At 61.7% G+C, this 108,640-nt stretch carries 98 protein-coding genes and 1 riboswitch; of the genes, 43 read left to right on the forward strand and 55 right to left on the reverse strand.

The window, feature by feature from the left end:
• Positions 1–229: 229 nt before the first annotated feature.
• Positions 230–859 carry a glutathione S-transferase family protein gene (locus GIW02_RS06735; protein WP_236420069.1) on the forward strand — a complete coding sequence of 210 codons (630 nt, stop codon included), beginning with the start codon at positions 230–232 and terminating at the stop codon, positions 857–859.
• A 234-nt stretch (positions 860–1,093) separates the two neighbouring features.
• On the opposite strand, the gene creD is transcribed toward GIW02_RS06735, so the two are convergent.
• From creD to rloA2, 4 genes are read right to left on the reverse strand one after another with little or no spacing between them, the layout of a single operon-like run.
• Positions 1,094–2,449 carry a cell envelope integrity protein CreD gene (creD, locus tag GIW02_RS06740; protein ID WP_236415003.1) on the reverse strand — a complete coding sequence of 452 codons (1,356 nt, stop codon included), beginning with the start codon at positions 2,447–2,449 and terminating at the stop codon, positions 1,094–1,096.
• 51 nt (positions 2,450–2,500) lie between these two features.
• Complete coding sequence (creC, locus tag GIW02_RS06745; RefSeq protein ID WP_236415005.1) at positions 2,501–3,940, reverse strand: two-component system sensor histidine kinase CreC; 1,440 nt, start codon at positions 3,938–3,940, stop codon at positions 2,501–2,503.
• Positions 3,940–4,608 carry a two-component system response regulator CreB gene (gene creB / locus GIW02_RS06750; RefSeq protein ID WP_236415007.1) on the reverse strand — a complete coding sequence of 223 codons (669 nt, stop codon included), beginning with the start codon at positions 4,606–4,608 and terminating at the stop codon, positions 3,940–3,942. The genes creC and creB overlap by 1 nt, the downstream gene beginning before the upstream one ends.
• A 9-nt stretch (positions 4,609–4,617) precedes the next feature.
• Complete coding sequence (gene rloA2, locus GIW02_RS06755; RefSeq protein WP_236415009.1) at positions 4,618–5,118, reverse strand: retropepsin-like aspartic peptidase RloA2; 501 nt, start codon at positions 5,116–5,118, stop codon at positions 4,618–4,620.
• Positions 5,119–5,289: 171 nt separating this feature from the next.
• Between rloA2 and GIW02_RS06760 the strand changes: the two genes are divergently transcribed.
• Positions 5,290–6,177, forward strand: coding sequence for an acyltransferase (locus GIW02_RS06760; RefSeq protein ID WP_236415011.1), 888 nt, complete (start codon positions 5,290–5,292; stop codon positions 6,175–6,177).
• Here the strand turns inward: GIW02_RS06760 and GIW02_RS06765 are convergent.
• Positions 6,174–6,746, reverse strand: coding sequence for a DUF2780 domain-containing protein (locus GIW02_RS06765; protein ID WP_236415013.1), 573 nt, complete (start codon positions 6,744–6,746; stop codon positions 6,174–6,176). The two genes, GIW02_RS06760 and GIW02_RS06765, sit on opposite strands and share 4 nt — an antisense overlap.
• Before the next feature lie 136 nt (positions 6,747–6,882).
• Between GIW02_RS06765 and GIW02_RS06770 the strand changes: the two genes are divergently transcribed.
• Positions 6,883–7,341 carry an anti-sigma factor domain-containing protein gene (locus GIW02_RS06770; RefSeq protein WP_236415015.1) on the forward strand — a complete coding sequence of 153 codons (459 nt, stop codon included), beginning with the start codon at positions 6,883–6,885 and terminating at the stop codon, positions 7,339–7,341.
• A gap of 126 nt (positions 7,342–7,467) precedes the next feature.
• Here GIW02_RS06770 and fdhA read toward each other — a convergent pair whose 3' ends face one another.
• The 8 genes from fdhA to GIW02_RS06810 form a co-directional block, all read right to left on the reverse strand.
• Positions 7,468–8,667, reverse strand: a complete 1,200-nt coding sequence (gene fdhA / locus GIW02_RS06775) for a formaldehyde dehydrogenase, glutathione-independent (protein ID WP_025858777.1) — start codon at positions 8,665–8,667, stop codon at positions 7,468–7,470.
• A 182-nt stretch (positions 8,668–8,849) separates the two neighbouring features.
• Positions 8,850–9,707 (reverse strand): formyltetrahydrofolate deformylase, encoded by an 858-nt coding sequence (purU, locus tag GIW02_RS06780; RefSeq protein ID WP_032883972.1) that lies wholly within the window; start codon positions 9,705–9,707, stop codon positions 8,850–8,852.
• A gap of 157 nt (positions 9,708–9,864) precedes the next feature.
• Positions 9,865–10,497 carry a sarcosine oxidase subunit gamma gene (locus GIW02_RS06785; protein WP_236415026.1) on the reverse strand — a complete coding sequence of 211 codons (633 nt, stop codon included), beginning with the start codon at positions 10,495–10,497 and terminating at the stop codon, positions 9,865–9,867.
• Between the two features lie 129 nt (positions 10,498–10,626).
• Positions 10,627–13,644, reverse strand: coding sequence for a sarcosine oxidase subunit alpha (locus GIW02_RS06790; protein WP_236415028.1), 3,018 nt, complete (start codon positions 13,642–13,644; stop codon positions 10,627–10,629).
• Positions 13,641–13,943, reverse strand: coding sequence for a sarcosine oxidase subunit delta (locus GIW02_RS06795; RefSeq protein ID WP_015886243.1), 303 nt, complete (start codon positions 13,941–13,943; stop codon positions 13,641–13,643). Before GIW02_RS06795 ends, GIW02_RS06790 begins: the two co-directional genes overlap by 4 nt.
• A 15-nt stretch (positions 13,944–13,958) precedes the next feature.
• Positions 13,959–15,209 (reverse strand): sarcosine oxidase subunit beta, encoded by a 1,251-nt coding sequence (locus tag GIW02_RS06800; protein WP_010207084.1) that lies wholly within the window; start codon positions 15,207–15,209, stop codon positions 13,959–13,961.
• A gap of 22 nt (positions 15,210–15,231) precedes the next feature.
• On the reverse strand, positions 15,232–16,485 hold the full coding sequence (gene glyA / locus GIW02_RS06805) for a serine hydroxymethyltransferase (protein ID WP_236415030.1): 1,254 nt from the start codon (positions 16,483–16,485) through the stop codon (positions 15,232–15,234).
• A 236-nt stretch (positions 16,486–16,721) separates the two neighbouring features.
• Positions 16,722–17,450, reverse strand: a complete 729-nt coding sequence (locus tag GIW02_RS06810) for a TraX family protein (protein WP_236415031.1) — start codon at positions 17,448–17,450, stop codon at positions 16,722–16,724.
• A gap of 90 nt (positions 17,451–17,540) precedes the next feature.
• On the opposite strand from GIW02_RS06810, the gene GIW02_RS06815 reads away from it, so the two are divergent.
• A complete protein-coding gene (locus GIW02_RS06815; protein ID WP_236415033.1) occupies positions 17,541–18,581 on the forward strand; it encodes a threonine aldolase family protein in 1,041 nt (346 codons plus the stop codon).
• Positions 18,582–18,720: 139 nt separating this feature from the next.
• Here the strand turns inward: GIW02_RS06815 and gbcB are convergent, their stop codons facing one another.
• On the reverse strand, positions 18,721–19,821 hold the full coding sequence (gene gbcB, locus GIW02_RS06820) for a glycine-betaine demethylase subunit GbcB (protein WP_236415035.1): 1,101 nt from the start codon (positions 19,819–19,821) through the stop codon (positions 18,721–18,723).
• Positions 19,822–20,103: 282 nt separating this feature from the next.
• Here gbcB and gbcA point away from each other — a divergent pair, with 282 nt between their 5' ends.
• The gene (gene gbcA, locus GIW02_RS06825) at positions 20,104–21,399 is read left to right on the forward strand and encodes a glycine-betaine demethylase subunit GbcA (protein ID WP_236415037.1); all 1,296 of its coding nucleotides are present in this window, start codon (positions 20,104–20,106) and stop codon (positions 21,397–21,399) included.
• A 607-nt stretch (positions 21,400–22,006) separates the two neighbouring features.
• On the opposite strand, the gene etfB is transcribed toward gbcA, so the two are convergent.
• From etfB to GIW02_RS06855, 6 genes are all read right to left on the reverse strand, one after another.
• Positions 22,007–22,777, reverse strand: a complete 771-nt coding sequence (etfB, locus tag GIW02_RS06830) for an electron transfer flavoprotein subunit beta (RefSeq protein ID WP_236419596.1) — start codon at positions 22,775–22,777, stop codon at positions 22,007–22,009.
• A 15-nt stretch (positions 22,778–22,792) separates the two neighbouring features.
• Positions 22,793–24,013 carry an electron transfer flavoprotein subunit alpha gene (etfA, locus tag GIW02_RS06835; RefSeq protein ID WP_236419598.1) on the reverse strand — a complete coding sequence of 407 codons (1,221 nt, stop codon included), beginning with the start codon at positions 24,011–24,013 and terminating at the stop codon, positions 22,793–22,795.
• Positions 24,013–25,956, reverse strand: coding sequence for a dimethylglycine demethylation protein DgcB (gene dgcB / locus GIW02_RS06840; RefSeq protein WP_236419600.1), 1,944 nt, complete (start codon positions 25,954–25,956; stop codon positions 24,013–24,015). Before dgcB ends, etfA begins: the two co-directional genes overlap by 1 nt.
• Before the next feature lie 155 nt (positions 25,957–26,111).
• A complete protein-coding gene (dgcA, locus tag GIW02_RS06845) occupies positions 26,112–28,172 on the reverse strand; it encodes a dimethylglycine demethylation protein DgcA (RefSeq protein WP_236421803.1) in 2,061 nt (686 codons plus the stop codon).
• Between the two features lie 16 nt (positions 28,173–28,188).
• The gene (locus GIW02_RS06850) at positions 28,189–28,719 is read right to left on the reverse strand and encodes a DUF5943 domain-containing protein (RefSeq protein WP_236418291.1); all 531 of its coding nucleotides are present in this window, start codon (positions 28,717–28,719) and stop codon (positions 28,189–28,191) included.
• A gap of 56 nt (positions 28,720–28,775) precedes the next feature.
• The gene (locus GIW02_RS06855; RefSeq protein WP_016972866.1) at positions 28,776–29,753 is read right to left on the reverse strand and encodes a dipeptidase; all 978 of its coding nucleotides are present in this window, start codon (positions 29,751–29,753) and stop codon (positions 28,776–28,778) included.
• A 218-nt stretch (positions 29,754–29,971) separates the two neighbouring features.
• Between GIW02_RS06855 and GIW02_RS06860 the strand changes: the two genes are divergently transcribed.
• Both GIW02_RS06860 and GIW02_RS06865 read left to right on the forward strand, forming a co-directional pair.
• The gene (locus GIW02_RS06860; protein WP_236418290.1) at positions 29,972–30,373 is read left to right on the forward strand and encodes a lysozyme inhibitor LprI family protein; all 402 of its coding nucleotides are present in this window, start codon (positions 29,972–29,974) and stop codon (positions 30,371–30,373) included.
• Positions 30,374–30,414: 41 nt separating this feature from the next.
• Positions 30,415–30,831, forward strand: coding sequence for a DUF3010 family protein (locus GIW02_RS06865; protein WP_236418289.1), 417 nt, complete (start codon positions 30,415–30,417; stop codon positions 30,829–30,831).
• Between the two features lie 7 nt (positions 30,832–30,838).
• Here the strand turns inward: GIW02_RS06865 and GIW02_RS06870 are convergent, their stop codons facing one another.
• From GIW02_RS06870 to GIW02_RS06880, 3 genes are all read right to left on the reverse strand, one after another.
• Positions 30,839–31,267 (reverse strand): hypothetical protein, encoded by a 429-nt coding sequence (locus GIW02_RS06870; RefSeq protein ID WP_236418287.1) that lies wholly within the window; start codon positions 31,265–31,267, stop codon positions 30,839–30,841.
• Positions 31,268–31,471: 204 nt separating this feature from the next.
• Positions 31,472–32,650, reverse strand: a complete 1,179-nt coding sequence (locus GIW02_RS06875) for an ATP-binding protein (protein WP_236418284.1) — start codon at positions 32,648–32,650, stop codon at positions 31,472–31,474.
• Between the two features lie 68 nt (positions 32,651–32,718).
• Positions 32,719–33,663, reverse strand: a complete 945-nt coding sequence (locus GIW02_RS06880) for a GlxA family transcriptional regulator (protein WP_236418283.1) — start codon at positions 33,661–33,663, stop codon at positions 32,719–32,721.
• A gap of 193 nt (positions 33,664–33,856) precedes the next feature.
• Between GIW02_RS06880 and GIW02_RS06885 the strand changes: the two genes are divergently transcribed.
• The 5 genes from GIW02_RS06885 (at position 33,857) to GIW02_RS06905 (ending at position 37,952) form a co-directional block, all read left to right on the forward strand.
• Complete coding sequence (locus GIW02_RS06885) at positions 33,857–34,789, forward strand: choline ABC transporter substrate-binding protein (RefSeq protein WP_236418282.1); 933 nt, start codon at positions 33,857–33,859, stop codon at positions 34,787–34,789.
• Positions 34,790–34,862: 73 nt separating this feature from the next.
• Complete coding sequence (locus GIW02_RS06890) at positions 34,863–35,750, forward strand: BKACE family enzyme (RefSeq protein ID WP_236418281.1); 888 nt, start codon at positions 34,863–34,865, stop codon at positions 35,748–35,750.
• A 123-nt stretch (positions 35,751–35,873) separates the two neighbouring features.
• Positions 35,874–36,839 carry an L-carnitine dehydrogenase gene (locus GIW02_RS06895; RefSeq protein WP_236418280.1) on the forward strand — a complete coding sequence of 322 codons (966 nt, stop codon included), beginning with the start codon at positions 35,874–35,876 and terminating at the stop codon, positions 36,837–36,839.
• A 117-nt stretch (positions 36,840–36,956) separates the two neighbouring features.
• Entirely contained in the window at positions 36,957–37,433 is a 477-nt protein-coding gene (locus GIW02_RS06900; protein ID WP_236418279.1) for a thioesterase family protein, read from the forward strand.
• A 255-nt stretch (positions 37,434–37,688) separates the two neighbouring features.
• Entirely contained in the window at positions 37,689–37,952 is a 264-nt protein-coding gene (locus tag GIW02_RS06905) for a hypothetical protein (RefSeq protein ID WP_025858800.1), read from the forward strand.
• Positions 37,953–38,057: 105 nt separating this feature from the next.
• Here GIW02_RS06905 and gbdR read toward each other — a convergent pair whose 3' ends face one another.
• Complete coding sequence (gene gbdR / locus GIW02_RS06910) at positions 38,058–39,161, reverse strand: choline metabolism transcriptional regulator GbdR (RefSeq protein WP_056857767.1); 1,104 nt, start codon at positions 39,159–39,161, stop codon at positions 38,058–38,060.
• A gap of 509 nt (positions 39,162–39,670) precedes the next feature.
• Positions 39,671–41,047, reverse strand: a complete 1,377-nt coding sequence (locus GIW02_RS06915; RefSeq protein WP_236418317.1) for an L-serine ammonia-lyase — start codon at positions 41,045–41,047, stop codon at positions 39,671–39,673.
• Positions 41,048–41,461: 414 nt separating this feature from the next.
• On the opposite strand from GIW02_RS06915, the gene GIW02_RS06920 reads away from it, so the two are divergent.
• The 3 genes from GIW02_RS06920 (at position 41,462) to choV (ending at position 44,499) form a co-directional block, all read left to right on the forward strand.
• Positions 41,462–42,409, forward strand: a complete 948-nt coding sequence (locus GIW02_RS06920) for a choline ABC transporter substrate-binding protein (RefSeq protein WP_236418316.1) — start codon at positions 41,462–41,464, stop codon at positions 42,407–42,409.
• A gap of 69 nt (positions 42,410–42,478) precedes the next feature.
• Positions 42,479–43,324 carry a choline ABC transporter permease subunit gene (gene choW, locus GIW02_RS06925; RefSeq protein WP_122542187.1) on the forward strand — a complete coding sequence of 282 codons (846 nt, stop codon included), beginning with the start codon at positions 42,479–42,481 and terminating at the stop codon, positions 43,322–43,324.
• A complete protein-coding gene (gene choV / locus GIW02_RS06930; protein WP_122716673.1) occupies positions 43,321–44,499 on the forward strand; it encodes a choline ABC transporter ATP-binding protein in 1,179 nt (392 codons plus the stop codon). Before choW ends, choV begins: the two co-directional genes overlap by 4 nt.
• 189 nt (positions 44,500–44,688) lie before the next feature.
• On the opposite strand, the gene GIW02_RS06935 is transcribed toward choV, so the two are convergent.
• Entirely contained in the window at positions 44,689–46,623 is a 1,935-nt protein-coding gene (locus tag GIW02_RS06935; protein WP_236418318.1) for a BCCT family transporter, read from the reverse strand.
• Between the two features lie 391 nt (positions 46,624–47,014).
• Between GIW02_RS06935 and betI the strand changes: the two genes are divergently transcribed.
• The 10 genes from betI (at position 47,015) to yccS (ending at position 61,850) form a co-directional block, all read left to right on the forward strand.
• Positions 47,015–47,608: a transcriptional regulator BetI gene (gene betI, locus GIW02_RS06940; protein ID WP_236418315.1), complete on the forward strand. Its 594-nt coding sequence runs from the start codon at positions 47,015–47,017 to the stop codon at positions 47,606–47,608.
• A 110-nt stretch (positions 47,609–47,718) separates the two neighbouring features.
• On the forward strand, positions 47,719–49,191 hold the full coding sequence (gene betB, locus GIW02_RS06945) for a betaine-aldehyde dehydrogenase (RefSeq protein ID WP_236421804.1): 1,473 nt from the start codon (positions 47,719–47,721) through the stop codon (positions 49,189–49,191).
• A gap of 159 nt (positions 49,192–49,350) precedes the next feature.
• Positions 49,351–51,054: a choline dehydrogenase gene (betA, locus tag GIW02_RS06950; protein WP_236413009.1), complete on the forward strand. Its 1,704-nt coding sequence runs from the start codon at positions 49,351–49,353 to the stop codon at positions 51,052–51,054.
• Positions 51,055–51,261: 207 nt separating this feature from the next.
• Positions 51,262–52,704 carry a TldD/PmbA family protein gene (locus GIW02_RS06955; RefSeq protein WP_236413007.1) on the forward strand — a complete coding sequence of 481 codons (1,443 nt, stop codon included), beginning with the start codon at positions 51,262–51,264 and terminating at the stop codon, positions 52,702–52,704.
• Positions 52,704–54,020, forward strand: a complete 1,317-nt coding sequence (locus GIW02_RS06960) for a TldD/PmbA family protein (protein ID WP_236413005.1) — start codon at positions 52,704–52,706, stop codon at positions 54,018–54,020. The genes GIW02_RS06955 and GIW02_RS06960 overlap by 1 nt, the downstream gene beginning before the upstream one ends.
• 253 nt (positions 54,021–54,273) lie before the next feature.
• On the forward strand, positions 54,274–55,164 hold the full coding sequence (locus GIW02_RS06965) for an alpha/beta fold hydrolase (protein ID WP_236413002.1): 891 nt from the start codon (positions 54,274–54,276) through the stop codon (positions 55,162–55,164).
• Positions 55,165–55,200: 36 nt separating this feature from the next.
• Complete coding sequence (gene mdtD, locus GIW02_RS06970; protein ID WP_236412992.1) at positions 55,201–56,628, forward strand: multidrug transporter subunit MdtD; 1,428 nt, start codon at positions 55,201–55,203, stop codon at positions 56,626–56,628.
• A gap of 130 nt (positions 56,629–56,758) precedes the next feature.
• Complete coding sequence (gene dbpA, locus GIW02_RS06975; protein WP_234452441.1) at positions 56,759–58,096, forward strand: ATP-dependent RNA helicase DbpA; 1,338 nt, start codon at positions 56,759–56,761, stop codon at positions 58,094–58,096.
• 159 nt (positions 58,097–58,255) lie between these two features.
• Positions 58,256–59,434 (forward strand): BaiN/RdsA family NAD(P)/FAD-dependent oxidoreductase, encoded by a 1,179-nt coding sequence (locus GIW02_RS06980; protein ID WP_236412990.1) that lies wholly within the window; start codon positions 58,256–58,258, stop codon positions 59,432–59,434.
• Positions 59,435–59,666: 232 nt separating this feature from the next.
• Positions 59,667–61,850 carry a YccS family putative transporter gene (gene yccS / locus GIW02_RS06985; RefSeq protein WP_236412988.1) on the forward strand — a complete coding sequence of 728 codons (2,184 nt, stop codon included), beginning with the start codon at positions 59,667–59,669 and terminating at the stop codon, positions 61,848–61,850.
• A 142-nt stretch (positions 61,851–61,992) separates the two neighbouring features.
• Here the strand turns inward: yccS and GIW02_RS06990 are convergent, their stop codons facing one another.
• Positions 61,993–62,730, reverse strand: coding sequence for a transporter substrate-binding domain-containing protein (locus tag GIW02_RS06990; RefSeq protein WP_236412986.1), 738 nt, complete (start codon positions 62,728–62,730; stop codon positions 61,993–61,995).
• Positions 62,731–62,931: 201 nt separating this feature from the next.
• Here GIW02_RS06990 and GIW02_RS06995 point away from each other — a divergent pair, with 201 nt between their 5' ends.
• On the forward strand, positions 62,932–63,384 hold the full coding sequence (locus GIW02_RS06995; RefSeq protein ID WP_122675474.1) for a GNAT family N-acetyltransferase: 453 nt from the start codon (positions 62,932–62,934) through the stop codon (positions 63,382–63,384).
• Between the two features lie 422 nt (positions 63,385–63,806).
• Here the strand turns inward: GIW02_RS06995 and GIW02_RS07000 are convergent, their stop codons facing one another.
• From GIW02_RS07000 to GIW02_RS07010, 3 genes are read right to left on the reverse strand one after another with little or no spacing between them, the layout of a single operon-like run.
• Positions 63,807–64,103 carry a winged helix-turn-helix domain-containing protein gene (locus GIW02_RS07000; protein ID WP_236412984.1) on the reverse strand — a complete coding sequence of 99 codons (297 nt, stop codon included), beginning with the start codon at positions 64,101–64,103 and terminating at the stop codon, positions 63,807–63,809.
• 19 nt (positions 64,104–64,122) lie between these two features.
• Positions 64,123–64,623, reverse strand: a complete 501-nt coding sequence (locus GIW02_RS07005; RefSeq protein ID WP_236412982.1) for a M48 family metallopeptidase — start codon at positions 64,621–64,623, stop codon at positions 64,123–64,125.
• A 42-nt stretch (positions 64,624–64,665) separates the two neighbouring features.
• The gene (locus GIW02_RS07010) at positions 64,666–66,771 is read right to left on the reverse strand and encodes an EAL domain-containing protein (RefSeq protein WP_236412976.1); all 2,106 of its coding nucleotides are present in this window, start codon (positions 66,769–66,771) and stop codon (positions 64,666–64,668) included.
• 311 nt (positions 66,772–67,082) lie between these two features.
• On the opposite strand from GIW02_RS07010, the gene GIW02_RS07015 reads away from it, so the two are divergent.
• A complete protein-coding gene (locus GIW02_RS07015) occupies positions 67,083–67,748 on the forward strand; it encodes a polysaccharide lyase family 7 protein (RefSeq protein WP_236412974.1) in 666 nt (221 codons plus the stop codon).
• Between the two features lie 107 nt (positions 67,749–67,855).
• Here GIW02_RS07015 and GIW02_RS07020 read toward each other — a convergent pair whose 3' ends face one another.
• From GIW02_RS07020 to tkt, 7 genes are all read right to left on the reverse strand, one after another.
• On the reverse strand, positions 67,856–68,308 hold the full coding sequence (locus GIW02_RS07020) for a hypothetical protein (RefSeq protein WP_236412972.1): 453 nt from the start codon (positions 68,306–68,308) through the stop codon (positions 67,856–67,858).
• A gap of 238 nt (positions 68,309–68,546) precedes the next feature.
• The gene (fba, locus tag GIW02_RS07025; protein ID WP_003177554.1) at positions 68,547–69,611 is read right to left on the reverse strand and encodes a class II fructose-bisphosphate aldolase; all 1,065 of its coding nucleotides are present in this window, start codon (positions 69,609–69,611) and stop codon (positions 68,547–68,549) included.
• A 262-nt stretch (positions 69,612–69,873) separates the two neighbouring features.
• Entirely contained in the window at positions 69,874–70,209 is a 336-nt protein-coding gene (locus tag GIW02_RS07030; protein ID WP_236412970.1) for an MliC family protein, read from the reverse strand.
• 62 nt (positions 70,210–70,271) lie between these two features.
• A complete protein-coding gene (locus GIW02_RS07035; RefSeq protein WP_236412968.1) occupies positions 70,272–70,499 on the reverse strand; it encodes a hypothetical protein in 228 nt (75 codons plus the stop codon).
• 29 nt (positions 70,500–70,528) lie between these two features.
• Positions 70,529–71,692, reverse strand: a complete 1,164-nt coding sequence (locus GIW02_RS07040) for a phosphoglycerate kinase (protein WP_236412966.1) — start codon at positions 71,690–71,692, stop codon at positions 70,529–70,531.
• 17 nt (positions 71,693–71,709) lie between these two features.
• A complete protein-coding gene (gene epd / locus GIW02_RS07045) occupies positions 71,710–72,765 on the reverse strand; it encodes an erythrose-4-phosphate dehydrogenase (RefSeq protein ID WP_236412963.1) in 1,056 nt (351 codons plus the stop codon).
• 166 nt (positions 72,766–72,931) lie between these two features.
• Positions 72,932–74,929 (reverse strand): transketolase, encoded by a 1,998-nt coding sequence (gene tkt, locus GIW02_RS07050; protein WP_236412961.1) that lies wholly within the window; start codon positions 74,927–74,929, stop codon positions 72,932–72,934.
• 259 nt (positions 74,930–75,188) lie between these two features.
• Here tkt and GIW02_RS07055 point away from each other — a divergent pair, with 259 nt between their 5' ends.
• From GIW02_RS07055 to GIW02_RS07075, 5 genes are all read left to right on the forward strand, one after another.
• Positions 75,189–76,184, forward strand: a complete 996-nt coding sequence (locus GIW02_RS07055; protein WP_236412951.1) for a metalloregulator ArsR/SmtB family transcription factor — start codon at positions 75,189–75,191, stop codon at positions 76,182–76,184.
• A 19-nt stretch (positions 76,185–76,203) separates the two neighbouring features.
• Complete coding sequence (gene metK / locus GIW02_RS07060; RefSeq protein WP_236412942.1) at positions 76,204–77,394, forward strand: methionine adenosyltransferase; 1,191 nt, start codon at positions 76,204–76,206, stop codon at positions 77,392–77,394.
• 233 nt (positions 77,395–77,627) lie between these two features.
• Complete coding sequence (locus tag GIW02_RS07065; protein WP_236412940.1) at positions 77,628–77,978, forward strand: hypothetical protein; 351 nt, start codon at positions 77,628–77,630, stop codon at positions 77,976–77,978.
• A gap of 95 nt (positions 77,979–78,073) precedes the next feature.
• Entirely contained in the window at positions 78,074–79,738 is a 1,665-nt protein-coding gene (gene ligB, locus GIW02_RS07070; RefSeq protein ID WP_236412938.1) for an NAD-dependent DNA ligase LigB, read from the forward strand.
• A 70-nt stretch (positions 79,739–79,808) separates the two neighbouring features.
• A complete protein-coding gene (locus GIW02_RS07075) occupies positions 79,809–80,204 on the forward strand; it encodes a DUF1090 domain-containing protein (protein ID WP_236412936.1) in 396 nt (131 codons plus the stop codon).
• A 6-nt stretch (positions 80,205–80,210) separates the two neighbouring features.
• Here the strand turns inward: GIW02_RS07075 and GIW02_RS07080 are convergent, their stop codons facing one another.
• Positions 80,211–80,660, reverse strand: a complete 450-nt coding sequence (locus GIW02_RS07080) for a cytochrome c (protein ID WP_236412934.1) — start codon at positions 80,658–80,660, stop codon at positions 80,211–80,213.
• 128 nt (positions 80,661–80,788) lie between these two features.
• Here GIW02_RS07080 and mltA point away from each other — a divergent pair, with 128 nt between their 5' ends.
• A complete protein-coding gene (gene mltA / locus GIW02_RS07085) occupies positions 80,789–81,994 on the forward strand; it encodes an MltA domain-containing protein (protein WP_236421805.1) in 1,206 nt (401 codons plus the stop codon).
• 297 nt (positions 81,995–82,291) lie between these two features.
• Here the strand turns inward: mltA and GIW02_RS07090 are convergent, their stop codons facing one another.
• Positions 82,292–82,678 carry an MAPEG family protein gene (locus GIW02_RS07090; RefSeq protein WP_236418412.1) on the reverse strand — a complete coding sequence of 129 codons (387 nt, stop codon included), beginning with the start codon at positions 82,676–82,678 and terminating at the stop codon, positions 82,292–82,294.
• Positions 82,679–82,872: 194 nt separating this feature from the next.
• Here GIW02_RS07090 and GIW02_RS07095 point away from each other — a divergent pair, with 194 nt between their 5' ends.
• On the forward strand, positions 82,873–84,132 hold the full coding sequence (locus tag GIW02_RS07095; protein ID WP_236418413.1) for a cation:proton antiporter: 1,260 nt from the start codon (positions 82,873–82,875) through the stop codon (positions 84,130–84,132).
• Here GIW02_RS07095 and GIW02_RS07100 read toward each other — a convergent pair.
• Together GIW02_RS07100 and GIW02_RS07105 are read right to left on the reverse strand one after the other, a co-directional pair.
• Positions 84,126–85,013 carry a formate/nitrite transporter family protein gene (locus GIW02_RS07100; protein ID WP_236418415.1) on the reverse strand — a complete coding sequence of 296 codons (888 nt, stop codon included), beginning with the start codon at positions 85,011–85,013 and terminating at the stop codon, positions 84,126–84,128. The two genes, GIW02_RS07095 and GIW02_RS07100, sit on opposite strands and share 7 nt — an antisense overlap.
• Before the next feature lie 76 nt (positions 85,014–85,089).
• A complete protein-coding gene (locus GIW02_RS07105) occupies positions 85,090–85,494 on the reverse strand; it encodes an acyl-CoA thioesterase (protein ID WP_456361612.1) in 405 nt (134 codons plus the stop codon).
• Between the two features lie 198 nt (positions 85,495–85,692).
• Positions 85,693–85,798, forward strand: a riboswitch (S-adenosyl-L-homocysteine riboswitch).
• A gap of 21 nt (positions 85,799–85,819) precedes the next feature.
• Between GIW02_RS07105 and ahcY the strand changes: the two genes are divergently transcribed.
• The 5 genes from ahcY to GIW02_RS07130 all read left to right on the forward strand — a co-directional run bounded on the left by ahcY (position 85,820) and on the right by GIW02_RS07130 (position 92,386).
• Positions 85,820–87,229, forward strand: a complete 1,410-nt coding sequence (ahcY, locus tag GIW02_RS07110) for an adenosylhomocysteinase (RefSeq protein WP_236418417.1) — start codon at positions 85,820–85,822, stop codon at positions 87,227–87,229.
• A gap of 176 nt (positions 87,230–87,405) precedes the next feature.
• Positions 87,406–88,251 carry a methylenetetrahydrofolate reductase [NAD(P)H] gene (gene metF / locus GIW02_RS07115; RefSeq protein WP_236418419.1) on the forward strand — a complete coding sequence of 282 codons (846 nt, stop codon included), beginning with the start codon at positions 87,406–87,408 and terminating at the stop codon, positions 88,249–88,251.
• A gap of 82 nt (positions 88,252–88,333) precedes the next feature.
• Complete coding sequence (locus tag GIW02_RS07120) at positions 88,334–89,416, forward strand: hypothetical protein (protein WP_236418420.1); 1,083 nt, start codon at positions 88,334–88,336, stop codon at positions 89,414–89,416.
• Between the two features lie 63 nt (positions 89,417–89,479).
• Positions 89,480–90,271 carry a transporter substrate-binding domain-containing protein gene (locus GIW02_RS07125; protein ID WP_236418421.1) on the forward strand — a complete coding sequence of 264 codons (792 nt, stop codon included), beginning with the start codon at positions 89,480–89,482 and terminating at the stop codon, positions 90,269–90,271.
• Positions 90,272–90,493: 222 nt separating this feature from the next.
• The gene (locus tag GIW02_RS07130; protein ID WP_236418422.1) at positions 90,494–92,386 is read left to right on the forward strand and encodes a DEAD/DEAH box helicase; all 1,893 of its coding nucleotides are present in this window, start codon (positions 90,494–90,496) and stop codon (positions 92,384–92,386) included.
• A 377-nt stretch (positions 92,387–92,763) separates the two neighbouring features.
• Here the strand turns inward: GIW02_RS07130 and GIW02_RS07135 are convergent, their stop codons facing one another.
• Together GIW02_RS07135 and GIW02_RS07140 are read right to left on the reverse strand one after the other, a co-directional pair.
• The gene (locus tag GIW02_RS07135; RefSeq protein ID WP_236415528.1) at positions 92,764–93,342 is read right to left on the reverse strand and encodes a YceI family protein; all 579 of its coding nucleotides are present in this window, start codon (positions 93,340–93,342) and stop codon (positions 92,764–92,766) included.
• Between the two features lie 32 nt (positions 93,343–93,374).
• A complete protein-coding gene (locus GIW02_RS07140) occupies positions 93,375–93,926 on the reverse strand; it encodes a cytochrome b (protein WP_236415531.1) in 552 nt (183 codons plus the stop codon).
• A gap of 273 nt (positions 93,927–94,199) precedes the next feature.
• Here GIW02_RS07140 and GIW02_RS07145 point away from each other — a divergent pair, with 273 nt between their 5' ends.
• Together GIW02_RS07145 and GIW02_RS07150 are read left to right on the forward strand one after the other, a co-directional pair.
• A complete protein-coding gene (locus GIW02_RS07145) occupies positions 94,200–95,606 on the forward strand; it encodes an adenosylmethionine--8-amino-7-oxononanoate transaminase (protein WP_236415533.1) in 1,407 nt (468 codons plus the stop codon).
• Positions 95,607–95,795: 189 nt separating this feature from the next.
• Positions 95,796–96,515 (forward strand): 16S rRNA (uracil(1498)-N(3))-methyltransferase, encoded by a 720-nt coding sequence (locus GIW02_RS07150; RefSeq protein WP_236415535.1) that lies wholly within the window; start codon positions 95,796–95,798, stop codon positions 96,513–96,515.
• On the opposite strand, the gene GIW02_RS07155 is transcribed toward GIW02_RS07150, so the two are convergent.
• Positions 96,512–97,741 carry a D-amino acid dehydrogenase gene (locus GIW02_RS07155; RefSeq protein ID WP_236415537.1) on the reverse strand — a complete coding sequence of 410 codons (1,230 nt, stop codon included), beginning with the start codon at positions 97,739–97,741 and terminating at the stop codon, positions 96,512–96,514. The genes GIW02_RS07150 and GIW02_RS07155 overlap by 4 nt on opposite strands.
• 109 nt (positions 97,742–97,850) lie before the next feature.
• Between GIW02_RS07155 and GIW02_RS07160 the strand changes: the two genes are divergently transcribed.
• Positions 97,851–98,753 carry a LysR family transcriptional regulator gene (locus GIW02_RS07160; protein ID WP_236415539.1) on the forward strand — a complete coding sequence of 301 codons (903 nt, stop codon included), beginning with the start codon at positions 97,851–97,853 and terminating at the stop codon, positions 98,751–98,753.
• A 139-nt stretch (positions 98,754–98,892) separates the two neighbouring features.
• Here GIW02_RS07160 and trhA read toward each other — a convergent pair whose 3' ends face one another.
• Entirely contained in the window at positions 98,893–99,510 is a 618-nt protein-coding gene (trhA, locus tag GIW02_RS07165) for a PAQR family membrane homeostasis protein TrhA (protein WP_236415541.1), read from the reverse strand.
• Positions 99,511–99,655: 145 nt separating this feature from the next.
• Here trhA and GIW02_RS07170 point away from each other — a divergent pair, with 145 nt between their 5' ends.
• Entirely contained in the window at positions 99,656–100,570 is a 915-nt protein-coding gene (locus GIW02_RS07170; protein WP_236415543.1) for a LysR family transcriptional regulator, read from the forward strand.
• Between the two features lie 124 nt (positions 100,571–100,694).
• On the opposite strand, the gene madM is transcribed toward GIW02_RS07170, so the two are convergent.
• From madM to GIW02_RS07220, 10 genes are all read right to left on the reverse strand, one after another.
• A complete protein-coding gene (gene madM / locus GIW02_RS07175) occupies positions 100,695–101,459 on the reverse strand; it encodes a malonate transporter subunit MadM (protein ID WP_236415545.1) in 765 nt (254 codons plus the stop codon).
• A 1-nt stretch (position 101,460) separates the two neighbouring features.
• Entirely contained in the window at positions 101,461–101,865 is a 405-nt protein-coding gene (madL, locus tag GIW02_RS07180; protein ID WP_236415547.1) for a malonate transporter subunit MadL, read from the reverse strand.
• 67 nt (positions 101,866–101,932) lie between these two features.
• The gene (gene mdcH / locus GIW02_RS07185; RefSeq protein WP_236415549.1) at positions 101,933–102,832 is read right to left on the reverse strand and encodes a malonate decarboxylase subunit epsilon; all 900 of its coding nucleotides are present in this window, start codon (positions 102,830–102,832) and stop codon (positions 101,933–101,935) included.
• Positions 102,829–103,425, reverse strand: coding sequence for a malonate decarboxylase holo-ACP synthase (locus tag GIW02_RS07190; RefSeq protein WP_236415551.1), 597 nt, complete (start codon positions 103,423–103,425; stop codon positions 102,829–102,831). The genes mdcH and GIW02_RS07190 overlap by 4 nt, the downstream gene beginning before the upstream one ends.
• On the reverse strand, positions 103,419–104,189 hold the full coding sequence (gene mdcE / locus GIW02_RS07195) for a biotin-independent malonate decarboxylase subunit gamma (RefSeq protein WP_236415568.1): 771 nt from the start codon (positions 104,187–104,189) through the stop codon (positions 103,419–103,421). Before mdcE ends, GIW02_RS07190 begins: the two co-directional genes overlap by 7 nt.
• Entirely contained in the window at positions 104,186–105,028 is an 843-nt protein-coding gene (locus GIW02_RS07200; RefSeq protein ID WP_236415579.1) for a biotin-independent malonate decarboxylase subunit beta, read from the reverse strand. Before GIW02_RS07200 ends, mdcE begins: the two co-directional genes overlap by 4 nt.
• Positions 105,021–105,320: a malonate decarboxylase subunit delta gene (locus tag GIW02_RS07205; RefSeq protein WP_015886328.1), complete on the reverse strand. Its 300-nt coding sequence runs from the start codon at positions 105,318–105,320 to the stop codon at positions 105,021–105,023. The genes GIW02_RS07200 and GIW02_RS07205 overlap by 8 nt, the downstream gene beginning before the upstream one ends.
• Positions 105,320–106,153, reverse strand: coding sequence for a triphosphoribosyl-dephospho-CoA synthase (locus tag GIW02_RS07210; protein ID WP_236415581.1), 834 nt, complete (start codon positions 106,151–106,153; stop codon positions 105,320–105,322). Before GIW02_RS07210 ends, GIW02_RS07205 begins: the two co-directional genes overlap by 1 nt.
• Positions 106,154–107,824 (reverse strand): malonate decarboxylase subunit alpha, encoded by a 1,671-nt coding sequence (gene mdcA / locus GIW02_RS07215; protein ID WP_236415583.1) that lies wholly within the window; start codon positions 107,822–107,824, stop codon positions 106,154–106,156.
• A gap of 120 nt (positions 107,825–107,944) precedes the next feature.
• Positions 107,945–108,640 (reverse strand): hypothetical protein (locus GIW02_RS07220; protein WP_236421806.1); only part of this gene is annotated, 696 nt, incomplete at its 5' end.

Here is a 108,640-nt window from a genome sequence, read left to right on the forward strand (position 1 = left end):
GGGCATTCCTGCCGCGCTTGGTGTCTGGGGGTTGGTGAAGCGGCGCGGCTGAGGGCGCCATCGGGGGCAAGTCGAATCGTCGCACCGCCCCTCCCACACTTGAATGTGTTCACAAATCAAAATGTGGGAGGGAGCTTGCCCCCGATGAGGCCCTGGAAAACACCCACACCCCCTCGCCAGCCATTGCACAACCCTCTAGGCTAGCCGCAGCCTATTCAGAGGAATGCCCATGTCCGCTCCCAGCATGACCTTGTTCCATAACCCCGCTTCACCGTTCGTTCGCAAAGTCCGCGTGCTGCTGATCGAGACCGGTCAGCAGGACCGCGTGGCCCTGCAAAGTTGCATGCCGACCCCGGTCAACCCGGACGCGCAAGTGGTGCAAGGCAACCCTGTGGGCAAGATCCCGGCCCTGCGCCTGGCCGACGGCTCGGTGCTGCACGACAGCCGGGTGATCCTCGATTACTTCGACCACCAACATGTCGGCAACCCGCTGATCCCGCGCGACGGCTCGGCCCGCTGGCGGCGCTTGACCCTCGCGTCAATGGCCGACGGCATCATGGACGCCGCCGTGCTGGTGCGTTACGAGTCGGCCTTGCGCCCCGTGGAAAAACACTGGGCGCCGTGGCTCGATGAGCAGCGCACCAAGATCCGGCGAGCCCTCGCCGCGCTCGAACAGGACGCCATCGCCGAGCTGGCCAGCCACTTCGACATCGCCGCCATCAGTGTGGCCTGCGCCTTGGGTTACCTCGACTTCCGCCACCCGGATATGCAATGGCGCGCAGACAATCCCAAGCTCGCCGCCTGGTACGCCGAGATCAGCCAACGGCCGTCGATGCTGCAGACCCAGCCACCGGTATAACTGACAAAGCGAATCCCCTGTGGCGAGCGGGCTTGCCCGCGTTGGGCTGCGCAGCAGCCCCAGGCCCATATGCCAAGGTGCTTCAGGTAGAACGGTGGTGGCTGGTTTTGGGGCCGCTTCGCGGCCCAACGCGGGCAAGCCCGCTCGCCACAAAAGCTTCGCTCAACACAGGAAATAGTGCGTTGATCTTACCCACCAACTGCGTTCGCACCTGCTGATCCTCGCGCAACCCGATCATTGCTCTGCCTCCACGGCCACCTTGCGCTTGCCCACGCCATACCAGTCCAACTTACGGGTCAGTACCATCACGGTCCCCAACAGGCCGAACAGCAACAGCGAGCCCATCAGCAGCGCGTAATCCTCGGCACTCAACAGCCCGTACAACAAGCCATACAACGCCGCCAACCCCGCCGAAAAGCCCAGGCCGTGGCTAACGCTGCGCAGCACGTGGCACACATAGAAACCGATCAACAACACACAGGCACTTGCCGATATCAGGTAGGCCAGCGCAAAACCCAGGTGCTCGGACAACGACAGCAACAGCAGGTAGAAGAATGCCAAGGCAAAGCCCACCAACGCGTATTGGATCGGGTGCACCGCCAGGTTCTTGAGCACTTCGAAGAGGAAGAAGCCGGCAAACGTCAGGGCGATAAACAGCAGCGCATATTTTATCGCGCGATCGCTCTTGAGGTACTGGTCCACCGGGTCGATGAAGTTCACGCCGAAGCTGCGGTTCTTGAAGCCATCGCAGCCCTGGCCGTCCAGGCAGGTTTGCAGGGCCTGTTCGAGGTTGGTGGAAAAGAAGGTGGTCTGCCAATTGGCGGTGAAGCCGGTATCGGTGACCTCACGCTGTGCCGGCAAAAAATTGCCGATAAAGCTTGGGTGCGGCCAGTTGGAGGCCAGCGACACTTGGCTGGTCTTGCCCACCGGCACCACATGCAGTTGTTCGGTGCCTTGCAGGCGCAGGTCGAAGGCAAAATCCAGCACGTAGGCTTTCTTGCTGTCCTGCTCCGGCAGCGCCACATGCACGCCCTCCCCCAGCCAATCCACCTGGGAGCCCGGCGAGAAGTCGAGGCGCTGGCTGCCCAGTTCAAGGCTCAACGCGTTCTCGATGCCACGGATATCGCTGATGCCCACCGCCAGGAACGCCGGTTCAAAACGGTAATCGGCAAAGTTCTCGGTGATACCCAACTGCGCAGGCAGCTCGAAACGCCCACTGATGCGGTTGTCGGCATGGAACAGCCGCGCCTGGTAGATACCCCGTGCGCGCAGTTCGGTTTGCACCTTGCCGTCGAGTTCAAAATGGTCCGGCAGGAAATACAGACGACCGCGCTCTTCACGGGTTTCCTCGTAGCGTTTGTTGAGCTTTTCATTGAGCTTCCACTCGCGCACGGTCTTGCGGTACGGCACCACCATCACCGGGCCGGTAAGGCGTTGGCTGAAGCTGGAACTGCGGGCGATGTCTTCGAGTACGGCGTCGCGGGTGAACTGACGGTCGGCAATGATGCCGTTGATCATCAGCAACGGAATCAGCAACAGCAGGATCAGCAGCGCAATGGCGCCAAGTTTGAAAAGCAGGCTGCGGTTCATGGGTCTCTCCCTGTTTTGATGGGGGGAGTCTGCGCAGCCCGTATGGGCGATTTATGTGGGCAATGTGGAGACTGTGTGGAGATGCAGCACCACCTGCACGCCGCCCGGCACATTGCCGATCTGCAACGCGCCACCGTGCAGTTTCATCACTTCTTCGACAAAGTTGAGGCCCAGGCCGGTGCTTTTACGCCCATTGGCCGGGCGTGGCAGCGAGTAGAAACGCTCGCTCAGGCGCGGCAGGGCATAGTCCGGGATCGGCGCGGCCTGGTTGAACAGGCTGACCTGCACCTCGTGGTGCCGGGTGTGTGCGCTGAATGTGAGTACGCCGCCGGGCGGGGTGAAATCCAGGGCATTGTCCAGCAGGTTGCCCAGGGCCTGGCGCAACAGGAAGGGTTCGCCGAACACGCTCACCTCGCGGCCAATCGTCTGTTCGACCTGCAAGCCGGCCCCTTCAATGCGCGCGCACTGGGCCTTGAGCACCTCCTCGACCAAGCCCGCCAACGGGATACTGGCCTGCTCTTCGAGGCCCTGGCGTTGCTCCACCTGCGCCAGGTTCAGCAGGCGCTCGATCAACTGCTGCAAGCGCGCGCTTTCGCTGTCGATATTGCCGACGAAGCGCTGCTGCTGCTCGCGGCTCATGTCGCCCTGCAACAGCTCCGCCGCGCCGCGAATCGCCGCCAATGGGCTTTTCAACTCGTGGGTCAGGGTGTGCACGTAATGCTCGACGTAAGCCTTGCCTTCGAGCTGCGTGCGCATGTGCTCCACGGCGCTGGACAACTGCTTGAGCTCACCGCCGCGGTAGTGCGGCAACTCGGCGCGGCGGCCCTCGCTGACCGCTTGTGCATACGCCGTGAGCCGGTGCAGGGCCCGGCTCAGCCACCATGACAACACGGCCCCCAACAACAGGCCCAGCACCACCAACCCGGCGCCATACCAGAGCAGGCGCCGCTCGGTGCGGTCGACGTAGGGTTGCAGCGAACTGTTGGGCTTGGCCACCGTGACCACGCCGATGATCTGGCCGTTATCGCGGATCGGCGCACCCACGTGCATCACCGATGAGGTCGGGTCGTCGGGGTCGCCGCGGCTGGAGCGCGCGCCGTATTCGCCGCGCAGGGTCAGGTACACGTCGTTCCACTTGGAGTAGTCCTGGCCCACGGCCTCGCCGCTGGAGTCGAGCAGCACGGTGCCCTTGGCGTCGGTCACGTAGATACGGTGGTTGACCTGGTTTTTCGGCAGGCCCCAGATGGTCGCGCCCGGCTGGCGATTGCCGTAGGCCTTGAGCAGTTCTGGCCAATGGCTTTGGCCGAGGGTGCTGTTTTTAACGTCCGCGCGCAGGATCTCGGCCAGCAGGTTGGCGGTGTCCACCAGGGTTTCTTCGGTGGACTGACGCACACCGGGGCGGATTTCCTTCATCACGGTGCTGAGCACAAAGTAGCCGGTCAGGCCGATAAACAGCGCATACACCAGGAAAATCCGCAGCCCCAGGCGCATCAGCTGTTGCTCGGGCTGTAGCTGTAGCCGAGGCCGCGGTGGGTCTGGATCGGCTCGGCATCCGCCGCGACACTCCGCAGTTTGCTGCGTAGGCTTTTGATATGGCTGTCGATATTGCGCTCGTAGCCGGCATCGGCCGCCACGCCCACCGCGTCCAGTAACTGCTCGCGGCTGAACACACGCTCGGGTTGCTCCAGCAGGCTTTGCAGCAGGCGGAACTCATGACGCGTGAGGTTCAAGGGCTGGCCGCGATAATTGATCTGCATGCGCTCCAGGTCCACCTGGAACACCGCCGGCGCAGCACCCGGGCCGATGCGTTTAAGGATCGCCCTGACCCGCGCCGTCACCTCGCGTGGGCTGAACGGCTTGACCACGTAGTCGTCGGCGCCGATCTCCAGCCCCACCACCCGGTCGATTTCGCCATCGCGGGCGCTGAGGAACATCACCGGCACTTCGCTGAACCGGCGCAGTTGCTTGCAGGTTTCAAAGCCAGTGATGTCCGGCAAGCCGATATCGAGGATGATCAGGTCGGCCGGGGTCCGGCGCTGATGAGCCAACGCCTCCTGGCCAAGGCTCAACCAAGTGGTGGTAAAACCCTCGCCTTGCAGGGCGAATATCAGCGTGTCGGCTATCGCCGCTTCGTCTTCGACAATCAGGATATGCGCCATGGGGGTCCGTCAGCAGTCCGGTTTGTCGGCAGTGTAGCGACGGGCCGGGTTCACCGCTGCACCGAATTCACGCAGGGCCTTGGCGCCGATCAGTAGCGGGTAGTTGAAGCTGCTGCGGTCGGTGAGGTTGACCTCAACGGTGCGCTTGACGTTGCCCAGGCACATTTCCAGGTCGATCACCGGGCGCTTGGCCACGCTGGCCTCGTCCTTGTCGTCGTCTTCGTCGGCGCGGCTCTTGATCTTGCTGATGCGCGCCACCTTGTGTTCATAGACTTTGTTGCTGGCGTCCTTGCCGCCGAGGCGGAAGCGCACCCAATCGTCGCCGTCACGGGTGAAGGTCTCGATGTCACGGGCCGACAGTGAGGCGGTCAGCGCGCCAGTGTCCATCTTGGCCTTGAAGGTTTCGCCGATTTCCGGCAACTGGATGTATTCATAACGACCGTAAAGGGTCGGTTCGGCGGCCATGACCGGCAGGGCAGCCAGGGCGAGGGAGGCAAGAAGCAGTTTCACGAAGTGATTTCCTCGGAAAGAAGTAGGCGGATTCTAGACCGCAATCGCAGCACTTAGTTAGCGCTCAACCATACCTGGCACATTGTGAAACATTCGTCTGCTGATTTGAGATTTGGCCTCTAGACTCCGCTCTCTTATGATGGCCTGCCCACAAGATTCCAAGAGTTACTTATGCGCCGCCTGCTCACCGGCTGTTTTGTCTCACTGCTGCTGTTGCTCAACACCCTGGTCCTGATCGGCCCGTTGATGGTCTTCGCCCTGCTCAAACTGGTGGCGCCCGGTCGTTATCGGGACTACATGTCGTGGGCGGTGATGTGGATCGCCGAAACCTGGGCCGAGATCGACAAGCTGATTTTCGCGCTGTGCATCCCGACCCAATGGGACATTCGCGGCGGTGGCGACCTGCGCGGGGACACCAGCTACCTGGTGATCAGCAACCACCAATCCTGGGTCGACATCCCGGCGCTGATCCAGGCCCTGAACCGGCGCACGCCGTTCTTCAAATTCTTCCTGAAAAAAGAGCTGATCTGGGTGCCCTTCCTCGGCCTGGCCTGGTGGGCGTTGGATTACCCGTTCATGAAGCGCTACAGCAAGGCGTTCCTGGCCAAACACCCGGAACTCGCGGGGCAGGATCTGAAGATCACCAAGGAGGCCTGCGAGCTGTTCAAGCGCCAACCGGTGACGGTGGTCAATTACCTGGAGGGCACGCGGTTCAGTGCGGCCAAACGCAAGCAGCAGCAGTCGCCGTTTACCCGCCTGCTCAAGCCCAAGGCGGGCGGCGTGGCGTTTGTGCTGGCGGCGATGGGAGAACAGCTGGACGCCGTGCTGGATGTGACCGTGGTCTATCCGCAGCACAAAATTCCGGGGTTCTGGGACTTGATCAGTGGCGCTGTGCCAACCGTGATCATCGATATCCAGACCCGCGAACTGGACCCGGCGTTATGGCAAGGGGATTACGAGAACGATCCGGCGTTTCGCCAGACCGTCCAGAACTGGGTCAACCAGCTCTGGACGGAGAAAGACGCACGCATCGAGCAACTGCGCGCGGAGCGTCTTTAACTGCCGGTGCCCCAGGCCTGGGCCAGCTTGCTCAGCACCGAGCTGTTGGCGCCCTGCCCGCCCAGGTATTGCAGGATTACCGGGGCAAACTGGCCGACCATGCCACTGTCCATGCCCAAGGCGCTGAACGCGGTGTTCAGGTCGTTGGTGTTCTTCACGTTACCCAGCAAACCGTCCAGGCCGCTGGTCTTGCTGCCGCCGGCCTGGCCGAGCATCCCGCTCAAGGCCCCGAGGCTACCCAACGCATTGTTGCCGGACAGTTGGTCGAGGCCCGGCACGCTGCTGCCCAACTGCGAATAGTCATTGCCGCTGAGTTTGTTCTTGGCCAGGCCCAGCATGGCGCCGGTACCACCTACGGCTTGTTCGGGGGTGATGTTCAGTTGCGAGGTCAGCGCACTCAGCAAGCCGGCCGTCTCCGACGACGGTGCGGCAGCAGCGGCCTTGTTGTTGCCACCCTGCATGCCGGAGATGGCATTGGCCGCGTCGCCAAGGCTGAAGCCTGCGGCGAACACCGGGCCGGCTGCCAGGGTCATCAGGCAGGAAAGGGCGAAACCGCGTGAAATCTTCATCGAAACAACCTCTGGGTGTAGGGGTGAAAGCAGGCGTTGGACTGGGTATCCGGCACATTGTTCCGGGTGGGCCGAGGAACCCAATCGGCATACCAGAGTCCATGAAATGACTTCAAGACTTGCCAGGAACAGCCCCATGAGCGCAACCCGCCCCCAAGTGATTGAGCAAAAGCCCCCGTTCTGGAGCCGCCCGCGTGTGTTCATCGGCGTGTGTGTGGCCATCGTCGCCGGCCTCGGTGGTGCGCTCTATACCCAGGACAGCGTCAAGTCTGCCGCCACGCTGGTGACCACCACCCAGCAGCCGGCCGCGCAGGTCATGGCGCACAAGGATTACCTCGAAATCGAACCGATCGCCGCAGCGGCCGCCGAGCCGGATCGCAGCCTGGAGCTGTGGGCCATGCCCGAGGACGGAACGCCGGTTTCCCTGGGCCTGCTGCCGGAGGACGGCAAAGGCATTATCGGACTCAACCCGCGCCAGCAGAAGAGCATCCGCAAGCCGGTGGAATTGATGGTGAGTTCGGAAAACAAGGGTGGGTCGGTGAGCAAGCAGCCCACTGGGCCGACTGTCTACCAAGGCGCCCTCGCCAACCGCTGACACCACAAAACCATGTGGGAGGGGGCTTGCCCCCGATGACGATGTATCAGCCAGAGAATAGCGGGCTGACACTTCGCAATCGGGGGCAAGCCCCCTCCCACCGTTGGATTGCTGTGTGCCTGCGATTCACGCCGCGCTGAAGAGTTTGTGCGGGTCGATCACAAATTTCTTGGGCACACCCGCATCGAACTCGCCGTAGCCACGTGGCGCGTCATCCAGGCTGATCACCTGCACGCCGACGATTTCAGCAATGTTGATACGGTCCCACATGATCGCCTGCATCAGCTGGCGGTTGTACTTCATCACCGGCGTCTGGCCGGTGTGGAAGCTGTGGGATTTGGCCCAGCCCAAACCAAAGCGAATGCTCAGGCTGCCCATTTTCGCGGCGGCATCGACGGCGCCCGGGTCTTCGGTGACGTACAGGCCCGGAATACCGATCTTGCCCGCCACGCGCACCACGCCCATCAGCGAGTTGAGCACCGTGGCCGGCGCTTCTGCCTTGACCCCTTCATGGCCATGCCCACGGGCTTCGAAGCCAACGGCGTCGACGGCGCAGTCCACTTCCGGCTCGCCCAGCAGTGCGGCGATCTGTTCGTGCAACGGGGTGTCCTGGGACAAATCGGCAATTTCAAAACCCTGGGCCTTGGCGTGCGCCAGGCGGATCGGGTTGACGTCGCCGATGATCACCACTGCAGCGCCCAGCAGGCGTGCGGATGCGGCAGCGGCCAGGCCGACCGGGCCGGCACCGGCGATGTACACCGTGCTGCCTGGGCCAACGCCGGCGGTGACGGCGCCGTGGTAGCCGGTCGGCAGAATGTCGGAGAGGCAGGTCAGGTCACGGATCTTCTCCATGGCCTTGTCGCGGTCCGGCAGTTTGAGCAGGTTGAAGTCGGCGTACGGCACCAGCACGTACTCGGCCTGGCCGCCGGTCCAGTCGCCCATGTCGACATAGCCGTAGGCGCCACCGGCACGGGCCGGGTTGACGGTGAGGCACACGCCGGTGTGCTGTTCCTTGCACGAGCGGCAACGGCCGCACGCCACGTTGAAAGGTACCGAAACCAGATCACCGATCTTGAGGTTTTCGACATCGCTGCCCTTCTCGATCACCTCACCGGTAATTTCATGACCGAGCACCAGGCCGGTCTGGGCAGTGGTGCGGCCGCGCACCATGTGTTGGTCGGAGCCGCAGATATTGGTGGAGACCACGCGCAGGATGACGCCGTGCTCAATCTTCCTGCCACGGGGGTCCTGCATTTTGGGATAGTCGATTTTCTGTACTTCGACCTTGCCGTTGCCGAGATACACGACACCACGATTACCAGACATGCTTTCACCTCGCTGTTGTTTTTATGGACCCGCGTTGCCCCTTTGGGTGGGCAGCGCGTTTAAGTGCTCGGGTACAGATGCTGTTTCTTGTGTTGTTTGTTGGGGCCTCATCGGGGGCAAGCCCCCTCCCACAGGAGTACGCATTCCAAATGTGGGAGGGGGCTTGCCCCCGATGGCGTCAGTCAGAGCACCACCGTCCTATTGGCATTGAGAAACACCCGCCGCTCAATGTGATACCCCACCGCCCGGGCCAACGTCAGCCCTTCAATATCACGCCCCTTGGCAATCAAATCCTCGGGATAGTGGCTGTGATCCACCACCTCCACACCCTGGGCGATGATCGGGCCTTCATCCAGGTCGTTGTTGATGTAATGCGCCGTGGCGCCGACCAGTTTCACCCCCTTGTTGTACGCCTGGTGATACGGCTTGGCGCCCTTGAACCCCGGCAACAACGAGTGGTGAATGTTGATCGCCTTGCCATCCAGCTTGCGGCACAGCTCCGGCGACAGCACTTGCATGTAACGCGCAAGGATCACCAGTTCCGCGCCGGTTTCTTCAATCACCTGCCACACCTGACGCTCCTGGGACGGTTTGTCGTTGGGGTCGAGGGGGAAATGGTAGTAGGGAATCTGGTGCCAGTCGGCCAACGGTTTCAAATCAGGGTGGTTGGACACCACCGCCACCACGTCCATCGACAGTTGGCCGATGCGCTGGCGGTACAGCAGGTCGTTCAGACAGTGATCGGCCTTGGAGACCATGATCACCACTTTTGGCCGGTAGTTCGGCGCCGTCAGCTCGAAGATCATGCCAAAGGCTTCGCCGCGCGTGGCCAGGCCATCGCGAAAAGCCTGCTCATCGAAGCCGTCGGGCTGACGAAATTCGACACGAATAAAAAAACGCCCCGAGAGGCGGTCATCGAACGAATGGTGCTCGGTGACGTAGCAACCCTGCTCGAACAGGTAGCGGGTGACCGCGTCCACCGTGCCGAGCACGCTGGGGCAGTCGGCGGTCAAAATCCATGTATCGGGTGCGCGGCTCATAATCGAATCCTCATGCCTGTGTGGCGAGGGGGCTTGCCCCCGTTGGGCTGCGAAGCAGCCCTGAAATCAGCCAAGCGGGTCTTTCATTGGGACCGCTGCGCGGTCCAACGGGGGCAAGCCCCCTCGCCACAACGGCCCTCTGGTCACAAATGCGCGGTCAGGCTTGAACGCTTAGGCCGAATTCGGCCGAGGCATCCTGCAGCCACAACCACCAGTAATCCGAGAAGCTGCGACGGATCACCAGTTCCCAGGTGTCTTCAGCCGTGTGGCGGATCACCAGTTGCGACTTGGCGAACACCGTGCCCACCGCCTTGCCCACCGGGAAGGTGTTGGGGTGCACGTCGTAGCTGGTGGACTTCATCAGCACGTCGCGCACGTTCGGGCCGCTGAGTTCGAGGATCTGCTGGCCGCCGCTGACGTTGACGATCTGGATATGCAGGTCGCCCAGGGCAGCCCGCAGGTTTTGTTCGGCGGCAAATTCTTCACCACTTGGCACGATCAGCAGCCACTCATCCGGCCCGAGCCATTGCAGGCTGGTTTCGCCCTTGACGATGACCTGCAGGGCGCCAGGCAGCTCGATGCCGAGGGCCTTGTGCACGCCGGCGGCGAACGCTGCATCGTGGCCATCGCCACGAAGGGTCAGGTGGCCGAGGAGTTTCTTTTCACGCACGGTTACGCCGGCGTTCTTGCGGCCCTTGCCGACCAGGCTGGCGAGGTCGGCATGGTGCAGCGACGACTCGGCCTTGGCGCCGGTGGTGGGGCGTTGTTGGTAAACGTTGGCTGCTGTCATAAAGCACCTGTTCTGAATTCTGTGGTGACTGTTCTGGCCTCATCGGGGGCAAGCCCCCTCCCACCTTTGAATGTATTCACACATCAAAATGTGGGAGGGGCTTGCTCCCAATGGCCGCGCCGCGGTCTATCAGATGTTCTGCCGATCACCCTTAGGATCAAAGAACACCGAAGACACAATCTCCGCCTCGATCACGCTGCCATCCGCTTGCGGCGAGAACACCCGCTCACCGATGCGCTTCAAGCCGCCCTTCACCACCGCCAGTGCGAACGAATAACCCAGCGAGTTATGCGCGTAGCTTGAGGTGACGTGGCCGACCATCTTCATCGGGATCGACTGCTTGGCGTCGAACACCAGCTGCGCGCCTTCCGGCAGCCATACAGTCGGATCAATCGGCTTCAAGCCCACCAGCTGCTTACGCTCTTCACGCACGCAGTCTTCACGGTTCATGCCACGCCAGCCGATCCACGAGAACGGCTTGGTACGGCCCACACACCAGCCCATGTTCAGGTCGTCCGGGGTCATCGAGCCGTCGGTGTCCTGGCCGACGATGATGAAGCCCTTCTCGGCCCGCAGTACGTGCATGGTTTCGGTGCCGTACGGGGTCAGGTTGTATTTTTTGCCGGCCTCGACGATTTGCTCCAGCACGCCCATGGCGTAGTCGGCCTGCACGTTGACTTCGTACGACAGCTCGCCGGTAAACGAGATACGGAACACCCGCGCCGGTACGCCGCCGACCAGGCCTTCTTTCCAGGTCATGAACGGGAAGCCGTCCTTGTCCAGGTCGATGTCGGTGACTTCGCTCAACAGCTTGCGGCTGTTGGGGCCGGACAGGGTCATGGTCGCCCAGTGGTCGGTGACCGAGGTGAAGTACACCTTGAGGTCTGGCCATTCGGTCTGTTGGTAGATTTCCAGCCACTGCAGCACACGGGCGGCACCGCCGGTGGTGGTGGTCATCAGGAAGTGGTTGTCGGCGAGGCAGGCAGTGACGCCGTCGTCGAAGACCATGCCGTCTTCCTTGCACATCAGGCCGTAGCGCGCCTTGCCCACGTCGAGCTTGGTCCAGGCGTTGCTGTAGATGCGGTTGAGGAACTCACGCGCGTCCGGGCCCTGGATGTCGATCTTGCCGAGGGTGGACGCATCGAGCAGGCCGACGCTGTCGCGCACGGCCAGGCATTCGCGTTTCACCGCGGCGTGCAGGTCTTCGCCGTTGCGCGGGAAGTACCAGGGCCGTTTCCACTGGCCGACGTCTTCAAACTCGGCGCCGTTTTTCACGTGCCAGGCGTGCAGCGCGGTGTAGCGCACCGGCTCGAAAATGTGCCCACAGTGGCGCCCCGCCACGGCGCCGAAGGTGACCGGCGTGTAGTTGGGGCGGAACATGGTGGTGCCCATCTGCGGGATGGTCACGTTCAGCGAGCGCGCGGCGATGGCCAGGCCGTTGACGTTACCCAGCTTGCCCTGGTCGGTGCCGAAGCCCAGCGCGGTGTAGCGTTTGACGTGTTCGACCGACTCGAAACCTTCACGGGTCGCCAGTTCGATGGCGGCGGCGGTCACGTCGTTTTGCAGGTCGACAAATTGCTTGGGCGCCCGTGCAGTAGGCTTATCGTGCGGCACTTGGTACACCGCGAGCGTCGGCTCTTCCAGCCGGCTCAAGGCTTTTGGCAACGTACCTTCCACCGGCGCGAAACCGGCTTCACTGGCTGCGCGCACGCCGCCTTCAAAACCATCTGCCAGGGAATCGCCGAGACCATAGACGCCATTGATGCCACCGACGCACACGCGTTTCTGCGGCGCTTCACCGGGTACAAACCCGAGGATGTCTTCACGCCAGGTCGGCTTGCCGCCCAAGTGCGAGGCCAGGTGGACCACCGGGCTGTAGCCGCCGGAGCTGGCCACCAGGTCGCATTCCAGCCACTCGCCTGGGCTGGTGACTTTGTGCGCGTTCACATCGATCGCGGCCACGCGGGCAGCGGTGACGTGCTTGCTGCCACGCGCTTCGATCACGGCGCTGCCGGTGAGGATGCGAATGCCTTTGGCGCGCGCTTCTTCCACCAGCGCGCCGCGTGGGTTGTGGCGCACATCGGCCACGGCGACCACTTGCAGGCCCGCATCCAGCCAGTCCAGTGCAACGCGGTAGGCGTGGTCGTTGTTGGTCGACAGCACCAGTTTTTTGCCCGGTGCCACGCCGTAGCGGCGCACGTAGGTGGAGACGGCACCGGCCAGCATGTTGCCCGGCACGTCGTTGTTGCCGTACACCAGCGGGCGCTCGCACGCACCGGTCGCAAGCACCACACGCTTGGCGCGCACCCGGTGGATGCGCTGGCGCACTACGCCAATCGGCGCGCGGTCACCGAGGTGGTCGGTGAGGCGTTCGTGAATGGTCAGGAAGTTATGGTCGTGGTAGCCGTTGACGGTGGCGCGGGGCAGCAGCACCACGTCCGGCAAGGTCTTGAGTTCTGCGATCACGCTGGCGACCCATTCCGCCGCGGGCTTGCCGTCGAGGCTTTCGCGCGAATCCAGCAAGGACCCGCCGAACTCTTCCTGCTCATCGGCGAGGATCACGCGGGCACCGCTGCGTGCAGCCGCCAGTGCAGCGGCCAGGCCGGCAGGGCCTGCGCCCACCACCAGCACGTCGCAGTGACGGTTGAAGTTGTCGTAGGTGTCCGGATCGTTCTCGGTCGGCGAGCGGCCCAGGCCAGCCGCCTTGCGGATGTACTTCTCGTACGTCATCCAGAACGACTGCGGATACATGAAGGTTTTGTAGTAGAAGCCCGGCGGCATCAGCTTGCCGCCGACCTTGCCGAGGATGCCCATCACGTCGTTGTTGACGTTCGGCCAGCCGTTGGTGCTGGTGGCGACCAAGCCTTGGTACAGCGCTTGTTGCGTGGCGCGCACGTTGGGGATTTGCGTGGCTTCGGTGGCGCCGATCTGCAGCACCGCGTTCGGCTCTTCGGCGCCGGCAGCAAAGATGCCGCGAGGGCGCGAATACTTGAAGCTGCGACCGATGATGTCGACGCCATTGGCCAGCAAGGCCGCGGCCAGGGTGTCGCCTTCAAAGCCCTTGTAGCTCTGGCCGTTGAAGGTAAACGTGAGGACTTTATTACGGTCGATGCGGCCACCGTTGGACAGGCGATTGGTCTGGCTCATACCTTCTCTCCAGCAGCCTTGGCGGTGAATTGCGGCTTGGTGCCGATCTTGTAGGTTTCAAGAATTTCGTAGGTCAGGGTGTCGCGGGTCGCGTTGAAGTACTGGCGGCAACCGGCGGCGTGAATCCACAACTCGTGGTGCAGGCCGCGCGGGTTGTCGCGGAAGAACATGTAGTCGCCCCACTCCTCATCGGTGCAGGCGTTCGGGTCCAGCGGGCGCGGGATGTGCGCTTGGCCGGACGCGTGGAATTCCTCTTCGGAGCGCAGTTCGCCACAGTGAGGACAGAAGATATGCAACATAGGGAATTTCTCCTGTTAGTGGGCGACGGCCGCAGCGCCGTGTTCGTCGATCAATGCACCGTTGTGGAAACGGTCGATGGAAAAAGGTGCGGCCAACGGGTGCATTTCACCCTTGGCCAGGCTGGCGGCAAACACGTTGCCTGAGCCCGGCGTGGCCTTGAAGCCACCGGTGCCCCAACCGCAGTTGAAGAACATGTTCGGTACCGGGGTCTTGGAGATGATCGGGCACGCATCCGGCGTGGTGTCGACGATGCCGCCCCACTGACGGTTCATGCGTACGCGCGACAGCACCGGGAACATCTCGACGATGGCCTGGATCGTGTGTTCGATCACCGGGTACGAGCCGCGCTGGCCGTAGCCGTTGTAGCCGTCGATACCGGCGCCGATCACCAGGTCGCCCTTGTCGGACTGGCTGATGTAACCGTGCACGGCGTTGGACATGATCACGCTGTCGATAATCGGCTTGATCGGCTCCGACACCAACGCTTGCAGCGGGTGGGATTCAATCGGCAGGCGGAACCCGGCGAGCGAAGCCATGTGCCCGGAGTTACCGGCGGTCACCACACCGACGCGCTTGGCGCCGATAAAGCCCTTGTTGGTTTCCACGCCGATGCACACGCCGTTTTCCTTGCGAAAGCCGATCACTTCGGTCTGCTGGATCAGGTCCACGCCGAGGGCGTCGGCGGCACGCGCAAAGCCCCAGGCCACAGCGTCGTGACGGGCCACGCCGCCGCGCCGTTGCACGGTGGCGCCGAGCACTGGGTAGCGGGTGTTTTTCGAGCAATCGAGGTACGGAATTTCGTCGGCCACTTGCTTGGCATTCAGCAGTTCGCCGTCCACACCGTTGAGGCGGTTGGCGCTGACGCGGCGCTCGGAATCCCGGATGTCCTGCAGGGTGTGGCACAGGTTGTAGACGCCACGCTGGGAGAACATCACGTTGTAGTTGAGGTCCTGGGACAGGCCTTCCCACAGTTTCATCGCGTGCTCGTACAGGTGCGCCGACTCGTCCCACAGGTAGTTGGAGCGCACGATGGTGGTATTACGCGCGGTGTTACCGCCGCCCAGCCAGCCTTTCTCGACCACGGCCACGTTGGTGATGCCGTGCTCCTTGGCCAGGTAGTAAGCGGTCGCCAGACCATGCCCGCCGCCGCCGACGATGACCACGTCGTAGACCTTTTTGGGGGTCGGCGTGCGCCACATCTTCTGCCAGTTTTCGTGGTGGCTGAGGGAGTGCTTGAAGAGGCCGAAGCCCGAGTAGCGTTGCATAGTCATTACTCCAAAACCGCGCTCAGCGATAAACCGGGAAATCAGCGCACAGGGCAGACACGTGCTTGGCCACGTTGGCCTCGACATCGGCGTCGCCGAGGTTGTCGAGGATGTCGCAGATCCAGCCCGCCAGTTCGATGCACTGCGCCACTTTGAAACCGCGCGTGGTCACCGCCGGGGTGCCAATGCGCAGGCCCGAGGTCACGAAGGGCGACTGCGGGTCATTCGGCACGGCGTTCTTGTTGACGGTGATGTGGGCACGGCCGAGAGCAGCGTCCGCCTCTTTGCCGGTGAGGCCCTGACGGATCAGGCTGACCAGGAACAGGTGGTTATCGGTGCCGCCGGACACCACGTCGTAGCCGCGTTTGATGAACACGCTGGCCATGGCCTGGGCGTTGTCGATCACTTGTTGCTGGTAGACCTTGAAGCCGGGCTCGGCCGCTTCCTTGAAGCACACGGCCTTGCCGGCGATCACGTGCATCAGCGGGCCGCCCTGGGCGCCGGGAAATACCGCGGCATTCAGTTTCTTCTCGATCTCTTCGTTGGCCTTGGCCAGGATCAAGCCGCCACGCGGGCCGCGCAGGGTCTTGTGGGTCGTAGTGGTGACCACGTCGGCGTACGGCAGCGGGTTCGGGTACAGGCCGGCAGCAACCAGGCCGGCGACGTGGGCCATGTCGACGAACAGCAGCGCACCGACCTTGTCGGCGATCGCACGGAAACGTGGGAAATCCAGGGTCTTGGAGTAGGCAGAAAAACCGGCCACGACCATTTTCGGCTTGTGCTCCACGGCCAGGCGCTCGACTTCGTCGTAGTCGATCAGGCCGGTGTCGGTGTTGATGCCGTACTGCACGGCGTTGTACAGCTTGCCCGAGGACGACACTTTGGCGCCGTGGGTCAGGTGGCCGCCGTGAGCCAGGCTCATGCCCAGAATGGTGTCACCGGCGTTCAGCAGCGCCAGGTACACCGCGCTGTTGGCGGAGGAGCCGGAGTGCGGCTGCACGTTGGCGTAATCGGCACCGAACAGTTGTTTGGCGCGCTCGATGGCCAGGGCTTCGACCTTGTCCACATGCTCGCAGCCGCCGTAGTAGCGCTTGCCTGGGTAGCCTTCGGCGTATTTGTTGGTGAGGCCGCTGCCCTGGGCTTCCATCACGCGTTTGCTGGTGTAGTTCTCTGACGCGATCAGCTCGATATGATCTTCCTGACGCTGCTCTTCGGCATTCATCGCCGCCAGCAGTGCGTCGTCATATCCCTGGATCTGGTCTTTTTTGCTGAACATCGCGTCTCTCCCAGCCTTTCGTATTGTTAAGGCCCGTGCAGAGCCCTTTGATGCGATGGTAGGGCTGGCGCCAGCAGGTCAAATGCCTACGGACGCCACGCAAAGGTGCGTTTACGACATTGCCGAAATAACACCGAACAAATGTGGGAGGGGGCTTGCCCCCGATGACAGTGGATCAGCTTGCAGATGCAGTGGCTGACACTCTGCTATCGGGGGCAAGCCCCCTCCCACAGGGGTTAGGCGATGACCTGACGGACCAATAGCAGCAGGAGGAAGTGCAGTGGATAAAGGGCATAAGCCCAGCGGCGCATAGCGGGCGGCCTGGTATTTTTCGCCTGTCGCAATAAGACCAATCCCGCCAATGGCGCAATCAGGCAGGCAGCCAATCCCATCAGCGCCACCGGCGTGCCGCTACTGAGCAAAATCTGCCATTGGTTGGCGGCCACACACACCAAGCCCGGCAACACGCTGAAATACCATGGGCGGCTGAATACCAGCAGCAGCGCCAGCGGCAGCAATACACCGAAAAACCCGAACATCAGCTGAGCGGAAAACACTGCGCCCAATGCGAGGGCAATCACCGCCAATCCTCGATCAAACAGCGCCTTCTGCTGCCATCCTCTGGCAATCAACAACCCAAGCGCCAAGGTCGGCAACACGTTCAACGTATCGGCATCGTCGATAAACAGCCGGTACGGCACTTCGCTGATCACACTGAACAGCAGCAGCCAGCCGAGGTAGCGCCATTGGCCGGTCACGGGCGCATTCCGGACGCGGTGCAGGTTCGCCGCAATCGCCAGGCAAAACCACGGGAACGCCAGGCGCCCCGGCACGTACAGGCCGTCCAGGCTCAAACCGACATAACGCAAGTGGTCCAGCACCATGCTCAGCAGCGCCAGCCACTTGAGCAAATCCAGGGCGCCATCGCGGACGCGTCCGACAGGCATCGTTTCAGTACCGTGCATAATTCCCCAGTGACTTTGCATTTACAGTGCGTGCGCACCCGCGACAATCTTGGTTACAGTGCGCACCAACATCGACCACAGGAATGGGCCATGACCGACAAGAGCCAACAATTCGCCAGTGACAACTATTCCGGCATCTGCCCGGAAGCCTGGGCCGCCATGGAACAAGCCAACCAGGGCCATCAGCGCGCCTACGGCGATGATGAATGGACCCACCGCGCCGCCGACGGTTTCCGCAACCTGTTCGAAACCGACTGCGAAGTGTTCTTCGCCTTCAACGGTACGGCCGCCAACTCCCTGGCGCTGTCCTCTTTGTGCCAGAGCTACCATAGCGTGATTTGCTCGGAAACCGCCCACGTCGAAACCGACGAATGCGGCGCGCCGGAGTTTTTCTCCAACGGCTCCAAGCTGCTCACCGCGCGCACTGAAAACGGCAAGCTGACCCCGGAGTCGATCCGCGAGATCGCCCTCAAGCGCCAGGATATCCATTACCCAAAACCGCGCGTGGTTACCCTCACCCAGGCCACCGAAGTCGGCAGCGTGTACACCCCGGAAGAAATCCGCGCGATCAGCGCGACCTGCAAGGAGCTGGGCCTGAACCTGCACATGGACGGCGCGCGCTTCTCCAACGCCTGCGCGTTCCTCGGTTGCTCGCCGGCCGACCTGACCTGGAAAGCCGGCGTGGACGTGCTGTGTTTTGGCGGCACGAAAAACGGCATGGCGGTGGGTGAGGCGATCCTGTTCTTCAACCACAAACTGGCTGAAGACTTCGACTACCGCTGCAAACAGGCCGGCCAATTGGCCTCGAAAATGCGTTTCCTCTCCGCGCCCTGGGTGGGCCTGCTGGAAAACGACGCCTGGCTCAAACACGCCCGCCACGCCAACCACTGCGCGCAGTTGCTGAGCAGCCTGGTGGCGGATATTCCCGGCGTGGAATTGATGTTCCCGGTACAGGCCAATGGCGTGTTCCTGCAGCTCTCGGAAGCCGCCATCGAAGCGTTGACGGCCAAGGGCTGGCGTTTCTACACCTTCATCGGCAAAGGCGGCGCGCGCTTCATGTGTGCGTGGGACACCGAGGAAGAGCGCGTGCGCGAATTGGCGGCAGACATCCGGGAAGTGATGGGCGCCTGAATTCAGCACTGAACAAAATGTGGGAGGGGGCTTGCTCCCGATAGCGGTCTTTCAGTCACTGCATCAGTGACTGTTCCACTGCCATCGGGAGCAAGCCCCCTCCCACATTTGACCGTGCCCGCTTGAGCGGTTTCGCCGATCAGAACTCGATGCGCACGTCGCCTTTCGGCACGCTGCAGCACGACAGGATGTAACCCTCAGCTTCGTCTTCCTCGGTAATCCCGCCGTTGTGGTCCATCTCGACCTCCCCGCCCAGTTTCATCACCTTGCACGTTCCGCAAATGCCCATGCCGCAGGCCTTGGGGATCAACAGCCCAAGCTTGGCCGCGGCGGCATGCACGGTTTCGCCCGGCGCCACGCGGATGCTTTTGCCCGAGGCGATAAATTCCACCTGATGCAGGTCCGCCAGGTCGATTTCCGGCGCGTCGGCGGCTTGCTCGGCTTGCTCCACCGCATCGGCGCGGGCTTCCGGCGGCGTGGCGCCAAAGGATTCTTCGTGATAACGCGCCATGTCGAAACCGGCGACTTCCAGCAGGCGCTTGACCGCGTTCATGTAGGGCGTAGGGCCGCAGCAGAAGACTTCGCGTTCCAGGAAATCCGGCACCATCAACTCAAGCATCTTGTGGTTCAGGTAGCCGCGATACCCGGCCCAGGGCTCGCCCAGGCCGTGCTTCTCGCAAATCAGGTGCAGGCTGAAGTTGTCGATCCGCGACGCCATGTGCTCCAGCTCGCGGTGGTAGATGATGTCCTTGGGCGAGCGGGCGCTGTGGATAAACGTCATGTCGACATTTGCGTTGGTGTCGTAGAACCAGCGCGCCATGGACATCACCGGCGTGATCCCGACCCCGCCGCTGAGGTACAGCACTTTGGGGCTTGGAAAGTCGATGGCATTGAACAGCCCGACCGGCCCGTGCACCGCCAGCTCCTGCCCCTCGTGCAGCGTGTCGTGGAGCCAATTGGAAACCTTGCCGCCGGGCACGCGCTTGATCGTCACCGAGAAGCTGTAAGGCACCGACGGCGAGCTGGAAATCGTGTAGGAACGCATGATCGGCTGGCCGTCGATTTCCAGCTCCAGGGTGACGAACTGCCCCGGCTTGAAAAAGAACAGGATCGGCTGGTCGGCCATGAAGCAGAAGGTGCGCACGTCCCAGGTTTCCTGGATGACTTTGACGCAACGGACGATGTGCCGACCATTGGCCCAGGTCTGGGTGGTTACCGGGTTCAGGAAGCTGTTGGACATGCTGATTCTCCACTGCCGATGTTCGGCTTTATGGTGGCGATTCTGCGTAACGCCGGAACCGCCCATTTACCTATCTGCGACATTCACATACTTATCGCGACCAGCCCCCATACCACGGGGGTTGCGCGTCGGGATCAGAGTGGGCCATGTCGCTCATGGATAAGGTTCTGGCCTGCGCCGGCCCCACACTCGCTCCCAACAACGACGCTTTCTTTACGCCTTGCTGCAAACCTGATCAGCCACTTATCGCGGCCACACAGAATGGCCTTGAGGACACACACGATGGACGTCACCGCAACGCTGAGCTTGGGCGATCCGCTGGAACCCGCACGCAAGGCCACCGCGCAAATGCTGCAGGAGCGCGAGCGTACCTTTTCACTGCCGCAGCCGTTCTACTCTGACGACCGGCTGTTTGATATCGACATGCAGGAGATCTTCCAGAAAGAGTGGTTGATCGCCGGCATGACCTGCGAGATCCCCACCAAAGGCAACTACCTGACGCTGCAAATCGGCAAGAACCCGATCATCGTGATCCGTGGCGCCGAAGGCGTGGTGCATGCGTTCCACAACGTGTGCCGTCACCGTGGTTCGCGCTTGTGCACCAGCGACAAGGGCAAGGTCGCCAAACTGGTCTGCCACTACCACCAGTGGACCTACGAACTGGACGGCCGCCTGCTGTTCGCCGGTACCGAGATGGGCGCCGACTTCGACATGAAGCAGTACGGCCTCAAGCCGGTCAACGTGAAGACCGCCGGTGGCTACATCTTCATCAGCCTGGCCGAGAACCCGCCGGCCATCGATGACTTCCTGTCGACGCTGAACCGCTACATGGAACCCTACGACATGGAGAACACCAAGGTGGCGGTGCAAACCACCTTGATGGAGAAGGCCAACTGGAAGCTGGTGCTGGAAAACAACCGCGAGTGCTACCACTGCAACGCCTCGCACCCCGAGCTGTTGAAAACCCTGCTGGAATGGGACGACGTGACCGACCCGCGCGCCGACCAGGCCTTCAAGGACCACGTGGCCGCCTCTGCCGCCGCCTGGGACGCCGAGAAAATCCCTTACGCCCACGCCAGCTTCGGCCTGCGTAACCGCATCGTGCGCATGCCGCTGCTCAAGGGCACCGTGTCGATGACCCTGGACGGCAAACAAGGCTGCGCCAAGCTGATGGGCCGCATCAAGAACCCCGACCTGGGCTCGATGCGCATCCTGCACCTGCCGCACTCGTGGAACCATTGCATGGGCGACCACATCATCGTGTTCACCGTGTGGCCGATCAGTGCTCAGGAAACCATGGTTACCACCAAGTGGATCGTGCACAAGGACGCCGTGGAAGGCGTGGACTACGACGTGGAGCGCATGCGCCAAGTGTGGGACGCCACCAACGACCAGGACCGGCGCCTGGCCGAAGAGAACCAGCGCGGCATCAACTCCACGGCTTACCAGCCCGGCCCGTATTCCAAGACCTATGAGTTTGGCGTGGTCAACTTCGTGGATTGGTACAGCGAGCGTCTGCTGAGCAACCTGGGCGCGGCGCCAGCGCCCTACCTCAAGGGTGTGGCGGCACACGAGTGACGCCTTGACTGTCAGGGTTCCGGTCTGTACAAAAAACAGCCAGAACCCTGATAACCCCCACCTGCCCTGCCCTCCAGCCATTGCCCAACAACTTATCCACAGAGCCACCCACAGCAATTGTGGGCAACTGGTACTTTTCGCTGAAATAAACTCAAGAAAATCCGTGACTTATTCAAAGCCAGGGGTTTTATCCTCTATTGGTTATTTTTTGACCTAAAGCCTGTAAGCCACGTTTTGTATGGGCTGCAGAGGAACGCAAACACCTTATCCACAGAAGCGCCAACAGACTTTGGGGGCAACTTTGGGGTATCTGTGGAAAACTGTGCGCGGGTTAGTGAAACTGGGGGTTTCAGAGGGATTTTGAGGGGAAAAGCCAGGATTGATCACTTTTTAAACAGAACTCTACACGCCTTTAACTACGCGGCTTGCAGCAGATAGCAAACATCTTATCCACACGCAGGCTAACAGGCATTGTGGGTAAAATGTGGGAGGGGCGGTGCGACGATTCGACTTGCCCCCGATAGCGGTGGGTCAGCCAAAGCTGTATCAACTGACACTCCCTCATCGGGGGCAAGTCGAATCGTCGCACCGCCCCTCCCACATTGGATCAGCGTACGACGCCTTCTTCTATGAGCAGCTTGAGAATAGCGTCCGCGCCGGCTTCCGGGCTCAGGCCTTTGAGCACCTGCCCGCCCCCCCCACTGGCCTTAGCCGTGGCAGCCTTCATACGGTCCGCGCCGCTCTTGGCCTTGATCACCTTGAGCCGCTTGGGCCGCGGCTTGGCCGGCTGCAGCACTGCGCCTGTGAATAACTCGTCCTCCTCAACCGCGACCTCATGGGCCGCCAGCTCGCCCCTCTGCGCCGGGCCGTAAGCGCTTTGCCGTGGCTTGGGCGCCGCGTTATCCACCGTCGCCAGAAACGGCAAACGCACTTTCAAGCGCCGCCGCTGGCCACGGGGCAAGGCTTGCAGGACATGGGCCACGCCGCCGTCGATGGACTCTACCTGCGCCAGGCCCACAATCAGCGGCCAGCCCAATTGCTCGGCCAGCAGGAACGGCAACATGCCCGAGCCTTCACCGGTTTCGGCCTGGCTGCCGGTAAGCACCACCTGGGCACCTGCCTCGCGCAAATAGTCACTGAGCACCGGCAAGGCATCGGCGCCTGCCGGCTGCTCCAGCACGTGCAACTGCGGCAGACCCATGCCCAGGTAACTGCGCAGTGTCGGCTCGTTGATGTCGCCGGCGTGCAACACCTGCAACTTATCCCCAGCCATTTGCAGGCCCAGTTCGACAGCACGCGCGTCCTGCTCGGCGCGGCGCGGCCGGCCGGAAGTCGGGTGGGCGCCGATGGACACCAGGCTGATTACATTGGTCGTCATCGCCATATCCTTGGGTTAGGCCGCATCGCGCTTGGCGCCGTTGCGGTAGGCCTCGACCGCATCGATCAAGGCTTGCAGAATCGCGGCGCTTTCGCCGATCACCGACAAGTCGGCACGCTTGATCATGTCGCAGCCCGGGTCGAGGTTGATCGCTACCACCTTGTCGCAGGCACCGATGCCCTGCAGGTGCTGGATCGCTCCGGAAATCCCCACGGCCACGTACACCCGCGCCGTGACCCAGGTGCCGCTGGCGCCGACCTGGCGATCACGCGCCATAAAGCCATCGTCCACCGCCACCCGTGAGGCGCCTTCGGTGGCGCCCAGCGCCGCAGCGGTCTGGTGGAACAAGCCCCAGTCCTTCACGCCATTGCCGCCGGAGAAAATAAACTCGGCTTCGGCCATGGGGATCGCCCCTGGGTCCACCGCCACAGCGCCAAGGTCTTCGATACGCGGCAGGCTGCGCGCCAGGCTTGTGGATAACTCCACGGGCAACACTTCGTGACGCGTTTCGCTGACCGGCTCGGCGCATTCGGCGGCGGCCAGGATCAGGCGTGGCAGCGGTCGCGCCAAGTCTTCCTGGCCCGCACCGGCGCGGCCGATGCATTCCTCGCCCTTGATCTGCCACACCCGGGTGGCCGGGCGTTCCTTGAGGCTGGCGGCAAAACGCCGGCCCAGCTCACCACCGCCGCTGCGGCTGTCGGGCAGCAACCAGTGGCGTGGGTTGAATTGGTTATCCACAGCCCGCAGCCCCTGAACGCGTTGCTCCGGTGCATAACCTTCGAACTCGGGACCGTCGAGCACCAACAGGCGGTCGACGCCGGCCGTGGCGAAAGCATTTTCTTTATGCTCGCCAAACACCACGGCCAGCACCGCGCCGTCGCTGCCGGCGAGTTGCCGGGCGAGGCCGAGCAGGTCGCGGTCGTGGCTGCTCAGGCGGCCACCGACCATGTCCGGCACCACGTTGATGTAAAACGCCGGGGCTGCGATCTGGTGCAGCGGCAACTGCACGTCCACCGCCGCCGTGCGCTTGGCCGCGCCACCTTGTTGGGCGCCGCTGCGGTCGATGCGCTTGATGCCGTTGGGGCCGATAAAACCGACGCCATGCACGTTCTTGCGGATAACACCGTTAGGCCCCATCCAACTCTGTTGCACCGGCTGCATCGCCGCGTGCAGCGGGTGCAGACGGTTGCGGGCGATCCATTCGGCCCGGGGGTCGCGGCGGATAATCTCGCTCATTAATGCACCTCCGCAGGTTCACGCTTGATGGGCGCTTTCGCTGGCATGGCGTCTTCGAGCAACGCGTCGGCCACCAGCTCAGCAATGTCCTTGATCAGCGGGCGCGGTTCGACCACGCCTTCGAGCATCGCGGTGCACTGCGGGCAACCCACGGCCACCAGCTCGGCGCCGGTTTCGCGGATGTCGTCCATGCGCATGTCCGGGATACGTTGCTTGCCGGGAATATCGGTGATCGGCGCCCCGCCGCCACCGCCGCAGCAGCGCGAACGGAAACCCGAGCGTTGCATCTCCTTGACCTCGATACCCAGCGCCCGCAGCACTTGGCGCGGCGCCTCGTATTCGCCGTTGTAGCGCCCCAGGTAACACGGGTCGTGGTAGGTCACGCTGTTGCCTTTGTGCTGTCCCAGGTTGAGCGCACCATCGCCGATCAACTCGGCCATGAACGTGCTGTGGTGCTGCACAAGGTAATTGCCATTGAAGGCGCCGTACTCGTTTTTCAGCACATGGAAACTGTGCGGATCGCAGGTCACGATGCGCTTGAAGGTGTACTTGCCCAGGGTCTGGATATTGCGCGTGGCCAGCAGCTGGAAGGTCGCTTCATCGCCCAGGCGACGGGCCACATCGCCGCTGTCGCGTTCTTCCAGGCCGAGCACGGCGAAGTCGACCCTGGCCGCCTTGAGCACTTTGACGAAGGCGCGCAAGGTGCGTTGGTTGCGCATGTCGAAGGCGCCGTCGCCGACCCAGAACAGTACGTCGGCGCTGCCTTTGTCACTGAACAACGGCAGGTTCAGGTCCGCCGCCCAGTTCAGGCGGCCGCCCGGCGCGAAGCCGCCAGGGTTGTCGGTGGCGATCAGGTTTTCCAGGACCTCGGCGCCTTTGTTCGGCGTGGCGCCTTTTTCCAGGGTGAGGTGGCGGCGCATGTCGACGATGGCGTCTACGTGCTCGATCATCATCGGGCACTCTTCCACGCAGGCGCGGCAGGTAGTGCAGGACCACAGGGTTTCGGCGTCGACCAGGCCATTGACGATGGGCTGGTGCGGGTTGCCGCTGTGCTCGCCGACCGGCTTGCCGGGGTACGGGCTGCCGGCGAACCTGGCATCGGTGCCGCCCGCCAGGCCGACCACCATGTCCTGGATCAGTTTTTTCGGGTTCAGCGGCTGGCCGGCGGCGAATGCCGGGCACGCGGCTTCGCACTTGCCGCACTGTACGCAGGCGTCGAAGCCGAGCAGTTGGTTCCAGGTGAAATCCTTGGGTTTCTCCACGCCCAGGGGCGCGGTCTTATCGTTCAGGTCCAACGGCTTCAAACCGGTGGAACGGCCCCCGCCAAAGCGTTCGGCGCGACGGTGCCAGGCCAGGTGCAGGGCGCCGGCGAAGGCGTGTTTCATCGGGCCGCCCCAGGTCATGCCGAAGAACATCTCGGACACGCCCCACGCCACGCCCACACTCAGCAGCGCAGCCAGCAGCCAGCCACCGAAGTCGGCAGGCAGAATCCCGGCCACCGGCAAGGTCACCAGGAAGAAGCTCACCGAGAACGCCATCAGGCTTTTCGGCAGGCGCATCCACGGGCCTTTCGACAGCCGTGACGGCGGGTTGCGCCGACGTAGGTAGACAAACGTGGCGCCGACAAACATCAGCACCGATGCCAGCAGCAGGGCATAGCCGAGGATGCGATTATGCAGGCCGAAACCGTGTACCAGGATCGCCAGCAGCGCCGACAGCACAAAGCCCAGGGCGGTGGCGACGTGGGTGTTGGCGATGTATTTGTCGCGGGCGACCACGTGGTGCAAGTCGACCATGTAGCGCTTGGGCATGGCCAACAGGCCGCCCAGCAGGTCGACTTTGGACGCGCGGCCACGGCGCCACATGTTCGCCCGGCGCAGGGCGCCGAGGACGGCAAGGCCCAGGGCGGCGAACAAGAGAATAGGCAGCAAGGTGTTCAACATGGTGAAGCTCCCACAGACCACACAAATCTGAAGTGAAACTGGCCTTAATGTGGGAGGGGGCTTGCTCCCGAAAGCGGTGGGTCAGCTACAGCTGTATCACCTGACCCGCCGCCATCGGGAGCAAGCCCCCTCCCACATTTTTGGCCATGCGCGGGTCAGAAATCCTTGCACAGGCGCAGGGCGTCATAGATCGCAGCGTGGGTATTGCGCTGCGCCACACAGTCACCGATGCGGAACAGCAAGTACCCCTCGCCCGCCTCGCTCAAGCACGGTTGCGGCTTGATCGCGAACAGCGCTTCGACGTCGATCTGGCCCTTGTTGCGCGAGCCTTCCTTGAGCGCGTAGTAAATCGCTTCGTCCGGGCGCACGCCGTTCTCGACCACCACCTGGTCCACCACCCGCTCCTCTTTGGCGCCGGTGTATTCGTTCTCCAGCACCGCCACCAGCTTGTCGCCTTCGCGGTAGACCTTTTCCAGCATCATGTCGCCGGTCATGATCACTTCCTTGGGGTACATGCTGCGGTAGTAGGTCGGGAACGACGTACCGCCGATGGCCACGCCCGGCTTGATGTCGTCGGTGACGATTTCCACCTGGCTGCCTTTGTCGGCCAGGAAGTCAGCCACCGACATGCCGGTGAATTCGCAGATGGTGTCGTACACCAACACGTTTTTACCCGGCGCCACCTTGCCGTCCAGCACGTCCCAACTGCTGACGACCAAGCCTTCGGCTGCGCCCCAGTGTTCGTTCTGCTCGACGTTCGGATGCCCGCCCACCGCCAGCACGACGACGTCCGGACGCAGGTCCAGAATGGTCTCGGCATCCGCCGCCACGCCCAGGCGCAGGTCGACTTTCAAGCGCGCCAGCTCCAGCTGGAACCAGCGCGTGATACCGGCAATCTGGTCACGCTGCGGGGCTTTCGACGCCGTGGTGATCTGCCCGCCGATAAATTCCTTTTTCTCGAACAGGGTCACATCGTGGCCACGTTCGGCAGCCACGCGCGCCGCTTCCATCCCGGCCGGGCCGGCACCGACCACCACGACTTTGCGCTTGGGCCCGGTGGACTTCTCGATGATGTGCGGCACGCCCATGTATTCACGGGAGGTCGCGGCGTTCTGGATGCATAGCACGTCCAGCCCTTGATACTGACGGTCGATGCAGTAGTTGGCGCCGACGCACTGCTTGATCTGGTCGATCTGGCCCATCTTGATCTTGGCGATCAGGTGCGGGTCGGCAATGTGCGCACGGGTCATGCCGACCATGTCCACGTAGCCGCCTTCCAGAATGCGCGTGGCCTGGTTCGGGTCCTTGATGTTCTGCGCGTGCAGCACCGGGACCTTGACCACTTCCTTGATACCGGCGGCCAGGTGCAGGAACGGCTCCGGTGGGTAACTCATGTTGGGGATCACGTTGGCCAGGGTGTTGTGGGTGTCGCACCCCGAGCCCACCACGCCGATGAAATCGAGCATGCCAGTGTCGTCGTAATACTTGGCGATCTGCTTCATGTCCTCGTGGGACAGGCCGTCCGGGTGGAACTCGTCGCCGCACAGGCGCATGCCCACGCAGAAGTCGTCACCGACCTCGGCGCGCACGGCCTTCAACACTTCCAGGCCGAACTTCATGCGGCCTTCGAAGGTGCCACCCCATTCGTCAGTACGCTTGTTGACCCGTGGGCTCCAGAACTGGTCGATCATGTGCTGGTGCACGGCGGACAATTCCACACCGTCCAGGCCACCGGCCTTGGCGCGCTTGGCGGCGCTGGCGTAGTTGCCGATCACGCGCCAGATTTCTTCCGGCTCGATGGTCTTGCAGGTAGCGCGGTGTACCGGCTCACGCACGCCCGACGGCGACATCAGGGTCGGCCAGTTGAAGCCGTCCCAGCGCGAGCGACGGCCCATGTGGGTAATCTGGATCATGATCTTGGCGCCATGCTTGTGCATGGCGTCGGCCAGGTTCTGGAAGTGCGGGATGATGCGGTCGGTGGACAGGTTGACCGAACTCCACCATTCCTGCGGGCTGTCGATGGCCACCACCGAGGAGCCGCCGCAGATCGCCAGGCCGATGCCGCCCTTGGCCTTCTCTTCGTAATACTTCACATAGCGGTCGGTGGTCATGCCGCCGTCGGTGGCATACACCTCGGCGTGGGCGGTACTGAGCACGCGGTTGCGGATGGTCAGTTTGCCGATCTGGATCGGCGCAAACATTGCTTCGAAAGCCATGGCACGGTTCCTCGACTTACAACGGCTTGACGGTGAACAGGCCGTCGTCGTGGCCCTCTTCGGAGCCTCCGTACACTTGTTCGGCTACGGTGCGGATCTGGCTGCCGCGCGCTTGCAGAATCTGGTCCATGGCGCCGGCAAACCAGCCGGTGAACATGTAGTCCACTTTGCGCCCGACCTTGCCGTACACGTAGACGAACGCCGAGTGTTCGAGCTTGACGCTGGCGGTGCCTTTGTCGAGGTCGATGTCCTGGATCTTGAACAGGCCCCAGCCGCGTTGCGACAGGCGTTTCATGTAGTGTTCGAACACCGCCACGCCTTCCAGGCCATGGCACTCGGCTTCTTTTTCACACCAGTGCCAGGCGGATTTGTAGCCGGCCTTGTAGAGAATTTCGGCGTAGGCCTCGGCGCCCAGCACTTCTTCGATGCCCATGTGGTTGTTGACGAAGAAATGGCGCGGCACGTACAGCATCGGCAGGGCGTCGGAGCTCCAGACACCGGTTTCACTGTCGACTTCGATGGGTAATTGCGGGGCGATCTTGGCCATGGAAACTTAACTCCAGAAAAATTCGTTGTGATGATGTTCCGCAGTCGTGCGGTGGCTTACTCGCCCCAAACGTCTTTCAAGACGTTGACCCAGTTTTCGCCCATGATTTTGCGCACCACCCGCTCACTGTGGCCGCGCTTGAGCAGGGTTTCGGTGAGGTTGGGGAACTCACCCACGGTGCGGATGCCCAGCGGGTTGATGATCTTGCCGAAGCTGGTCAGGCGGCGGGCGTAGCCCTTGTCATGGGTCAGCATTTCGAAGAAATCCTGGCCATGGCCCTGGGTGAAGTCGGTGCCGATACCGATGGCGTCTTCGCCGACGATGTTCATGGTGTATTCGATGGCTTCGGCGTAGTCGTCGATGGTCGAGTCGATGCCCTTGGCCAGGAACGGCGCGAACATGGTCACGCCGACAAAACCGCCGTGGTCGGCGATGAACTTGAGTTCTTCATCGGACTTGTTGCGCGGGTGCTCTTTGAGCCCGGACGGCAGGCAGTGGGAGTAGCACACCGGCTTTTTCGATTCGAGGATGACTTCTTCGCTGGTCTTGGAGCCGACGTGGGACAAATCGCACATGATGCCGACCCGGTTCATCTCGCCGACGACCTCACGGCCAAAGCCCGACAGGCCGCCGTCACGCTCGTAGCAACCGGTGCCGACCAGGTTCTGGGTGTTGTAGCACATCTGCACCACACCGACGCCGAGCTGCTTGAAGATCTCGACGTAGCCCAACTGGTCTTCGAAGGCGTGCGCGTTCTGGAAGCCGAAAATGATGCCGGTCTTGCCTTGTTCCTTGGCTTTGCGGATGTCAGCGGTGGTTTTCACCGGGATCACCAGGTCGCTGTTTTCACGAATCAAGGTCTGGCTGGCCACGATGTTGTTGATAGTGGCCTGGAACCCTTCCCACACCGACACAGTACAGTTGGCGGCGGTGAGGCCGCCTTTGCGCATGTCCTCGAACAGGTCGCGATTCCACTTGGCAATAATCAGCCCGTCGATAACGATGCTGTCGGCGTGCAATTCGGCTGGGCTCATCAGGCGTCCCCTTATTGGCGATTCATGCGCCGAATCGTCTGCCGGCGCTTTGGGGCCAGCATATGCCCAGGGGCAACCCGAGCCGGGTGCAAAAACGACAGGGGAATTGCCGAAAGCGTCAATCCACGACAAAGGCGTCGATGACAGGTCCGACGGGCGACTGTTCTTTGTCGTACGCTTGAGCCAGAATTCCGCATCACCTGATATGAGACGGCGCAATGAAATCGATTTTCCTGGCTTTGGCACTCATCGCAACCGGCGTCCACGCAGCCGAAGACACCGACAGCACGCCGTGCGATGGCATCGAAAACGACAAGCAAACCCTGGAATGCGCCTCCTACAACAAAACCACCGCCGAGCAGTTGTTGAAGGATAACTATCAGGGCCTGCTGGAGCGCATGGGTTCGACCTATGGCAGCAACAAGTCGCAACTCGCCGACATTACCGCTCGTCTGAAGGATGCCCAGCAGAAATGGGAAAAACTGCGCGACGCCGATTGCGCCGTGGACACCTTCCCGGCGGTCAACGGCAGCAAAGCCTATGCGATTGCGCAGAATGACTGCCTGGCGCGTATGAGTGATGAGCGTTCGGAGTTTTTGGAGTCGATCGGGCAGGAATAAGCGACAATCCCCGCCACTTTTAACCTGAACCAAGGCCATTCATGACTATCTGCGGCATCGAAATCAAAGGCAGCGAAGCCATTATCGCCGTCGCCTCCCTCGACAACCAGGCGCTGACCCATGTCGCCCTGGCGACCAAGAAAATCGCGCTGGAAGACGACGATGAGGCGGCCAACGTCAAAGCTTTTGCCGCCCAGGTGAAGGCATTTGTGCAGGCCAACGCCATCAGCCGTATCGCGATCAAGAAACGCAGCAAGAAAGGCGAATTCGCCGGTGGGCCAACCACCTTCAAGATTGAAGGGGTGTTTCAGTTGCTGGAGGGGGTCGAGGTAACTTTGCTGTCGCCGCAGACCATCAATGCGCAGAACAAGAAGCACACTTTTGATCTACCGGCGACACTCAATAAGTATCAGCACGAGGCGTATAAAACAGCCTGCTCATGCTTGACTAAGAAATAACCGCATATCAACTTTTGACGCAGTATTCCATCCCGTGCCCACCGCCTTCGTATTCCGGGCCGTAATAATATTTAACAAAGGACACTTTACCTTCCGGGGTTGGTGTCACTTGGGCGACCGCGACGCCAAAGTCTTTCAAGGCGGGGTCGGTATGCGCGAAGTAGATGCCCAGCGTATCTGCCGTCCCGGCCGCCATCCCGTCATAGCGGGACTTGTCTTCCAGGGTTAAGGTGAAGGTGTAGGCGGCGTACTTGCCAGTGCTTTGCTTGGCGTCGAGTTTCATGTCGACAATACCCTTGAAGGTGCCGATATGCCTATCCTGGCCGACACATTCATAACGCCCACTGTAATCGGCTCCGGTAAAAGGTACAGGCGCCTGGGCTGCCCACACGGGGGTGGTACCGAGCGCAATCACAGCAACTAATTTCTTCAGCATGCAAACCTCATAGGATTACGTAGTGATGTTCCTGGCATACGTACTTTCATTTCCAGAGCACTTGGCCAAGAATAACTTTGAGACCCATATGACGTTAGCAGCTCGTTTCTATTAGTCGTTACCAACAATAGAAAACAAGAAGTTTCCCACACGTCCCGTGATGTTTCTTACAAGAACATGCTGCGCCACTGCTGACCTCCCACCTTAGTGGGTGATACGGCTTTTATGCCGTAGCCAATCCCCGAACGACTTGTCTTCCAACGCATAACCACCCCGGCCCGACTTCCACACCAGCTCCTTGTCGCGCAGGGCATCGATACAGGCCTGAATGGTCTGGGTGCCCGGCACCAAGTCACTGCCCATGTCTTCCAGCGCTTTGCCCACTGCCGTAAGGGTACTGTCGGTGAACGGCGCGAAGGGCTCGTTGTGTTGCGAACGCTCTACCATAACTTCCAGCACCGCACGCTGTGGGATAGTCAGGGCGTTCCAGGCGCTTTCGAATTCGGTCCACACGCCAGCGCGTAACAGTTCAGCGCGGCTGTGCAGCAATTGGCCCAGGTTGCTGGCCTCACCCAACTCCAGCGCCACCTCACCGATGATGGTGCGCAGCATCTCGGGGCGCCGCCCAACCAACTCAAACGCCTCATCAATATCGGCAGCGTTGAATTGATTGGTGTGGGCCAGGTGCGCGTTGAGGTGCAGGGTGTAAGCCTGGGTGAATTCTTTGCCGAGCAAGGGGAACGGCGTGATGCTGGAGCCGAAGAACGGCTGGCTTTTGCCCAGCACCAAATGCGCCAGCTTGTCGCGATTGGACCCGGTGAACACCAGATGCAAACCACTGCCGTCCTCGTCACGCCCCTGGTTGAGCTGATCCCGGGCGGCCTTCAGTGCGAACATCGCATTGATACCTGAATCGCTGGTCAGGGCGTGCTGTGCTTCGTCAATCACCAGCACGACGGGTTTTTCCGCAGCGCTGTGAAGTAACTCCAAAGCCTGGGTCAGAGTCGCGCCCACCGGCAATTGAGGCTTGCTGAAATCCCAGGACAGCGTCCGCAAAAAGCTCAGTTTCTCGATTCCAATGTTCTTGGCCAGCTTGCGAATGCCCTTTTCGTAGGGAGCCAGCGCTGCGCCAATAGCGCTGGAGATCAACTCTGCCGGATCCGTCTCTTTGTCCGCCCATAGGTCGACATACACGGTAAGCCAGCCACGGAGCTGACACTCCGGGATCAGATCTTCACGCAGAAAAGTACTTTTGCCCGTGCGACGCGGCGCCGCGAGAAACAGGCCGGAAGTGAAATCCTGGATACCTGCCCCCACCAGACCATCGGCAATACTGCTCGCCAGGGCGGGGCGGCGAAACACAAAGCCGCTGGGCTTGGACATGGTTTTATACTCAATTATGGAAACGACTATAAATTATAGCAATGGGTATAATTTACTATAATTGCTCGTCACACAACCTCTCGTCGCCGATCCTCCCGCGGACATTTCGCAAACCGCGCCCGATAACTCCGGGTGAAATACGACGGCGACTCAAACCCGCACGCGATACTCACTTCCAGCACACTCATGTCGCTCTGGCGCAGCAACTGCCGGGCTTTTTCCAGGCGCAGGCCGAGGTAGAAGTTGCTCGGGGTGTCGTTCAAGTGCAGGCGAAACAGCCGCTCCAGTTGACGCCGCGTGACCTTGATCGCTGCGGCCAGGGCCAGGGTGCTCAAGGGCGGCTCGGTGTGTTGCTCCATCTCGCCGATCACTTGCACCAGTTTTTTGTTGTTGATGCCGTAGCGCGTGGCGATCTGCATGCGCTGGTGGTCTTTGCGTGGGCGGATGCGGCCGAGCACGAATTGTTCGGACACCTGGATCGCCAGGTCCGGGCCGTGCGCCTGGGCGATCAGGTCGAGCATCAGGTCGATGGACGCGGTGCCGCCGGCGCAGGTGATACGGCGGCGGTCGATCTCGAACAGTTCCTGGGTCACCGTGAGCTGTGGATACGACTCCTTGAAGGCGTCGATGGCTTCCCAGTGCAGGGTCAGGCGGTGGCCGTCGAGCAGGCCCGCCTCGGCCAGCACACAGGCGCCGGTGTCGATGGCGCCGAGGGTCACGCCGTCGTGGTCGAGGCGGCGCAGCCAGTGCTCCAGGGCGGGGGTGGCGAACTGCAGCGGCTCGAAGCCAGCCACCACCAGCAACGTCGCGCCTTTTTTCAGTGGCTCCAGCGCGGCGTCAGCGTTAACCGACATGCCATTGCTCGCCAGCACCGCGCCGCCATCGGCGCTCAGCACGTGCCAGCGGTACAGCTCGCCGCGAAAGCGGTTGGCCACCCGCAGCGGTTCCAGCGCGGAGATAAAGCCGATGGCCGAGAAGCCCGGCATCAGCAAAAAGTAGAAATCCTGGGACATGGTGGCGCTCTCGTCGGACGGACAGCGTGGCACTGTGATACTCCCGTTCATGGGCGGATTCAAGGGGGCAGGTCGCTGCAGTGCAAGAGCGGGTCGCCGCCGTGCGCTTTGTCGCTTCTCAAGCTGCGTAACGTGATTGCACGGTGCACAAAGACGCCGGCCCCCACAATAACGACCTGCCGAGGGATCCACCATGAAACGACTGATGCTCGCACTCAGCGCCAGCGCACTCTTGAGTACCAACGCGATGGCGGCCGACGCGGCGTCCTGCCAGAACGTGCGCATGGGCGTGGTGAACTGGACCGACGTCATCGCCACCAGCGCCATGACCCAAGTGTTGCTCGACGGCCTCGGCTACAAAACCAAACAAACCAGCGCCTCCCAGCAAATTATCTTCGCCGGCATCCGCGACCAGCGGCTGGACCTGTTCCTGGGCTACTGGAACCCGCTGATGACCCAGACCATCACGCCGTTCGTCGACGCCAAGCAAGTCAAAGTCCTCGACAAGCCCAGCCTGGAAGACGCCCGCGCCACCCTCGCCGTGCCGACTTACCTGGCCGACAAAGGCCTGAAAACCTTCGCCGATATCGCCAAATTCGATAAAGAACTGGGCGGCAAGATCTACGGGATCGAGCCGGGTTCGGGTGCCAATACGCAGATCAAGGCGATGATCGCCAAGAACCAGTTTGGCCTGGGTAAATTCCAGCTTGTCGAATCCAGCGAAGCCGGCATGCTCGCCGCCGTCGACCGTGCGGTACGCCGCAAGGAGGCGGTAGTGTTCTTCGGCTGGGCGCCGCACCCGATGAACGTCAACGTCGCCATGACCTACCTCACCGGCAGCGACGATGCCCTGGGCCCGAACGAAGGCATGGCCACCGTGTGGAGCGTCACCTCGCCGAACTACGCCGAGCAGTGCCCCAACGTGCATAAGCTGCTGACCAACCTGACCTTCACCGCCGCCGACGAGAGCCGGATGATGCAGCCGTTGCTGGATCACAAAGACGCCCTCGAATCGGCCAGGCAGTGGCTCAAGGATCACCCGCAAGACCAGGCTCGCTGGCTCGAAGGTGTGACTACTTTCGACGGCAAACCGGCTGCAGCCAACCTGCAACTGACCAGCAAATAATCCTTTTCAAATCACCGTTTCGCGGTCATTTCCGACCGCGAACGGCGCCACCACGCCTGTAAGGAACCACCCCATGAACCACGACGTCATCATCACCTGCGCACTCACCGGTGCTGGCGACACGACCGGCAGAAGCCCGCACGTGCCGGTCACCCCCAAACAAATCGCCGCAGCCGCCGTGGAAGCCGCCAAGGCCGGCGCCACCGTGGTGCATTGCCACGTGCGTGACCCCGAAACCGGCAAGTTCAGCCGTGACGTCGCCCTGTACCGTGAAGTGATGGAGCGCATCCGCGAGGCCGACATCGACATCATCGTCAACCTCACCGCCGGCATGGGCGGCGACCTGGAGATCGGCGGCGGCGAGAACCCGATGGAGTTCGGCCCCAACACCGACCTGGTCGGCCCGCTGACCCGCCTCGCCCATGTGGAAGAGCTGCTGCCGGAAATCTGCACGCTGGACTGCGGCACGCTCAACTTCGGCGATGGCGACACCATTTACGTGTCCACCCCGGCGCAATTGCGGGCGGGCGCCAAGCGCATCCAGGAACTGGGCGTTAAGCCTGAGCTGGAGATTTTTGACACCGGCCACCTGTGGTTCGCCAAGCAGATGATCAAGGAAGGCCTGCTGGATAACCCGCTGTTCCAACTGTGCCTGGGCATCCCATGGGGCGCGCCGGCCGACACCACCACCATGAAAGCCATGGTCGACAACTTACCTGACGACGCGGTGTGGGCCGGCTTTGGCATTGGCCGCATGCAAATGCCGATGGCGGCGCAAGCGGTGCTGCTGGGCGGCAACGTGCGGGTCGGGCTGGAAGACAACCTGTGGCTGGACAAAGGCGTGCTCGCCACCAATGGCCAACTGGTAGAACGCGCCAGCGAGATCCTCAGCCGCCTGGGTGCGCGGGTCCTCACCCCCGCCGAAGGCCGCGCCAAAATGGGCCTCACCAAACGCGGTTAAACATGTGGGAGGGGGCTTGCCCCCGATAGCGGCGTGTCAGTCGATGCATTCGGTGCTGATCCACAGCCATCGGGGGCAAGCCCCCTCCCACAAGGGTTCTTCACATTACTCGGGATCGTCGCCATGCGCTTTATCACACAAATCAAAACCTTCGCCGCCCTCGGCAGCGGTGTTATCGGCAGCGGCTGGGTGTCTCGCGCCCTGGCCCATGGCCTGGATGTGGTGGCCTGGGACCCGGCGCCCGGGGCTGAAGCGGCCCTGCGCAAACGTGTCGCCAATGCCTGGGGCGCCCTGGAACAACAAGGCCTGGCGCCAGGTGCATCGCAGGACCGCCTGCGCTTTGTGGCAACGATTGAAGCGTGCGTGAAAGACGCCGACTTCATCCAGGAAAGCGCACCCGAACGCCTGGAACTGAAGCTGGACCTGCACAGCAAAATCAGCGCAGCGGCCAAGCCCAATGCGTTGATCGGCTCGAGCACCTCGGGTCTGTTGCCGAGTGAGTTCTACGAGGGTTCCACGCACCCGGAACGCTGCGTGGTTGGCCACCCGTTCAACCCGGTCTACCTGTTGCCACTGGTGGAAGTGGTCGGTGGCAAAAACACCGCACCAGAGGCGATCCAGGCGGCGATCCAGGTGTATGAATCCCTCGGCATGCGCCCGCTGCATGTGCGCAAGGAAGTCCCCGGTTTTATCGCTGATCGCCTGTTGGAAGCGCTATGGCGCGAGGCCCTGCACCTGGTTAACGATGGCGTGGCGACCACCGGCGAAATCGACGACGCGATTCGTTTTGGCGCCGGCTTGCGCTGGTCCTTCATGGGGACTTTTCTCACGTATACCCTGGCCGGCGGCGATGCCGGGATGCGGCATTTCATGGCGCAATTCGGCCCGGCGTTGCAATTGCCCTGGACCTACCTGCCGGCACCTGAGCTGACCGATAAACTGATCGACGATGTGGTCGATGGCACCCGCGATCAACTCGGCAGCCACAGCATTTCGGCGCTGGAGCGCTATCGTGATGATTGCCTGTTGGCAGTGCTGGAGGCGGTCAAAACCACCAAGGCCAAACATGGCATGACCTTCGCCGAATAACCGCTGTTGATCTCTGTGGGAGCTGGCTTGCCTGCGATAGCGGTGGTGAATCTTGCATCGCCATCGCAGGCAAGCCAGCGCCCACAATTGAACGAGTAATAATCCGGAATCCCAGACATGCCTGCACTGACAACCTACACCACCCAAGTCCAACCGGACTGGGTGGACTACAACGGCCATCTGCGCGACGCGTTTTACCTGCTGATCTTCAGCTACGCCACCGACGCGTTGATGGACAGGCTCGGGCTGGACAGTGAAAACCGCGAAGCCAGCGGCCATTCGCTGTTTACCCTGGAGCTGCACCTCAACTACTTGCACGAAGTGAAACTCGGCGCCGAGGTTGAAGTGCATACCCAACTGATCGCCCACGACGCCAAGCGCCTGCACCTCTATCACAGCTTGCACTGGGTAGGTGATGCAAAGGAACTGGCGGGCAACGAGCAGATGCTGTTGCACGTCGATCTAGCCGGGCCGCATTCGGCACCGTTTACCCAGGCGACACTGGCACGACTTGCCGCCATCAGCACCGAACAGTCCGACCTGCCGCGCCCTGCCCTGCTCGGCCGCGTGATTGGCTTGCCCGCAAGGAAATAGACGCGCAAAAAAAGCCCCGTTCCAGCCGTGACTGGAGCGGGGCAGAGTGCCTTGTGTGAGCCGTGCAGGCCGAGGGTGACCAAACCTTCAAGCTGCTTGCTGGTTACCAGTGTGCCCATTCGGGCGGTGGGCAAATGGCCCGAAAACGACACGCTCATAGCCATGCGAGCCATTCGTGCATTCTGCCCTTGCCGAGCGCTTGAGCGGCTACCAGAATCCAGCTCAGACCCCGCTCCCCTCACCAGGATAAACGCCATGATGCACGCGGATTTGATTGACCAGGATGACCTGCTGGGCCAACTGCGCTCGCTGGGTTTTGAAGTGTCCAGCGGTGCCACCGCCGAGCAAGCCTGCGAGTGCGCAGTGCGTGGTTTGAGCGAGGCACGGGCCAAGGCGCTCAAGGGCATGGTTGAGCAGATGTACACCGGCAAGGCGACGATTTTGCCGGCGGTAAGGCAGGCGATCGATAAGCAGTTGTTGCCGGCTTTGGTGCAGTTCAAGCAAAGCTCAGGCGCCTGAGAACCCATGTGGCGAGCGGGCTTGCCCGCGTTGGAGCGCGCAGCGCTCCCAGGCTTTTGGGGCTGCTACGCAGCCCAACGCGGGCAAGCCCGCTCGCCACAAAGCCTAGAGCCGTACACTGGCAAACGTCGACTCATTCCGCGCCTGACTCAATGCCGACATCGGCCCCGACAACGGTGACAACACCAGTGCCTGCGGAATCGGCAGCATCGCCACCTGCTGGGTGGTGTTGGAGCCAACACGCTCATCCCGTGGCGGAATGCCGAAGTATTCGCGGTAGCACTTGGAGAAGTGCGGCGTGGACACAAACCCGCACACCGACGCCACTTCGATGATCGACATCGGTGTTTGCTTGAGCAATTGCCGCGCACGGATCAGCCGCAGCTTGAGGTAGTAGCGCGACGGTGAGCAGTGCAGGTATTTCTGAAACAGCCGCTCCAACTGGCGCCGCGACACGGCGACATACACCGCCAGCTCGTCCAGGTCGATCGGCTCTTCCAGGTTGGCTTCCATCAGCGCGACGATTTCCTGCAACTTGGGCTGGTTGGTGCCGAGCATGTGCTTGAGCGGCACACGCTGGTGATCCTGTTCGTTGCGGATGCGCTCGTACACAAACATCTCGGAAATCGCCGCCGACAGTTCACGGCCGTGGTCGCGGCTGATCAGGTGCAGCATCATGTCCAGCGGCGCGGTGCCGCCGGAGCTGGTGAAGCGGTTGCGATCAAGGGTGAACAGGCGCGTGCTCATGGCCACGCGGGGGAAAGCTTCCTGCATCGACGCCAGGCATTCCCAGTGCACGCTGCAATCAAAACCATCGAGCAGACCGGCGCAGGCCAGCGCCCAACTGCCGGTGCACACCGCGCCGAGGCGACGCGACTGGCGCGCCTGGCTTTGCAGCCACGACACATGTTCACGCGTGACGGTACGCTGGATACCCACGCCGCCGCACACGATCACCGTGTCCAGGGCCGGGGCTTTGTGCATGGAAGCATCGGGGGTGATTTGCAGGCCGTCGCTGGCCCATACCTGGTTGCCGTCGACGCTCAGGGTTGTCCAGCGATACAGCTCGCGGCCGGACAGTTGGTTGGCCATCCGCAGGGGTTCGACTGCCGACGCCAGGGAAATCAGCGTGAAATTGTCCAGCAGCAAAAAGCCGATGGATTGAGGCGCACGGTTCTGGGGTTGGGCCCCGGAGTTGAACGACGTCATCGCGGTATCTCCTCACACAAAGCGGGTGATGGCCTCAGGCGAGGCTCTTGTTATTGCGCCCGTCTGCGGTACAGATCGAGGCTTTGAATTGATAGAGCAAATGCCATGCCTAAAATTGAATGGGCATTCAATAACTCCTGAAAACGACCTGATGACGCGTCTATTTAAGCCCGCGCGGGAAGTGCGGGATATGCCCCGAAAAGCACGGCGCAGCGAGCCTGCTCACGGGGTGTGAGCAGATCGGTAGCACTTGTGGGAAGGCGCTTTGAGGGCATGGGAGCACTCTGTCACCACAAGCACGGGTGACAGGGGGTCTGGCGGTAAATCGTTTGGAGGCTACTTATCTGTTTGCGACGCGCTAAAAGGTGGCGCTTTTGGTTTGGGTGTTCACTTTATGAGCAGTGTTGGGCGGACTACCGCTATCGGGGGCAAGCCCCCTCCCACCCTTTGAATTGTGAATACATTCAAATGTGGGAGGGGGCTTGCCCCCGATTAGCAGCAATTCGGTCTCAACACTCCACTGCACTCACCGCCAACCCACCCCGCGACGTCTCTTTGTACTTGTCGTGCATGTCCGCGCCGGTATCGCGCATGGTACGGATCACCCGGTCCAGGGAGATAAAGTGCTGGCCGTCACCGCGCAGGGCCATTTGCGCCGCGTTGATCGCCTTCACTGCCGCAATCGCGTTGCGCTCGATGCACGGCACCTGAACCAACCCGCCCACCGGGTCGCAGGTCAGGCCGAGGTTGTGTTCCAGGCCGATTTCGGCGGCGTTGCACAGCTGCTCCGGCGTAGCGCCAAGAATCTCCGCCAGCCCCGCCGCCGCCATGGCACAGGCCGAACCTACCTCGCCCTGGCAACCGACCTCGGCGCCGGAGATCGAGGCGTTCTTTTTACACAGAATCCCCACCGCCGCCGCACCCAGCAGGTAGTCGACCACGTTGGCTTCGGTCACTTCTTCGCTGAACTTCATGAAGTAGTGCAGCACCGCCGGGATAATCCCCGCCGCGCCATTGGTAGGTGCGGTGACCATACGCCCACCCGCTGCGTTTTCTTCATTCACGGCCAGGGCGAACAGGTTGACCCACTCCATGGCGCTCAAGGTCGAGCCGATCACATTCGGCTTGCCCAACTCCTGCAGGCTGCGGTGCAACTTGGCCGCGCGGCGCCGCACGTTGAGGCCGCCGGGCAGGATGCCTTCGTGCTTGAGGCCCTGCTCCACGCAGTCCTGCATGGCGCGCCAGAGTTTCATCAAGCCACTGCGGATTTCATCCTCGGAGCGCCAGACCTTTTCGTTGGCCATCATCAACTCGGCGACGCGCAGGTTGTGGGTCTTGCACAGCTGCAACAACTCCACCGCGCTGGAAAAATCATACGGCAACTCGGTGCGGTCCATATCCGCTACACCGCTTTGCGCCTGGGCCTCGTCCACCACGAAACCGCCACCGACCGAGTAGTAGGTATCGCGGTGCAACTCGCCGTTATCGCCCGACACCAGCAGGGTCATGGCGTTGGGGTGAAACGGCAGGTTTTCGTCGAGCAGGCGCATGTCCCGCGCCCACACAAACGGCACCGGCAAACGCCCGTCCAGCAGCAGCGTGTCAGTCTCGCGCAGGGTGTGGATGCGCAGGCCGATCTGCGATGGATCGATCGCGTCGGGCCACTCGCCCATCAGGCCCATGATGGTCGCGGTGTCGCTGCCGTGGCCGATGCCGGTGGCCGATAAAGAGCCGTAGAGCTGAACTTCGACGCGCCTGACTTGTTCCAACAGTTCACGTTCACGCAGTGCTTGGACGAATAACGCCGCGGCGCGCATGGGGCCGACGGTGTGAGAACTAGAAGGCCCGATGCCGATCTTGAACAGGTCGAAAACACTGATAGCCATTGCCGTGAAACTCCTCGGTGAGCAGGCCAGGCATGAACAAGCTGCTACGCTCAGATCGCCCAGATGGCGGCATCATCAGGCTTTTATCTGTCATCACGGCGTCTCACACCGACGTAACCATGCTCACCAACGCCGCCCTTGTGCGATCAGGCGTTTTGGCCGTTTTTAGCGGTGCAGATCGGTAAAAACAGCAGTTTTGCCTTTGGAAAAATCTGTAAGCGACGTCACCGACACTGGATACGACCATCCCTGTACTGGATACGACGCCCCCTGTAGGCGTCAGATTTTCACTGGTACATGATCAGTCTCGACTCGTTTGCAAGGCACCGTGCCAGAGCTGTCACCGCACACTCCAACCGCAACACTTATAAAGCGCGGCGAATGCCGCCAGAAAAAACACAGGAGTCTACCCAGATGAAAGGTTCACCCTCGTTGTTGTTGGCCGCCATGCTGAGTCTGCCAGCCCTGGCACACGCTGCAGAACCGGAACAGTGCAAGACCGTCAACTTCTCGGATGTCGGCTGGACCGACATCACCGTCACCACCGCGACCACCAGTGAAGTCCTCAAGGGCCTTGGCTACAAGCCGCGCACCACGATGATTTCAGTACCGGTGACTTACAAGTCCCTGGCTGACGGCAAGAACATGGATATCTTCCTCGGCAACTGGATGCCGACCATGGAAAACGACATCAAGCAGTACCGTGATGCCGGCACCGTGGAGACCGTGCGCGCCAACCTGGAGAACGCCAAGTACACCCTGGCGGTCCCCGAGGCGCTGTATGACAAGGGCCTGAAAGACTTCGCCGATATCGCGAAATTCAAGGATGAGTTGGGTGGCAAGATCTACGGGATCGAGCCAGGCAATGACGGCAACCGCACCATCCAGACGCTGATCGACAAAGACGCCTTCGGCCTCAAAACCGCCGGTTTCAAGGTGGTCGAATCCAGCGAAGCCGGGATGCTCTCCCAGGTGGAACGCGCCTCCAAACGCGGCCAGGCCATCGTGTTCCTCGGCTGGGAACCGCACCCGATGAACACCCGGTTCAAGATGAAGTACCTGACCGGGGGTGACGACTCGTTTGGCCCCAACTACGGCCAGGCCACCATCTACACCAACGTCCGCAAGGGCTACACCCAGGAATGCAGCAACGTGGGCCAGTTGCTGAAAAACCTGTCGTTCACCCTGAACATGGAAAGCACGCTGATGGGTAACGTCCTGGACGACAAAATGAAACCCGACGCCGCCGCCAAGGCCTGGCTGAAAAACAACCCGCAAGTCCTCGACACCTGGCTCGCCGGTGTCACCACCGTTGATGGCAAACCAGGTCTGGAGGCCGTCAAAGCTTACCTCGCCAAGTAGTTTCTGCTGACCCCGGGCTGGTGCGCTGGCCCGGGATGTTTTTCCCTTCGCATGTGGACATTCACTACCATGCTGACTGAACAGAAAATCCCACTAGGCCAGTACATCGCTGCCTTCGTCGAATGGTTGACCGAACACGGCGCCAACTACTTCGACGCAATCGCATCGACCCTGGAAACGATGATCCACGGCGTGACGTTTGCGCTGACCTGGTTCAATCCGCTGGCATTGATCGGTCTGATTGCGCTGCTGGCTCATTTTATTCAACGTAAATGGGGCCTGACGGTTTTTGTCATCGCCTCCTTCCTGCTGATCCTCAACCTGGGGTACTGGCAGGAAACCATGGAGACCCTGGCGCAGGTGCTGTTCGCCACCCTGGTCTGCGTGGTCATTGGTGTGCCGCTGGGCATTGTTGCCGCGCACAAACCGATGTTCTACACCCTGATGCGGCCGGTGCTCGATCTGATGCAGACCGTACCGACCTTCGTCTACCTCATCCCTACCCTGACCCTCTTCGGGCTGGGTGTGGTGCCCGGGCTGATTTCCACGGTGGTGTTCGCGATTGCCGCGCCGATCCGCCTGACCTACCTGGGTATCCGCGATGTACCGCAAGAGTTGATGGACGCCGGCAAGGCCTTTGGCTGCTCGCGCCGTCAGTTGCTCTCGCGCATTGAACTGCCCCACGCCATGCCGAGCATCGCCGCCGGCATTACCCAATGCATCATGCTGTCGCTGTCGATGGTGGTGATCGCGGCGCTGGTGGGCGCCGACGGCCTCGGCAAACCCGTGGTCAACGCGCTGAACACCGCCGATATCGCCCTGGGCTTCGAAGCCGGCCTGGCGATCGTCTTGCTGGCCATCATGCTCGACCGCATCTGCAAACAACCCGACGCCAAAGTAGGGGGTGATGCATGAGCATTATCCGATTCGACAATGTCGATGTGATCTTCTCCAAAGACCCGCGTGAAGCCCTCAAGCTGCTCGACCAGGGCATGCACCGCAACGAGATCCTGAAAAAGACCGGGCAGATTGTCGGCGTTGAAAAAGCCAGCCTGGATGTCGAGAAAGGCGAGATCTGTGTGCTGATGGGCCTGTCCGGCTCCGGCAAGTCGAGCTTGCTGCGCTGCATCAACGGCCTCAACACCGTGAGCCGTGGCCAGTTGTTCGTGGAGCATGAAGGCCGCCAGATCGATATCGCCTCGTGCACGCCTGCCGAGCTGAAAATGATGCGCACCAAGCGCATCGCCATGGTGTTCCAGAAGTTCGCCCTGATGCCCTGGCTGACGGTGCGCGAAAACATCAGCTTTGGCCTCGAAATGCAGGGCCGCCCGGAGAAAGACCGGCGCAAACTGGTGGACGAAAAACTTGAGCTGGTGGGCCTGACCCAGTGGCGCAACAAGAAGCCGGACGAGCTGTCCGGCGGCATGCAGCAGCGCGTCGGCCTGGCCCGCGCGCTGGCGATGGACGCCGATATCCTGCTGATGGACGAACCCTTCTCCGCCCTCGACCCACTGATCCGCCAGGGCCTGCAGGACGAACTGCTGGAACTGCAACGCAAGCTGAGCAAGACCATTGTGTTTGTGAGCCACGACCTCGATGAGGCGCTGAAACTCGGCAGCCGCATCGCGATCATGAAAGACGGCAAGATCATCCAGTACAGCGTGCCGGAAGAGATCGTGCTGAACCCGGCGGATGACTATGTGCGCACCTTCGTCGCCCATACCAACCCGCTGAACGTGTTGTGCGGCCGCAGCCTGATGCGCACGCTGGACAACTGCACGCGCGTGAACGGCTCAGTGTGCCTGGACCCGGGCGGCGACTCATGGCTGGACCTGGCCGAAGGCAACACCATCCAGGGCGCTCGCCAGAATGGCGTGGTGATGAACCTGCAGAACTGGGCTCCGGGCCAATCGGTGGAAGGCCTGGGTCGGGTGCCGACGCTGGTGGACTCGAATATCGGCATGCGCGACGCGCTGCAGATTCGCTATCACACGGGGAACAAGCTGGTGTTGCATGACAACAACCAGGTGGTGGGGATCCTGGGGGACAGTGAGCTTTACCATGCCCTCTTGGGCAAGAACCTCGGCTGACAAACACTGCCAACCCACTGTAGAAACCGGGTTCAAATGTGGGAGGGGGCTTGCTCCCGATAGCGGTGTATCAGTAACAGATGTACTGACTGACACACTGCAATCGGGAGCAAGCCCCCTCCCACATTGAGAGCTGATTACACAGTTGGACCCAGCAGTGTCAGTGAGGACACTGCCAAGCTTCAATCATCAGCTATAGACACGGCCAAGGAGCTGCCGATGGCTTTCAAACTGATCGAGCACGTCCCGGGTGATCTGTTCCTGGGTGAAGCCCATCAGGTCGTACTCCTGAGGCCCGTTGTGCAGGTACACCTCGGCACGGTAATAGCGGGTGCGTTCCTCTTCGGGCAAATCATTGGGTGCAGACGAGTAAGCATCCAGGCTCACTTCGTAGACAAACGGGTTGCCCTCTTCCATCTCGATCCGCACACCAATGCAGCGCTTGGATTTGCCGAGCAAGGTCTGCACTTCCAGCCCCTGATCACGCAACGCGCTCGCCGCTTCTTCCAACGCCGGCGTTACGTGCTTGTCCATAAAACGCTGCACAGTGCCCTGGCTCGGTTGCAGGTCCAGCGCGGTCAGGCGCTCGCTGAAGCCACGACGACCACGCTCGGCCAGTTGCGCCTGCTCCTGTTCGATCGCCACGTCCTGGCGCATCGCTTTGTGCAAACCGAACATGAAGAAAATCAGCACCACCGAGAACGGCAACCCGGCCAGCACCACCATGGTTTGCATCGCTTCGAAGTTACCGGCAAACAGCAGGCCGATGGTCACCAGAGTGATCACCGCCGACCAGAAGATCCGCAGCCAGTGCGGCGCATCTTCATCCACGTTGCCGCCCTTGCAGGACAGGTTGGCCATCATCACCGCGCCGGAATCCGCCGGGGTCAGGAACAGCACGAAGCCGACAAAGATCGATACACCGATGACGATTTTCGACGCCGGGTAATGCTCAAGCAATTGGTAGATTGCCATCGACGGCTGCTCCAACGCCGTCTTGCCCAACTCCACCGCCCCATGGTTCAACACCAGGTCCAGGGCCGAGTTGCCGAAGATCGACAGCCACGCCAGGGTAAAGCCCAGCGGGATCAGCAGCACGCCAGCCACCAGCTCACGCACCGTGCGACCACGGGAAATACGTGCGATGAACATGCCCACGAATGGCGCCCAAGAAATCCACCAGGCCCAGTAGAACAGGGTCCACAGGCCCATCCAGCGCTCGGTCTTGTCGGCGTCGCCTTCGTACACATAGAGGTCGAAGGTTTTCAGGATGATGCCGTTGAGGTAGTCACCGGTGTTCTGCACCAGGCCGTTGAGCAGGTGCAAGGTCGGGCCAAACAGCAGCACAAAGATCAGCAAACCGCTGAACAGCACGATGTTGAGGTTGGACAGGCGGCGAATGCCGTTCTCCACGCCCGACACGGCGGCGATGGTCGCCACGGTGCTCATCACAATGATCACGATCAGCAGGTTGGTGTTGCTGTGCTGCATGCCGAACAGGTTTTCCAGCCCGGACGACACCTGCATCGAACCAATCCCCAGGTTGGTCACCAGGCCGAGCAGGGTCACGAACATGCCGAAGCCGTCCACCGCATGGCCGGCCGCGCCCTTCACCCAACGCTCGCCCACCAGCGGGTACAGCGCCGAACGCAAGGCAAGCGGCTGGTTATGCCGATACGCGAAGTACGCCACGGCCAGGCCGACCAGCGCATAAATCGCCCAGCCGTGCAGGCCCCAGTGCAGGAAGGTCAGTTGCAGCGCCTGGCGCGCCGCACCATTGCTGGCGGCTGCGCCTTCGGGCGGGTTGAAGTAGTGGTCCAGCGGCTCCGAGGCGCCGAAGTACAGCAGCGAAATGCCGATGCCCGACGAGAACAGCATGCCGGCCCAGGCGCCGTAGCTGAAGTCCGGGGTGTCGTCCTTGCTGCCCAGTTTCAACTTGCCGTAGGACGAGAACGCCAGGCCTACCACGAACACCAGGTAGGCGGCGATGACCACCATGTAGTACCAGCCGAAGCTTTTCGACAGCCACGCCTGGGCTATGCCGAGCATGCGCCCGGCCTCCTGCGGGGCGATGATCAGAATGGCGGTCAACAACAGAATCAGTGCGGTGGAGGTGTAGAACACCCAACCGTTGACCCGAACCTTTTCCGGCGGGGTCTTTATAAGAGAGGCAGAACTCATGGCGCAGTTGCTCCAGGCAGTGCGAGAGAGAAACACAAGGCAACGGTTATCCCGGGACATCGATTTTTCGGCAGTCGACGGACGGGTGTTATAAAGACACCCCGAAAATTCTTGAACCCCGCCAAAGCGGTGCGCAGGCCTTGATACGGCCTGTTTCAAGGGTTTTTGCAGGTGTCAGATGTCGCGGCCTGCACGTAGGAAATACCTGTAGGCAGCGACCATTTGTCGCAGATCTTATTCTTTGTTGATTGAACGTTCAATCAAAACAAAATAGACTGGCCATCAAGCCGACGGACGTTTATCGCCCATCGGCAGGCCTAAGGAGAGGTGCAACATGCCCAAGGTCGGTATGCAACCCATACGCCGCCAGCAGTTGATCGAAGCCACGCTGACGGCGATCGATCAGGTCGGAATGGGAGATGCCAGCATTGCGCTGATCGCCCGTTTGGCCGGCGTCTCGAACGGCATCATCAGTCACTACTTTCAGGACAAGAACGGCCTGATCGCAGCGACCATGCGGTACTTGATGAATGTGCTGATCGAGAACGTCCACGAACGCAGGCTGGCCCTTACGGACGACAGCCCACGGGCACACCTTCAGGTGATTATCGAGGGCAACTTCGACGCCAGCCAGGTCAACGGACCGGCTATGAAAACCTGGTTGGCCTTCTGGGCCACCAGCATGCATCACCCGTCATTGCACCGGTTGCAGCGGATCAACGATCAACGTCTGTATTCCAACCTGTGCTGCCAGTTCCGCCGAGTGCTACCGCTGCCGCACGCACGCAAAGCAGCCCGAGGCCTGGCGGCCCTGATCGACGGTTTATGGTTGCGCGGCGCCCTGTCGGGAGATGCTTTCGACACGAAGCAGGCGCAACGGATCGCTTACGAATACATGGATTTCCAATTGGCCAAGCAGGTGAGTTAGAGCCCATATAAATGCTCAACCCCTGAACGTCTGCCGCTCAGTGTTGCCACACCCTTATGGCCCACTTTTCGGCGGGTAACGCCAACCACTTATGCACTTGCGAGGACTTTATGGCCCGTTTCGACCTGCAAAAACTCTACATTGACGGCGGCTACAGCGACGCTGGCAGCGATGCCACCTTCGAAGCCATCAACCCGGCTAACGGTGAAGTTCTCGCCCAAGTGCAACGCGCTACCAAAGACGACGTTGAACGCGCCGTGGTCAGCGCCGAGAAAGGCCAGAAAATCTGGGCCGCGATGACCGCCATGGAGCGTTCGCGCATCCTGCGCCGTGCCGTCGACATCCTGCGCGAGCGCAACGATGAGCTGGCCGCCCTGGAAACCCTGGACACCGGTAAAGCCTTCTCCGAAACCAAGTACGTCGACATCGTCACCGGCGCCGACGTGCTGGAGTACTACGCAGGCCTGGTGCCCGCCATCGAAGGCGAGCAGATCCCGCTGCGTGACACCTCGTTCGTCTACACCCGCCGCGAGCCGCTGGGCGTCGTGGCCGGTATCGGCGCGTGGAACTACCCGATCCAGATCGCCCTGTGGAAATCCGCACCGGCCCTGGCCGCCGGTAACGCAATGATCTTCAAGCCAAGCGAAGTCACCTCGCTGACCACCCTGCAACTGGCCGAGATCTACACCGAAGCCGGCGTTCCAGCTGGCGTGTTCAACGTGTTGACCGGCAGCGGCCGCGAAGTCGGCACTTGGCTGACCGAGCACCCACGCATCGAGAAAGTCTCGTTCACCGGCGGCACCGACACTGGCAAGAAAGTCATGGCCAGCGCTTCCAGCTCGTCGCTGAAGGAAGTGACCATGGAACTGGGCGGGAAGTCGCCGCTGATCGTGTTCGAAGACGCCGACCTGGATCGCGCCGCCGACATCGCGATGATGGCCAACTTCTACAGCTCCGGTCAGGTTTGCACCAACGGCACTCGCGTATTCGTACCCAAGCACCTGCAGGCAGCGTTCGAAGCCAAGATCGTTGAGCGCGTTGCGCGCATCCGTATTGGCAGCCCGCAAGATGACAACACCAACTTCGGCCCGCTGGTCAGCTTTGCCCACATGGAAAGCGTGCTCGGCTACATCGCCAAAGGTAAGGAAGAAGGCGCCCGCGTACTGTGCGGCGGCGACCGCCTGACCGACGGCGAATTCGCCAAAGGCGCTTTCGTGGCCCCGACCGTGTTCACCGACTGCACCGACGAAATGACCATCGTTCGTGAAGAAATCTTCGGCCCGGTGATGAGCATCCTCACCTATGAAACCGAAGAAGAAGTGATCCGCCGCGCCAACGACACCGACTTCGGCCTGGCTGCTGGCCTGGTGACCAAAGACCTGAACCGCGCCCACCGCGTGATTCATCAGCTGGAAGCGGGTATCTGCTGGATCAACGCCTGGGGCGAGTCCGACGCGAAGATGCCAGTGGGCGGTTACAAGCAGTCGGGCGTTGGCCGTGAGAACGGCATCAGCTCGCTGAATAACTTCACCCGCATCAAATCGGTACAGGTTGAGCTGGGCGACTACGCCTCGGTGTTCTAAATCCCGAGCTTTGTGTTGCCTTTGAGGCCGCCATCGGGGGCAAGCCCCCTCCCACACTGACTGTGTTTACACGTTCAGATGTGCAAATACAGTCACATGTGGGAGGGGGCTTGCCCCCGATGAGGCCCGACCTGACCACACTTCAAAGAGGGTGCATTTATGTCCCAAGAATACGATTACATCATTGTGGGTGCCGGCTCCGCCGGTAACACCCTGGCGACCCGTCTGACCGAAGACGAAGGCGTCACCGTCCTGCTGCTCGAAGCCGGCGGCCCGGACTACCGTCTCGATTTCCGTACCCAGATGCCAGCCGCCCTGGCCTTCCCACTGCAAGGCCGCCGCTACAACTGGGCCTACGAAACCGACCCTGAGCCACACATGGACGGCCGCCGGATGGAATGCGGGCGCGGCAAGGGCTTGGGTGGTTCGTCGCTGATCAACGGCATGTGCTACATCCGTGGCAACGCCATGGACTACGACAACTGGTCGAAACTGCCGGGTCTGGAAAACTGGACCTACCTCGACTGCCTGCCGTATTTCCGCAAAGCCGAAACCCGCGACATCGGCCCGAACGACTGGCACGGCGGCGATGGCCCGGTCAGCGTGACCACGCCGAAAGCCGGCAACAACCCGCTGTTCCACGCCATGGTCGAAGCCGGCGTGCAGGCCGGTTACCCGCGTACCGAAGACTTGAACGGCTACCAGCAGGAAGGTTTCGGCCCGATGGACCGTACCGTGACGCCGAATGGCCGTCGCGCCAGCACCGCACGCGGTTACCTGGACACCGCTAAAAAACGTTCGACGCTGACCATCGTCACCCACGCACTGACTGACAAAGTGCTGTTCGAAGGCAAACGTGCCGTGGGCGTGCGTTACCTGATCGGCGCTGCCGAAGAGCGCGTTGAAGCCCGTGCGCGCAAAGAAGTGCTGGTGTGCAGCGGCGCAATCGCTTCGCCGCAACTGCTGCAACGCTCCGGTGTTGGCCCGGCCAAACTGCTGGAAAGCCTCGACATCCCGGTGGTCCACGACCTGCCTGGCGTCGGCGAAAACCTGCAGGACCACCTTGAGCTGTACCTGCAATACGCCTGCACCCAACCGGTGTCGCTGTACCCGTCGCTGCTCTGGTACAACCAGCCGGCGATCGGCGCCGAGTGGCTGTTCAACGGCACCGGTATCGGCGCCAGCAACCAGTTCGAAGCCGGCGGTTTTATCCGTTCGCGCCCGGAATTCGAATGGCCGAACATCCAGTACCACTTCCTGCCGGTGGCGATTAACTATAACGGCAGCAATGGTGTGAAAGAGCACGGTTTCCAGGCACACATGGGCTCCATGCGTTCGCCAAGCCGTGGCCGCGTGCAATTGAAGTCGAAGAACCCACGGGACTACCCGAGCATCCTCTTCAACTACATGGCCACCGAGCAGGACTGGCAGGAATTTCGCGATGGCATCCGCCTGACCCGTGAAATCATGCAGCAGCCGGCGCTGGATCAATACCGTGGCCGCGAAATCAGCCCGGGCATTGAAGTGCAAACCGATGAGCAGCTCGACAAGTTCATCCGCGAGCACGCCGAAACCGCGTTCCACCCGTCCTGCTCGTGCAAAATGGGCACCGACGAGATGGCCGTAGTGGATGGCGAAGGCCGCGTGCATGGCATGCAGGGTCTGCGTGTGGTCGATGCGTCGATCATGCCGATCATCACCACCGGCAACCTGAACGCGCCAACGATCATGATCGCCGAGAAAATCGCCGACAAGATCCGTGGCCGCCAGCCGCTGCCGCGCAGCACCGCCGACTACTACGTGGCCGGCGATGCGCCAGTGCGTGGCAAGCCGATGCGTGAAGTGGGCCCGACCGCGCAGTAACTGAAAGACCGAGGTGCCTTCATCGGGGGCAAGCCCCCTCCCACACTTTGATTTGTGAATACATTCAAAATGTGGGAGGGGGCTTGCCCCCGATGAGGCCCGACCAGACACTGCAAAACTTCCCCCCTACACTTTCCTTGATCAGCTCCCCAGCCCAGGCCTACTCTGTTTGCCTGCCCGCGCCGAGCCGCCCACAAGGAAGGCCCCATGTTCGACCACCACGCCACACTCAAAAAGCATTTCAGTGCCCTGCGCACCACTGCCGAGTTCTTCTCGCTGCGCTACGTACGCGAATCCGGCCAACACCTCTCGGTGCGCAAGAACGTCGCCGAACCGCCATACCTGAGCCACGACGAAGGCGCCATGCTCACCGTGCGCCTCAATGGGGTGGAAGCCTACGCCGCAACCAACGACATTTCCCTGCCTGGCCTGCAAGCCGCCCTGGAGCGTGCCGAACAGCAAGCGCGCCTGATCAAGCCCCATGCCCTGCTCGACCTGCGCGACCAACACGTGTCCAGCGACGTCGCCGACTACCTGTCGCCCAACCTTGCTCAAGCCTTCCCGTCCCTGAGCGACTGCTACCAACTGCTCGGCGCCGAGTCTGCTGCGGTGCCCAAGGACGAGCGTCTGGTGAACTGGGAAGTCAGCCTCGGCCTGACCCACGTCGAGCAGATCTACCTCAACACGGCCGGCGCCGAACTGCGTCAGGCCCAGCGCTTTGTATTTCCCGGCGTCAGCGTCACCGCCTACGACGGCAACGACAGCCAGTCACGTACCCTCGGCGGCAGTAACTTCGGCCAGCAAGGCGGGTTTGATGTGATCGACCGGTTCGGCCTGGTCGGCGCCGCGCCGCGCATCGCCGATGAAGCCCTGCAACTGTTGCTGGCACCGAACACGCCCCACGGCCCGCGCGACCTGCTGTTGATGCCTGACCAGATGATCCTGCAGATCCACGAGTCCATCGGCCATCCACTGGAAATGGACCGTATCCTCGGGGATGAGCGCAATTACGCCGGCACCAGTTTTGTGAAGGCCCAAGACTTTGGCCATCTGCAATACGGCTCCGCGCTGCTCAACGTAACCTTCGACCCGGACATCCCCGAACAACTGGCAAGCTACAGCCATGACGACGATGGCACCGCCGCCAGCAAGCAGTTCCTGATCCGCGAAGGCCTGCTGCTCAAGCCGCTGGGCGGGGCGCTGTCGCAATTTCGCGCCGGCATGAGCGGCGTGGCCAATAGCCGCGCCAGCAGTTGGAACCGCGCGCCGATCGACCGCATGGCCAACCTCAATATCGAGCCTGGCAACCAGAGCATGGCGCAGCTGATCGGCGGCATCGAGCACGGCATCCTGATGTCCACCAACCGTTCCTGGTCGATTGACGACGCACGTAACAAATTCCAGTTCGGCTGCGAATGGGGCCAACTGATCGAAAACGGCGAACTCAAGGGTGTGGTGAAAAACCCCAACTACCGGGCGATCTCCGCGCAGTTCTGGCGCAACCTCAGCGCCGTGGGCGATGCCAGCACGTCCCGGGTCCTGGGTACGCCAAACTGCGGCAAAGGCGAACCCAACCAGGTTATCCGCGTCGGCCATGCATCGCCGGCCTGCGTGTTCAGCACTATTGATGTATTTGGGGGAGATGCCTGATGAACACCTTCAAGGCACTGGTGGATTGGCTCAAGCAAGCCATCACCGACAAGGAACAATTTCACCTCGGCTATGCCGCCGAAGCGTCCGAGTTCGTGCGTTTCAACCACGCCAAAGTGCGCCAGGCCGGGCAGGTGCAGCAGGCCAGCCTCACGCTGAAACTGATCAACGACGGTCGGCATGCAGACCTCGCCATCACCCTGGCCGGTGAGCCGGAGCTGGACCGCCAGCGCCTTGCCGATGGCCTGCAACAACTGCGTGAAACCCTGCCGTTGCTGCCCCACGACCCGTACTTGCTGCTCAACCACACGGCCTGGCAAAGCCACAATGAGCAGGCCCGCCCCCTGCCGGACCTGGCCCAGGTTCTGGAGGAGATCAGCCAGGCCGCGCAAGGCGTCGACCTGGTGGGCTTCTATGCCGCCGGCCCGATCAGCCGTGGGTTCGCCAGCTCGAACGGGGCGTTCGGCTGGCATCAGGCCAATAGCTTCAACTTTGATTTCAGCCTGTTCCACGCCAATGGCGAGGCCGTTAAAGCCAGCTACGCCGGCAATGAATGGAACAGTGCCGAATTCGCCCGACGCTTCCAATTGGCCCGCGAACAGCTGGAATTCCTCGGCCGCCCGCTGCACCCACTGGCACCCGGTGAGTACCGCGCCTACCTGGCACCGGCGGCGCTGGAAGAAATCATCAGCCTCATCACCTGGGGTGGTTTTTCCGCGCAGTCCATCGCCAGTAAAGGCAGCTCGTTGCAAAAGCTCTACGCCGGTGAGCAGCTGTTAAGCCCGCTGGTGTCCGTCGATGAACAGATCAGCGGCTCCCTCAGCCAGGCCTTCTCCAGCGAAGGTTACCCGCGTGGGGACGTCACGCTGATAAACGCCGGCAAGGCCGACGGCCAGTTGGTGAACTCGCGCAGCGCCGCCGAATACGGCTTGAGCACCAACGGCGCCAGCAGCGACGAATCGCCCAGCGCCTTGCAGATGGCGGCGGGCAACCTGGGCCAGGCCGACATCCTCAAGCAGCTGGGGACCGGGCTGTACATCAGCAACCTGTGGTACCTGAACTACTCCGACCTGCCCGCCGCACGCCTGACCGGCATGACGCGCTTCGCCACGTTCTGGGTTGAGGATGGCGTGATCAAGGCGCCGGTCAGCACCATGCGCTTCGATGACAGTGTTTACAGCTTGCTGGGCTCGCAGTTGGAAGCGCTGACTGCTGATCGGGAACTGCTGCTGTCGGCCAGCACGTATGGCCAGCGCAACACGGCGTCCAACCTCCTCCCTGGCGCGTTGGTAAAACGCCTGACACTGACCTTATAAACCCAGGAAATCCCATGTGGGAGGGGGCTTGCTCCCGATTGCAGTGTGCCAGTCAGTACACCTGGCACTGATACACCGCAATCGGGAGCAAGCCCCCTCCCACATTGTCTTTCGGTGATTTCAGAGGCTTCATTTCGCCTATTCCTACCTCCAAATCCCATCACTTCGTTCTCCCTATGCGGCCTGTTGTCGCCTGTGAAAAACCTCGTTATAAAGGTTAGTGGCATACCGCCACCGCACAGGAAGTCTTGCGATGAACCATGGAAGTTTCGTCATACAAAAGCTGTTCAAACACTACAACGTTCACGTCGAGCAACTGGGTAACGACCCGCAAAAGAAAACCGTGCTGATGGTCAATGGCGCGCTGTCCACCACGCGGTCCTTCGCGCGCACCAGCAAGTGCCTGGCCGAGCACTTCAATGTGCTGCTGTTCGACCTGCCGTTCTCCGGCTATTCGCGCGAATACAACACCGACCTGGACCTGGTGACCAAGGACGACGAAGTGCAAATCCTGCGAGCCCTGGTGGAGCGCTTTCAGGTCAACCACCTTGTGTCGGCTTCCTGGGGCGGCATCTCGACGCTGCTGACCCTGGCGCACAACCCGCCGTCCATCGAAAGCTCGGTGGTGATGGCCCTGGCGCCCAACCTCAACCAGGCCATGCTCGACTATGTGGAGCGCGTACGCGTGCTGATCGAAGCCGATGACAAATCCGCCGTCGGCCACCTGCTCAACGAGACGGTCGGTAAATATCTGTCGCCGCGCCTCAAGCGCAACAACCATCGCCACCTGGCGAACATGGCCACCACCGAATACCGCCAGGCGCGGTTTCACATCCATCAGGTACTGGCATTGGGCGATGGCAATTACCTGCCGGCACTCACGCAGATTGAAACCCCGGTGCACTTCCTCAACGGCACGCTGGACGAATACACCCCCGCCGCCGAGGCCCGGCTGTTCAAGCAATACGTAGGTCGCAGCAGTTTTGCCGTGGCTGAACACACCGGCCACCTGCTTGACCTGGAGTCCCGCGAGGCAGCCCTGGCGGTGCACCGTGCGTTGCTGGACTTCCTGGTGGGCACGCACGCAACAGTGTCGGAATTAGACGAACAGCCTGTGGGAAAAGGAGCAATGGATGGCGCATAATCGCCGACACATAGCCTGCTAACAAAAAGGTAATCCATGCCGAATCGTGCCCCTCTCGATGCCAAGACCGCCCGCTGGCTCCCTTGGGTGGTAGCAATTGCCTTCTTCATGCAATCGCTGGATGGGACGATTCTGAACACGGCACTGCCGGCCATGGCACGGGACCTCGCGGAGAACCCACTGCGCATGCAAGGGGTGGTGATCGCCTACATGCTCACCGTCGCCTTGCTGATCCCGGCGTCGGGCTGGATTGCCGACCGCTTCGGCACCAAGAAAATATTTTTCGGCGCGATCATGCTGTTCAGCATCGGCTCACTGCTGTGTGCCCTGTCCAGCAGCCTGACCATGCTGGTGGGCGCGCGCATTATCCAGGGCTTGGGCGGCGCCTTGATGCTGCCGGTCGGGCGGCTGGTGGTGTTACGCGCCTACCCGCGTTCCGAGCTGGTGCGGATCATGGGCTTCATCACCATCCCCGGGCTGCTCGGCCCGTTGCTCGGCCCGACCATGGGCGGCTGGATGGTGCAATACCTGACCTGGCACTGGATCTTCCTGATCAACCTGCCGGTGGGCATGATCGGTTGCTACGCCGTGTGGAAATTCATCCCCGACCTGCGCGGCAGCGAGCGCACGCGCTTTGATGGCGCAGGCTTTCTGCTGTTCGGCGCGGCGATGGTGTTGATCACCATCGCCATGGAAGGCCTGGGCGAACTGCACCTGCCGCACCTGCGCGTGATGTTGCTGCTGTTCGGCGGGTTTGCGTGCCTGGCGGCCTATTGGCTGCGCGCCGGGCATATCGACAACCCCTTGTTTTCGCCGGTGCTGTTCAAGACGCGCACTTTTGCCGTGGGCATCCTCGGCAACCTGTTCGCACGCCTGGGCAGCGGCGCCTTGCCGTTCCTGGTGCCGCTGCTGTTGCAGGTGGCGCTGGGGTACTCGCCATCGGAGGCCGGCATGAGCATGCTGCCGCTGGCGGCGGCGGCGATGTTTGCCAAGTCCATTGCCCGCCCGCTGATCGAGCGCCTGGGCTACCGTGTCGTGCTCACCGGCAACACCCTGGCCCTGGGCATCATGCTGGCGAGCATGGGCCTGGTCAGCGAACACACGCCCTACCCGCTGCTGCTGGCGATGCTGGCCGTACTGGGGGCAATCAACTCGCTGCAATTTACTGCGATGAACACCGTGACCCTGATCGACCTCGACGACGCGCAGGCCAGCAGCGGCAACAGTTTGCTGTCGGTGGTGGCGCAGTTGTCCCTGAGCCTGGGGGTCGCCTGCGCCGGTGCGCTGCTCGGCGGCTTCACGGCGCAAACGGGCAACGACGGGGTCGAGAGCGTGCTCGGCGCCTTCCAACTGACCTTCCTCACCGTGGGCATCATGGCGATGCTGGCGGCGGCGATCTTCCTGCAACTGTCGCCAAAAGACGGCAAACGCGTGGTCAGCCGTGAGCACGATATCGAGCACTGACAGGCTTCCCGTCTAGAACTTGCAGGGAAAATCCTTCGAGGCTGGTACACTGCGCAACATTTTGTTTTGCAGAGCCAGTCCCGTGACTACCATCGCCACCGCTTTTAATACTTTGCCCCTGTCCGCCGCCATGCTGGCTAACCTCGACTCGCTGGGGTATGTCGAGATGACGCAGATCCAGGCGCAAAGCTTGCCGGTGATCCTCAAGGGGCTGGACCTGATTGCCCAGGCCAAGACCGGCAGCGGCAAGACCGCCGCCTTCGGCATCGGCCTGTTGAACCCGATCAACCCGCGCTACTTCGGCTGCCAGGCACTGGTCATGTGCCCGACCCGCGAGCTGGCCGACCAGGTGGCCAAGGAAATCCGCCGCCTGGCCCGCGCCGAAGACAACATCAAGGTGCTGACCCTGTGCGGCGGCGTATCCCTCGGCCCGCAGATCGCTTCCCTTGAGCACGGCGCCCACGTCATCGTCGGCACCCCGGGCCGTATCCAGCAGCACCTGCGCAAGGGCTCGCTGGTACTGGACGGCTTGAACACGCTGATTCTCGATGAAGCCGACCGCATGCTCGACATGGGTTTCTACGACGCCATCGAAGACATCATCAGCAAGACCCCGGCACGCCGCCAGACCCTGCTGTTCTCGGCCACCTACCCGGTGAGCATCAAGCAGCTGGCGTCCAAGTTCATGCGCGCGCCACAGCAAGTGAAGGCTGAAGCGTTCCACTCCGATGACCAGATCGAGCAGCGCTTCTACGAGATTTCCCCGGAAGAACGCATGGACGCGGTGACCAAAGTGCTGGCGCACTTCCGCCCGGCCTCCTGCGTGGCGTTCTGCTTTACCAAGCAGCAAGTGCAGGAAACCGTGGACCACCTGACGTCCAAGGGCATTTCCGCTGTCGGCCTGCATGGCGACCTGGAACAGCGCGACCGTGACCAGGTACTGGCGATGTTCGCCAACCGCAGCACCTCGGTGCTGGTGGCCACCGACGTTGCCGCGCGTGGTTTGGACATTGACTCGCTGGACATGGTGATCAACGTCGAACTGGCCCGCGACTCGGAAATCCACATCCACCGTGTAGGCCGTACCGGCCGTGCGGGTGAGACCGGCATCGCCATCAGCCTGGTGGCACCGTCCGAAGCGCACCGCGCCCAGGCCATCGAGCAACTGCAGAAATCGCCGCTGAACTGGGACCAACTGGACAACCTCAAGCCGCAAAGCGGTGGCCCACTGCTGCCGCAGATGAGCACCCTGTGCATCGCCGCCGGGCGTAAAGACAAGGTGCGTCCGGGCGACATCCTCGGCGCACTGACCGGTGAAGCCGGCATTCCGGGTGCCCAGGTCGGCAAGATCGCGATCTTTGACTTCCAGGCCTTCGTGGCGGTGGAGCGCGGGATCGCTAAACAGGCATTGCAGCGCTTGAACGACGGCAAAATCAAAGGCCGTTCGCTGCGCGTGCGGATCCTGTAACACGATCTCCAATTTATCGGAGGTCACATGTGGGAGGGGGCTTGCCCCCGATGGCGGTGTATCAGTGCCAGGTGTACTGACTGACACACTGCAATCGGGGGCAAGCCCCCTCCCACATTCAACTGCATTCCAATTCAAGATTTGTATGAGGACATCGCTGTGCGCTCGACCGAAATTGTGATCATTGGCGCCGGTGCCGCAGGCTTGATGTGCGCACTGACCGCCGCCGGGCGTGGGCGCAAGGTGATGCTGATCGACCATGCGAACAAAGCCGGCAAAAAGATCCTGATGTCCGGCGGTGGTCGCTGCAACTTCACCAATATGTACACCGAGCCGGCCAACTTCCTTTCGCACAACGCGCACTTCTGCAAGTCCGCCCTGGCCCGCTACACCCAATGGGACTTCATCGGGTTGGTGGCCAAGCACGGCGTGCCGTATCACGAGAAGAAGCTCGGCCAGTTGTTCTGCGATAACAAGTCCAGTGACATCCTCGGCATGCTGCTCGACGAGTGCATCCAGACCGGCGTGAGCCTGCACCTGGACACGGCGGTGCAGGAAATCGCCAAGCTCGACAGCGGCTATCAGTTGCAAACCACCCTCGGTGAGCTGCGCTGCGAATCCCTGGTGATCGCTACCGGCGGCCTGTCGATTCCGACCCTGGGCGCCACCGGGTTTGGCTATCAGGTGGCCAAGCAGTTTGGCCATGAACTGCTGCCGACTCGCGCAGGATTGGTGCCGTTCACCATCACCGACCAACTCAAGGACGTGTGCGGCGAGTTGTCGGGCACCTCGGTGGATTGCCTGGTCAGCTGCAACGGCCAGAGCTTTCGCGAGAACCTCCTGTTTACCCACCGCGGCCTGAGCGGGCCGGCGATCCTGCAGATTTCCTCGTACTGGGAGCCGGGCGACACGGTTGAAATCAACCTGCTGCCCGACCACGACGCCCACACCTGGCTGCAACAGCAACAGGCCGAGCGCCCCAACAGCGAGTTGAAAACCCTGTTGGGTGAGATCTTCACCAAGAAGATGGCCAACCTGCTGGCGGAAACCTGGTTCGAGTCCAAACCGATGAAGCAGTACACCCACGCTGAAATTGCCGACATCGCGCAGAAACTCGGCAATTGGCAATTGGTGCCCGCGGGCACCGAGGGTTACCGCACCGCCGAGGTGACGCTGGGCGGCGTGGATACGCGGGAAGTGTCGTCCAAGACCATGGAATCGCTGAAAAGCCCTGGGCTGTACTTTATCGGTGAAGTGCTGGATGTGACCGGCCACTTGGGCGGGTTCAACTTCCAGTGGGCGTGGGCTTCGGGCTACGCCGCCGCGCAATTTGCCTGACACAACACGGTAAAAAATGTGGGAGGGGCTTGCCCCCGATGGCAGTGTTTCAACTAGCGCATCTGTTACTGGTACACCGCTATCGGGGGCAAGTCGAATCGTCGCACCGCCCCTCCCACATTTGATTTGCCGCGCCTGCAATAAATTTTATCCGCCAATGTGCTCACCACCCTTGCCGTGACGTCATTGATGCCTCAATTTAGCGGCATCGTCCCGGAAGACTCCAGCCTTCATGTCATCGACCTCGTTCAAGCAGTCCATGCGGCGCCTGTGGGCGCTGGATAAATTCAGCTACAGCGTACGGGTATTCATCGCCCTCACCGGCAGCATGGCGCTGTGCTGGTATCAGGATGAAATGACGCTGCTGATCCCGTTGTTCCTGGGGATTATCGCCAGCGCCCTGGCCGAGACTGACGACAGCTGGCAAGGCCGCCTCAACGCCCTGGCGGTGACACTGGTGTGTTTCAGCATCGCCGCCCTGTCTGTGGAGCTGCTGTTCCCCTACCCCTGGATCTTCGCCATCGCGCTGGCCCTGGCGAGTTTCTGCCTGACCATGCTCGGGGCGCTGGGCGAGCGCTATGGCGCAATTGCCTCGGCCACCCTGATTCTGTCGGTCTACACCATGATCGGCGTGGACCAGCGCGGCGGCGCGGTGTCCGACTTCTGGCACGAACCGCTGCTGCTGGTGGCCGGCGCCGCCTGGTATGGCGTGCTCTCGGTGCTGTGGCAGGCGCTGTTTTCCAACCAGCCGGTGCAACAGAGCCTGGCGCGGTTGTTTCGCGAATTGGGGCGTTACCTCAAGCTCAAGTCATCGCTGTTCGAGCCGATCCGCCAGCTGGATGTGGAGGCGCGCCGCCTGGAACTGGCCCAGCAGAACGGCCGGGTGGTAGCGGCGCTGAATGCGGCGAAGGAAATCATCCTGCACCGCGTAGGCAATGGGCGCCCTGGCTCGAAGGTCAGCCGTTACCTCAAGCTGTATTTCCTCGCTCAAGACATCCACGAACGCGCCAGCTCTTCCCATTACCCCTACAACGCCCTGGCCGATGCGTTCTTCCACAGCGACGTGCTGTTCCGCTGCCAGCGCTTGCTGCGCCAGCAGGGCAAAGCCTGCCAAACCCTCGGCGAGTCGATCCAGTTGCGTCAGCCGTTCATCTATGACGACAGCTTTGCCGAAGCCCTGGGCGACCTCAACGCCTCCCTGGAACACCTGCGCATCCAGAGCAACCCCGCCTGGCGTGGCCTGCTGCGCTCGCTGCGTGCCCTGGCTGCCAACCTGTCGACCCTCGACCGCCTGCTCGGCGACGCCAGCAACCCCGACGCGCTGGCCGACGCCACCGACAGCAACCTGCTGGACCGTGCCCCGCGCAATCTCAAAGAGATGTGGACACGCCTGCGCACCCAGCTGACGCCGACGTCGCTGCTGTTCCGCCATGCTTTGCGCCTGTCCCTGGCATTGACCATCGGCTACGGCACGCTGCACGCGATCCACGCGTCCCAGGGTTACTGGATCATCCTCACCACCCTTTTTGTGTGCCAACCGAACTACGGTGCTACCCGGCGCAAACTCGGCCAAAGGATCATCGGCACCGCCATCGGCCTCACCGTGGCCTGGGCGCTGTTCGACCTGTTCCCAAGCCCGCTGGTGCAATCGATGTTCGCCATTGCTGCCGGGTTGGTGTTCTTTATCAACCGCACCACGCGCTACACCCTGGCCACGGCGGCGATCACCCTGATGGTGCTGTTCTGCTTCAACCAGGTGGGCGATGGCTACGGGCTGTTCCTGCCACGCCTGTTCGATACCCTGCTCGGCAGCCTGATCGCGGGGCTGGCGGTGTTCCTGTTCCTGCCGGACTGGCAAGGCCGGCGCCTGAACAAGGTGCTGGCCAACACCCTGACCTGCAACAGCATCTATCTGCGCCAGATCATGCAGCAATACGCCGCCGGCAAGAGCGACGACCTAGCGTATCGCCTGGCCCGACGCAATGCCCACAACGCTGATGCGGCGCTGTCCACCACGTTGGCAAACATGCTGATGGAGCCCGGGCACTTCCGTAAGGAGGCCGATGTGGGCTTCCGCTTCCTGGTGCTGTCGCATACGTTGCTCAGTTATTTGTCAGGGCTGGGCGCGCACCGCGAAACCCAGCTGCCGGCCGAGGTGCGTGAACACTTGATCGAAGGCGCGGGCAATTCCCTGGCTGCCAGTATTGATGAAATCGCCACCGGGCTGGCCAACAAACAGCCGATTGCGATTCAGAGCGATGCCGAGGAAGCCCTGGCGGCGGACCTGGAGCAAATGCCGGACGAGATTGATGAAGGGCAACGCTTGGTGCAGACGCAGTTGGCCTTGATTTGTCGGCAGTTGGGGCCGTTGCGCACGTTGGCGGCGCATCTGATCAAAGATACCCGCGCGGCTTGAAATTGTGGCGAGCGAGCTTGCTCGCGTTGGGCTGCAAAGCAGCCCCAGCCAGACCACCACAGTGTTTCAGGCACATTGAGCCGCCTGGTTTTGGGGCCGCTTCGCGCCCCAACGCGAGCAAGCTCGCTCGCCACAGAAAGCATCACATCCCATGCTGCTTCATCAACCGCGCATAACTGCCGTCCGCCTTCATCTTCGCAATCTCCCGATCAAACCCGGCCACGATCTGCGCATGCTCGGGGTTCTTCAGGCTGACCAGAATATGCAGGCTGTTTTCGCTCAACGGCTGGGGTAGGAACTCCACCGCATTGCGCACCCGCGCCGATTCGCGCGACAGGTAATAACGCGCCACATATTCATCCTCCACCGTCAGCCGCACCCGCTGCGCCGCGAGCATCCGCACGGCCATGGCGAAGTTATGCACAGGGATTTTCTGCAACTGCGCATCCGCATCAAAGGCCGCCGAATACGCATACCCACGCACCACGGCGATGGGGTAGTCATGCAGCTGGGCAAGGTTCTGGAAGTCGATAGGGTCGTCGCGGCGCTTGATAAAACGCACGCGGTTAAGCAGGTATTCGCCGGAGAACTGGCCCAACTGCGTGCGCGCATCGTCATACCAGGCGTTGACCAGCACGTCATAGCGGCCGTCGCCCACGCCCATCAGCGCCCGAGCCCAGGGCACCTGTTCAAAATCACTGGCGTAGCCCGCGCGCGCCAAGGCCGTACTGACAAGGTCGGTGGCCAAACCGCCATTGACCAAGGTGGAATCGGTAAAAGGCGGCCAGGCATCCGCCACCAGTCGCAAACGCTGTGCGAATGCCGGCGTCGCCAGCAGCAACACTCCAATCAAAGCAACGGCACGAGAAAATCGCGGCATGCTCAAAGTCCTTGGCAGGCAGGTGTTGGCCTTGATTCAGGCGATACCTGAGGGTGTAACAGTAGCTCAGATTACACAAAGAAACGGCTGGCGAATGCACTCAATGATGGCAAATTGATTTCATCCACAAAAATAGCTGATTTAGACAGGGTTGCCCGCTGCGCTTACTATCGGGCACAGGCATTTATAAGAGAACGCGCTATGACAGTTGAATGGGTCTGCAAGCATCACGATGACTTGGGCAAGGAGCAGCTTTACGCCATCCTGCGCCTGCGTAACGAGGTGTTTGTTGTCGAGCAGAAATGCGTTTATCAGGACCTCGACGGGCAGGATCTGGACGGCGATACCCACCACCTGATGGCCTGGCAGGACGACCAACTGGTGGCCTACCTGCGCCTGCTGGACCCTGAGTCCCAGGGCGGTGACGTGGTGGTCGGTCGGGTCATTGTCGCGCCCGTCGCGCGCGGCACCGGGCTGGGGCACCAGATGATGAGCGAGGCGCTCAAGCAGATTGCCGATATCTGGCCGCAGACACCGATATTCCTGTCAGCCCAGGCGCACCTGCAAGGGTATTACGGACGGTATGGCTTTGTGGTGGCGGGTGAGGAATACCTGGAGGATGACATTCCACACATTGGCATGCGCAAGGCTTAGGAAGCACCGCTCTACTGTGGCGAGCGGGCTTGCCCGCGTTGGGCTGCGCAGCAGCCCCACTAAGGCCGCCGCAGTGTGTCAGGGGGTTTGGGTTGCCTGGTTTCGGGGCTGCTTCGCAGCCCAACGCGGGCAAGCCCGCTCGCCACAATAAGCTCGCTCACCACGGGTTACGGATACCCCAACACCTGGGCGGTATGGCTTTGTGAGGAGCACCTGGAGGATGACATTCCACACATCGGCATGCGCAAGCCTTAGGAAGCACCGCTCTACTGTGGCGAGCGGGCTTGCCCGCGCTGGGCTGCGCAGCAGCCCCACTAAGGCCGCCGCAGTGTTTCAGGAGGTTTGAGTTGCCTGGTTTCGGGGCTGCTTCGCAGCCCAACGCGGGCAAGCCCGCTCGCCACAATAGGCTCGCTCACAACGGGTTACGGATACCCCAACACCTGCTTGACCGACAACAGATTCGCCTCGATCCACCGCCGATCAATTGCCCCCCAACTGCGAATCCGATAATGCCCGGCATGGTTGCGGGCACCGTCTTCCTGTTCAAACTCACACACGATGTCCAAGTCGGCCAACGCGGCAATCGTGTCCTGCGCCGTGCGCCGGGGCATGCCGGTGGCGTCGGTCAGCGCCGGCACGCTGCTGGCCTGGCCGCTGTCGATCAGATAGGCCACATACAGGCGGCGGTAGAAGCTGCTTTTGGTCTTGCTCACATCCATGGTCGTTCGCCTTGTGCGCTCAGGGTTTGCCCTGCAGGTCGCGATACGTGAGGTACACCCGCAGGTCGAATTCCACCTGATGGTAGCCGGGCATCATGTAGTCGCAGAGTTTATAGAACGCCTTGTTGTGGTCCGATTCCTTGAAGTGCGCCAGCTCATGCACCACGATCATGCGCAGAAATTCCGGCGCCGCGTCCTTGAACAATGCGGCAATCCGAATCTCTTTCTTGGACTTGAGGTTGCCACCCTGCACCCGCGAGATCGTGGTGTGCAGGCCCAGGGCGCGGTGGGTCAGGTCCAGGCGGTTATCAAACAGCACTTTATCGATGGCCGGCGCGTTGCGCAGATGTTCCTGCTTCAAGGCCAAGGCGTAGGCGTACAGCGCTTTGTCGCTCTGCACCGCGTGACGCTCGGGGTAACGCTGCTCCAGGTAGGCGCCCAACTGGTCCTTGGCGATCAGTTGGCGTACTTGCTCTTGAAGGGCGGCGGGGTAGGCCTGGAGGTATTTCAGCGCGATCATGGGGTCTGCAACACGGTTCGAATGGCCGCCAGTGTAGCGAATTCAACGCACGCGGGCGCGTGACCAGTCAGCAACTTCTTCGGCCATCAACGGCTGGGCCGCCCAGGCCCCCTGGGCAAACGGGCAACCATTGGCCTTGAGCCATTGGGCTTGCTCCGGGGTTTCCACGCCCTCGGCCACCACCAGCACATCAAAATGCCCGCACAGTTCGATAATGCTGCGCGCCAGTGCCGCGTCCCGCGTCGAGCCCGGCAGGCGCGCGACCAATCGCGGGTCGAGCTTGAGCGTGTCAAACGCCAGGTCACGCAGATGGGCCAGGGAGCACTGCCCCATACCAAAGTCATCCAGGGCGATCCGCACCCCAATCCGACGCAGCAACTTGAGCTGTTTGGCGGACTCTTCGAGGTTGCTCATCAAGCAGTCTTCGCCGATTTCCACCTCCAGTTGGCGCGCCTGCAGCCCATGTCGCTCGAGCACCTGCGTCAACTGGTTCGCGAGGTTGGGCATATTGAACTGGCTGCTGCTCAGGCTCACGCTCAACACCAGCTCTTCATCGAACAGGGTTTGCCACGCCTGGCGTTGGCTGGCGACCTGCTGATAGATCCAGGCGCTCAATTGGCTGATCAGCCGCGCTTCCTCCAGCAACGGCAAAAACAACCCCGGCGGCACATCGCCTACGCTGGGGTGCTGCCAACGCAACAACGCTTCAACCCCACGCAAGCGCCCGTCCTCCAGGGCCACCTGGGGCTGGTACACCAGGGTGAATTCCTTGTTTTGAATCGCCGTACGCACACTGTCTTCAAGCATCAGGCGCGAGCGGGCACGGCCGTTCATTTCCTGGTCGTAATAGCGATACTGCTGACGACCCGCGCGCTTGGCTTCGTACATGGCGATGTCGGCTGCGCGCAGCAGGCCATTCAAGTCCGAGCCGCAGTCCGGAAAGGTGGCGATGCCAATGCTGACGCCAAGCATCACGTCCAGCCCTTCCACCTGTTGGCAAACTGACACGCGTTCGATCAGTTTTTCCGCAATCTTCGCCGCCTGCTCCGGGAACTCCAACTCCAGCAGCGCGGTAAATTCATCCCCACCCATGCGCCCAAGAATATCGCCCGAGCCCAGGCAACCCTGCAACTGCTCCGACACCCAGCGCAGTACCCGATCGCCCGCATCATGGCCCAGGGAGTCGTTGACCCGCTTGAAGCCGTCCAGGTCCAGGTAAAGCAATACCAGGGACGGAGCGCCGCGCTCGCTGCGCAGCAGGATGTTCTCGACCGCCTGATAGAAACCACGGCGGTTCAGCAGCCCGGTGAGCGGGTCAGTCACCGCCTGGAACTCCAACTGCTGATGCAGGTGGCGGACCTCAGACATGTCCAGCACCGTCACCACCATGGCCTTCTGCTCGGCCGGTAACGGCGCGCACGACAAGGCCACCGGCACCTGCTGGCCGCGCCCGGTACGCAACAGGGCATCATGCAGACGCCAGGTTTCGCCCTTGCGAAAACCTTCGTACATCTGCGAATCCAGCCAGGCGGGCACGTGGGGCTTTTGCAGGAAGCCGAGGAACTCCTGGCCTTGCAACTCCTGGATCGTGGCATTGAGCAGTCGCGAAATCGCCGGGTTGGCGTATTCGATCACACCGTCCTCGCTCACCACCAGGATGCCTTCGGCGGCGTTATCCAGCACCGAGGCATTGAAGGCGCGCGCGGATTCCAGGTCGTGACTCAAGCGCTGCAAGGCCCGGCGATTGCGCTGGTGCTCCAGCAATGCCTGAACCTTGGGCTTGAGGATTTGCGGGTCGAAGGGTTTGAACAGGTAATCGATGGCGCCGCTGGCGTAGCCTTCCAGCACCGCGGCCGGGGATTGGGCATTGGCACTCAAAAAGATGATCGGCGTCATGCGTGTGCGCTGGCTGCCACGCATCAGGCGGGCCACTTCGAAGCCGTCCATGCCGGGCATCTTGACGTCCAACAAGACCAGGTCGACGTCATGCACCAATAACAATTCGAGGGCTTCCAGGCCAGAGCCGGCGGTGACCACCTGCCAGTCATCGCGTTGCAAAAGTGCGCGCATGCTAACCAGGTTTTCCGGGTAGTCATCGACTACCAGAAGAACCGAACTGCTTTCGCGGTGGTATGGAGCGCATTCCATGCTGCTTCTCTTCCTTAGGAGCCACTCCGGTCACTTCTGGGAGAAAACCCGGACAAACACTGAGGCCTCACTCTAGCCCCGGTTCCGAAAAATCAGAAGTAACGTCGGTGCCATCATTGCGCCAAAGTTCAGGAAGCCGACTAACGGTCAGTGCCTGCAGGCCACGGATCATGGGAAACGTGGCTTTTTGACATTCCCCTGGCGCCAATAAATTGCCAGCAATTAATTAACAAGCGGGTGACTACCGCCTATAAAGAACCTGTCTGGCCTCAGGGCCATAGCCTACACCCCTCTGTAAAAAGGCCTACGCCATGATCGACCTCTCCACTTGGAATCTGAGCATTCCCGTCGGCTCGCCCCCCGCGACCATCGACACGCCTAAATTAATGAGTGGTTTCAAGGACCAATATTTCCAGGCCGAAGGCAGTAACGTGCAATTCTGGACACCCGTTACCGGCACGCGCACCGAAAACGCCGTGTACCCGCGCAGCGAACTGCGCGAAACCTACGCCGACGGCCGCCTGCGCAACTGGACCTACCCCGACGCGGACAATTTCCTGCGCGCTACCCTGGCCGTCAATCAGGTGCCGTCCAGCGGCAAGATCGTCATCGGCCAGATTCACGCCTATGACAGCCAGAAACCGCTGATAAAGCTCGAATACCAATTCAAGGAAAAAACCCAGAGCGGGAATATCGTCGCCAAAGTCCGTATGCGCCCGGATGAAGATGAAGGCCGGGTCATCACCGTTGCGTCAAATGTGCCGCTGGAGAAAAGCTTCACCTACGTCATCAACCTCAATAAGGCGGGCTTGCTGAGTGTGTACGCGGCCGACGGTGAGTGGAACGAGCGTATTGGCGCGGCATGGGGCGCCAAGCCCCTGTACTTCAAAGCCGGCGCGTATGTGCAGGACAACAGTGGTAATAGCAAGGAAGGCGCGCGGGTGACGTTCGCCAAGCTGGATATTGATCACGACTAAACGCGGCTCAATTCATTTAAGTATCGTCCAACTGTGGGAGTCGGCCTTTAAGACTCCCATAGTTTGTTTGCAGACCCGTCATGCCTGTGCAGGTCATGAATATGAAACTATGGTGCTACCAACGTTATTTGTTTTGGCTGAAAAATATAAACCGTATTGGTGGCAATTGACGTGAATGCTGCGTTGACCTCGATTATCCCCGGCCCGAGCACTCGCATAGCGGGCATACCCACCAATGCACGCAGTGGCTGACCCGCGCCGCCAGCAGGGATTGTATATAAATAATTAAAGACTGCCGACGCGTTACCCGTTGTTATATTTTGAATATCAACACTCCATCTATCCCCAACCTGCGGTGCAACCGGCAATGCACCGGCGGGCACTGCTAGACCAATGCCACCCAGATACTGAAAGCGTGCATAAGGCTTATTATATTTCACATAGGCAACGTTCCCAGGATCAACAGGGTCAAAACCCACTTCATCCTCAAGTTTATCTACAAAAAGATCCGAATAATATGCGTCAAGTTCTACTGAAAGTACGCGATATCTAAATGGCATGTTGCACCTCACTGACCGTTCGCATAAAAGTCGTGTGTTATACGATGATCATAGAGACCGTGCCCTGCAAAACAACTGTCAATGCTGACAGTTGACAGAACCTTATAAATAGCGATACCCAGGCAATGTTTACTGCATTAGATAGTGATCCACCAGCCCTATCCTTGCGCGGTGCCTGATCAAACCCCAGCCACAAAAAAGCCCGCATCGCTGCGGGCTTTTTATTAACGCCTGAGGCTTAGTTGACCTTGGCGTTCAACTCACCTTTCAGGTAGCGCTGGTACATCGCTTCCAGGGAGATCGGCTTGATCTTCGAAGCGTTGCCCGCGGTACCGAAGGCTTCGTAACGCGCGATACAGACATCACGCATCGCGGTTACGGTGGCGCCGAAGAATTTACGTGGGTCAAATTCGCTCGGGTTGGTGGCCATCAGGCGACGCATCGCACCGGTGGATGCCAGGCGCAGGTCGGTGTCGATGTTGACCTTGCGCACGCCGTACTTGATGCCTTCGACGATTTCTTCAACCGGTACGCCGTAGGTCTCTTTAATGTCGCCGCCGTACTGGTTGATGATCGCCAGCCACTCTTGCGGTACCGAGGAAGAACCGTGCATCACCAGGTGAGTGTTAGGGATGCGCTTGTGGATTTCCTTGATACGGTCGATAGCCAGCACGTCGCCGGTAGGCGGCTTGGTGAACTTGTAGGCGCCGTGGCTGGTGCCGATGGCGATGGCCAGGGCGTCAACCTGGGTCTTCTTGACGAAGTCCGCGGCTTCTTCCGGGTCGGTCAGCATCTGGCTGTGATCCAGCACGCCTTCGGCGCCGATACCGTCTTCTTCACCGGCCATGCCGGTTTCCAGGGAACCCAGGCAGCCCAGCTCGCCTTCAACCGAAACGCCGCAGGCGTGAGCCATGGCTACGGTTTGTTGGGTAACGCGGACGTTGTACTCGTAGTCGGTCGGGGTCTTACCGTCTTCGCCAAGGGAGCCGTCCATCATCACCGAGCTGAAGCCCAGTTGGATCGAGCGCTGGCACACGTCAGGGCTGGTGCCGTGGTCCTGGTGCATGCACACCGGGATGTGCGGGAATTCTTCGATTGCGGCGAGGATCAGGTGACGCAGGAACGGGGCGCCAGCGTATTTGCGCGCACCGGCCGAAGCCTGGACGATCACGGGGGAGTCGGTCTTGTCAGCGGCTTCCATGATGGCGCGCATCTGCTCAAGGTTGTTGACGTTAAAGGCTGGAACGCCGTAGCCGAACTCGGCTGCGTGGTCCAGCATTTGACGCATGCTGATAAGTGCCATTGTGTTGTCTCTCCCGGTCGAGGGTCGTTAATCGTGCAAGCCTGCCGTAGCGGTGGCTGCTATTCAAGTTATTGCAGGTCAGGGTTTGTGCATCTGACGTGCTGAATCGTTATTGCAGTGTCCGGCTCGCCATTTGGAACCAAATCAATGTGGGAGGGGGCTTGCTCCCGATAGCGATTTTCAGTTGCTGACTTAGGTGACTGACTCACCGCAATCGGGAGCAAGCCCCCTCCCACATTTGGATCTCATCAAATTTGAGACCTTACTGGGCCTTGCAGCCTCGCCCGATCAAATCATCGGTGGCGACCCAGTAAACCAGGCCTTCCTCACCTTTTGTGTGAAACGCCAACTGGTCGTTGCTGTACAGCACGCCAGAGGCGGCAACGTCCTGTTTGAGGCGGTAAACCTGGTCGGAACCACCGAGGCGTACATCCACCTCGGATTTGGCCTGATTGGCAAAGCGCCAGGTCACCTCGGCCTTGCTGTCGCAGGTCCAGGTCGTCCATTTATCAGCCGGCTGCGCCTGGCTGTTGAACATGTTCATGCTGCTGCAACCGGCCAGTAGGGCCAGGGCTGCCAGGGCGAAAACGCCTTTCATTGCCAATCCTCGAACGACGGCCCAATAGGCCGCCACTGCTGTCGGTTAGTTGATCAGACCCATCAAGGGCAACCCTGTTCCTGACCGTTGGGCGCGGCGTCGTATTTCTCCAACCGCTCGTTGCCGATGCGCTTGTTGATCACCGGCATGGTTTCGGCTTGCCAGTCAGCCTGGTAGCAGCTCTTTTTTTGCGCAGGCACAGGCTCTCCGGCCTGCGGTGTCGCGCTTGGCGTGCTGCCGCAGCCGGCCAACAGGCCCGCTGCGATCACCAGTACCAACGACTTGATCATGGGAATGCTCCTTTTCCGGACCACGCGCCTCAGCCTTTGGCTCGGGTTTCCAGCACTTCAACGGCTGGCAGTACTTTGCCTTCGACGAATTCGAGGAACGCGCCGCCACCGGTAGAAATGTAGGAGATCTGGTCAGCAACGCCATATTTATCGATGGCCGCCAGGGTGTCGCCGCCGCCGGCGATGGAGAAGGCCGAGCTTTCGGCAATCGCATTGGCCAGCACTTTGGTGCCATTGCCGAACTGGTCGAACTCGAACACACCGACCGGGCCGTTCCACAGAATGGTCTGGGAAGCTTTCAGCAGCTCGGCGAAGTTGGCCGCGGTTTGTGGGCCGATATCCAGGATCATGTCGTCGGCAGCCACGTCAGCGATCAGCTTGACGGTGGCTTGGGCGCTTTCAGCAAATTCCTTGGCGACGACCACGTCCACCGGCAGCGGCACGCTGACCTTGGCCGCGATGGCGCGGGCGGTGTCGAGCAAGTCCGGCTCGTACAGGGACTTGCCCACCGGATGACCGGCTGCGGCCAGGAAGGTATTGGCGATGCCGCCACCGACGATCAGCTGGTTGCAGATCTGGCTCAGGCTGTTGAGTACGTCCAGCTTGGTGGACACTTTGGAACCGGCAACGATGGCAGCCATCGGTTGTGCAGGCGCGCCCAGGGCCTTGCCCAGTGCGTCCAGCTCGGCGGCCAGCAGCGGGCCTGCCGCAGCGACCTTGGCGAACTTGGCTACGCCGTGGGTGGAGCCTTCAGCGCGGTGGGCGGTGCCGAACGCGTCCATCACGAACACGTCGCACAGGGCCGCGTATTGCTGGGCCAGTTCGTCGCTGTTCTTTTTCTCGCCTTTGTTGAAGCGCACGTTCTCGAACAGCACGATATCGCCGGCCTTCACGTCCACACCACCCAGGTAATCAGCCACCAGCGGCACGTCGCGGCCCAGGGCTTTGCTGAGGTAGTCGGCTACAGGCTTGAGGCTGTTTTCGGCGGAGAACTCACCTTCGGTCGGGCGACCCAGGTGGGAGCAGACCATCACGGCCGCGCCTTTTTCCAGGGCCAGCTTGATGGTCGGCAGCGAGGCCAGGATTCGCGCATCGCTGGTGACAACACCGTCCTTGACTGGGACGTTGAGGTCTTCGCGAATCAGTACGCGCTTACCTTGCAGATCGAGGTCGGTCATCTTCAACACGGTCATGGGGGGCAGTTCCTGAATTACTGTTGAGGTTGTTTAGAGGCGATATGCAGATAATGTTCCGCAACGTCGAGCATTCGGTTGGCAAACCCCCATTCGTTGTCGAACCAGGCCAGGATGTTCACCAGCCTCGGGCCGGAAACGCGGGTCTGGCTGGCATCGACAATCGCCGAATGCGGGTCATGGTTGAAATCACAACTGGCGTGCGGCAACTCGGTGTAGGCCAAAAGGCCTTTGAGCGGGCCGCTGGTGGCGGCGTCGCGCAAGATCCGGTTGACCTCGGTGGCATCGGTGTCACTGACGGTTTGCATGGTGATGTCCAGACAGGACACGTTCACCGTCGGCACACGTACGGCTTTGGCCTGAATTCGCCCGGCAAGTTCCGGTAACAGCCGCTCGATGCCCCGGGCCAGGCCGGTAGACACCGGAATGACCGACTGGAACGCCGAACGCGTACGGCGCAAGTCTTCATGATGATAGGCGTCGATCACCGGCTGGTCGTTCATCGCCGAGTGAATCGTGGTGATCGACACGTAATCCAGGCCAATCGCCTGATCCAGCAGGCGCAGCAGCGGCACGCTGCAGTTGGTGGTGCAGGAAGCGTTGGACACCAGCAGCTCATCGCCGGTCAGGCAATCCTGGTTGATGCCGTAGACGATGGTGGCGTCGACATCCGCCTCGCTGGCCATCGGCTGGGAAAACAGCACACGCGGTGCGCCGGCGTCGAGAAAACGCTGGCCATCGGCACGGGTGTGGTAAGCACCGGAGCATTCCAACACCAGGTCCACGCCCAGCGCCGCCCAGTCGATGCCCTCGGGGGTGGCACTGCGTAAGACTTTTACACAGTCGCCGTTGATATGCAGACAGTCGCCTTCCACTCGCACTTCGCCGGGGAACCGGCCGTGGGTGGAGTCAAAGCGTGTCAGGTATTCGATGCTGGCCATGTCGGCCAAATCGTTGATTGCGACAATCTCAAACCCGGCAGCCGCCCCTCGCTCGAACAGAGCACGCAAGACGCAACGACCAATGCGGCCGTAGCCGTTGAGTGCAACTTTGTAGGGACGCGGTTGAGGCATGGGGTTCTCGATTACCTTGGGTAAAGGGGTGGCTGTCGGACCGCTTTCGCGAGCAAGCCCGCTCCCACATTTGATCGGGTTCACACAGTTAGAGTGGTGAACCCATTCAAGTGTGGGAGCGGGCTTGCTCGCGAAGAGGCCAGCGCAGCCACCTCAATCTACAGCCTTAGTCTTCCAGCAGCTCTTCAGCCTGACCCAGGATGTTTTCCAGGGTGAAACCGAACTCTTCGAACAATGCTGGCGCCGGCGCCGACTCACCGTAGGTGGTCATGCCGATGACGCGGCCTTCCAGGCCCACGTACTTGTACCAGTAGTCGGCGTGAGCCGCTTCGATGGCGATACGCGCGCTGACCTGCAACGGCAGCACCGATTGCTTGTAGCCGGCGTCCTGGGCTTCGAACACGCTGGTGCACGGCATGGACACAACGCGTACGTTGCGGCCTTGCGCAGTCAGCTTGTCGTAGGCTTGAACAGTCAGGCCCACTTCGGAACCGGTGGAGATCAGGATCAGCTCCGGCTCGCCGACGCAGTCCTTGAGCACGTAGCCGCCACGGCTGATGTCGGCGATCTGTGCATCGGTACGCACCTGGTGCTGCAGGTTCTGACGCGAGAAGATCAGCGCCGAAGGGCCGTCCTTGCGTTCGATGGCGTGCTTCCAGGCCACGGCGGATTCCACCGCGTCGGCTGGGCGCCAGCAATCCAGGTTTGGCGTGGTACGCAGGCTGGTCAATTGCTCGACCGGCTGGTGCGTCGGGCCGTCTTCGCCCAGGCCGATGGAGTCGTGGGTGTACACATGGATCACGCGTTTTTTCATCAGCGCGGCCATGCGTACGGCGTTGCGGGCGTATTCCATGAACATCAGGAAGGTCGCGCCGTAAGGCACCAGACCACCGTGCAGGGACACGCCGTTCATGATGGCGCTCATGCCGAACTCACGCACGCCGTAGTACATGTAGTTGCCGCTGGCGTCTTCAGCCGAGACACCTTTGCAGCCTTTCCACAGCGTCAGGTTGGAACCGGCCAGGTCAGCCGAACCGCCGAGGATCTCAGGCAACAGCGGGCCAAAGGCGTTCAGGGTGTTCTGGCTGGCTTTACGGCTGGCGATGGTTTCGCCCTTGGCCGCGACTTCGGCGATGTAGGCCGAGGCTTTTTCCGAGAAGTCGGCAGGCAGGTCACCGGCCAGACGACGTACCAGCTCGTTGGCCAGCTCCGGGAATTCGGCGGAGTAGGCAGCGAAACGCTGGTCCCACTCGGCTTCGGCCGCCAGGCCTTTTTCCTTGGCATCCCACTCGGCGTAGATATCAGCCGGGATTTCGAACGGGCCGTGGTTCCACTTCAACGCTTCGCGGGTCAGGGCGATTTCCGCGTCACCCAGTGGGGCGCCGTGGCAGTCTTCTTTACCTTGCTTGTTCGGCGAACCGAAGCCGATGGTGGTCTTGCAGCAGATCAGGGTCGGCTGCTCGCTTTTGCGCGCGGTGTCGATGGCGGTCTTGATCTCTTCCGGATCGTGGCCGTCGACGTTGCGGATCACCTGCCAGTTGTAGGCTTCGAAACGCTTGGGGGTGTCATCGGTGAACCAGCCTTCGACTTCGCCGTCGATGGAGATACCGTTGTCATCGTAGAAGGCGATCAGCTTGCCCAGGCCCAGGGTACCGGCCAGCGAAGCGACTTCGTGGGAAATGCCTTCCATCATGCAGCCATCACCCAGGAACACATAGGTGTGGTGGTCGACGATGTTGTGGCCAGGACGGTTGAACTGCGCGCCCAATACTTTTTCCGCCAGCGCGAAGCCCACAGCATTGGCCAGGCCTTGGCCCAGGGGACCGGTGGTGGTTTCGACGCCTGGGGTGTAGCCGAATTCCGGGTGGCCCGGGGTGCGGCTGTGCAGCTGGCGGAAGCTCTTGAGGTCATCGATGGTGACGTCGTAGCCGGTCAGGTGCAGCAGCGAGTAGATCAGCATCGAGCCATGGCCGTTGGACAGCACGAAGCGGTCACGGTCGGCGAACGACGGGTTGCTCGGGTTGTGTTTCAGGTAGTCACGCCAAAGTACCTCGGCGATATCCGCCATGCCCATCGGGGCACCGGGATGGCCGCTGTTGGCTTTTTGCACGGCATCCATGCTGAGGGCACGAATGGCGTTGGCACGCTCACGACGGCTGGGCATCGCTGATCTCCTGGGGTTTGCTGAAAAGAAACGGAAAAAAGGACCGGCATTTTCCCTCAGCCACCGCCTGCGGGCAATGACAGATAGTCACTTGTGGGTGTTTTTCCTGTGGTTTGCGCGGCAATCCCTTGCAGAAATCGGCCACGTGTTCGTCTAAAGGTTATAGCGGCTGCATATAACCGCCACTTATCGATCAATATCAAAACTTTTTGATATTGGCCTTGCAGGGATTTCCACCCGTCACTAGACTGCTGGCCTTATGAACCTACCCGTGCCCTCCCTGCGTCCTGACGACGGCGATGACCTGGCAGCCTTGTGCAAGGCCGCTGGTGATCCGTTGCGCCTGAACGTATTGCGCGCACTGGCCAACGACTCTTTTGGCGTACTGGAACTGGCGCAGATCTTCGCCATCGGCCAGTCGGGCATGAGCCATCACCTTAAAGTGCTGGCCCAGGCCGACCTGGTGGCGACGCGCCGCGAAGGCAATGCAATTTTCTACCGCCGCGCCCTGCCCCATACCGACCTGCTCGGCGGCAAGCTGCACGCCGCCCTGCTCGACGAAGTGGACAGCCTGAGCCTGCCGCACGATGTGCAGTCGCGCATCAGCCAAGTGCATCGGCAACGTGCGGCGGCGAGCCAGGACTTTTTCGCTCGGGTTGCAGAGAAATTTCGCGCCCAGCAGGACCTGATCGCCGGCCTGCCGCAATACCGCGACAGCGTACTGGCGTTGCTCGACAAGCTGAGCTTGAGTAATGAGGCGACGGCGCTGGAAGTCGGCCCTGGGGATGGCGGCTTCCTGCCAGACCTGGCGCGCCGTTTCCAACAGGTCACGGCGCTGGACAATAGCCCGGCGATGCTCGAACTGGCACGCCAACTGTGCGAACGCGAGTCGCTGGGCAACGTCAGCCTGCAGCTGGCCGACGCATTGAATAGCCCGACAATCAAGGCTGACTGCGTGGTGTTGAACATGGTCTTGCACCATTTCGCCGCCCCCGCCGACGCCCTCAAGCAAATGGCCGGGTTGCTGCACCCCGGCGGTAGCCTGCTGGTTACGGATTTATGCAGCCACAACCAGAGTTGGGCCAAGGAGGCCTGCGGTGATCTCTGGTTGGGTTTTGAACAGGACGATCTGGCCCGTTGGGCCACCGCTGCGGGACTCGTTCCCGGGGAAAGCCTCTATGTAGGCTTACGCAATGGTTTCCAGATTCAGGTCCGCCATTTTCAGCGGCCGGCTGGCGACACTCACCATCGGTAAAAATCAGGAAAACATCGAGATGAGCGAATACTCCCTTTTCACCTCCGAGTCCGTGTCTGAAGGGCATCCGGACAAAATCGCCGACCAGATTTCTGATGCGGTGCTGGACGCCATCATTGCTGAAGACAAGTTCGCCCGTGTGGCGTGCGAGACTCTGGTGAAAACCGGTGTAGCGATCATCGCTGGCGAAGTCACCACCACCGCCTGGGTTGACCTGGAGCAGATCGTTCGTGACGTGATCACCGACATCGGCTACACCAGCTCCGACGTCGGCTTCGACGGCGCGACCTGCGGCGTGATGAACATCATCGGCAAGCAATCGCCCGACATCAACCAAGGTGTTGACCGTGCCAAGCCTGAAGATCAGGGCGCCGGCGACCAGGGCCTGATGTTCGGCTACGCCAGCAACGAAACCGACGTGCTGATGCCTGCACCGATCACCTTCTCGCACCAGCTGGTACAGCGCCAGGCCGAAGCCCGTAAATCCGGCCTGCTGCCTTGGCTGCGCCCGGACGCCAAGTCCCAGGTGACCTGCCGCTACGAAGGCGGCAAAGTCGTCGGCATCGACGCTGTCGTACTGTCGACCCAGCACAACCCTGACGTTTCCTACGCTGACCTGCGTGAAGGCGTGATGGAGCTGATCGTCAAGCACGTGCTGCCAGCCGAACTGCTGACCAAGGACACCCAGTTCCACATCAACCCGACTGGCCAGTTCATCATCGGTGGCCCGGTGGGCGACTGCGGCCTCACCGGTCGCAAGATCATCGTCGACAGCTACGGCGGCATGGCCCGTCACGGCGGTGGCGCGTTCTCGGGTAAAGACCCATCCAAGGTTGACCGTTCGGCCGCCTACGCCGGTCGTTACGTGGCCAAGAACATCGTTGCCGCCGGCCTGGCCGAGCGTTGCGAGATCCAGGTTTCCTACGCCATTGGTGTAGCCCAGCCTACGTCGATCTCGTTGAACACCTTCGGCACCGGCAAGATCAGCGATGACAAGATCGTAAAACTGGTGCGCGAAATCTTCGACCTGCGCCCTTACGCGATCACCACCATGCTCGACCTGCTGCACCCGATGTACCAGGAAACCGCTGCCTACGGCCACTTCGGTCGTACGCCAGAGCAGAAGACTGTCGGTAACGACACCTTCACCACCTTCACCTGGGAAAAAACCGACCGAGCCAACGACCTGCGCACTGCTGCAGGCCTGTAATCGCTCACGGTTCACCAAGCCCCGCCGGGTTCGCCCGGCGGGGCTTTTTTGTGCCCCGGCGCTTTGCACGACAATGTTCCGATCGTGTTCACATTTTTTGGATCCAAAGCTTGCAGGCAAAATAATGGCCCACTAGAATCCGCGCCCTCTCGGGCCCTCTACCTTATTTGGATATTGCCCTGCATCAGCCCGGGATAGACACGCGTGCAGGCAATCGAACATTGAGGTTTTTCATGCGCATTTCCACGCTCGCCCCTGCCGCCCTGCTGCTCAGCCTGTTCGCCCTGCCGGCCCACTCCGCCGACCTGAGCGCACTGAGTGGCGCCCTGAGCTCCCAACTGGGCGGCGGCAACTCCGGCGACTGCCAAAAGCAATCGGCTGACCTGCAAACCAAGATCGATACCGCCGAAGCCAGCAAAGACACCTTGAAAGTGAAGGCCTTCAAAGCAGCGCAAGAGCAGATCAACAAAGGTTGTGACAAACTTGCCCAAGCGCAGGCCAAAGCCGACGCCAAGCAGCAAACCCAGGAAGCCAAGGCTGATAAGCCTGATGCAGTGAAAGCCCTGGGCGGTCTGTTCAAGTAAATAGAAACACCCGGTAAAAAGCCCCGCACTGTCGGGGCTTTTTTGTGCGCCAGTGGATCCTTTAGGCTGGGCTTCCTTTTCGAGCAAGGATGCTCATGATGCGTTTACTGATTGCTCTGCTGTTCAGTGCGTTACCCCTTTGGAGCTGGGCCGCAGGTTGCCCCGATGAGGTCCGAGCCCAGGCCGGCGCCCTGGCCGAACAGATTCGCCAATGGGACGACAGCTACCATCGGCTCGGCCAAACCCCGATCAGCGATGAACTCTACGACCAGGCTCGCCAACGCCTCGCGCAGTGGCGCGGATGTTTCCCCCAACCCGCTGGCGCGCCAGATAACCCCTTGGCCAGTGTCCGTGGCAGCCTGCCTCACCCGGTCGTGCATACCGGCCTGGAAAAACTGCTGGACGAGCAGGCCGTCGCTGCCTGGTTGGGCAGTCGCCACGATGTCTGGGTGCAACCCAAGGTCGACGGCGTGGCGGTCACCCTGGTGTACCGCCAGGGCCGGCTGGAGCAAGTCATCAGCCGTGGCGATGGGGTGCTCGGCCAGGACTGGTCAACCTCCGCGCGCAAGCTCCCCGGCGTGGTCCAGCAACTGTCGGAGCCTATCGACCTGGTGCTGCAAGGCGAGCTGTATTGGCGCCTCGACCAGCACGTGCAATCGACTCACGGTGGGCGCAATGCCCGCAGCAAGGTAGCCGGGCTGATGAACCGTCGACAGCTGAGTGACATCGATGCGGCAGGCATCGGCCTGTTCGTCTGGGCCTGGCCCGAGGGCCCCGAGCCCTTTGCAGAGCGCCTCGCCCGGCTTGCCCGCTGGGGCTTCAGCGACAGCCAGCGCTATAGCCAGCCCATTCAGGGCATCACCCAAGCCGCGCACTGGCGCGCCTATTGGTACGCGCATCCGCTGCCCTTCGCCAGCGACGGTGTAGTGCTGCACCAGGCCCAACGCGCGCCGGCCAAGCGCTGGCAGGCCAGCACGCCTTACTGGGCAGTCGCCTGGAAATACCCAGCGGCCAAGGCCCTGGCGCAGGTGCGCGACGTGCATTTCAATATCGGCCGCACCGGGCGCATCACACCCATGCTGGAGCTGGAGCCGGTGCAACTGGGCGACCGGCAGATCCGCCGGGTCAGCGTCGGCTCACTCAATCGCTGGCAAGCCCTGGATATACGCCCCGGGGACCAGGTAGCCATCAGCCTGGCCGGTCAGGTGATCCCCCAGCTGGAGCAGGTGATCCTGCGTACACCCACCAGGGCTGACCTGGCAGTACCCAACCCGCTGGATTTTCACGCCTTGAGCTGTTGGCAACTCGAGCCCGGGTGCGAGGAACAACTGCTGGCGCGCCTCACCTGGCTGAGCGGCAACCAGGGGCTGGCCTTGCCCTATGTGGGGCGTGAGACATGGCGAACATTGATCCAGGCCGGGCTGATTGTAGGCTTTCTCGATTGGTTGACCCTGGATGCGGCAGAGCTTGCTACCATTGATGGCTTGGGTGATCGCAGCCGTGCGCGAGTACTCGACAGCCTGCACAGCGCGCGGCAACGCCCCTTTGCTCAATGGCTCAAGGCGCTGGGCATACCGCCTGCGGCACGCAATGACCTGAACGGTGGCTGGCAGACGCTGGTCGCCAAAGACACCCAAGCCTGGCGGGCCACTGACGGCATCGGCCCGGGCCGCGCGGCGCAACTGAGCGCCTTTTTTCGCGACCCGCACGTACAGGCTTTGGCAGAAACATTACATGTGGCCGGGGTAGACGGTTTTTGAGCCCGACCCCGCCACCTTTAAACCGCGGCAGAATTCACCCTGCCATCAGATTGCGACCTTGGAGTTACCTATGAAATTTTTAGCCCCCTTTGCCTTGCTGACCGTCGCAGGCTTCATGGCCACGCCTTTGCTGGCGGCCGAAGAAGCGCCCCAACTCACGGGCTGCGCCGCCAAGCGCCAGGCCATCAGTACCCAGATCGAACAGGCCAAGGCCCATGGCAACAGCGCGCAACAGGCCGGCCTGGAAAAAGCCCTTAGTGAAGTCACCGCCAACTGCACCGACGCTTCGTTGCGCAAGGAACGTGAGAACAAGGTGCTCGACGCCAAGCACGAAGTCAGCCGTCGTCAGGCCGACCTCGACAAGGCCATGAAAAAAGGCGACGCAGACAAGATCAACAAACGCAAAGATAAGCTCGCACAATCACGTAAAGATCTGCAGGACGCCGTGGAAGAACTCGACCAGTAAGACCGGTCAGTGGTCGCGGAACTGTTTATGGCAGGCGCTGCAGGCATCTTCGACTTTCTGCACCGCCGGGCCCAGGCGGCTGGTCTGGTATGGCTGGACCTTGCTTGCGATCACCAATTCACCGGTGGCCGCTTCAAGGTCACGGGCCAGCGCCTGGAAGCGTGCCTGTTGTTGCCAGACATCGTCCTTGGCGCTGGTGTGGTCTTCTTCGCGCACGCTCGGGAAATGCTGCCACGGCTCATGGGACAGCGCATCCAGCTTGACCGCGCCCTGGGCAAACTTTTCACCGTCGAAAGGGATGCGCCCACGCAGCATGCCGCCCAGGTCTTCGCCGGTCTTGAGCATCTGTTTGAAAATCGCTTTGCGTTGACCCAGCGGGGAATTGGGGTCGACACCGCCGCAGGCGGACAGGCTCAGACAGGCCAGCAATACAACGATCAGTTTTTTAAAAGTCATGGTGGCTCAGGGTCACGGGAAACGGCGGCCAGTATCCTCGCCCCGCCCGTAAAGACCAATAGCCCTATTAATAATAAGGGTTGCTCGACGGCGTTGACGCGCGGGCAATCGCTTCAGGAATTACCTGTATGAACAGCCTTTTCAAACCCTGGAGCCGCCGCCTGGCGCTGGCTCTGCCGATGATCGCGCTGTTGGCTGGCTGCGATGCGGGCAAAGACGCCGGCAAAGACGCTGCCAAACCGGAGCCGGAAAAACCCCATGCCGTTGCCACGTATGTCAGCGCCCCCTGGGAAGCCCTGCCGGCCGTGTCCGACAGCGACCTGCTGGCCGGGTTTGAGTCCTGGCGCAGCGCCTGCCAACGCCTCAAGGCCGACCCGGTATGGGGGCCAACCTGCGCGGCGGCGGCCACGGTGCCGGGCAATGCGGTGGCGGTTCGCGGCTTTCTCAAGGAGCGCCTGGATGTGTTCGGCCTGCGCTCTGCGGACAACACCCCCAACGGCTTGATCACCGGCTACTACGAACCGGTCTACCCCGGCAGTCTGACCAAAACCGCCACCGCAAACGTGCCGGTGTACGGCGTGCCGGACGACCTGATCATCGTCAACCTTGAGAGCATCTACCCCGAACTCAAGGGCAAACGCCTGCGCGGTCGCCTCGAAGGGCGCGTGCTCAAGCCGTATGACGATGCCAGCGCCATCAACGGCCAGGGTTCCACCGCCAAACCAATCGCCTGGCTGACCAACCCAATGGACCTGCAGTTCCTGCAGATCCAGGGCTCGGGGCGGATTCAGCTCAAGGGTGGGCGCCAACTGCGCGTCGGTTATGGCGACCAGAACGGCTACCCCTATCGCCCCATTGGCCGTTGGCTGGTGGAGCAAGGCGAGTTGAAGAAAGAAGACGTGACCATGGGCGCTATCAGTGCCTGGGCCAAGGCCAACCCGCAACGCATCCCGGAACTGCTGGCGAGCAACCCCAGCTACGTGTTTTTCAGCGCGCGCCCCGACAGCAATGAAGGCCCGCGTGGCTCGCTGAACGTGCCATTGACCGCTGGCTACAGCGTGGCGGTGGATCGCAAGGTGATTCCGCTGGGCAGCCTGTTGTGGCTGTCCACCACCAAGCCGGACGGCTCGCCGATTGCGCGGCCGGTTGCGGCGCAGGACACCGGCGGTGCAAGCACCGGTGAAGTGCGCGCGGATCTGTTCTGGGGCGCCGGCGAGGCGGCGGGGGAACTGGCGGGGAACATGAAGCAGCAGGGGCAGATCTGGATGCTGTGGCCCAAAGGCGCGGCGCTGCCGCAAGTGCCGGACGCGCCTGACGTGCCTGCCGGCACCTGAGGCGCAGCTTTTTTCTGTGCCGAGCGGGCTTTGTTGTGCCAAGCGAGCTGTTGTGCCAAGCAGACTTTTGTGGCGAGCAGGCTTGCCCGCATTGGGTGGCGAAGCCGCCCCTGGTTCATGCGACGCGGTGATCGAGTAAAAACCGCGGTGTAGGGTTTGGGGCTGCTGCGCAGCCCAACGCGGGCAAGCCCGCTCGCCACATAACCCTCCTCACATAACCCCCTACAGCAGAAGCACATAACCCCCCCTGCAGCAGAAAGCACATAAACCCCTACAACAGAAAGTCCGCGTCAGGCCTCAGATCGAAACAAAGAAGAAACTTGCGATCAACGCCATGCCCACGGCCCACACCAGCGAGCGCAGTATCGCCCAGTCGGCCAGGTAGCAAATGATGTACAGCAGGCGGCTGGTAACAAACAACACGGCCAGTACATTGATGGTCACCAACTCGGCCGTGCCGGCGATGTGCGCGATAATCACCGCTGCCGCAAATGCCGGGGTCACTTCAAAGCCGTTGAGTTGCGCGCTGTGGGCACGCTTGGCGAAGCCTTGCAGGCCATCCAGGAAAGCACGCGGATCATGGTTCTGTCGGGGGCCGAATGTGCCCTGGCTGAACTTGGCCACCCCCGTACACAGGTAAGGCAGAAAAATTGCGATCAACACACACCAGAAAGCCGCCGTCATCACTGATTCCTTTTGTAGTTTTCTTTTTAATTTGAAGCAGAAATTAGAGTTTTAGCACTAAAACTGCCAAGCCGCACTTAACGGCTATGAGCACGCCGCGCACCGAAAGGTTCTATCGCGTCGTGCAACATCGGGCCGCACGCGCGGTCCATCCACCCATTACCGAACCGTCACCCACCTCCCAAGGACCCCGGATGCTTGAACTTGTCGCCGCCTTTATTTGCCTCACCACACTGCTCACGTATGTGAACTTCCGCTTTATCGGCCTGCCGCCCACCATCGGTGTGATGGTCACGGCCCTGGTGTTTTCGCTGATCCTGCAGGGTTTGAGCTTTCTCGGCTATCCAGGCCTGGAAGAGCGCATCCAGCAACTGATCGGCCAGATCGACTTCGGCGATTTGCTGATGAACTGGATGCTCTCATTCCTGCTGTTCGCCGGTGCCTTGCACGTCAACCTCAACGACCTGCGCAGCTACCGCTGGCCCATCGGCCTGCTGGCGACGTTCGGCGTATTGATCGCCACCGTGGTGATCGGCAGCCTGGCGTACTACATCTTTGCCTTGTTCGGCTGGCACGTGAGCTTCCTGTACTGCCTGCTGTTCGGCGCACTGATCTCGCCCACTGACCCGATTGCGGTATTGGGCGTGCTGCGAACCGCCAACGCGTCCAAGCCCCTGAAAACCACGATCGTCGGCGAGTCGCTGTTCAATGACGGCACGGCAGTGGTGGTGTTCACCGTTTTGCTGGGTATCGCGCAGTTGGGTGAAACACCCACCGTAAGCGCCACCGCCATGCTGTTCGCCCACGAGGCGATTGGCGGCGTGGTGTTTGGCGGGCTGATCGGCTACCTGGTGTACCTGATGATCAAGAGCATCGAGCAGCATCAGATCGAAGTGATGCTAACCCTCGCCCTGGTCATCGGCGGTTCGGCGATGGCGACCGAGCTGCACGTCTCCGCGCCGATTGCGATGGTGGTGGCGGGCCTGATCATCGGCAACCTGGGGCGCAAGCTGGCGATGAACGACATGACCCGCCGCTACCTGGACGGCTTCTGGGAGCTGCTCGATGACATGCTCAACGCCCTGCTGTTCGCGCTGATTGGCATGGAGCTGCTGCTGTTGCCGTTCAACTGGCTGCATGTGTTCGCCGCCAGCTTGCTGGCGGTGGCGATCCTGCTGTCACGCCTGCTCACCGTGGCCCCGGCGATCCTCTTGCTGCGCCGCTGGCGCACCGTGCCACGCGGCACCATCCGCATCTTGACCTGGGGCGGCTTGCGCGGCGGGGTTTCGGTGGCCCTGGCGTTGGCCTTGCCGCTGGGCCCGGAGCGTGACCTGTTACTGAGCATCACCTACATCGTGGTGTTGTCGTCGATCCTGTTGCAGGGCCTGACCATCGGCAAGCTGGTCAAGCGCGTGACCCGGGACGAACCCCAGGCCACGCCTGAGCATCACTGATCCTTCTTGATCTGCTGCGGATGCCGCGGGTCCGCAGCCTGCTTGCCCGGCAGGCTGCTTTCACTGCGGATCTGCGCGTGGCTGATCAGGGCGAAGATAAAGCTGCCACCGATGATGTTGCCGGCCAGGGTCGGGCCGGCAAACACCAGCCAGAAGTCCTTCCACGGCAACTCACCAGCAAACACCAGGTAAGACACTTCCGCCGAGCCGACCACGATATGGGTGAAATCCCCCAGCGCCATCAGGTACGTGATCAGGATGATGATGAACATCTTCGCGTTTTCCATGGACGGGATCATCCACACCATGGTGGCGATCATCCAGCCGGAAATAATGCCCTTGGCAAACATCTGGCCGGAGTCGTTTTCCATGACCTTGCGCCCGATCTCGAGAAAGGCCAGGTCAGTCTTGGTGTCGAAGATCGGCAAGTGCAGCATCACGTACGCGACCAGCAACGTGCCGCACAGATTGCCCACCAGCACCACCGACCATAGACGCAGCAAACGCCCGGCATTGGCCAGGGTCGGCTTGCTCATCACCGGCAGCACAGCGGTCAGGGTGTTTTCGGTGAACAGTTGCTGGCGCGCCAGGATGACCGCCAGAAACCCCGCACAATAGCCAAAGCTGGCGATGACCTTGAACCCTTCGCCGTCCGGCAGACGTGAGTTCAGCAGGCCCATGCCCATCAGCGACAGGCCCATGGTCAGGCCGGCGGCCAGCGCCGACCACCACAGTGCCGCCACATTGCGCTCCAGTTCCTGGTCGCCCTGGGTGCGGATGATTTCATGCAAGACCGCCGCGCGGGGCGGCTGGTTCTTGTCGACGTCGTGTTGCTCTTCCTGGGACAGGTTGGGGGTCTTGCCGTCTGCTTGCGTGGCCATGGTGATACCTGAACGGGGGGCGGTGTTCAGGTACGACCTATGGCCGGTCAAGAGCGTTCACTGGCCCGGCCCAGGATTACTCGGGGATGCCGTCTTCCTGGAACTGGTCCTTCACGTATTTGATCTCGGTACGCCCGTGGGGCGCCGGCAAACCGTCTTCGCCGAGGTTGACGAAGACCATTTTTTCCACGGTCAGGATGCTTTTGCGGGTGATCTTGTTGCGCACTTCACAGGTCAGGGTGATGGAGGTGCGACCGAACTCGGTGGCGGTGATGCCCAGCTCGATGATGTCGCCCTGGCGCGAGGCGCTGACGAAGTTGATTTCGGAGATGTACTTGGTCACCACGCGCTGGTTGCCCAGTTGGACGATGGCGTAGATGGCCGCTTCTTCGTCGATCCAGCGCAGCAGGCTGCCGCCGAACAGGGTGCCGTTGGGGTTGAGGTCTTCGGGTTTTACCCATTTGCGGGTGTGGAAGTTCATGGTCACTCCAAAGCGTCGTGCGAAATGATGGGCAACATCATGGCAGAGCGAGGGCCCAAGCTCTATGCGCCATTGCCTATCAAGCCGATGAGCGATCTTCATGTCGCCGACAGAAAGGCTTGGGAAGTCGGGCGCACACGGCTATAATCGCCCCCGTTTCAAAACGGTCATCCTCAATTGATACCGTTCTCCCGCCACCTGTCCGAGGGGCGCTGCAGCAGGTTCAACCTGTCAGGCTCGGATGGGGCGTTGTCCGGCCTGGTTACACAGCTGGATACTAAACGCACAACGGCGCCCATTCGCACACTACGAATGGAGGCTCTTCATGAGCGCTGTCAACACGCCTGCAGATTTCACCGACTACAAAGTCGCCGACATGTCCCTCGCCGCCTGGGGCCGTCGCGAAACCTTTATCGCCGAATCCGAAATGCCTGCCCTGATGGGTCTGCGCCGCAAGTACGCCGCTGAGCAGCCGCTCAAAGGCGCCAAGATCCTCGGCTGCATCCACATGACCATTCAGACCGCCGTGCTGATCGAAACCCTGGTTGCCCTGGGTGCCGAAGTACGTTGGTCGTCCTGCAACATCTTCTCGACTCAAGACCAGGCCGCTGCTGCTATTGCTGCTGCCGGTATCGCGGTATTCGCCTGGAAAGGCGAGACCGAAGAAGAGTACGAGTGGTGCCTGGAGCAAACCATCCTCAAGGATGGCGCGCCTTGGGATGCCAACATGATCCTCGACGACGGCGGCGACCTGACCGAGCTGCTGCACAAGAAGTACCCGCAGATCCTCGACCGCGTCCACGGCGTGACCGAAGAAACCACCACCGGCGTACACCGCCTGCTGGACATGCTGGCCAAGGGCGAGCTGAAAATCCCGGCCATCAACGTCAACGACTCGGTGACCAAGAGCAAGAACGACAACAAGTACGGCTGCCGTCACAGCCTGAACGATGCCATCAAGCGCGGCACCGACCACCTGCTGTCGGGCAAGCAAGCGCTGGTCATCGGCTACGGTGACGTGGGCAAGGGTTCGTCCCAGTCGCTGCGTCAGGAAGGCATGATCGTTAAAGTCTCCGAAGTAGACCCGATCTGCGCCATGCAAGCCTGCATGGACGGTTTCGAAGTGGTTTCGCCATTCATCGATGGCGTCAATGACGGCACCGCCGCCAGCGTCGACAAGGCCCTGCTGGGCAAGATCGACCTGATCGTGACCACCACCGGTAACGTGAATGTCTGCGACGCCAACATGCTCGCTGCCCTGAAAAAGCGCGCAGTAGTCTGCAACATCGGTCACTTCGACAACGAAATCGACACCGCTTTCATGCGCAAGAACTGGGCATGGGAAGAAGTGAAGCCACAGGTACACAAGGTTCACCGTACCGGCGCTGGTGATTTCGACCCGCAGAACGATGACTACCTGATCCTGCTGGCCGAAGGCCGTCTGGTTAACCTGGGCAACGCCACTGGTCACCCAAGCCGCATCATGGATGGTTCGTTCGCCAACCAGGTACTGGCGCAGATCTTCCTGTTCGGCCAGAAATACGCCGACCTGTCGCCTGCCCAGAAAGCCGAGCGCCTGACCGTAGAAGTACTGCCTAAGAAACTCGACGAAGAAGTGGCCCTGGAGATGGTCCGCGGCTTCGGCGGCGTAGTGACTCAACTGACCAAGACCCAGGCCGACTACATCGGCGTGACCGTCGAAGGTCCGTTCAAGCCGCACGCTTACCGCTACTGATCGGCCCGTTGCCCGCTCCCCCTGTGGAGCGGGCTTCTGTGTGGGAGCGTGCTTGCTCGCGAAAGCGGTGTGTCAGTCACCGTAAATGTTGACTGAGTCACCGCTTTCGCGAGCAAGCACGCTCCCACATTGACGGTGTACACACTTCGGTATTCTGAGCTTCAAAGGGTATTACCATGTCCCAAGACCGTCGCTACAGCTTCGAGTTCTTCCCGACCAAGACCGATGCTGGGCATGAAAAACTGATGGCAACTGCAAAGCAGTTGGCCAGCTACAACCCCGACTTCTTTTCTTGCACCTACGGCGCCGGCGGCTCGACCCGTGATCGCACGATCAACACCGTGTTGCAGCTGGAAAGTGAAGTCAAAGTTCCCGCCGCTCCGCACTTGTCGTGCGTGGGCGACAGCAAGGACGACCTGCGCGGCCTGCTGACCCAATACAAACAAGCCGGCATCAAACGCATCGTCGCCCTGCGTGGCGACCTGCCGTCCGGCATGGGCATGGCCAGCGGCGAGCTGCGCTACGCCAATGACCTGGTGAGCTTCATCCGTGAAGAAAGCGGCGATCACTTCCATATCGAAGTGGCGGCTTACCCGGAGATGCACCCCCAGGCGCGCAACTTCGAAGACGACCTGCAGAACTTCGTGCGCAAGGCCAACGCCGGTGCCGACAGCGCAATCACCCAGTACTTCTTCAACGCCGACAGCTACTTCTACTTCGTCGAGCGTGTACGGGCCATGGGTGTGAACATCCCGATCGTGCCGGGCATCATGCCGATCACCAACTACAGCAAGCTGGCGCGCTTTTCCGACGCCTGCGGTGCCGAGATCCCACGCTGGGTGCGCAAGCAACTGGAAGCCTATGGCGACGACGTCAAGAGCATCCAGGCGTTCGGCGAACAGGTCATCAGCAAAATGTGTGAAGAATTGTTGCAAGGTGGCGCACCTGGGTTGCACTTCTATACCCTGAACCAGGCTGAACCGAGCCTTGCCATCTGGAACAACCTCAAGCTGCCGCGCTGAGGCCTGTTCAAGCTGCATCAGGCCCTCGTTTATACGGGGGCTTTTTTTGTTCACATCCCCCCGGAATGGAAACCAGCAGTAGATGAATACAGCGACCCCGACTCCCCGCCCGCAGCTGGTTTACCTGGTATTCGGCGCCGAGACCTATCATCAGGAAGCGGTATTCAGCATCGCCAGTGCCCTGGCCCAACTGGGTGGCACCCAGGACATGCCGCTGGACATCCAGGTGTTCAGTGACAACCCGGCGCCCTACGCCGGCCTGCCTGTGCAGGTCCATACGCTGGACGAGGCCACGCGCAAAGCCTGGAGCGAGCCCCATGGCTACCATTTCCGCACCAAGCACGTGCTGTTGCGCAACGTGCTGGAAACAGCGGAAAAGGCACTGCTGATCGACACTGACACGTTCTTCCACGATTCGCCGATGGCGCTGTTCGAACGCGTAGCGCCTGGCACATTGCTGTGCAACGCCTTCCACGCCAAGTACGGCGATAACCGCGAAAGCGTGCTGTATGAAGCGCTGGCCACGTACTTGGCCGAGCGCGGCCTGGCCGACGACGAGATGTGGCTGCTCAACTCCGGCGTGATCGGCCTGACCCGGCAGGACGCGCACCTGCTCGACCGCTCGATCGAGCTGATGGACGAAGTCTTCAGCCTGGCCCAGGGTGCCTACACCCTGGAAGAGTTCTGCCTGTCGGTGGCGGCGTACCGTACCGTCAACGTGCGCCAGTGCCCCGACCTGATCCACCATTACTGGAGCCGCAAGCAGCTGTTCCGGGCCAAGGTCAAGGCGTGGGTGACCAAGCATGCCGCCGCCCCTGTCAGCCCCCAGGCACTGGCCGACACACGCAAGGTTTCCGCCCACCTGCCGCGCCCGCCGCGCCCGCAACGCCTGATGTACAAGCTGATCACCCTGGCCCTGCCCAAACGCAAACAGCAGTTCATCCGCGAGATTCTCTACGGCTGCTACGAGCACGAGAATGAGTTCGACCAGGCCTGTGGCCCGGTTTGGTGGGACAAGGCACGGCAGAACCAGGAAGAGCGCCAGAAAAGCCCGGTGGATGCCCACCAACTGGAGCACTGGTTCGCCAACCCCATGGTGCGCCTGATTCTCGGCGAGCGGCGTGCAGCCATCTACGAACACCTGATGGCTTCGCAGACAAAATAGTGTCGCCCCAAGAGGCGTGCGCCAGAGCTTCTCTTTAAGGCAGGAGCGTCGTAATCTCAGGGCATGCCTGTCCTTCTCAAGCTTGCGACCGCTGCCCTCTTTACTTGCCTTAGCCTGGCCGCTTATGGCGAGAAATTGCGCATTGTCACCGAGCCCTGGGCGCCCTACGTGTATGACGAACGTGGCGCCATGCAGGGGCTGGACTACGAAACCACGGTAATCGTGTTCCAGCGCCTGGGGGTCGAGGTGCAATGGCAATTCCTGCCCTGGAAGCGCTGCCTGGCCATGCTTGAACAGGGCCAGGCCGACGGCGCGCTGGATATTTTCCACAGCCATGACCGTGACGCCTTGCTGCTTTACCCCAGCGAACCGCTGTCGCAAGTGGAATTCGTGCTGTTCTACGCCAACGAGCGCCCCCATCCCGCCCGACAGCTGGGCGACCTGCGCGGCCTAAGCGTGGGCACCTCGCCGGGCTACCTGTATGGCGAACCCTTCAGCGACTCTGCCCTGTTCAACCGCGAAGCGGCGCCCAGCCACGAGGCCAACTTTGGCAAATTGATGCTGGGCCGCATTGACCTGGTGATCACCGACCGCCGCGTCGGCCAGCATGTGATCAAGGCCATGGGCCTGCAGGGCAAGGTCAGCCAGGCGCCGCTGGTGGTCAGTCGTCAGCCGCAGTTTCTTGCCGTACGCCGTGGCGCGGGCATGGACCTGCTGGTGCAGCGCTTTGCCGCCGAACTCAAACGCTTCAAACAAGAACCGGCCTACGCCGCCTTGAGCGCCAAATATGGCGGGATCCAAGCCATTACGGCCACAGAAGTCACCGTTGAGCAGCAGGAAAGCAGCGCGCAGTGAATGCTCTGTTATACTCCGGCCTTCCCGCCAGGCTTACGCCCGGCCGCTGAGGTCTTGAAAAAGGCACCCAACCCCGCTACAGCGCAGCTTTCAGCCCCGCGCGAGCCGGTGGAGTGCCCGCCAGACGCAGCAGGACCGGACGGGATTGCGCTCCCCTAAGCGTCATTCGCGCCCGGCAAGATTATCCCTTTGGGCCAAGCCCTAACTAAAACAGGATTACTCATGTCCTTTGCTTCCCTCGGTCTCTCCGAGGCTTTAGTCCGCGCCATCGAGGCAGCGGGCTATACCGAGCCTACTCCGGTGCAACAGCGGGCCATTCCCGCCGTGTTGCAAGGTCGCGACCTGATGGTTGCGGCTCAGACAGGTACTGGTAAAACCGGCGGCTTCGCCCTCCCGATTCTGGAGCGGTTGTTCCCCAATGGTCACCCGGACAAATCCCAGCGTCACGGCCCGCGCCAACCGCGCGTACTGGTCCTGACCCCCACCCGCGAACTCGCTGCGCAAGTGCACGACAGCTTCAAGCTGTATGCCCGCGACTTGAAGTTCGTCAGCGCCTGCATCTTCGGCGGCGTCGGCATGAACCCACAGGTTCAGGCCATGTCCCGTGGTGTTGACGTGCTGGTAGCCTGCCCCGGTCGCTTGCTCGACCTGTGCGGCCAAGGCAGTGTCGACCTGTCCCACGTGGAAATCCTCGTGCTGGACGAAGCCGACCGCATGCTCGACATGGGCTTTGTGCATGACGTGAAAAAGGTCCTCGCACGCCTCCCGGCCAAACGCCAGAACCTGCTGTTCTCGGCAACGTTCTCCCAGGACATCACTGCCCTGGCCGGCAAGCTGCTGCACAACCCTGAGCGCATCGAAGTCACGCCGCCGAACACCACGGTCGAGCGTATCGAACAGCGCGTATTCCGCCTGGCCGCCAGCCACAAGCGTGCGCTGCTGGCGCACCTGATCACCGCCGGCGCCTGGGAACAGGTATTGGTGTTCACCCGTACCAAGCACGGCGCCAACCGCCTGGCCGAGTACCTGGACAAGCACGGCCTTACCGCCGTCGCCATCCACGGCAACAAGAGCCAGAACGCGCGCACCAAGGCCCTGGCTGACTTCAAGGCCGGCTCCGTGCGCATTCTGGTGGCTACCGATATCGCCGCCCGCGGCCTGGATATCGACCAATTGCCACACGTGGTCAACTTCGAGCTGCCAAACGTCGACGAAGACTACGTACACCGTATCGGCCGTACCGGCCGTGCCGGTCGTTCGGGTGAGGCCATTTCCCTGGTCGCACCGGACGAAGAAAAACTGCTGAAAAGCATCGAGCGCATGACCAAGCAGAAAATCGCCGACGGCGACCTGATGGGCTTCGATGCCAGCGCCGTGGAGGCCGAGAAGCCTGAAGCGCGCGAGCGTCCGGACGTGCGTAACCCACGCAACCCACGCGGTCCCAAGGGCGATGGCCCGAACGGCGGCGGTGGTGGCGGTGGTCGTCGCGACAAAGGCAAGGACAAGGGCGGCAAAGACAAAGCGCCAACCAACGGCCGTGGCGAACGCCCGGCCCGCGAGCAAAAACCCCGTGAAGGCACTCCGGCCCGCGAACAGCGCCAGCCGAGCCAGCCACCACGCGCCGCCGCTGACCGCGCCCCGGACGAGTTCCTCGATGACGACGTGGATAACTTCGGCAACCGCGTCGACTACGTGCCCCAGGCCAAGCCGGCCCAGGGCCGTGGTCGCCGTCCAGGTGCTCCAGCCCAGGGCGCAGGCACCGGCAGCGGCGCCCCACGTGGCGGCCAGCCACAGGGCGGTCGTCAGAACGGCCCGCGCAACAGCAGCGGCGGCACCACCGGCACCCCACCGGCCAAACGCAGCGGCCCGCGCAATGGCGCCCCGCGAGACGGCCAGGCGCGTCGCGAAGACTCGCGCAGCAACAACCGCCGCCCAGCTCGCGACGACCAGCCGCGCCTGTCCGAGCCAGCCGTGCAGAACCCACGTGGTGGCCCGGCGCCGAAAATCATCCACAAGGAGTCGAAAGCTGACCGCTTCCCGACACCCGAGCAGTTGGATCAACTGCCAGGCCGTCCTCGTGGTGAGAAACCAGCGCTGCTGACCCGCAACCGCTGAGTTTCAAAGCGCCATAGAAAATGCCCCGTATCGAAAGATACGGGGCATTTTTGTTGGGTCGTCCAAGCAACGCTCCAGCCCATGAAGCTTGTTGCAGCAAACGCGCCTTCTGTAGCCAGCGAGCTTGTTGTGGCAAACGAGCTTATTGTGGCGAGCGAGCTTGCTCGCGTTGGGCTGCGCAGCAGCCCCTTTCAGGGCCACCGCGTTTATTCAGCCATACCGAGTTGCCAGGTTTTGGGGCCGCTTCGCGACCCAACGCGAGCAAGCTCGCTCGCCACAAAAGGCCTCATTACCACAGCAAGCTCCCTTGCCAGAGGTTTTGCACAGACCAAAAAAACCGGATCCTTGGATCCGGTTTTTTATCCAGCCAGCGAAAATTACTTCGCCTTAACACCTTCCAGCGAGATGTCCAGGTCCACAGTCTGGGAAGACGGGCCTGGGCCTTTGATGCCGAAGTCGTTCAGGTTAAGCGTGGTTTTGGCGTTGAAGCCAGCACGTTCGCCGCCCCATGGGTCTTTGCCTTCACCGTTGAAAGTAGCCTTGAAGACCACAGGCTTGGTCACGCCGTGGAAGGTCAGGTCGCCGGTCACGTCAGCGGTTTTCTCGCCGGTGGATTTAACCGAAGTCGATACGAACTTGGCATCGGCGAACTTGGCAACGTCCAGGAAATCTTTGCTGGCGATGTGCTTGTCACGCTCTGCGTGGTTCGACCACAAGCTGGCGGTTTTCACGTCGACCGCGATTTTGCTGGCCTCTGGCTTGGCGGCATCCCAGCTGAAAGTACCATCCCAGTCCTTGAAGGTACCGTGGATGTAGCTGTAGCCCAGGTGGCTGATTTTCCAGTCGATGAAGGCGTGCTGGCCTTCCTTGTCGATCTTGTAGTCAGCAGCCATCACCTGACCTGCGGACAGCAGGGCGGTACCGAGTGCCAGAGCAGCGAGTGTCTTTTTCAACATGCTTTCTATTCCTTGTGAGTCGAGGTTGAACATCAGGCTTTGCGCCCCAGCATTCGCGTGAGGGTCGCGTCACGATCGATAAAGTGGTGTTTCAACGCGGCCACGCCGTGCAAACCGGCGAAGACCACCAACACCCAGGCCAGGTACAAGTGCACCAGACCGGCGGTGTCTGCCTGGTCCGGTAGACCGGAAACCACGGCAGGAATTTCAAACAGGCCAAACACCGGGATACCGACACCGTCTGCGGTGGAAATCAGGTAACCGGCGATCATCACGGCAAACAGCCCGAGATAAAGGAACGCATGGCCAAATGCGGCACCGATGCGGGTCATGCGGCTGTAGCTGGCAAGGGGCGGCGGCGGCGGACTGACCAGACGCCAGACAATACGCACGAGCATGACGGCGAAGAGCGTGATGCCAATGCTCTTGTGTAATTCCGGCCCATGTTTGCGCCAGCCGTCGTAATAGTCGAGGCCGACCATCCACAGGCCGAGGCCGAACAAACCGAACACCGCCAGCGCCACGCCCCAGTGCAAAATAACGCTTATCCAACCATAACGGGCTGGTGAGTTCTGTAGCTGCATTCCCAAGATCCTGTAAGAACTGTGCCCAAGACTAGCGATTTACCTATCGAATTAAAGCCGAAAATTTCGCTTTGAAATATCGAGAAATACGATCAAGAGATTATGCAGAGTACGTTAACAATGGATTAAGGGCCATTCCTACAAAACGTGACAGACCGTCCTGTGTTTACGGCTAATTCAACCCTCATGGGTTGTGACACAGCCGCCCATTGCATAGGCTTGCGCGATTGTTTCGCCTGCGCAGGTCGCAGGACCGCTTCGAGGAGATCACCGATGGGCTTGAACAACCAGTGGATGCAACGCGACCTCGCGGTGCTGTGGCATCCCTGCACCCAGATGAAAGACCACCAGCAACTGCCGCTGATCCCGATCAAGCGCGGCGAAGGCGTATGGCTGGAAGACTTCGAAGGCAAGCGCTACCTCGACGCCGTCAGCTCGTGGTGGGTCAACGTCTTCGGCCACGCCAACCCGCGCATCAACCAGCGTATCAAGGACCAGGTCGACCAACTGGAGCACGTGATCCTCGCAGGCTTCAGCCACCAGCCGGTGATCGAGCTGTCCGAGCGCCTGGTCAAGATGACGCCCGAGGGCCTGACCCGTTGCTTCTATGCCGACAACGGCTCGTCGTGCATCGAAGTCGCGCTCAAGATGAGTTTCCACTACTGGCTCAACCGTGGCCTGCCGAACAAAAAGCGCTTTGTCACCCTGACCAACAGCTACCACGGCGAAACCATCGCCGCGATGTCGGTGGGCGACGTGCCGCTGTTTACCGAAACCTACAAGGCACTCCTGCTCGACACCATCAAGGTGCCCAGCCCCGATTGCTACCTGCGCCCCGACGGCATGAGCTGGGAAGAACACTCGCGCACGATGTTCCTGGCCATGGAGCAAACCCTCGCCGAGCACCACGACACGGTCGCCGCGGTGATCGTCGAGCCGCTGATCCAGGGCGCCGGCGGCATGCGCATGTACCACCCGGTGTACCTCAAACTGCTGCGCGAGGCCTGCGACCGCTACGGCGTGCACCTGATCCACGACGAAATCGCCGTAGGCTTCGGCCGCACCGGCAGCATGTTCGCCTGTGAACAGGCGGGTATCCGCCCGGACTTCCTGTGCCTGTCCAAGGCCTTGACCGGCGGTTACCTGCCGCTGGCGGCAGTGGTCACCACCGATGACGTGTACGACGCCTTCTACGACGACTACCCGACCCTGCGCGCCTTCCTGCACTCCCACAGCTACACCGGCAACCCGCTGGCGTGCGCGGCGGCGTTGGCGACCCTGGATATTTTCGAAGAAGACAACGTCATCGAGAACAACAAGGCCCTGGCCCAGCGCATGGCCACCGCCACCGCGCACCTGGTGGACCACCCGCACGTGTCGGAAGTACGCCAGACCGGCATGGTGCTGGCCATCGAGATGGTTCAGGACAAAGCCACCAAGACTGCTTACCCGTGGCAGGAACGCCGGGGCCTCAAGGTGTTCGAGCATGCCCTGGAGCGCGGCGCACTGTTGCGGCCCTTGGGCAGTGTGGTGTATTTCCTGCCGCCGTATGTGATTACCCCGGAGCAGATCGACTTCCTCGCCGAAGTCGCCAGCGAAGGCATCGATATCGCCACCAATAGCAGCGTGAGTGTTGCAGTGCCTAAGGACTTCCACCCAGACTTCCGCGACCCCGGCTAGACACGCGTTTGTGGCGAGCGGGCTTGCCCGCGTTGGGCTGCGCAGCAGCCCCAGCGAGTGCACCGCAATCCGCCAGATAAAACGCGATAGCCGGTTTTGGGGCCGCTTCGCAGCCCAACGCGGGCAAGCCCGCTCGCCACGATTAGTCAGCAAGCCCCATAGGCTTCGTACATTTTCCAGAGAACAGAAATGAGACTGTCCCGCTTTTTCACCGACACCCCGCTGAGCCTCGGCGACCATGAGTTGCCCGAAGCCCAGGCGCATTACATCAGCCGTGTGTTGCGCATGGTCGAAGGCGACGCCGTGCAGTTGTTCGACGGCTCCGGCCAGGAGTTTCTCGGCAGCTTGCTGGAAGTCGGTAAAAAACGCGTCAGCGTGCAACTCACGCAGAGTTTCGCGGGCCAGACCGAATCGCCGCTGCATATCCACCTCGGCCAGGGCCTGTCCCGGGGCGAACGCATGGACTGGGCGATCCAGAAGGCCACCGAGCTTGGCGTCAATGCGATCACGCCGATTTTCAGCGAGCGCTGCGAAGTACGCCTCAAGGACGAACGCGCCGACAAACGCTTGCTGCACTGGCGCCAGGTGGCAATCAGCGCGTGTGAGCAATGCGGGCGTTCGACGGTGCCGGTCATTCATCCACCGTTGCTGTTGGCCGACTGGCTGAAGCAGACCGAGGCGGATTTGAAGCTGGTGCTGCACCCAGTGGCCGAGCCAATGGTCAGCCATGCGAAGCCATCAAGCCTGGCCTTCCTGATCGGGCCTGAAGGCGGGCTGACCGACACTGAAGTCCACGTCGCCCAAGACGCCGGCTTTCATGCCGCGCGCCTCGGCCCTCGGGTATTGCGAACCGAAACAGCACCCGTGGTGGCACTGGCCGTGGCCCAACAGCTGTGGGGCGATTTCTAAGCCCTGCCCCGCCCAGGCGCCAAGCCCTGCATATCAATGGAGGGCGTCTGCCGACCGATCAACTGCGCCAACAGCTGGCCGCTGCCGCACGCCAGTGTAAAACCGAGGGCGCCGTGGCCCAGGTTCAGCCACAGGTTGCGATAGACACTGGCACCAATCAGCGGCACGCCGGTCGGGGTGGCCGGGCGCATTCCGGCCCATTCCACCGCATGGGCGTAATCGCCCGCCAGAGGAAACGTCTCCAGTGCCTGGCGTTTCATCAGCGCCAGGCGCTTGGGTTCAAGGCTGGCGTCGAAGCCGACGATATCCACCATCGCCGCTACCCGCAGCTGCTCGCCGATACGCGCATAGACGATCTTGCGATCGTAGTCGGTGATGCTCACGCTCGGCGCCTGGTGCTGTGCGCCAATCGGCACGCTGAGGCTGTAGCCCTTGAGCGGGTACAGCGGCAACCGCACACCCAGCTCGGCGCTGCGATACCCGGCCGCCAGCACCAGGTGCTCGACCGGCATCACCTCATCGCCCAAGACGACGGCCTGCACGGCACCCTCGGCCTGGCGAATGCCGGTGACCTTGCGCCCGAGCAAAAACGTGCAACGCCCGGACGCCTCCAGCCACGCCGCGATTCGCTGGCAGAAGGCATGACAATCCGCCACTTCTTCAGTCGGCGTGTAAATGCCGCCGACAAATCCCCCGCCGGTCAACGCCGGTTCCAGCTGTATGCACTCGGCGGCGGATAGCACCTGCTGGCAGACCCTGTCCGTGACCTTGTGGCGCGCACGTTCAAAGGTGGCCGCATGGCGAAACGTCACCAGCTTGCCGTTGCGCCGCCAGTCGAAACCCTCCAGGCCATCGCACGCTCGCCATTGCGCCAAGGTCGTCTGGCTCAGGGCGGACAGGCGCAGCAGGTGAGCGGCATTGCGCTGGTTCACCGAGCCACGGCAGGCACCGAGAAAGGCCGCCATCCAGCGCCATTGCTGGCGATCGAGGCGCGGGCGCAGCTTCAGCGGCGAGTCACCGCGCAGCAGCCAGCCAATGGCTTGCAGCGGCACCCCGGCGTCGGCCAGCGGCGCCACGTAGCGATAGGACAATTGTCCGCCGTTGGCGAAACTGGTTTCGCTGCCCAAGGTGTCGCGTGCCTCGATCACAGTCACCTCATGGCCTGCACGCACCAACGCGTATGCGCTGGCCAAGCCGATTACCCCACCGCCGATGATGTGCACCATCCTTTTTCACCTGCCACTGAATCCTGAGGCCTCAAGCCTAGGGGCAGGTGACAGGCCCGCGACAATCAATAAAGATGGGTCACCTATAAACAAAGGTTATGGACTTGCCATGCGCTTGCGTCATATCGAGATCTTCCAGGCCATCCGCCAAACCGGCTCCATCAGCGCCGCCGCGCAGTTGTTGCATGTGTCGCAACCAGCGGTCACCAAGGTGTTGCAGCACGCCGAGTTGCAGCTGGGATTCCCGCTGTTCCTGCGGGTGCGCGGCAAGCTGCAGCCCACGCCAGAGGCGCTGGCACTGGAAAGCGAAGTCGAGAAAGTCACCGCGAGCCTGCAAGGCGTAAGGCGCCTGGCCAAGAGCCTGCGCCGTGAACCGGGCCAGAGTGTGCGCATCGGCGCGATCCCGGCACTCGCGCTTTCGCTGCTGCCGCCGGCAATCCTGGAGTGGAAGCGCGACTACCCGGACATGGCCTGCGAGCTGTCCAGCGACCACAGCCGCGAGCTGGTGCACAAGCTGCTGATGCGTGAGATTGACCTGGCGCTGACGCTCAACTTCTCCGGCCATCCGGGGTTGACCACGCAGGTGCTGGCCAACGGTGTGTTGGTGGCGTTGGCATCCAAAGGCTATTGGTCCGAAGCCGAGCTGAGCAGCCCCCTGCCCTTGACTGATCTGGCGGGCGCGCCGCTGATTGGTCTTTCCAGCGCCGACCCGCTGGCAGCAAAACTCGACAGCTACCTGGAAAACGTCGATCCGCCACCAAGGGTGACCCTTTCGGTGCAAACCTATTCCCTGGCCCGCGCGATGGTGGAGTCCGGCGCCGGCCTCACGGTGATAGATCCCTTCACCGCCCTCGGCGCCTCAACGGCCACCACGCGCATCCGCACCCTCACGCCGCCGCTGCCGATCACCCTGTATGCCCTGACCCGCGCCGATGAGCCGCCGCCGCATATGCTGGCCAAGCTACTGGAGATTTTCGGCAACCACGCCCGCGAGCAACTGGAACGCCTGTAAAAATCGGACTTTCAAAACTACGAGGATCAAATGTAGGAGCGGGCTTGCTCGCGAAAGCGGTGTGTCAGCCAGTACATCTGTAACTGACCCACCGCCTTCGCGAGCAAGCCCGCTCCCACATTTTGAATTGCGTGGTCTGTTAGAGCACGTAGTGCATGATCGCCACAAAATGCAGCAGGCTGCCGCCGATCACAAACAAATGCCAGATCCCATGGGAGTGCCGCAAACGGTCCTCCAGGGCAAAAAAGATAATGCCAACGGTGTACAGCACCCCGCCCGAGGCCAGCCAGGTGAACCCCGCCGTACCCAGTGCGGCGATCAGCGGTTTGACCGCCACCAGCACGATCCAGCCCATCACCGCGTAGATCACGATCGACAGGATGCGCGCCTCGGAACGCGGCTTGATTTCTTGCAGGATGCCGATCACCGCCAGCCCCCAGACAATCCCGAACAACGTCCAGCCCCACGGCCCGCGCAGCGTCACCAGGCAGAAGGGTGTGTAGCTGCCGGCGATCAACAGGTAAATCGAAAAGTGATCGACCTTCTGCATGATCTCTTTTCGCCGCCCGCGCACGCTGTGGTACACGGTGGACGCGCTGTACAGCACCATCAGCGTAAAGCCATAAATCGCCACGCTGACGATCTTCCAAGGGCTGCCGTCCAGGCTCGCGACCACCAGCATCCACACGGCGCCAATACACGCCGCGACTGCACCGAGCAAATGGCTCCAGGCGTTGAATCGTTCCCCGTGGTACATCTGTCACTGACCTCCTGTAACCGTTAAGCACTGGTTGGCAAGCGTCCAACCTTGCGCATAAGAGTGCAAGCGGCTTGTGACGTTCCGAGGACGCCAAACGGTTTTGCGGGCACAATCGAGCGCATTCGAACAAGAGCCCACGGCCATGCTGATCGACGAAGAATTTACCCTCAAGAAACTTGAAATCTTCCTGGCGTTCATGCGCACCGGCAACCTGGCCCGCGCCGCCGCCGAGCTGCAAACCAGCAACGTCAGCGTGCACCGCGCCATCCACTCCCTGGAAAACGCCCTGCGCTGCCCGCTGTTCAAACACGAAGGGCGCAACCTCACCCCGCTGGAAAGCGCCTACGTGCTGGAAGAACGCGCGCAAAAACTGGTCGCCGACGTGGTCGACAGCGTACGCCTGACCCGCGAAGCCGCCGGTTTTTCCGCTGAGCGTTTCAAACTGGGCTCGTTGTATTCGCTGACGGTCAAGACCGTGCCGCAATTGATCATGGGCCTGAAAATCCGCCGCAGCGAGCTCAATATCGACCTGATCCTGGGCTCCAACTTCGACCTGCTCTACAAGCTCAAGAACATGGAAGTCGACGCGATCCTGATCTCCCTGGATGAGCACGCCAACGACCCCGACTGCGAACAGATCGCGCTGTTTTCCGACGATATCTTCCTGGCCACCCCGGCCGACTCACCCTTTGACCGCGAGCAGCAGATCGACCTGGCCGACGTGCGCGACGCCACGTTCATCACCCTCACCCAAGGCTTCGCCACGCACCAGGACGGCAATCGGGTGTTCAAGCAGGCGGGGTTCGAGCCCAAGGTGGCGATGCAGGTCAACGACATCTTCACGCTGCTGAGCATGGTCAGTTCGGGGGTGGGCTATGCATTGCTGCCGGGGAGGATTGCGGCGGTGTATGAGAACCGCGTGAAGCTGATACCGCTGCAACCCAGGTATCGGTTGCAGCAGCATATTGGCGTGGTGTTCTTGAAGGCCAAGGAGCGCGATCCGAATTTGCTCGCTTTGTTGGCGGAGTGTCGGATGTATGCCAATCGGCAGGTCTGAGACCGCCATCGGGGGCAAGTCGAATCGTCGCACCGCCCCTCCCACACTTGAATGTGTTCGCAATTCAAAATGTGGGAGGGGGCTTGCCCCCATGAGGCCCAACCAGCCAACACCACTCCCAAAACTAGCCAACGATCCCGCGCACAATGAAGTACAGCAACGAAGGCCCAAGCAAACACCCAAGCCCGGTATGGAACGTCGCCGTCAGCGCGCCATACGGCACCAACCGCCGATCCGTCGCCGCCAGCCCCGCCGTCACCCCACTCACCGTACCGGCCAAGCCACCAAACACCATGGCCGAACGCGGGTTATCCAAGCCCATCCAGCGCGCCGCGACCGGCGTGCCGACCATCACCAGAATCGCCTTGATCAACCCGGTGGCAATCGACAGCGCCATCACGTCCGACGTCGCGCCAATGGCCGCACCGGTCACCGGGCCGACGATGTACGTCACGGCGCCCGCACCGATAGTGGTCATGCTGACGGCATCGCGATAACCGAACACCCAGGCCATGCTCGCACCGACGATAAACGGCAGGATCGTGCCCAGCAGCAGCGCAACCACGCCAATCATCCCAGCCTTGCGCGCTTCGGTGGCTTGCACCTCAAACGCCGTGGCGACAATGGCGAAGTCACGCAGCATCGCACCGCCCATCAGGCCGATGCCGGAGAACAGTGCCAGGTCGGCCAGGCCCTTCTGCCCGCCAGTCACGGTGCCGCCGACCCAGGCCAGGACCAGGCCGATAACAATGGCAATCGCCGAGCCATGAATACGTCCGAATGTGAGGCGTTTGGACAACACCACAGAAATCCACATCACCACACCGACGAAGGCAAACGCGGTGATCAGGCCGTTATGCTCCAACCCTTTTTCAATGAGTTCCCACATATCAGCGACCTCCCACTGGCACGATCAGCGGCTCTTCATCGGGCAACGGTTCGCCCTTGTGGGTACGGCTGATCAGGGCAATGGTGCAACCACACACCACCACCGAACCGATGGCCGCGAGTACCGCAACCGGACCGCCGTGGAGCGCGGTGACCACGTTTTGTTGCGCGGCCATCGCCACCACCACGGGGATGTACATGGCGCCCCAGAAGCCGACGCCCATTTCGCACTCCTTGGTCATGCCGCCGCGCTTTTGCATCCACAGGCGCGCGCAGATCAGCAGGATCATGGCGATGCCCACCCCGCCCACGTTGGATTTGACGCCCAGCAACACGCCAAGCATGTCGCCCATGATCACGCCTGCGAGCGTGCAGATCGCCAGCAATGCCACACCGTAAATAATCATTGTTGTTGTCCTCAAAGTGCTCGATCGAAATTGTTGTTTTTGTGCTTCGAAAGCCTTGGGTGGTGCTTTATCGGTGGCGGCGTTCCTCCTCTTGCAGCAGGGCCTGCAAGGTGTCCAGGCGTGCGCCTTCGCAGGCGATCACGGTGCCTTGTTCAAACACCCGGCGTGACAGGCCGGTGAGCACACTGCCCGGAGGCAGTTCGATTTGCAGACGCACACCGCGCTCGTAGGCGCTTTGCACAGTGCCGCGCCAGTCGACGACGCGGCACATGTTGAAGGCCAGGTCGTCGCGCAATTGCTCGGGGTTGTGGACAGGCCGCGCGCGGGTGCTGCTCAGGTAGGTGATGCGCGGCGCCTTGAGCGGCACGAAGGCCTGCGCCAGGGCCTGGGCCGGTTGCTCCAGCAACGCGCAATGGGACGGCACGCTGACGGCCAGGCGCTTGGCGATGCCGTTGCCCTTGATGCGCTCGGCGACACGCTTCATCGCCGCGTCGCTGCCGGCGATGACGGTCTGGTTGTCGGCATTGATATTGGCCAGGTACACCGGGGTTTCAGCGCTGTGTATGTCGGCCAGCAAGCGTTCGACGGTGGATAACTCAGGGCCGATCAGAGCGGTCATGCCGTAGCCCTGTGGAAAAGCGTTTTGCATCAGCTCGCCGCGCAGGCTGACGAGCTGGATGGCGTCGTTGAAGCCCAGCGCACCGGCGATCACCGCCGCCGGGTAGGCACCGATGGACAGGCCCGCGACGTAATCCGGAGTGTGTTGCAGCAGGCGGGCGTGGGCCACCCCGGCGATCAACAGGCACAGTTGTACCGCGCGGGTATTCGCCAGGGCCTCAGCCGAATCCAAGGCTCGAACGTCTTCACCCAGCGCCTCGCTGGCCTGCTCCAACACCTCGGCCGGCAACGCCTGGAGCATGCCCGGCCGTTGGGCGCCCTGCCCTGGGAACACCAGCAGGCTGCTCATGCCACGGCCTGCCAGGGGTCGAGCACCAGGTGCGCACCGCGGGCGGTTTTGAGCAGCACGCGACGTGACCCACTCGCCCACTCGCGCAAGGCAACGGCGCCAAATGGGGTTTGCAGTTGCAGGTCCACGGCGCACTCCGCCGCCGCAAGAATCGCCAACAGCTCTTCTGCATCACCTCGGGCCAATAGCTCGGGGGTGCGCAGAATCAAATCCAGATCACTCTGCTCGTGCAGCGCTTCGACCCCGCTGGCCAATTCGAAGCCCGCGCTGCCGGTGACGCCCCACGCCGCCTGCGCCAGCACTGGCCGCAGGGCTGTGAGCGCTCGCAACGCCGGCAAATCCCTTGGCGAGATCACACCGCGCAACGCTTCGGGTGTCACGCGCCGCTGCACTGCCGCCATGGGCATCTCGGCAGCCAAACGCTGTTCACGCAAGCGCCCGCGCACACCGACCGCCACGTAGCCCGGCGCGGCGATGGCGCGACGCACCACCACCGGGTGGCCAGCGCCAATCGCCTCGACTGCCCAGGCCGGCGCCTCGGCAGGCAGATGCTCCGGGGTCATGCCCCAGAGCAAATCGTGGGCGTTCACCATTGCTCCCGCAGCAGCTGGCGCACGTGGCTGGAGGCTGCACGGTTGGTTGCGCCCAAACGCCCGCTCAAGTCGGTGCTGCCGATATCCTTGATCGCACTCACCAGGCAATCGCTGACCCGCGCCACGTCCTCTGCCGTGGGCTGTTCAATCTGGCTCACCGAGAGCGTTTCCCAGAGCAACCCGAGGCTGGCATAACTGTCGATGTCATAGGCCATCGGCGGCACGCTGGCGGCCAGGGCTTCCAGCTCTTCAACGCTGCGCAGGGTCACCCGCGCGGCCGAGGCTTTGCCCATGGCGTGCACCATCACGCCGGGGTCACGCAGGGCGATCAGGCGGTTGGCCTGGTAGCCGTGGGCGAGGAACGCGCCGGACATGGCCTTGCCCACCAGCAGTGCAATCACCGGGTGCCCGGCCAGGCGCGCGCGGGCGTAGCTGTCGGCGGCGGCGGCCAGGGCCTGGTGGATGCCGAGGGCTTCTTCGCGCCGGCCATAGGCTTGGCTCGGTACGTCGACGATGGCGATGATGGGGCGCTTGTCGCCTTGGGCAATGGCTTCATCCACCGCCTTGGCCAGGCCCCAGCCTTCGAGCAAACCGACTTCGCCGTTGCGCGCGCGGGGGAAGCGGTTTTGCGCGTCAGTGACCACGGCGATAAAGCGCACGGCCTGCTCGCCCAACAGGCCGTCGGCGACTTTCAAAGAGTTCGGCAAGCCCTCAACAGGCGTCGCGCCCGCACTCAATGCGTTGAACCACTGCAAACCTCTCATGAGCGTTCTCCTTGATACAGCTCGCGCACCGTCGCCGGATCGATCTGCGCCGTGGTGTCCAGTTCGGCCAGGCGCGCCAGGTAATACGCAGCCTGGCGGCTGCGCTGCTGAGTGGGCAAGCCTTGTTGCAGCAAGGCGCTGACGGTCTGTTGAATCGCGGCCACATCATCCGCCACGTAACGGTCGGCCAAGCCACTGTTGAAGCGTTGCTCACCGCCGGTAAGGCTCCAGATGAAAGGCCGGTCGCGGGAGTCGTATTCTTCCAGGCCAGCCTCCTGTTCGATCACTTGCGGGCCATTCAGGCCCAGGCGGGCTTCGCGCGTGACCACCAGGTAACTGCACAACCCGGCGGCGATGGACATGCCGCCAAAACAACCGACGCTGCCGGCCACCACGCCGATCACCGGCTGGTACTGGCGCAGGTCGACGATTGCCGCGTGGATATCCGCGATGGCGGCCAGGCCGAGGTTGGCTTCCTGCAGGCGTACGCCACCGGTTTCCAGCAGCAACACTGCGCGCGTCGGGATGCCTTGGCGGTTGTCTTCGGCGGCCAGCTCCAGGGCGCCGGCGATTTTCGCGCCGCCCACTTCACCGAGGCTGCCACCCTGGTAGTTGCCTTCGATGGCGGCAATCACGACAGGTTTTGCGTCGATGCTGCCCTTGGCGATCACCACACCGTCATCGGCTTGCGGCACCACGCCTTGGCGGCTGAGCCACGGCGACATGACGCGCTGGAACGGGTCGATCAATTCCCGGTAGGAACCTGCGTCCAGCAAGGCCTTGGCGCGCTGCCGAGCGCCCAGTTCTACGAAGCTGTGTTTGGCGAGTAAGTCAGTCATGGCCGATCTCCTCGAAACCCTGCTCCAGGCGCAGGCGCACCACGCCGGGGGTGGCGCCGAAGTCGTGGATATCAATGTTCAAGGCCGGTGGGGTCTGCTCCTGGAAGATGCGCTCGAACAGATGCTGCCAGCGTTGCTCGGCGCCATTCACTGAGGTCTGCACCTGAATGGTCAGGGTTCCCGGCGTGCCCGGTTCCAGCAGCACTTCCAGGTCGCCCGAGCCGACGCAACCCACCAGCGCACGGCCTTTTGGCGGCTGCCCGGCGGGGAATTCAAAGGATAAGGTTTCCATCACAACGCTCCGTCGAGGCGGTCGATAAACAGGCAGGCGGCCAACAGGTCGGCGGCGCCGCCGGGGGAGGCATTCAGGGCCAGCAGTTGCTGGTCCAGCGCGTGCAGTTGGCGACGCCCGGCGAGGGTTGCGCTGCCGCCAGCGTCGAGCACGGCCTGGGCGCCGCGTTGCATGGTTTGCAGGCCTTCGGTGCCAGCGCGGTAGAGCACGCAGGTGTCCGCCAGGTCCGTCATGATCGCGAGCAAAGCGTCCAGGCGTGCGTTCTGTTCGCCGGCATTCTGCAGGCGGCTTTTGTGCAGTTGCGGCAGGCCGCGCTGCACCACCGAAGGGAAGCCGAGCTGCGCTTCTTCGCGGGCACCGCGTGCGCCGTAGCGCTGGGCAACTTGAGCGCCATGGCTCATGGGCTGCGGGGCGTAGCGGTCGTTGAGCAGCGCCAGTTTGGCTGCCGTCAGCGTGACGGCGCGGGGTTCCAGGGCAGCGGCGGCGGTGAGCAAACCAAGGGCCCAGATCGCGCCGCGATGGGTATTTACGCCATTGGTGGTGGTCAACATGGCCTGCTCACCTTCACGGCCAATACGCCCGAGGGCTTCGCGCAGCGGCAAACCGACCTCACCCATTTCAAGCGCGGCTTCGGCCATTTCCTTGAACATCGGCCACAACGACAACGCCGAGGCGTGCATCAGGCCCAGGTGCAAATCGCTGTGGGCGCCATTGCCACGCCGGTCCACCAAGGCGGGTTTGGGCGACAGGTCGGCCTCATCGATCAAGGCGTCGACGGCGATATCCGCCAGGCGATCCGCGAGGCTGAGTTCATGCAGTTTGAGGGCGCGCATTTACCAGCTCCTGAATTTTGCGGGCGGGTTGTACAGGCCACCGGACCAGTCCACCAGGTCGGCCACGCTCTTGGCGGCCAACAGCTCGCGGGTGGCGTCGGTGCGGCGGATGCCCAAGTCTTCGGGCAAGGCGATCAGGCCTTCGCGGCGCATGCGCGCGGTGTCTTTAGGGTTGTGGCGCATGCCGATGGCGGTGACGCCTGCGACGACAGCGATCATCGCCTGGCGCTCTTCGAGGGAACGCGCCTTGTACAGGTAGGCGATGCCCTCTTCGGTGAGCAGGTGGGTGACGTCGTCGCCGTAGATCATGATCGGCGCCAGGGGCATGCCGCTTTTGCGTGCCACTTCCACGGCGTCGAGGGTATCGACGAACGTGGGTTTGCCGCCTTCCTGGAAGGTCTCGACCATTTGCACCACGAGCTTTTTACCGCGCTCCAGCAGCGCTTCGGGCGCATCGCCGTGGCGCATATCCAGCCATGCCGGGGTGCCGTGGCGACGACCACGCGGGTCGTGGCCCATGTTCGGTGCGCCACCAAACCCAGCGAGTCGGCCACGGGTCACGGTGGAGGAATGCCCGTCGCCGTCGACCTGCAGGGTGGCGCCGATAAACAGGTCCACCGCGTACTGGCCGGCGAGCTGGCAGACCATCCGGTTGGAGCGCATCGAGCCGTCGCGGCCGGTGAAGAACACATCCGGGCGGGCCGCGATGTAGTTCTCCATGCCCAGTTCGGTGCCGAAGCAGTGCACGCTTTCGACCCAGCCGCTTTCAATCGCGGGGATCAGGGTTGGGTGCGGGTTGAGGGTCCAGTTGCGGCAGATCTTGCCCTTGAGGCCGAGGGATTCACCGTAGGTGGGCAGGATCAGCTCGATGGCGGCAGTGTTGAAACCAATGCCGTGGTTGAGCGACTGCACGTTGTGTTTTTCGTAGATACCACGGATCGCCATCATCGCCATCAGCACATGCACCGGCTTGATGTGGCGCGGGTCGCGGGTGAACAGCGGCTCGATGTAGAACGGCTTGTCAGCCACCACCACAAAATCCACCCAGCTCGCCGGGATGTCGACGCGGGGCAAATCGGTGACGTCGTCCACCAACTGGTTGACCTGCACGATCACGATGCCATCACTGAACGCAGCGGGTTCGATCAGCGCGGGGGTGTCTTCGGTGCTGGCGCCGGTGTAGATATTGCCAGCGCGGTCAGCCATGAACCCGGCGGAAAGCACCACGTTGGGGATCAGGTCCACCACCAGCCGCGCATAGAGTTCGATGTAGGTGTGGATCGCGCCGATTTCCAGCAAGCCGTCTTCGAGCAATTGGCTGATGCGCAGGGACTGGGTGCCGGCGAAGGAGAAGTCCAGCTTGCGGGCAATGCCTTTTTCAAACAGGTCCAGGTGCTCGGACCGGCCGACACTGGGCATGATCATGTGCAAATCGTGGAGCTTGGCCGGGTCGGCTTTTGCCAGGGAGCGCGAGAGGAAATCGGCCTGCTTCTGGTTATTGCCCTCCAGCACCACGCGGTCGCCGGGCAGGATCAGCGCTTCGAGGGCTTCAACGATCTTGTCGCTGGGCAGCACCGCACCGTCTGCGTATTTTTTGACCAGCCCGAGCCGCCGCTGCTTCTCGTCGCGCCGCCGCGTCCAACGCGAGTCGGGGGTTATTGTTGTTGTCATGGTCGCTCCACGGGTTGGCTGTCGTGGGGCTAACCTTAGGAGTGAAACTTGGGGGCATCAATCAAGCTGGGCGTTGGACTGTTACGCCCAGGTTAATGATGACTCAATGAATACGAGTATTCAGGCGTTGCGCCATTCGAGGCGATGGAACCAGATGGTCCTAAGCAGCGCCAATGCCGCAAAAACGTGAAGCCCCAACACCGCCGGCGCGCTCCAATCCCACAGGCCCGCCAGGGCTTGAGCGTAAACCGGCAGCAGCAGTAAGAGCAGCACTACCAGCGCGCCGGCACCCAGTTGCTCCCAGTTTTTCAAGCGGCTGACCCGGGAGGCGATCGCGTAGCCCAGCAGTGCGCCGAGGCACACAATCAGCAGGCTTAGCAGGTCATGTTCATCGATGGGAGGAAACCCCAGCCAGTTAAACACCAGGCCAAAGGCAAGCAGGGTGAGCGAACAAATCGCGAAAAATACGAAGGCATATTCCAGAGCGTCCAGCAGGCGATCACGGATGAACCTTAGGGCCTGTGTTTCTTCATCCGGGGTCGGCTTCTGGGTTATCGCCACCGCCAGCAGGCCTGAACCGAGCCCACCCAGGGTCATGACCACGAAATTGCTCATCACGCCCTTGATAGCCTGTTCCGCGCCGATGAGATTCAGGCTTTCCAGATACACCAGAATAAACACCGCGCCGGCCGACGTAATCATGAAGCCCCACAGCTTGCCGCGGTTGGACTGCACGTTCATGGTCACTGCCGCCGTGAGCACCAGCACCGCAAACCACATCAGCAGCACGCCGGTAAAACTGTTGAGGTTGTACAG

The sequence above is a fragment of the Pseudomonas syringae genome (assembly GCF_021606685.1).
In the GTDB taxonomy this organism is placed as follows: domain Bacteria; phylum Pseudomonadota; class Gammaproteobacteria; order Pseudomonadales; family Pseudomonadaceae; genus Aquipseudomonas; species Aquipseudomonas syringae_R.

What these genes read in the sequence shown, in the direction of transcription:
- GIW02_RS06735 (WP_236420069.1), top strand. Translation starts at nt 230, where the DNA reads ATGTCCGCTCCCAGCATGACCTTGTTCCATAACCCCGCTTCACCGTTC.
- creD (WP_236415003.1), bottom strand. Translation starts at nt 2,449, where the DNA reads ATGAACCGCAGCCTGCTTTTCAAACTTGGCGCCATTGCGCTGCTGATC.
- creC (WP_236415005.1), bottom strand. Translation starts at nt 3,940, where the DNA reads ATGCGCCTGGGGCTGCGGATTTTCCTGGTGTATGCGCTGTTTATCGGC.
- creB (WP_236415007.1), bottom strand. Translation starts at nt 4,608, where the DNA reads ATGGCGCATATCCTGATTGTCGAAGACGAAGCGGCGATAGCCGACACG.
- GIW02_RS06760 (WP_236415011.1), top strand. Translation starts at nt 5,290, where the DNA reads ATGCGCCGCCTGCTCACCGGCTGTTTTGTCTCACTGCTGCTGTTGCTC.
- GIW02_RS06765 (WP_236415013.1), bottom strand. Translation starts at nt 6,746, where the DNA reads ATGAAGATTTCACGCGGTTTCGCCCTTTCCTGCCTGATGACCCTGGCA.
- GIW02_RS06770 (WP_236415015.1), top strand. Translation starts at nt 6,883, where the DNA reads ATGAGCGCAACCCGCCCCCAAGTGATTGAGCAAAAGCCCCCGTTCTGG.
- fdhA (WP_025858777.1), bottom strand. Translation starts at nt 8,667, where the DNA reads ATGTCTGGTAATCGTGGTGTCGTGTATCTCGGCAACGGCAAGGTCGAA.
- purU (WP_032883972.1), bottom strand. Translation starts at nt 9,707, where the DNA reads ATGAGCCGCGCACCCGATACATGGATTTTGACCGCCGACTGCCCCAGC.
- GIW02_RS06785 (WP_236415026.1), bottom strand. Translation starts at nt 10,497, where the DNA reads ATGACAGCAGCCAACGTTTACCAACAACGCCCCACCACCGGCGCCAAG.
- GIW02_RS06790 (WP_236415028.1), bottom strand. Translation starts at nt 13,644, where the DNA reads ATGAGCCAGACCAATCGCCTGTCCAACGGTGGCCGCATCGACCGTAAT.
- GIW02_RS06795 (WP_015886243.1), bottom strand. Translation starts at nt 13,943, where the DNA reads ATGTTGCATATCTTCTGTCCTCACTGTGGCGAACTGCGCTCCGAAGAG.
- GIW02_RS06800 (WP_010207084.1), bottom strand. Translation starts at nt 15,209, where the DNA reads ATGCAACGCTACTCGGGCTTCGGCCTCTTCAAGCACTCCCTCAGCCAC.
- glyA (WP_236415030.1), bottom strand. Translation starts at nt 16,485, where the DNA reads ATGTTCAGCAAAAAAGACCAGATCCAGGGATATGACGACGCACTGCTG.
- GIW02_RS06810 (WP_236415031.1), bottom strand. Translation starts at nt 17,450, where the DNA reads ATGCACGGTACTGAAACGATGCCTGTCGGACGCGTCCGCGATGGCGCC.
- GIW02_RS06815 (WP_236415033.1), top strand. Translation starts at nt 17,541, where the DNA reads ATGACCGACAAGAGCCAACAATTCGCCAGTGACAACTATTCCGGCATC.
- gbcB (WP_236415035.1), bottom strand. Translation starts at nt 19,821, where the DNA reads ATGTCCAACAGCTTCCTGAACCCGGTAACCACCCAGACCTGGGCCAAT.
- gbcA (WP_236415037.1), top strand. Translation starts at nt 20,104, where the DNA reads ATGGACGTCACCGCAACGCTGAGCTTGGGCGATCCGCTGGAACCCGCA.
- etfB (WP_236419596.1), bottom strand. Translation starts at nt 22,777, where the DNA reads ATGACGACCAATGTAATCAGCCTGGTGTCCATCGGCGCCCACCCGACT.
- etfA (WP_236419598.1), bottom strand. Translation starts at nt 24,013, where the DNA reads ATGAGCGAGATTATCCGCCGCGACCCCCGGGCCGAATGGATCGCCCGC.
- dgcB (WP_236419600.1), bottom strand. Translation starts at nt 25,956, where the DNA reads ATGTTGAACACCTTGCTGCCTATTCTCTTGTTCGCCGCCCTGGGCCTT.
- dgcA (WP_236421803.1), bottom strand. Translation starts at nt 28,172, where the DNA reads ATGGCTTTCGAAGCAATGTTTGCGCCGATCCAGATCGGCAAACTGACC.
- GIW02_RS06850 (WP_236418291.1), bottom strand. Translation starts at nt 28,719, where the DNA reads ATGGCCAAGATCGCCCCGCAATTACCCATCGAAGTCGACAGTGAAACC.
- GIW02_RS06855 (WP_016972866.1), bottom strand. Translation starts at nt 29,753, where the DNA reads ATGAGCCCAGCCGAATTGCACGCCGACAGCATCGTTATCGACGGGCTG.
- GIW02_RS06860 (WP_236418290.1), top strand. Translation starts at nt 29,972, where the DNA reads ATGAAATCGATTTTCCTGGCTTTGGCACTCATCGCAACCGGCGTCCAC.
- GIW02_RS06865 (WP_236418289.1), top strand. Translation starts at nt 30,415, where the DNA reads ATGACTATCTGCGGCATCGAAATCAAAGGCAGCGAAGCCATTATCGCC.
- GIW02_RS06870 (WP_236418287.1), bottom strand. Translation starts at nt 31,267, where the DNA reads ATGCTGAAGAAATTAGTTGCTGTGATTGCGCTCGGTACCACCCCCGTG.
- GIW02_RS06875 (WP_236418284.1), bottom strand. Translation starts at nt 32,650, where the DNA reads ATGTCCAAGCCCAGCGGCTTTGTGTTTCGCCGCCCCGCCCTGGCGAGC.
- GIW02_RS06880 (WP_236418283.1), bottom strand. Translation starts at nt 33,663, where the DNA reads ATGTCCCAGGATTTCTACTTTTTGCTGATGCCGGGCTTCTCGGCCATC.
- GIW02_RS06885 (WP_236418282.1), top strand. Translation starts at nt 33,857, where the DNA reads ATGAAACGACTGATGCTCGCACTCAGCGCCAGCGCACTCTTGAGTACC.
- GIW02_RS06890 (WP_236418281.1), top strand. Translation starts at nt 34,863, where the DNA reads ATGAACCACGACGTCATCATCACCTGCGCACTCACCGGTGCTGGCGAC.
- GIW02_RS06895 (WP_236418280.1), top strand. Translation starts at nt 35,874, where the DNA reads ATGCGCTTTATCACACAAATCAAAACCTTCGCCGCCCTCGGCAGCGGT.
- GIW02_RS06900 (WP_236418279.1), top strand. Translation starts at nt 36,957, where the DNA reads ATGCCTGCACTGACAACCTACACCACCCAAGTCCAACCGGACTGGGTG.
- GIW02_RS06905 (WP_025858800.1), top strand. Translation starts at nt 37,689, where the DNA reads ATGATGCACGCGGATTTGATTGACCAGGATGACCTGCTGGGCCAACTG.
- gbdR (WP_056857767.1), bottom strand. Translation starts at nt 39,161, where the DNA reads ATGACGTCGTTCAACTCCGGGGCCCAACCCCAGAACCGTGCGCCTCAA.
- GIW02_RS06915 (WP_236418317.1), bottom strand. Translation starts at nt 41,047, where the DNA reads ATGGCTATCAGTGTTTTCGACCTGTTCAAGATCGGCATCGGGCCTTCT.
- GIW02_RS06920 (WP_236418316.1), top strand. Translation starts at nt 41,462, where the DNA reads ATGAAAGGTTCACCCTCGTTGTTGTTGGCCGCCATGCTGAGTCTGCCA.
- choW (WP_122542187.1), top strand. Translation starts at nt 42,479, where the DNA reads ATGCTGACTGAACAGAAAATCCCACTAGGCCAGTACATCGCTGCCTTC.
- choV (WP_122716673.1), top strand. Translation starts at nt 43,321, where the DNA reads ATGAGCATTATCCGATTCGACAATGTCGATGTGATCTTCTCCAAAGAC.
- betI (WP_236418315.1), top strand. Translation starts at nt 47,015, where the DNA reads ATGCCCAAGGTCGGTATGCAACCCATACGCCGCCAGCAGTTGATCGAA.
- betB (WP_236421804.1), top strand. Translation starts at nt 47,719, where the DNA reads ATGGCCCGTTTCGACCTGCAAAAACTCTACATTGACGGCGGCTACAGC.
- betA (WP_236413009.1), top strand. Translation starts at nt 49,351, where the DNA reads ATGTCCCAAGAATACGATTACATCATTGTGGGTGCCGGCTCCGCCGGT.
- GIW02_RS06955 (WP_236413007.1), top strand. Translation starts at nt 51,262, where the DNA reads ATGTTCGACCACCACGCCACACTCAAAAAGCATTTCAGTGCCCTGCGC.
- GIW02_RS06960 (WP_236413005.1), top strand. Translation starts at nt 52,704, where the DNA reads ATGAACACCTTCAAGGCACTGGTGGATTGGCTCAAGCAAGCCATCACC.
- GIW02_RS06965 (WP_236413002.1), top strand. Translation starts at nt 54,274, where the DNA reads ATGAACCATGGAAGTTTCGTCATACAAAAGCTGTTCAAACACTACAAC.
- mdtD (WP_236412992.1), top strand. Translation starts at nt 55,201, where the DNA reads ATGCCGAATCGTGCCCCTCTCGATGCCAAGACCGCCCGCTGGCTCCCT.
- dbpA (WP_234452441.1), top strand. Translation starts at nt 56,759, where the DNA reads ATGCTGGCTAACCTCGACTCGCTGGGGTATGTCGAGATGACGCAGATC.
- yccS (WP_236412988.1), top strand. Translation starts at nt 59,667, where the DNA reads ATGTCATCGACCTCGTTCAAGCAGTCCATGCGGCGCCTGTGGGCGCTG.
- GIW02_RS06990 (WP_236412986.1), bottom strand. Translation starts at nt 62,730, where the DNA reads ATGCCGCGATTTTCTCGTGCCGTTGCTTTGATTGGAGTGTTGCTGCTG.
- GIW02_RS06995 (WP_122675474.1), top strand. Translation starts at nt 62,932, where the DNA reads ATGACAGTTGAATGGGTCTGCAAGCATCACGATGACTTGGGCAAGGAG.
- GIW02_RS07000 (WP_236412984.1), bottom strand. Translation starts at nt 64,103, where the DNA reads ATGGATGTGAGCAAGACCAAAAGCAGCTTCTACCGCCGCCTGTATGTG.
- GIW02_RS07005 (WP_236412982.1), bottom strand. Translation starts at nt 64,623, where the DNA reads ATGATCGCGCTGAAATACCTCCAGGCCTACCCCGCCGCCCTTCAAGAG.
- GIW02_RS07010 (WP_236412976.1), bottom strand. Translation starts at nt 66,771, where the DNA reads ATGGAATGCGCTCCATACCACCGCGAAAGCAGTTCGGTTCTTCTGGTA.
- GIW02_RS07015 (WP_236412974.1), top strand. Translation starts at nt 67,083, where the DNA reads ATGATCGACCTCTCCACTTGGAATCTGAGCATTCCCGTCGGCTCGCCC.
- GIW02_RS07020 (WP_236412972.1), bottom strand. Translation starts at nt 68,308, where the DNA reads ATGCCATTTAGATATCGCGTACTTTCAGTAGAACTTGACGCATATTAT.
- fba (WP_003177554.1), bottom strand. Translation starts at nt 69,611, where the DNA reads ATGGCACTTATCAGCATGCGTCAAATGCTGGACCACGCAGCCGAGTTC.
- GIW02_RS07030 (WP_236412970.1), bottom strand. Translation starts at nt 70,209, where the DNA reads ATGAAAGGCGTTTTCGCCCTGGCAGCCCTGGCCCTACTGGCCGGTTGC.
- GIW02_RS07035 (WP_236412968.1), bottom strand. Translation starts at nt 70,499, where the DNA reads ATGATCAAGTCGTTGGTACTGGTGATCGCAGCGGGCCTGTTGGCCGGC.
- GIW02_RS07040 (WP_236412966.1), bottom strand. Translation starts at nt 71,692, where the DNA reads ATGACCGTGTTGAAGATGACCGACCTCGATCTGCAAGGTAAGCGCGTA.
- epd (WP_236412963.1), bottom strand. Translation starts at nt 72,765, where the DNA reads ATGCCTCAACCGCGTCCCTACAAAGTTGCACTCAACGGCTACGGCCGC.
- tkt (WP_236412961.1), bottom strand. Translation starts at nt 74,929, where the DNA reads ATGCCCAGCCGTCGTGAGCGTGCCAACGCCATTCGTGCCCTCAGCATG.
- GIW02_RS07055 (WP_236412951.1), top strand. Translation starts at nt 75,189, where the DNA reads ATGAACCTACCCGTGCCCTCCCTGCGTCCTGACGACGGCGATGACCTG.
- metK (WP_236412942.1), top strand. Translation starts at nt 76,204, where the DNA reads ATGAGCGAATACTCCCTTTTCACCTCCGAGTCCGTGTCTGAAGGGCAT.
- GIW02_RS07065 (WP_236412940.1), top strand. Translation starts at nt 77,628, where the DNA reads ATGCGCATTTCCACGCTCGCCCCTGCCGCCCTGCTGCTCAGCCTGTTC.
- ligB (WP_236412938.1), top strand. Translation starts at nt 78,074, where the DNA reads ATGATGCGTTTACTGATTGCTCTGCTGTTCAGTGCGTTACCCCTTTGG.
- GIW02_RS07075 (WP_236412936.1), top strand. Translation starts at nt 79,809, where the DNA reads ATGAAATTTTTAGCCCCCTTTGCCTTGCTGACCGTCGCAGGCTTCATG.
- GIW02_RS07080 (WP_236412934.1), bottom strand. Translation starts at nt 80,660, where the DNA reads ATGACTTTTAAAAAACTGATCGTTGTATTGCTGGCCTGTCTGAGCCTG.
- mltA (WP_236421805.1), top strand. Translation starts at nt 80,789, where the DNA reads ATGAACAGCCTTTTCAAACCCTGGAGCCGCCGCCTGGCGCTGGCTCTG.
- GIW02_RS07090 (WP_236418412.1), bottom strand. Translation starts at nt 82,678, where the DNA reads ATGACGGCGGCTTTCTGGTGTGTGTTGATCGCAATTTTTCTGCCTTAC.
- GIW02_RS07095 (WP_236418413.1), top strand. Translation starts at nt 82,873, where the DNA reads ATGCTTGAACTTGTCGCCGCCTTTATTTGCCTCACCACACTGCTCACG.
- GIW02_RS07100 (WP_236418415.1), bottom strand. Translation starts at nt 85,013, where the DNA reads ATGGCCACGCAAGCAGACGGCAAGACCCCCAACCTGTCCCAGGAAGAG.
- GIW02_RS07105 (WP_456361612.1), bottom strand. Translation starts at nt 85,494, where the DNA reads ATGAACTTCCACACCCGCAAATGGGTAAAACCCGAAGACCTCAACCCC.
- ahcY (WP_236418417.1), top strand. Translation starts at nt 85,820, where the DNA reads ATGAGCGCTGTCAACACGCCTGCAGATTTCACCGACTACAAAGTCGCC.
- metF (WP_236418419.1), top strand. Translation starts at nt 87,406, where the DNA reads ATGTCCCAAGACCGTCGCTACAGCTTCGAGTTCTTCCCGACCAAGACC.
- GIW02_RS07120 (WP_236418420.1), top strand. Translation starts at nt 88,334, where the DNA reads ATGAATACAGCGACCCCGACTCCCCGCCCGCAGCTGGTTTACCTGGTA.
- GIW02_RS07125 (WP_236418421.1), top strand. Translation starts at nt 89,480, where the DNA reads ATGCCTGTCCTTCTCAAGCTTGCGACCGCTGCCCTCTTTACTTGCCTT.
- GIW02_RS07130 (WP_236418422.1), top strand. Translation starts at nt 90,494, where the DNA reads ATGTCCTTTGCTTCCCTCGGTCTCTCCGAGGCTTTAGTCCGCGCCATC.
- GIW02_RS07135 (WP_236415528.1), bottom strand. Translation starts at nt 93,342, where the DNA reads ATGTTGAAAAAGACACTCGCTGCTCTGGCACTCGGTACCGCCCTGCTG.
- GIW02_RS07140 (WP_236415531.1), bottom strand. Translation starts at nt 93,926, where the DNA reads ATGCAGCTACAGAACTCACCAGCCCGTTATGGTTGGATAAGCGTTATT.
- GIW02_RS07145 (WP_236415533.1), top strand. Translation starts at nt 94,200, where the DNA reads ATGGGCTTGAACAACCAGTGGATGCAACGCGACCTCGCGGTGCTGTGG.
- GIW02_RS07150 (WP_236415535.1), top strand. Translation starts at nt 95,796, where the DNA reads ATGAGACTGTCCCGCTTTTTCACCGACACCCCGCTGAGCCTCGGCGAC.
- GIW02_RS07155 (WP_236415537.1), bottom strand. Translation starts at nt 97,741, where the DNA reads ATGGTGCACATCATCGGCGGTGGGGTAATCGGCTTGGCCAGCGCATAC.
- GIW02_RS07160 (WP_236415539.1), top strand. Translation starts at nt 97,851, where the DNA reads ATGCGCTTGCGTCATATCGAGATCTTCCAGGCCATCCGCCAAACCGGC.
- trhA (WP_236415541.1), bottom strand. Translation starts at nt 99,510, where the DNA reads ATGTACCACGGGGAACGATTCAACGCCTGGAGCCATTTGCTCGGTGCA.
- GIW02_RS07170 (WP_236415543.1), top strand. Translation starts at nt 99,656, where the DNA reads ATGCTGATCGACGAAGAATTTACCCTCAAGAAACTTGAAATCTTCCTG.
- madM (WP_236415545.1), bottom strand. Translation starts at nt 101,459, where the DNA reads ATGTGGGAACTCATTGAAAAAGGGTTGGAGCATAACGGCCTGATCACC.
- madL (WP_236415547.1), bottom strand. Translation starts at nt 101,865, where the DNA reads ATGATTATTTACGGTGTGGCATTGCTGGCGATCTGCACGCTCGCAGGC.
- mdcH (WP_236415549.1), bottom strand. Translation starts at nt 102,832, where the DNA reads ATGAGCAGCCTGCTGGTGTTCCCAGGGCAGGGCGCCCAACGGCCGGGC.
- GIW02_RS07190 (WP_236415551.1), bottom strand. Translation starts at nt 103,425, where the DNA reads ATGGTGAACGCCCACGATTTGCTCTGGGGCATGACCCCGGAGCATCTG.
- mdcE (WP_236415568.1), bottom strand. Translation starts at nt 104,189, where the DNA reads ATGAGAGGTTTGCAGTGGTTCAACGCATTGAGTGCGGGCGCGACGCCT.
- GIW02_RS07200 (WP_236415579.1), bottom strand. Translation starts at nt 105,028, where the DNA reads ATGACTGACTTACTCGCCAAACACAGCTTCGTAGAACTGGGCGCTCGG.
- GIW02_RS07205 (WP_015886328.1), bottom strand. Translation starts at nt 105,320, where the DNA reads ATGGAAACCTTATCCTTTGAATTCCCCGCCGGGCAGCCGCCAAAAGGC.
- GIW02_RS07210 (WP_236415581.1), bottom strand. Translation starts at nt 106,153, where the DNA reads ATGCGCGCCCTCAAACTGCATGAACTCAGCCTCGCGGATCGCCTGGCG.
- mdcA (WP_236415583.1), bottom strand. Translation starts at nt 107,824, where the DNA reads ATGACAACAACAATAACCCCCGACTCGCGTTGGACGCGGCGGCGCGAC.